This is a genomic window from Streptomyces sp. 1114.5 (assembly GCF_003635085.1).
Classification (GTDB): Bacteria; Actinomycetota; Actinomycetes; order Streptomycetales; family Streptomycetaceae; genus Kitasatospora.
Map to the genome: position 1 here is coordinate 1,144,360 of NZ_RBXE01000002.1, position 115,343 is coordinate 1,259,702.

Genomic DNA, 115,343 nt, shown 5'->3' on the forward strand with positions numbered 1-115,343 from the left:
ACCGGTACGACGCCCTCGCGGTGCACGGTGCCCTCGATCAGGCCGTACATGCGGTCCGCGGCGTAGTAGACCTCGTTGTCGTTCTTGAGACCGAAGGGCTCCAGGTCGACCAGGAAGTGGTGCTTGTTGGGCAGTTCGAGGCGGACCTCGTCCACCTCGGCGCGGTTGTTGAGGACCCGGGTGCCCATCGCGTGCAGGGTCTGCTGCAGCGAGTAGGAGTAGGTCTCGGCGAAGGCCTCCAGCAGGTGGCGCTTGACGTGGGCGTAGGAGCGGTTCCAGTTGGGCTGGGCCTCGCCGTCCCGGCCGCTGTAGCCGTACTTCCACCGGGCGGTCACCTGGGTGGCGAGGATGCGGTCGTACGCCTCCTGCAGGGTGGTGTACTTGTCCTTGATGTAGCCCCAGAACTCCGAGTTGGTGGAGTTCATCACGATGAGGTCCTTCAGGCCGGAGATGACCTGGACGGTCTCACCGTCGTAGACGACCTCGGTGGTGCGGGTCTCCTGGCCGTTGCGGACGAAGGAGTGGCCGACCTCCTCCGAGCCGATGAAGCGGGCCGAGTTGTCCGGCGTCTTGATCCGGTCCCAGGCGTACTCCTCGATCCGGATCCGGGCGCTGTGCACGACGCCGCGCTCGGTGTCGTCGACGAAGTGGCGGGCCAGGACGATGCCGAAGGCCTCGGCCGACTCGATGCCGTACTCCTTGGCGAAGGCGTAGACGGTGTTCTTGGTGGTGTCGGTGGGGAGGCAGTTGGCGTTGGACCCGGTGAGGTGGACGTCCTCGAACTCACCCTGGAGGGAGACCGAGACGTTCAGGTCCTTGATCTCGTGCCGGGTGGAGTCGCGGTAGATCCGGACGATGCGGTTCTCCGCCTTGCCGTACTGGTTCTGACCGAGCACGTGGGCCATGACGTGGCTCCTAGAGCTTCCAGGTCGGTCTACTAGCTTCCGCGGTAGACCGAGTATCCGAACGGGTTGAGCAGCAACGGCACGTGGTAGTGGTGCTGTTCGGGCGCGACCGTGAAGACGATCGAGACCTCGGGGAAGAACGGCGGCTCGGAGGACTTGAGCGCGTAGTACGCGCCGGTGTCGAAGAGCAGCCGGACGACCGAGCCCGCCTCCACGGCCGGCAGGTCCTTGACCCGGCCGTCGGAGTCCGTGGCGGAGGTGCCGAGCACCTGCCAGCCACCCTCGGTGTGCAGTGCGAGCTCGACGGGGACGCCTTCGGCCGGCCGGCCGAGGCTGGTGTCGAGCACGTGGGTGGAGATGCCAGTCATGGGCGAGGTGACCTTACTGATGGCAGAGTTGATGGTGCGTCAGATGCGTGCGCCGGATGCGTGCGTCAGATGCACCGGAACGGTGCACCCGCCGAACACCCCTGACTGTACGTCAGGAGCCGCCGATCAGACGGTCGAGGCGGATGTCGTTGATCTTGCGCAGCTCCTCGCGGACGATCTCCGCCTCGGTGGCGGCGTCGTTGGGGTGGCGCTCGCGCAGGGCGGTGAGCATGCCGACGGCGGTGCGGCCGGTGGCGCAGATCAGGAACACGTGGCCGAACTTCGCTTCGTAGGCGGCGTTGGCCTGGTGCAGTTCGTCGAGGACCGCTTGGTCCACGCCCTGGATCCCGGCCTGCTCGCGCTCGGAGGTGGCGTCGCCCGCCTTGGGCTTGCCGATCCGGGCGTGGCCGGCCATCGCGTCGCGCAGGTCGTCGGCCGTGAGCGAGGCCATGGCCGCCGCGTTGGCGGCGAGCAGGCTCTCGCGGTCGGACCAGGGCCGGGCCTTCGCGACGACGGCGGCCCAGCGGGGGCTGGAGCATACCTCCAGCAGGATCTCCTGCAGCTCCGCGGCGTCGGCCGCGGCCAGGGCGTCAAGGGTGTGGGGGTGGTTGGTCACGAGTGGACCTCCTGAAGAGTGGTGCCACCCGGAAAAGCTAGATCGACCCCACCCGGCCGTCAACACTTTGTTGAACGGTTGGTGGTTACGTTTTGAACCGGCCCGCGATGCCGGGGCCTTTCGTGTGCGATTCGCCAAGTGTGCCCCGCCGCGGGCCGATCCAGACTGGCCGTACCGACGGGGTCGCCCGTCCGGAAGCTCCCGGTCGGGGCTCCCGCCTGCGGGAACGGTGCCGCCCGGGACGGTTCTCAGGAGGACTTCGAGCCGTCCTGGCGGTTCAGGTAGTTGTACACCGTGAACCGGCTGACGCCCAGGGCCGAGGCGACCGTCTCGACGCCGTGGCGGACGGTGAAGGCGCCGCGCTCCTCCAGGAGGGCGACGACCCGCTGCTTCTCCAGCCGGTCGAGCTCGGCCAGCGGGCGGCCGTCGAACTGGCGGGCCATCTCGGCCAGCAGCCGGTCCAGCGCACTGTTCAGGTGCGGCAGTCGGACGGCCAGGGCCGGGGTGCCCTCCCACTCCAGGACGACGTCCTCGGCCTTCGCCTCGTCCAGCGGGACGGGCGTCGCGCCGACCGCGTCCAGCAGCGGCTTCATCGCCGCGGCGAGCGGGTGCTCCACGTGCTCGGTCACGGCGTACCGACCTCCTCGTCCAGGACGCTGACCTGGACCGAGATCCGGGTCGCGCCGGCGTCCAGGGTCTCCCGGAGCAGTCTGGTCACCGCGGCGAGGACCTGGTCGGCCTCGCCCTCGGCGCCGGTCCCGAAGGGGCCGACCGACACGGCCAGGCCGGCCTCGTCGACGGCCTTGCGGGCCGCCGCGGCGTGCTCCGGGAACGTGTCCAGTTCGAACGGTTCTGTCGTGAACTCCACCATCAATCGCACGAGCTCACTGTAGCGAGCGGGGGTGCGGGCAGGCAGGGGCTGGGTGATCGAACAGCCGGAACGGGGGAGGTGGCGGCCCGCCGAGATGTCTTCAACAAAATGTTGCGACTCCCTTGACACTCGCTTCGCCGTCCGGAGATGCTTCCACCACACAGAATCCCTCTTCCGGATCGTGGAAGTTGCGGATGACGGAAGAGAGATGAGAGGTGATTGACGTGACGGCCGCTGCCAAGCACCACTTCACGGTCAACCTGTCGATCCTGTTCGGCGAGCTGCCCCTGCTGGAGCGCCCTGCCGCGGCCGCCGCGGCCGGCTTCACCGCAGCCGAGCTGTGGTGGCCCTTCGGCGAGGAGCACGCCCCCTCGCAGGCCGACCAGGACGCGCTCCGCAAGGCGTTCACCGACGCCGGAGTGCGGCTCACCGGTCTCAACTACCTGGACGACCTGAGCAAGGGCGCCCGCGGCACCGTCTCGGTGCCGTCCGAGCGGGAGCGCTTCCGGGCCAACGTCCCGGTCGCCGCGCAGCTCGCCGGCTCGCTCGGCGCCAAGGCGCTCAATGCGCTGTACGGCAACCGGGTCGAGGGCGTCGAGGCGGCCGAGCAGGACGCGCTCGCGCTGGAGAACCTCGTGCTCGCCGCGAAGGCCGCGCACGAGATCGGCGCGATCCTGCTGATCGAGGCCCTGAACGGGGCGGAGTCCCCGGACTACCCGCTGGTCACGGCCGCTGCTGCGGTCGAGGTGGTCGACAAGGTCAACGCCGCCACCGGGCTGGGCAACGCCCGGTTCCTGTGCGACCTGTACCACCTGGCCAAGAACGGCGAGGACCTGGCCCAGGTCATCGACACCTACGCCGACCGCATCGGCCACGTGCAGATCGCCGACAACCCGGGCCGCAACGAGCCCGGCACCGGCGGCCTCGACTTCGAGGACCTGTTCGCCCGGCTCACCGCCGCCGGCTACACCGGCCCGATCGGCCTGGAGTACCGCCCCTCCACCGGCGTCAGCGCCGACAGCTTCGGGTGGCTGCCGCGCGAGCTGCGCGCCGCCGAGTAGTCGACCGAGCGCCCCGAGCGCCCCGAGTACCCGGAGCGCCCGGAGCGCCCGGAGCCTCCCCACCCCACGAACCACGTAAGGAACGACGCGATGAGCCGCAAGATCGCCTTCATCGGCCTCGGCATCATGGGCAGCCCGATGGCCGCCAACCTGGTCAAGGCCGGCCACCACGTCACCGGCTTCAACCTCACCCAGCCGCAGATCGACGCCCTGGTCGCGGCCGGCGGCCACGGTGCCACCAGCATCGCGGACGCGGTGAAGGACGCCGAGGTCGTCATCACCATGGTCCCGGCCGACCCGCACGTCGAGCAGGTCATCCTGGGCGAGGGCGGCGTGCTGGAGAACGTCCGGCCCGGCACCCTGGTGATCGACATGTCCTCGATCACCCCGCAGACCTCGATCAAGGTCGAGGCGGCCGCCAAGGAGAAGGGCGTCCGCACCCTGGACGCCCCGGTGTCCGGCGGCGAGGCCGGCGCCATCGAGGCCGTCCTGTCGATCATGGTCGGCGGCGCCGCCGAGGACTTCGCCGAGGCCAAGCCGCTGTTCGACGTGCTGGGCACCACGGTCGTCCACGTCGGCCCGTCCGGCGCCGGCCAGACCGTCAAGGCCGCCAACCAGCTGATCGTCGCCGTCAACATCCAGGTGCTCGCCGAGGCCGTGGTGTTCCTGGAGAACGCGGGCGTCGACCTGCAGGCCGCGCTGGACGTGCTCGGCGGCGGCCTGGCCGGCTCGACCGTGCTCAACCGCAAGAAGGCGAACATGCTCGACCGCGAGTTCGCCCCGGGCTTCCGGATCGACCTGCACCACAAGGACATGGGCATCGTCACCGACGCCGCCCGCGCCGTGGGCGCCGCGCTGCCGGTCGGCGCCGTGGTGGCCCAGCTGGTCGCCTCCGCCCGCGCCAACGGCGACGGCTCGCTCGACCACTCGGCGCTGCTGCGCGGCGTCGAGCGGCTCTCCGGCCGCGAGGTCAAGTAACACCCGGCAACACCCGCGGGGGCTCCGCACCGGAGCCCCCGCCCCCAAGCTCCCCTGGCGGCGTGTACCCATCCGGTCGTGCCCGCGCCGCCAGGGGGTCGTACCCGACCGGCGCGCGGGCCGGGGCTCATCCGCCCGCCCGCCGGTCGATCCAGCAGGTGATGCGTACACCCTCCCTGGGGGCACTTCGGTCGTGCCTGACGCGTCGCCAGGCCCCCTCCCCGCCGAGGGGAGCCCCTCGTACGTCGGAAGCGGGACGAGGGGAACGGCGGGGAGGGGGCGCACCCCCGAATCCCCGGGGCCGAGCGGGTCGCACCGCCGGACCCCCTGGGCCCATGCTGGACGCACGTCGCAGTACCACCGCCAGACCCGTACGGAAGCGAGGACGCACCATGCCCCCCATCCCCCACCAGGGCCATGTGGTCGTCGCCCCCGACAAGTTCAAGGGCACCCTGGAAGGTGCCGAGGTGGCAGCCCGGATCGCCGCCGGCATCCGGCGCGCGGCCCCCGGCACCGAGGTGCGCGAACTGCCCGTCGCCGACGGCGGCGAGGGCACCCTGGCCGCCGCGCTCGCGGCCGGCTTCGACCGGGTCGCGGCCAAGGTGGCCGGTCCCACCGGTCTGCCGGTGGCCGCGGCGCTCGCCGTGCGGGGCGACACCGCCGTGGTCGAGCTGGCGCAGGCCTCCGGGTTGGCCCGGCTGCCCGGCGGCCGGACCGCCCCGCTCGCGGCCGGGTCCTACGGGGTCGGCCAGCTGATCGCCCGGGCAGTCGCGCTCGGCGCCAAGCGGATCGTGCTCGGCCTCGGCGGCAGCGCCTGTACGGACGGCGGCGCGGGCATGGTGCAGGCGCTCGGAGTGCGCCTGCGCGACGCCGACGGCGCCGACCTCCCGCCCGGCGGGGCCGCGTTGCGCCGGCTCGCGGAGATCGACCCGGGCCCGCTGGCCGACGCGCTGGGCGGGGTGGAGATCGTGGTCGCCTGCGACGTGGACAACCCGCTGCTCGGGCCGCGCGGCGCCACCGCCGTGTACGGCCCGCAGAAGGGCGCCGACGGCGACGACCTGGTGGTCCTGGAGGAAGGGCTGACCCGCTTCGCCGACCTGGTCGCCGAGGCCACCGGGCGGGACGTGCGGGAGGCCCCCGGCGCCGGGGCCGCGGGCGGGGTGGGCTTCGCCGCCCTCGCCCTGCTCGGCGCCACCATGCGACCCGGCATCGAGCTGCTGCTCGATCTGCTGGGCTTCGACGGGGCCGTGCGTGGGGCACGCCTCGTCGTGACCGGCGAGGGCTGCCTGGACGCACAGACGCTCCACGGCAAGGCCCCGGCCGGAGTTGCCGCGGCGGCCGCCCGGGCGGGGGTTCGGGTGGCCGCCGTGGCAGGCCGGTTGGAGCTCTCCGAGCCCGAGTGGCGGGCCGCCGGCTTCGCCGCGGCGGTCGCGCTGACCGACCTGGCCGAGCAGCCGGGGGACAGCATGACCCGGGCCGCCGAGCTGGCCGAGCTCGCGGGGGAGAAGCTGGCCGGCGAGCTGCTGGCGCGTTGAACCGGGCTGTCCTCGCGCCGAACCGACTCGCCGGCGCGACGAACCCTCGTACGTTCCTCCATTGACGTTTTGTTGAAGGCGGGCCTAGGCTCCCCGCAATCCCCCGCCTCCGCCTGTCCGGCACCACCCCTCGGCACCATCCCCGGTGCACACCCGAACCGCCCTCGATCCACTCTCGAAGCACCCTCGAACCAGCCCCGACTCCCAGGTTCCGGAGGTCCCCCATGCCTTTCAGCCAGCCGACGGTGATCCGCTCCCGGCGGGTGGTCCTGTCCGACGGCGAGCGCCCCGCGGACGTGCTGATCCGGGACGGGAAGATCGTGCAGGTCGTCGCGCACGGCTCGCTCACGGTCGGCGACCGCGAACTCGCCGACCTCGGCGACACCGCGCTGCTGCCCGGCCTGGTCGACACCCACGTGCACGTCAACGAGCCCGGCCGCACCGAGTGGGAGGGCTTCGCCACCGCCACCCGGGCCGCCGCGGCCGGCGGCGTCACCACCGTCATCGACATGCCGCTCAACTCGATCCCGCCCACCACCACGGTGGAGGGACTGCTGGCCAAGCGGAAGACCGCCGAAGGTCAGGCCTGGGTCGACCTCGGCTTCTGGGGCGGCGCCGTCCCCGGCAACGTTGCGGACCTCGAACCGCTGCACCGCGAGGGCGTGTTCGGCTTCAAGAGCTTCCTCGCCCCCTCCGGTGTCGACGAGTTCCCGCACGTCGAGGCCGCCGACCTGGAGGCCGCACTGGCCGAACAGGCCCGGCTCGGAGCACTGGCGATCATCCACGCCGAGGACCCGGCCGTCCTCGCCGCCGCCCCGCAGCAACCAGGCGTCCACTACCGGGACTTCCTGGCCTCCCGGCCCGCCGACGCGGAGACCGCGGCCGTCGCCCACCTGCTGGACACGGCCCGGCGCACCGGCGCCCGGGTCCACATCCTGCACGTCTCCTCCGCCGCCGTCCTGCCGCTGCTGCGCCAGGCCCGCGCGGACGGCGTCCGGGTCACGGCCGAGACCTGCCCGCACTACCTGACCATCGCGGCCGAACAGGTGCCCGACGGCGACACCGCCTTCAAGTGCTGCCCGCCGATCCGCGACGAGTCCAACCGGGACGCGCTCTGGGAGGCCCTGGCGAACGGCGAGTTCATCGCCGTCGTCTCCGACCACTCGCCGTCCACCCCCGACCTCAAGCTGCTGCCCGAGTACGGCGGCAACGGCGACTTCGCGGCCGCCTGGGGCGGCATCGCCTCACTGCAGCTCGGCCTGCCGGCGGTCTGGACCGAGGCCCGCCGCCGCGGCCACACCCTGGCCGACCTGGTGCGCTGGATGTCCTCCGGCCCGGCCGAACTGGCCGGCCTCACCGGCCTCAAGGGCGCCATCGCCCCGGGCCACGACGCCGACCTGGTCGCCTTCGATCCCGACGGCGAATTCTCCGTCCACGCGGGGGAGTTGCACCACCGCAACCCGGTGACCCCGTACGCGGGACGGAGGTTGACCGGCACCGTGCGCACCACCTGGCTGCGCGGCCGCGCGGTGGACACCGACGCCGAGCCCTTCGGCCGCCAGCTCACCCGGCCGGCCGACTCGCCTTCCGGCTCCGCTTCCTGAGCCGGTTCCGCTTCCTGAGCCGACACGACTGACCGAGCCGACACGACTGACCGAGCCGACGCGGCTTTCCGAGCCGTCACCGCGTCCCGAGTCGACACCGCTTCCCGAACCGCCACCGTCTTCCGAGGAGAGTCAGTGACCACTGCCGACACCCCGAGCGCTCCCTTCACCGAGCTGGTCAACCTGGCCTCCCGACCGCTCGGCGCGGGCGTCGTCGCGACCAACGAGGACACCTTCGCGGACGCCGAGAACCTGCTGGTCGCCAAGCCGGCCGAGTTCCGCCCGCACACCTTCGGCCACAAGGGCCAGATCATGGACGGCTGGGAGTCCAAGCGCCGCCGCGGCGTCTCCGCCGAGCAGCCGCACCCCACCGACCAGGACCACGACTGGGCGATCGTCCGGCTCGGCGCCGCCGGCCTGATCCGCGGCGTGATCGTGGACACCGCCCACTTCACCGGGAACTACCCGGAGTCCGCCTCCGTCGAGGCCGCGTCCGTACCCGGCCACCCCTCGCCCGAGGAACTGCAGGCCGCCGAGTGGACCACGATCGTGCCGCGCACCCCGCTGCGGGGCGACACCGCCCACGAGTTCGCCGTCGAGGACACCACCCGCTACACCCACGTCCGGCTGAACATCTTCCCGGACGGCGGCGTCGCCCGGCTGCGTGTGCACGGCGAGGTGCTGCCCGACCCGCGCGAACTGGACGGCCTCACCTTCGACCTGGCCGCCCAGGAGTACGGCGGTGTGGCCGAGGCGGCGTCCGACCGCTACTTCTCCTCCCCGCACAACCTGAACGCTCCCGGTCGCGCCTCCGTCATGGGCGAGGGCTGGGAGACCCGGCGTCGGCGCGACAAGGCCAACGACTGGGTGCAGATCGCCCTGGCCGGGGGCGGTGAGGCCCTGGCCGTCGAGGTGGACACCACCCACTTCGTCGCCAATGCCCCCGGCTGGGCCGACCTGATCGGCTTCGACGCCTCGACCGGGGCCGACCCGGCCGACGGCGAGTGGTTCGAGATCCTGCCCCGCACCCGCCTGCAGCCCGACACCCGGCACCGCTTCCGGCTCGCTGCCGGCCGCCCGGTGACCCACGTACGGATCAACGTCTACCCGGACGGCGGGCTCGCCCGCCTCCGGATCACCGGCCGCCTCACCGAGGCCGGCCGGGCGGCCCTCGCGCTGCGCTGGTTCAACGCCGTCCCGGCCGCCGAGGCCGCCGCGGCCCTCACCGGGGCCGGGCTGACCGCCGACGAGGCCGCAGGGCTGACCGCCGCCCGCCCGCTCGCCGACCCGGTCGCGGCCGCCGCCGCCGTCGCGGAGCTCCGGCCGGCCGACGGCCCCGACGGCGAGCACTCCTCCCGCCGCCGCTCGGCGGTCTGGCGCCTGCTCGGCGTCTGACCCGTCCTGCCCCGGTGGCCGCCCGCCCCGGTGGCCGCCCGCCCCGGCAGCCGGGTCCGTGCGGGCGGCCGGGCCCGCCCGCCCGACCCCACCGGGCCCCGCCCACCGCACCCTCCACGCACCGCCCTTATCGACACCTGAAGGACCCTCCATGTCCAAGATCCTGACCACGGAGTCCGGCGCCCCGATCGCCGACAACCAGAACTCGGCCTCGGCCGGCGAGTACGGCCCGCTGCTGATCCAGGACCAGCAGCTGCTGGAGAAGCTGGCCCGGTTCAACCGCGAGCGCATCCCGGAGCGCGTCGTGCACGCCCGCGGCTCCGGCGCGTACGGCTACTTCGAGGTCACCGACGAGGTGTCGCAGTACACCCGGGCGGCCTTCCTGTCCGAGGTCGGCAAGCGCACCGAGGTCTTCCTGCGCTTCTCCACCGTGGCCGGCAACCTGGGCTCCAACGACGCGGTGCGCGACCCGCGCGGCTTCGCGCTGAAGTTCTACACCGAAGAGGGCAACTACGACCTCGTCGGCAACAACACCCCGGTGTTCTTCATCAAGGACCCGATCAAGTTCCCCGACTTCATCCACTCGCAGAAGCGCGACCCGTACACCGGCGTGCAGGAGGCGGACAACGTCTGGGACTTCTGGGCCCACTCGCCCGCCTCCACCCACCAGATCACCTGGCTGTTCGGCGACCGCGGCATCCCCGCCTCGTACCGCCACATGAACGGCTACGGCTCGCACACCTACCAGTGGGTCAGCGCCAACGGCGACGCCTACTGGGTGAAGTACCACTTCAAGACCAACCAGGGCATCCGCAGCCTGGACGGCGACCAGGCCGCCGAGGTGGTCGGCGCCGACGCCGACTCGCACCAGCGCGACCTCCACCAGGCCATCGAGCGCGGGGTGTTCCCCTCCTGGACCCTCTACGTCCAGCTGATGCCGGTCGCCGAGGCCGCGGACTACCGCTTCAACCCCTTCGACCTCACCAAGGTGTGGCCGCACGCCGACTACCCGCTGGTCAAGGTCGGCCGCCTGGTGCTCAACCGGAACCCGGAGAACGTCTCCGCCGAGGTCGAGCAGTCCGCGTTCTCGCCGAACAACTTCGTGCCCGGCATCGGCCCCTCCCCGGACAAGATGCTCCAGGGCCGGCTCTTCGCCTACGCGGACGCCCAGCGCTACCGCCTCGGCGTCAACCACACCCAGCTGCCGGTGAACGCCCCGCGCGCCACCGAGGCCGCCAACTACGGCCGGGACGGCCTGATGGCCGCCAACGCCGCCGGCCGCGCCAAGAACTACGAGCCCAACTCGTACGACGGCCCGGCCCAGACCGACAACGCCCTCGCCGCGCCCGTCAAGGTGCAGGGCCACACCGGCACCTACACCACGCCGGCCCACACCAAGGACGACGACTTCTTCCAGGCCGGCGAGCTCTACCGGCTGATGTCGGCCGGGGAGAAGACCCGCCTGATCGACAACATCGCGGGCTTCCTGGCCCAGGTGACGCGCGACGACATCGTGGAGAAGAACCTCGCCCACTTCCACGCTGCGGACGAGGAGTACGGCGCCCGTCTGGCGGCGGCCGTCGCCAAGCTGCGCGCGGTCGACGAGGGCTGACCGGGCGTCACCGGATCCGACCCTCCATCGGTACCACCACCCACCACGGCCGCCGGGCCCGCACCCGGTGACCGTACGGCCGGCCTCTCCCCCCAGGGCAGTGGGGGAGGGGCCGGTCGTTCTTCTCCCGCCGTGATTTCCTGCCGTGATTTCCTGCCGGGTCCTCCCGCCGGGTCATCCCGCCGTTCCTCCGCAGGTCGACCGGAGGTTGCTCCACGGAATGTTCACGGATATGTACGGACAGCAGTCACCGTCGCCGCCGGGTCGATAGGCTGGTCCGTGCCCGCGGTCGCTCCGTGGGGGGACATCGGAAGGGGACGACATGTCGACACCAGCCCCGGGTCGTCACGCCGCGCTTGACCAGGGCCAGACCGGCCCGATCACCTCCCTGCAGCACGCCCTCAGACTGCTGGAGGCGGTCGACCGCCACCCCGACGGCGCCACCCTGGTGGGCCTCGCGCGGGAGACCTCCCTCGGGCTGCCGACCGTGCGGCGGCTCGCGGAGGTCCTGGAGATCGAAGGCTACCTCCAGTGCCAGGACGGCGGTTGGGTCCTCGGCGGCACCTTCGCTCTGCTCGGCCAGCACAACCGGGAGCTGCTGGTGAAGGCCCGGCTCGACCGCAAACTCGCCGAACTCCGGGACGAGTTGGGCGCCGCGGTCTACTTCACCCGGTACCACGACGGCGAGTTGTCGGTGGAGGCCGTCTCGGCGGCCGACTACGCGCCGGCTGTCCAGGAGTGGGTCGACTTCCGGGCCACCGCGCACGCCAGCGCGATCGGCAAGTGCCTGCTCGGCCAGCTGGACGCGGACGCCCGGCGTGACCACCTCTCCCGGCACCCGGTCGCCCGGCTCACCTCCCGCACCGTCACCGACGCCGACCAGCTGATGCACCGGTTGGAGCGGCAGCCGGCCACGGTGCCGGTGCTGGACATCCAGGAGTACGCGCTGGGCACGGTGTGTGCGGCGGTGCCGATCACGGCGGGCAGCACGGTGGGCTGCCTGGCGACCTCGATGCCGGTGGGCAACATCCACAAGCTGAAGGCCGCGGCCGAGCTGCTGGCGGCCCGGGCGGCGCCGCTGATGCTGGCGATGGCGGTCTGAGCCGTCCGCCCGAGGGGCCCCGCCGGACGTGAGGCGTCCGGCGGGGCCCGCGTGTTTCCGCGGTCCTCTCCCGGTGCGTCTCCCGGCGGGCGTCACTTATTAGACTCGATGTCGATAAGAGTCGCCGAAACCCTTGTCCCCGCCGCTACCCGCGAGTACGTTTCCCTGAGCCGAGCCGCCGCCCCCAGGTCAGGAGGCCTGCCATGCCCCGCCCCACCCCCGTCCCCGCGCTCGCCGCCCCCGCCGCGCGCGTGCACGACAGCCTCGTCCTGGAGCCCCGGGACGTCCGCTTCGACTGGGCCCAGCTGCCGCTGCACTGGGTGCCGGACGAGCCGATGGCCACCCACATCCTCAACGTGCTGCACCTCCTCCTCCCCGAGGGCGAGCGCTGGTTCGTCAAGGTTTTCAAGGAGGCCGTGCCGCTCATCCGGGACGAGCAACTGCGCGAGGAGGTCCTCGGGTTCATCGGCCAGGAGGCCATCCACGCCGAGGCGCACCAGGAGGTCCTGGACCACCTGCTCGGCCAGGGGCTCGACCCGCGGCCGTACGTGCGCCAGGTCGCCTGGGTCTTCCAGCGGGTGCTCGGGGACCGGCCCGGGCTGACCCCCGCGAAGCGGCGCGAGGCCCTGATCGAGCGGGTCGCGGCCATCGCGGCGATCGAGCACTTCACCGCCTTCCTCGGCAACTGGGCCCTCAACTCCCCGGGGCTGGACCGCGCCCAGGCCGACCCGACGATGCTCGACCTGCTGCGCTGGCACGGCGCCGAAGAAGTCGAGCACCGCAGCGTCGCCTTCGACCTGCTGGTCCACCTCGACCCGGGGTACGCCCGCCGGGTGCGCACCATGGCCATGGCCGGCCCGTTGCTGGTCCACCTCTGGGTGCGCGGCGTGCGCTTCCTGCTGGCCGCCGACCCGACCCTCCGCGGGCGGCTGCGCCCGAGCTGGCGCGAGGCGTACCGGATCACCCGGCGCGGTCTGCTGCCCTCCCCGGTCAAGTCGCTCCGCTCCGGCCTGCGCTACCTGCGCCCCGGCTACCACCCCACCCAGGAGGGCTCCTCCAGCCAGGCGCTCGGCTACCTCGCCTCCTCGCCCGCCGCTCGTGCGGCCGCCGGGCGCTGACAGGTTTCAGCCGACAGCTTTCAGCGAACAGCTTTCAGCCGACAGCTTTCAGATGACAGCTTTCAGCGAACAGATGACGTCATCTGTCATCTGTTACTCGTCGTCTGTTCGCCCGCCCCCTCCCACCCAAGGACCCCGCCCGGATGGACCTGCTCACCCCGCCCCCCGACCTCTACGGCCGCCCGCGCGCGGACCGCTTCCTGCGCCGCCTCACCGCGATGCAGGACCGCTACGTCCAGGCCCTCGGCGGCCCGCTGCTGCGCCGCAACCCCCGCCGCCCGCTCAGCCGCCCCCTCCCGCCGCTGCAGCTGGTCGTCACCGCGCGCCGCGAACTCGCCGCCGACGTCGTCGAGTTGCAACTCGCCGACCCGTCCGGCGGCCCGCTGCCGGCCTGGCAGCCCGGCGCCCACCTGCGCCTCGCCCTGCCCTCCGGCCGGGAACGCCACTACTCCCTCACCGGCGACCCGGCCGACCGCGCCGGCTACCGCATCGCCGTCCGGCGGCTGCCCGAGGGCGGCGGCGGGTCCGTCGAGATCCACGACACCCTGCACCCCGGCGTCCGCCTCACCGCCCGCCGCCCGCGCAACGGCTTCGCCTTCTGCGCCGAGCCCGCCGTCCTGCTGCTGGCCGGCGGCATCGGCATCACTCCGCTGCTCCCGATGGCCCGCGAGGCACAACGGCACGGCCTGGACTGGCGCCTGGTGCACGTCGGCCGCAGCGCCGACACCCTCCCGTACGCGGACGAGCTGCGCGCGCTTGACCCGCACCGCGTGGTGCTGCGCACCGACGACGAGCACGGCGGCGTCCCCGCCGGCGCCGAACTGCTCGCCCACGCCCCGCGCGGCGCCGCCGTCTACTGCTGCGGCCCCGCCCCCATGCTCGCCGCCGTGCAGCGGGCCCTGGACGGATCCCCGGCCGCCGCCCTGCACTTCGAGCGCTTCGGCGCCGCCCCGATCACCGACGGCGAGCCCTTCACCGTCCGCCTCGGCACCGACGGCCCCACCCTGGACGTGCCCGCCGACCGCTCCGCCCTGGACGTGCTGCGCGAGGCGCGCCCCGATCTCCCGTACTCCTGCCACCAGGGCTTCTGCGGCACCTGCGAGGTCCGTGTGCTGGCCGGCTCGCCCGACCACCGGGACCGCCGGCTCACCTCCGAGCAGCGCGCCGCCGGCTCCCTGCTGCCCTGTGTCTCCCGTGCCGCCGAGGGCGAGACCCTCGTACTCGACCTCTAGACCCCGACGTCTGGACCCGACGTCTGGACCTCGATCTCTGGAAGGAGCCCTCCATGCCCCGGACGGCGACAGCGACCCCCGCCTTCCGCTACACCGAGCGCGACCTCGTCCGCTTCCGCGAGACCCAGCAACTCGCGTACCACTGCGCCGAACAGGTCGCCGCCTGGATCGAGCCCGGCGTCACCGAGCGGCAGACCACCGCCGAGCTGCGCCGCCGCCTGGTCGCCGCCGGGGTGCAGGACTTCTTCCACGTCCCCTTCGCCTGGTTCGGCGACCGGACGGCCTTCCGGCACTTCCACACCCCGCTGCAGTTCTTCGCCGGCAACCGCCGCCTGGAGGAGGGCATGCCGTACGTGCTGGACTGCGCGCCCGTCGTGGACGGCTACACCGCCGACATCGGCTACGGCGGCAAGGTCGGCGAGAACCGGGTCTGGGACCGCCTCGCCGCCGACCTCCGGGTCTACCGCGAGCTGATCCTCGCCGAGGTGCGCGCCCGCAAGCCGCTGAACGAGGTGTACGCGGCCGTGGATGCGCAGCTCGCCGCGCACGGCTACGACAATCGCCACCAGGTCTACCCGGGCCGGGTGATCGGCCACCAGGTCACCCGCACCGTCACCCGCGGACCGGCCGGGGTCAACGTCTTCGGCTTCGGCGTGCGCACCCTGCAGACCCTCGGCCGCGAGCTCGTCTCCGAGCGCCTGCACGGCCGTTCACCGCTCTGGGCGGACGGCCGGTCGTCCCGTCACGCGCCCACCCCGGGCCTGTGGGCGGTCGAGCCGCACATCGGCTTCCGGGGGGTGGGCATCAAGTTCGAGGAACTGCTGGTGGTGACCGAGGACGACGCCTACTGGCTCGACGACGACCTACCGCACGTCCGCCGCTGGACCGCGACCGCGACCACCGAGCAGGCAACCACCCCGCCCACCGCCGAACCCGCCGCCGAACCCGCCGCCGAGCCCGCCGCCGAGCCGACCGCCCAGGAGGCCACCCGATGACGACCCCGCCCCGCCGCCGGACCGTCCACTCCGGCGGCCTGCCGCTCGCCGTCTTCGAGCAGGGCGACCCGGCCGCCCCCACCGTCCTGCTCGTCCACGGCTACCCCGACACCCACGCCGTCTGGGACGACATCGCCGCCGACCTCGCCCGCGACCACCACGTGGTCCGCTACGACGTGCGCGGCGCCGGCGAGTCCGGCGTCCCCGCCGACCGCGACGGCTACCGGCTGGAGCGGTTGGCCGAGGACCTGCTGGCCGTCGCCGACGCGGTCAGCCCGGACCGCCCGGTCCACCTGGTCGCTCACGACTGGGGCTCGATCCAGTCCTGGGAGGCCGTCACCACCCCCGGCGCCGAGCAGCGGATCGCCTCGTACACCACGATGTCCGGTCCCAGCCTGGACCACATGGGGTTCTGGCTGCGTCACCGGCTGCGCCGCCCCACCCCGCGCCACCTCGGGCAGCTGCTCCACCAGGGCCTGCACTCCTGGTACATCACCGCCTTCCACCTGCCCTACCTCGCCCCCGGCGTCTGGCGCCTGGGCCTCGCCCGGGCCTGGCCGCGGGTGCTGCGCGACCTGGAGCACGTCACCCCGCGCGCCGACCACCCGCAGCGCAGCCTGCGCCGCGACGCGGTCCGCGGCATCGAGCTGTACCGGGCCAACTTCCGCCCCATCATGGGCAGTCCGCGAGCGCGGACGACGCAGGTGCCGGTCCAGCTGATCACCCTCACCCGGGACCGCTACGTCGGCAGCTACCTCTCCGATGGCCTGGAGCGCTGGGTGCCCGAGCTGACCCGCAGGACGCTGCACGCCGGCCACTGGTCGGCACTGCTGGAGAAGGGGGCCACCGTGGCCCGCATGGTCCGCGAGTTCACCGCCCGCAACGAACCCGCCCGCAACGAACCCGGGCGCGCGGGCGCCACCGAAGGCGCAGCCGACGCCGTCCGCCCCGCCCTGGACGACGGCCGACTGGTGGTCGTCACCGGCGGCGGCAGCGGCATCGGCCGGGCCACCGCGCTCGCCTTCGCCGAGGAGGGCGCCCGGGTGGTGGTCTGCGACCTCGACCTCGCGGCCGCCGAGCGCACCGCCGAACTCGCCACGCTGATCGGCCCGCAGGCGCACGCCTACCGGGTGGACGTATCCGACGGCGCCGCGATGGACGCGTTCGCGCAGACCGTCGCCGCCGAGCGCGGGGTGCCCGACGTGCTGGTCAACAACGCGGGCATCGGCCACTCCGGGACGTTCCTGCAGACCACCGAGAAGGAGTGGCAGCGCGTCCTGGACGTCAACCTCTGGGGCGTGATCCACGGTTGCCGCGCCTTCGGCGCGCTGATGGCCGACCGCGGTGAGGGCGGCCACATCGTCAACGTCTCCTCCGCCGCCGCCTACCTGCCCTCCAAGGCGCTCACCGCCTATGCCACCAGCAAGGCGGCGGTGTTCATGCTCTCCGACTGCCTGCGCGCCGAGTTCGTCGGCCATGGCATCGGCGTCTCCACCATCTGCCCCGGCATCGTCAACACCAACATCACCCGCACCTCGACCTTCTCCGCCACCACCGCCGACGAGCAGGCCGCCAAGCAGGCCCGCGCCGCCAAGCTCTACGCCCGCCGCGGCTTCCCCCCGGAGAAGGTCGCCACCGCGATCGTCTCCGCCGTCCGCACCGGCAAGCCCGTCGTCCCGGTCACTCCCGAGGCCAAGGCCGCCCGCTTCCTCTCCCGCCTCAGCCCCGCCCTGTTGCGCCTCGCCGCCCGCCTCAACGTCACCTGACCCGGCGCGGCAACCCGACGCGGAAAGCCGACGCGGAAAGCCGGTGCGGCTGTCGGCGGGCAGCAGGAAGCCCCGGGCGGCCCGTGCAGGCCGCCCGGGGCCACCGAAGCCGGCGCCGAGCGATCAGCTCGCGTGAACGTGAACCGTCGCTACCGGCTGAGCCGGGACAGCCCTTCGCGCAGGTCGTCGGCGTTCATGCAGATGTGAAGCTGGACATCGGCGTCGAGCTGGAGCCAGAACGGCTCGCAGGTGGCCACCACCGCGGCCTCGTCCGGGACGTCGACGACGAAGAGCATGGCCCGGCGGCCGTCGCGGGCGAAGAAGTACGCCGCCTCCGGCTTGAGCCGGCCCATGATCTGCTCGACGACCGGGCCGACCGAGCCGTCGGCGATGAGCTTGTTGGAGGCTTCGGTGCCGAGGGTGACTTCCAGCAGGGCGCGCATGGTCCCCGCTCCTTTCCCGGGCTCGGGGCGAGTCCGCAATTCCAGCGTCCCGCCGCCCCGGTGGCCACGCAACGTCACCCGATGGCGACCCTGTGGTCACGCAGCGTGCGGTGAACGGCGTGCGGCGGGCTCCTCCGAAACGGCGGCCACGTCGGAAGCGGAGACGTCGGCGGCGGAGAGGTCGGCGCCGGAGACCTCGGCCACCGTCCCGTCGTGGTGGATCGGCCCGTCCCCGGCGCTCAGCGGCAGGCAGCTGCCGCCGCGCCGGTGGGCGATGATCTCGGCGGCGACCGAGACGGCCGTCTCCTCGGGGGTGCGGGAGCCCAGGTCGAGACCGATGGGGGAGCGCAGCCGGGCCAGTTCGGTCTCGGTGAGTCCGGCCTCGCGCAGCTTGGTGTGGCGGTCCCGGTGGGTGCGGCGCGAGCCCATGGCGCCGACGTAGCCGACCGGCAGCCGCAGGGCGCGTTCCAGCAGCGGGATGTCGAACTTGGCGTCGTGGGTGAGCACGCAGAGCACGGTGCGTCCGTCGATCCGGTCGAGCTGGGAGTCCAGGTAGCGGTGCGGCCAGTCGACCACGACCTCGTCGGCTTCGGGGAAGCGGCGGGTGGTGGCGAAGACGGGCCGGGCGTCGCAGACGGTCACGTGGTAGCCGAGGAACTTGCCGATCCGCACCACCGCGGCGGCGAAGTCGATCGCCCCGAAGACGAGCATCCGCGGCGCGGGCACATAGGACTCGACGAAGCAGGTGACGGTGCCCCGCTCGTGTTCGTCGCACGGGCGTCCGTCCAGCCCGAGGACGATCCGGCCGGTGCGCCCGGTCTCCAGCATCGCCCGGGCCTGGGCGACGACGGCCCGCTCCAGGCCGCCGACCACGGACGGGCTGGGCGAGAGCGCCCCGGTGTGTCCGTCGGCGGTGACGGACAGGGTGGCCCCGAGCAGTCCGGCGGGCCCGGCGATCACCCGCGCGAGTGCGACCGGTGTGCCGGCGGCGATGTGGGCGATCCCGGCGTCCAGCCCGGTGTCGGCCCCGGGCACGACCGGCTGGACGAAGACGTCCAGGATCCCGCCGCAGGTCAGCCCGACCGCGAAGGCGTCCTCGTCGCTGAACCCGAAGCGTTCCAGCACCGGCTCGCCGCTCTCGATGGCGGCCTGGCACAGCTCGTACACCGCGCCCTCGACGCACCCGCCGGAGACGCTGCCGACGGCCTCCCCGTCCGTGTCCACGGCCAGGGCCGCCCCGGGGTCGCGCGGAGCGCTGCCGGAGACGCCGACCACGGTGGCCACGGCGAAGGAACGCCCGGCCGCGTGCCAGGCCTGCAGCTGCTCGGCGATGTCCTGCATGGCGGTGGCTCCTTACACGGTTCGACAGTAGCGGGGACGCCGCCGTACGGGAAACGGTCCCGTACGGCGGCGGTGGTGCTGGGCGGTGCCGGGTGGTGCTCGGGCGGTGCCGGGTGGTTCTCAGGTGGTGCTCAGCCGGTACCCGGCCCGGTCGGTGCCCGAAGGGCGGGGCCCGGAGGGACGCTCAGTGCACGCCGAGCCAGGACTTGATCGGCGTGAGCGCGAAGTACAGCACGAACACCCCGGTGAGGATCCACATCAGGACCCCGGGCTCGCGCCAGCGCCCGACGCCGGCCTTGATGACCGTGTACGAGATGACGCCGGCCGCGACGCCCGCCGTGATGCTGTAGGTGAACGGCATCAGGGCGCAGGTGAGGAAGGCCGGGATGGCCACCTCGCGGTCGGACCAGTCGATGTGCCGGGCCTGGCTCATCATCATCGAGCCGATGACGACCAGGGCGGCGGAGGCCACCTCGACCGGGACGATGCCGGCGATCGGCGAGAAGAACAGCATCAGGGCGAAGAGTCCGCCGGTGACGGTGGAGGCGAGGCCGGTGCGGGCGCCGTCGCCGACGCCGGTCGCGGACTCGACGAAGACGGTCTGCCCGGAGGCGCCGGCCAGGCCGCCGATCGCGCCGCCGGCGCCGTCGATGAACAGCGCCTTGGACAGTCCGGGCATCCGGCCCTGCTTGTCGGCCAGTCCGGCCTCGGTGCCGACGCCGATGATGGTGGCCATCGCGTCGAAGAAGCCGGCCAGGACGAGGGTGAACACCGCGACCGAGGCGCTGATGGCGCCCATGCCCCGGCCGCCGAAGGCGCCGAACAGGTCGACGTGACCGAACAGGCTGAAGTCGGGTGCGGAGACCGGGCTGCCGGGCCACACCGGGATGGAGTTCTTCCAGGCTGCGGCGGGTACGTGGGCCACCTGGTTGACGATCACCGCGAGCACGGTGCCGCCGGCGATGCCGATCAGGATGGCGCCGCGGACGCCGCGGGCCATCAGCACGAAGATCGCCGGCAGGGTGACGCAGAAGATCAGGACCGGCCAGCCGGCCAGGGCGCCGGAGGGGCCGAGCGACAGCGGGGTGGGGCCGCCGGTGTGCATGAAGCCGGCCTTGTAGAGGCCGATCACGGTGACGAACAGGCCGATGCCGATGGTGATGGCGTGCTTGAGCGGCAGCGGGATGCCGTTCATGATCTTCTCGCGCAGTCCGGAGACGACCAGCAGCACGATCAGCAGGCCGTAGATCACGCACAGGCCCATCGCCTGGGCCCAGGTGGTGTGCGGGACGACGAGCGCGGAGACGGCGCCGGAGACCGAGAGGCCGGCGGCGAGGGCGAGCGGCACGTTGCCGACCACGCCCATCAGGATGGTGGTGACGGCCGCCGCCAGCGCGGTGGCGGTGGTCAGTGCGGCGTGGTCCAGCTTGACGCCGGTGACGTCCGCGCCGCTCAGGATGAGCGGGTTGAGCAGGATGATGTACGCCATCGCCATGAACGTGGTGAGTCCACCGCGCAGTTCGTTGGCGAGCGTCGATCCCCGGGCCGAGATCTTGAAGTAGGCGTCCAGCGCGCTCTTCGGGTGGGGGTCCGTGGACGTCGGGTGGGGGACGTCCGCGGCGGGTCTGTCTTCGGTGGTGCCGGGCTCCGTGGGGATCCTGGGCATGTCCACTCCCAAGTGTCAAAGGGGGTTGGGGTGGGCGAGCCGACCTGACTACCGGCGCATGAGCGGCATAGGGGGACGTATCGACTCACTGTGGGGGCACTCGAACAAGGGCAGTGCCGGCGGTGCTCTGAGGGTGGTGCGCACCGCTGCTGACCCCGGCGTGGGCAGGGCAGCGGACGTGTGGGGGTGCGGGGGAGCGCCCCCGGGGCGGCGGGGAAGACGGTCACCGCCCCGGGGAAGCCTGAACTGCCGGGCTCAGCCGGGCTGTTCGGTGGTCAGGTGCTCCGGCCGGACGGGGATCCGGTTGAGCGCGAGACCGGTGGCGTTGCGGATGGCGGCCACGATGGACGGCGTCGCCGAGACGGTCGGCGCCTCGCCGACCCCGCGCAGCCCGTACGGCGCGTGGGGGTCGGGCAGTTCGAGGACCTCCACCGGGATCGGCGGGGTGTCCAGGATGGTGGGGATCAGGTAGTCGGTGAAGGAGGCGTTGCGGACCTTGCCGTCCCGCACGATGATCTCCTCCATCACCGCGAGGCCGAGCGCCTGGGTGCAGCCGCCCTGGATCTGGCCGACCACGGAGAGCGGGTTGAGCGCCTTGCCGACGTCCTGGACGGCGGTGAGCTCGACCACCTTGACCAGGCCCAGCTCCACGTCCACGTCCACCACGGCGCGGTTGGCGCAGAAGGTGTACTGGACGTGGCCGAAGCCCTGGCCGGTCTCCTTGTCGAAGGCCTGGGTGGGCCGGTGGTGGTGCTCGCGGGTGAGGTCGATGGCCTCGTCGCCGAGCAGGTCCACCATGGGGACGAGCACGCCGGCGCTCTCCGAGACGACCTTGCCGCCGGCCAGCGTGATGTCCTTGTGGGTCCAGCCGTAGCGCCGGCGACCCTTCTCGATCAGCTCCCGCTTGACGGCCTCGGCAGCCAGCTTCACCGCGCCGCCGGTCATGTACGTCTGGCGCGAGGCCGAGGTCGAACCGGCCGATCCCACCTCGGTGTTGGCCGGGTGGATGGTGACCTGTTCGACGCCCAGCTCGGTGCGGGCGATCTGGGCGTGCACGGTGACGCCGCCCTGGCCGACCTCGGCCATCGCGGTGTGCACCATGGCGACCGGCTCGCCGCCGATCACCTCCAGCCGCACCCGTGCGGTGGAGTAGTCGTCGAAGCCCTCGGAGAAGCCGACGTTCTTGATGCCGACCGAGTAGCCGACGCCGCGTACGATCCCCTCGCCGTGCGAGGTGTTGGACAGCGCGCCGGGCAGCTGGCGCACGTCCAGGTGCTCGGTGTCCAGCGGCGGCGGCAGCGGCATGTCCTTGGCTCGCTGCAGCAGTTCGGCCACCGGCGCGGGCGAGTCGATCTGCTGGCCGGTGGGCATGAAGTCGCCCTCGGACATCGCGTTGAGCTGCCGCAACTCGACCGGGTCCATGCCGAGTTCGGCGGCCAGCTTGTCCATCTGCGACTCGTAGCCGAACGCGGCCTGCACCGCGCCGAAGCCGCGCATCGCCCCGCAGGACGGGTTGTTGCTGTACAGCGCGATGGCGTGCATCTTCACGTTCGGGATCACGTACGGGCCGTGCCCGAGCGAGGCCGCGTTGCCGACCACGGCCGGCGAGGCGGAGGCGTAGGCGCCGCCGTCCAGCACGATCCGGCAGTCGGCGAAGACCAGCTTGCCGTCGCGGGTGGCGCCGTGCTCGTAGTGCATCCGCGCCGGGTGGCGGTGCACGTGGCCGTAGAAGGACTCGTCCCGGGAGTAGACGATCTTGACCGGCTTGCCGGTGTGCTGGGCCAGCAGGCAGGCGTGGATCTGCATGGAGATGTCCTCGCGGCCGCCGAAGGCGCCGCCGACGCCGGCCAGGGTGAGCCGGACCTTCTCCTCCGGCAGGTCGAGCACCGGGGCCATCTGCTCGCGGTCCACGTGCAGCCACTGGGTGGCGATGTAGAGGTCGATGCCGCCGTCCTCGGCGGGCACGGCCAGGCCGGACTCGGGGCCGAGGAAGGCCTGGTCCTGCATGCCGACCTCGTAGTCGCCGCTGACGATGACGTCCGCCAGCGCCCGCACCTCGTCGGTCACGCCGAGGCCGGAGACCAGCTTCTGCTCGTGGCAGATGTTCCCGTACGCGTGCGACTTGTACTCGTGCGGCTCGTGGACGTAGCCGTGGGTCTCCGGGTCGAGGCACTGCTCCTCGGTGACGATCGGGGTGAGCACCTCGTACTCGACCTTGATCTTCTTCACCGCACGGCGGGCCGTCTCGGGGTGGTCGGCGGCGACCAGCGCGATCGCCTCGCCGTGGTACCGGATCTTGTCGATGGCCAGGGCCGGCTGGTCCTGGATCTCCAGGCCGTAGTACTTCGAGCCGGGGATGTCCTCGTGGGTCAGCACCGCGTAGACGCCGGGCACCTTGAGCGCCTCGGAGATGTCCACCGAGAGGATGTTCGCCCGGGGGTGCGGCGAGCGCAGCGCCATACCCCACAGCATGTCCTCGTGCCACAGGTCCGAGGAGTACGCGAACTCACCCTTGACCTTCAGGTTGCCGTCCGGGCGCAGCGGCGAGCCGCCGATGCCGTCCTTGGACGCCTGGTTGATGTTCTGCAGGTTCTTCTGGCCCTGGATCGTGCGGGTGCTCATGCCGAACCCTTTCCGGCGCACTTGCGGGCCGAGGCGAGCCGCACCGCGTCCATGATCTTCTCGTAACCGGTGCAGCGGCACAGGTTGCCGGACAGCGCCTCGCGGATGTCGTTGTCGCTGGGCTGGGCGTCCTGCTCCAGCAGGGCGTCGGTCTGCACCAGCAGGCCGGGGGTGCAGAAGCCGCACTGCACGGCGCCGGCGTCGACGAACGCCTGCTGGACCAGGCCCAGCTCGCCGTCCTCCCCGGCCAGGCCCTCGACCGTACGGACCTCGCGGTCCTGCACCTGGCCGGCCGCGACCAGGCAGGAGCACACCGGGACGCCGTCCAGGTAGACCGTGCAGGAACCGCATTCGCCCTGCTCACAGGCGTTCTTCGAACCCGGCAGGCCGACCCGCTCGCGCAGCACGTAGAGCAGGCTCTCGCCCTCCCACACGTCGTCGGCCTCGACCGGCTTGCCGTTGGCGGTGAAAGTGACCCTCATGCCGCGCTCCTGATCTGCTTGCTGTAGTCGTTCCAACACCAGGTGAGGGTGCGGCGGGCCATCACGGCCAGGGAGTGGCGGCGGTAGTCCGCCGTGCCCCGGACGTCGTCGATCGGCGAGGCCGCGGCCTTCACCAGCTCGCCGAAGCGCTGGACCACCTCGGCGCCCAGCAGCTCGCCGGACTCCCAGAGCCCGCGCTCGGCGAGCACGCCCTGCAGGTACTCCTCGGCCTCGACGGCGCGGCGCGGCGTGGGGGCAGCCGAACCGATCCCGGTGCCGACGGTTCCGTTCTTCGGGTGGAGGGCGAAGCCGAACGCGCAGACCGCGATCACCATCGCGTTGCGGGTGCCGATCTTCGAGAACTGCTGAGGGCCGTCCGCCACCGGGATGTGCACCGCCCGGATCAGCTCGTCGGCCTCCAGGCTGTTGCGCTTCACCCCGACGTAGAACTCGTCGATCGGGATCATCCGGGTGCCGCGCACCGAAGCCGCCTCCACGAACACGTCCCGCCCGGCCGCCAGCAGCGCGGGGTGCGCGTCACCGGCCGGGGAGGCCCCGCCGAGGTTGCCGCCGACGCCGCCGCGGTTGCGGATCTGCGGCGAGCCGACGGTGTGCGCCGCCAGGGCGAGGCCGGGCAGCGGCCCGGACAGCTCGTCGATGATCCGGCTGTACGGGACCGAGGCGCCGAGCTTGACGACGCTGCCGTCGTTGGACCATTCGGTGAGCTCGGTGATGCGGTTCAGGTCGAGAATCGCGGATGGCCGGTGCACGTCGAAGTTCATCTCGACCATGACGTCCGTACCGCCAGAGATGGGCAGCGCGGTCGGGTACTCAGCCTTCGCCGCGAGTGCCTCGTCCCACGTGGCGGGCCGAAGGAACTCCATGCGGGTGTCTCCTCAAGTCGTCGCCCGCCGGGTGTCCGGCGGCGTGTCGCCCAGTGAACTCCTGTGACGCGGCCCACTGGCAGTCACCGATGGCATGAAGCCCCGGCTGTGGTCCCGCCCGGCATCCTGTACGTTCCTCTAAGGAACAGAATGTCGCAGTCCAGTCGTTCGCAGGGCGCCACCTACGACCGTAATCCGGCCGTGACGGACGGGCTACGGGCCCGTGATCCGGCCGCCCGCTGGTACGTAACGCCGAGCACTGATGTTCGGGCACACTGTGTCCCCCGGACCGAAGGCCCGGACCCCCGTTCCCCCCTCCTCTTTCCCCGATCCAGCCCCCCGTAAGGAGTCTGCGGATGCGCGTCCGTGACCTGCTCGCCCCCGGCGCCCCGCGACTGCGCCTGCTCGCGGCCGAGGAAGAGCTGGACCGGCAGGTCAGCGGCGTGATGACCACGGACCTGCAGGACCCCGGCCGGTACCTGCACGGCGGCGAGCTGGTGCTCACCGGCATGCTGTGGCGCACCGTCCCGGCCGACTCCGAACGCTTCGTGCGGACCCTCGCGGCCGGCGGCGCCGTCGCCCTGGCAGCCGGCGAGGCCGAGGTCGGCCCGGTGCCCGAGGACCTGGTCGAGGCCTGTCGCCGGCACCGGATGCCGCTGCTGGCCGTGCCCGACGACATCGCCTTCGGCACCGTCACCGAGTTCATCGGCCGCCAGGTCTCCGCCGACCGCGCCGCCGACCTCGCCGCCCTGGTCGACCGGCACCGCCTGCTGGTCTCCGCCGCCGGCGGCGGCGGGCTGGACGCGGTGCTGGACCTGCTCGGCGGCGACCTCGACCTGGACTGCTGGGTGCTCGCCCCCACCGGCACGGTGATCGCCGGCCCCGCCGACCGGCTCTCCGCCGCCGACCGCGACCAGCTGGTCCGCGCCCACCTCGCCGCCCAGCGCCAGCGCCGCCGCCCCCCGCACCGGGCCCGCCTGGCGGCCGGCTCCTACTCGCTGCTGCCCGCGGCCGCCTCCGCCGAGCACGAGATGCCGCTGGCCGACTGGATGCTCGCGATCGCCGGCGACATCACCGAGTGGACCACCAAGCGCCAGCAGCTCGCCGAGAACCTGGCCCGCCTGGTCGCCGCCGAGCGCCACCGCCGCGACGAGGGCCGCCGGCTGCGCCGCCGCCTCGCCGACGAGGTGCTCGCCCTGCTGCGCCGCGACGCCGACCCGGCCGAGATCAGCCGCACCCTGTACGCCTCCTCGGCGATGGCCGCCCGCTACGAGAACGCCGAGGCCAAGTCCCAGGCGGAGGAGGGGTCCTGGCTGGTGCTCAGCGCCGAGGGCACCGGTCTGCCGGAGGGCACCGTCCGGGCCGTCCTGGAGGAGGCGCTCGGCGTCGGCACCGACCGGGCCCTGGTCGCCGGGACGGGCACCGGCGCCGTCGTGGTGCTGCCCGCCCCGGACAACCCGGTGCCCGCCGACGCCCTGCGCGACCTGCTCGCCCCGCTGGAGGCCGGGCTCGGCTCCGAGGGCCGGATCACCCTCGGCGTCTCCGCCCCCGCCTCCGAGGCGGGCGGCCTGCGCGGCGCCCTGGAGGAGGCCCGGCACGCCCGCCGGATCGCCGGCTCCCGGGTCGGCCGGGTCTGCGTCGCCGGCCCCGAGGAGCTCGCCTCGCACGTGCTGCTGCTGGCCGCCGTCCCGGACGAGGTCCGCCGGGCCTTCCGCAGCCGGCTGCTGGACAAGGTGATCGCGTACGACATCGAGCACCAGGCGGACCTGGTCCGCACCCTGGAGGCCTTCCTGCGCTCGGACGGCTCCTGGACCCGCTGCGCCGCGCAGCTGCACGTCCACGTCAACACCCTGCGGTACCGGATCGGCCGGATCGAGGAGCTGACCGGGCGGGACCTGTCCCGGCTGGAGGACCGGGTGGACTTCTACCTGGCGCTGGAACTGGCCTGACGAGCGGTACGACGGACGGCTGGGACGGTCGGTCACGACGGCCGGTCACGACGGCCGGTCGGTCACGAGGGTCGGCCGGTCATGACGGTCGGTCACGAGGGGCGGTACGACGACGGGGGCCCGCCGCGATGGTGTTCGCGGCGGGCCCCCGTCGTGCTGCGGCGGTGCGCTACTGCGCTACTGCGCTACTGCGCGGGGATGGTCGTCACTGCGCAGGGATGATCGAGGTCAGCCAGGTGAAGGCACCCGGCACCATCTTCTTCCACATCTCGGTGGTGTGCGGGCCGGTGCCCTCCTCCACCTGGACGGTGGTCGGGGCCTTGGCCGCGGTGCGGATCGCCTCGCCGTCCTCCAAGCCGTCGCCCTTGGCGCCGCTGATGAGCAGGGCGACCTTCGGCGGCTGCTGGGCGGCCTTGAGGATGTTGACGGGGTTGTTGGCCTCGCGCAGCTTCGGGTCCTTGCCGACCAGCGAGTCCTTCTCGGTCGCCGGGTCGTTGTAGCCGGACATCGCGATGGCGGCCCGGTAGCGGTTCGGGTGGGCCAGCGACAGCTTGGCCGCGCAGTGCGCACCGGCCGAGTAGCCGGCGATCGCCCAGCGGTCCGAGGACGGGTCGGCGCGGAAGTTGTCCAGCACCATCTGCGGGACGTCCCGGGTGATCCAGGCGTCGGCGTTGATCTTGCCGGGGACGTCGGTGCAGCCCGCGTCCTGGCTGCTGCCCAGCAGCAGGGTGCGCGGCGAGACCAGGATGAACGGGGCGACCTTGCCCTGCTGCATCAGCGGCTTGAGCTGCTCGGAGACCTTGAGCGTGCCGTACCAGGTGGAGGAGGAGCCCGGGAAGCCCGGGATCAGCTCGACCACGGGGAACTTCTTGTCCTTGTACGCCGGGTCGTTGTACTGCGGCGGCAGCCAGACCAGCACCTCGCCGTCGACGCCGGACACCTGGCCCTTGAGCTCGGTCTTCTGCACGTCGTTGGGGACCGCCGGGTCGTTCACGCCGCCGAAGCTCTGCTTGACCTTCGGGAGCTCCTTGGCCGCCTCGCCGCCCGCTCCCGCCCCGCCGGGCGCGTCCGCCGGCGGCACCGGCGGCACCGCGCGGACGTGGTTGCCGGTGCCGAGCAGGTCGTCCCAGTTGCCGTAGATCAGGTTGGCGTTGTTGACCATCACGAAGACCATCAGGACGGCCGTGACCTGGCAGAACATGATCATGACGATCCGGGTGAGGGTCTTCACCGGCTGCGGGCCGCCGACCTTCCCCCAGAACAGCAACGCCACTGTGATGGACACCGGCACAAGGATGACGGTGAGGAGGAAGAATGGCGTACCTGTCAGTTCCATCGAGTTCTTCTCGTATCCGGGTCGCTGGCCGCCCGGGCCCCAGTCGCCCGAACGCACGTCAATGGCATCAGACGGCCGGTGACGGATGATCGGTTGCCGTCCGATTCTGAGCGGAACCTGAGAGGAACATCACGTCTCCGTGATGAACCCCTTTCGGATCGGCGCCTAGTCTGTCACCCGGACGGAGGTCGTCCGGACCAGATGTTCAGCGAACTTCCAGGAAAGGTCCCCCGCGGCACCTTACCTCCCGCGCCGTTCGCACCGCTGGGCGAGGCGGTGCGAGCCCGCGCGACCGGGCCAGGGAGACTATGGGGATGAGCATCACCCGCTTTCGCCCGTCCCGCCGCTTCTGGCCCGTGTGCGCCGTCCTGGCACTCGCGGTCACCGCGGCCGGTTGCAGCAGTACCGGAGGCAGACGCGCCGAGGAGGCCCGCGCCAAGGCCGCGGCCGCCGGCGGCAGCGCCGTCACCACCCCGCGTTGGAAGGTCGCCATGGTGACCCACGCCGGAGCCGGCGACGCCTTCTGGGACACTGTGCGCAAGGGCGCCGAGCAGGCCGCCGCCAAGGACAACATCACCTTCCTGTACTCCAACGACGCGCAGACCCAGAACCAGGTCCAGCTCGTCCAGGCCGCCATCGACCAGAAGGTCGACGGCCTGCTGGTCACCCTCGCCAAGGGCGACGCGATGGCCGACGTCCTCGCCAAGGCCAAGGCCGCCGGCATCCCCGTGATCACCATCAACTCCGGCCAGGAGTACTCGCAGAAGTTCGGCGCGCTCACCCACATCGGCCAGGACGAGTCCACCGCCGGCCAGGCCGCCGGCACCGAACTCTCCTCCCGCGGGCGCAAGAACGTGCTCTGCGTCATCCACGAGCAGGGCAACGTCGGCCAGGAACAGCGCTGCTCCGGCGCCCAGGCCAAGGCCGGCGGGGCCTTCCAGGTGCTCTACGTCAACGGCGTCGACATGCCCGACGCCCGCGCCGCGATCTCCGCCAAGCTCCAGGCCGACCCGGCCATCGACACCGTGCTCACCCTCTCCGGCCCGATGGCCGCCACCGGACTCCAGGCGATCCAGGACGCCCACCGCACCGTCGAACTGGACACCTTCGACCTGGGCCGGCAGGTGGTGTCCGGGCTCAAGTCCGGCAGCGTCGGCTTCGCCGTCGACCAGCAGCCCTACCTCCAGGGCTACGAGGGCGTCGACCTGCTCTGGCTCTACCGGTCCAACCTGGACATGCTCGGCGGCGGCAAGCCCGTCGAGACCGGCCCGCAGATCCTGACCAAGGACAACGCCGACGCGCTCGCCGAGTACGTCGCGAGGGGGACCAGGTGAGCACCACCGACCTCCTCACCCAGGACGGTCTCGGCCAGGACCGCCCGGCGGCCGTGCGGCGGCTCCTCGCCCGCCCCGAACTGGGCTCGTTGATCGCCGCCGTCGCGGTGTTCGCGGTCTTCGCCGTCGCCGCCGAGCCCTTCCTGCGGCCCTCCTCGCTGGGCACCGTGCTCTACGCGGCGTCCACCATCGGGATCATGGCGGTGCCGGTGGCGCTGCTGATGATCGGCGGCGAGTTCGACCTCTCGGCCGGCGTGCTGGTCACCACCGCCGCGCTGACCTCCTCGATGGTCTCGTACCAGTTCACCGCGGTGACCTGGGTCGGCGTGCTGGTCTCGCTCGCGACCACGCTGGCGATCGGCTGGTTCAACGGCTTCATGCTCGGCCGCACCAAGCTGCCCAGCTTCATCGTCACGCTCGGCACCTTCCTGATGCTGACCGGCGCCAACCTGGGCGTCACCAAGGCGATCTCCGGGACGGTCTCCACCAAGTCGATCTCCGACATGGAGGGCTTCGCCGCCTGCCGCTGGCTGTTCGCCTCCGAGGTCTCCGTCGGCGGACTGACCATCAAGGCCACCGTCTGGTGGTGGCTCGGCCTGCTGGCGGTCGGCAGCTGGGTGCTGCTGCGCACGACCTTCGGCAACTGGGTCTTCGCCGTCGGCGGCGACGCGGACGCGGCCCGCGCGGTCGGCGTGCCGGTCGCCCGGACGAAGACCCTGCTCTACCTGGGCGTCGGCTTCGGTGCCTGGGTGCTCGGCCAGCACCTGCTGTTCTCCTTCGACACCGTGCAGTCCGGCGAGGGCGTCGGCAACGAGCTGATCTACATCGTCGCGGCCGTCATCGGCGGCTGCCTGATCACCGGCGGCTACGGCTCGGTGGTCGGCTCCGCGCTCGGCGCGCTGATCTTCGGCATGGCCAGCAAGGGGATCATCTACGCCCAGTGGAACCCGGACTGGTTCAAGTTCTTCCTCGGCGCGATGCTGCTGCTGGCCGCGCTGCTGAACGCCTACGTCAAGCGCCGGGCCGAGCGGGGGCCGCGATGAGTGAGGCCATGGGTACCGAGCCGATGGGCACCGAGCCGATGGGTACCGAGCCGATGGGTACCGAACTGCTGTCCCTCGACGGTGTCGGCAAGAGCTACGGCACCGTCCGGGCTCTCCAGGACGTCTCGCTGACCCTGCGGGCCGGCGAGATCAGCTGCGTGCTCGGCGACAACGGGGCCGGCAAGTCCACCCTGATCAAGATCATCGCGGGGCTGCACCGGCACGACGAGGGCCGCTTCACCGTCGGCGGCGAGGAGGTCCGCTTCGACTCTCCGCGCCAGGCCCTGGACCGCGGCATCGCCACCGTCTACCAGGACCTCGCCGTCGTCCCGCTGATGCCGGTCTGGCGCAACTTCTTCCTCGGCTCCGAGCAGGGCAGGCGCCGCTGGGGCGGACTGCGCCTGGACGCCGACGGCATGCGCGCCACCACCCGCGACGCACTCGCGAGGATGGGCATCGACCTGCACGACGTCGACCGCCCGATCGGCACCCTCTCCGGCGGCCAGCGCCAGTGCGTGGCGATCGCCCGCGCGGTGCACTTCGGCGCCAAGGCGCTGATCCTGGACGAGCCCACCGCCGCGCTCGGCGTCAAGCAGTCCGGGGTGGTGCTCAAGTACGTCACCGCCGCCCGCGACGCCGGGCTCGGCGTGGTGCTGATCACCCACAACCCGCACCACGCGTACCTCGTCGGCGACCACTTCACCCTGCTCAAGCGGGGGCGGATGGCGGGCAGCCACCCGCGCGCCGAGATCGGTCTGGAACAGCTCACCACCGAGATGGCCGGCGGCTCCGACCTCGCCGAGCTCTCCCACGAGCTGGCCCGACCCTCCGTTCCCGACTCCGTCACCGACTCCGATCCCGACTCCCGTGAGGAGCGTCCGCAGCCGTGACCAGCCCTCAAGGCAGCACCCGGCCGCCCGTCCTGCCCACCCTGCTCGGCCTCGGCCCGCGCGCCGAGCGCCGCCGCCGCGCCCTGCCCGCGGGGATACTGCGGCTGCCCACCATCGGCGTCGACATCGGCGGGACCAAGGTCGTCGCCGGCGTGGTGGACGGCGAGGGCAAGGTGCTGGAGAAGCTGCGCACCGACACCCCGGACAAGAGCAAGAGCCCCAAGGTGGTCGAGGACGTCATCGTCGAGCTGGTGCTGCAGCTCGCCGACCGGCACGACGTCCACGCCGTCGGCATCGGCGCGGCGGGCTGGGTCGACGCCGAGCGCTCCCGGGTGCTCTTCGCCCCGCACCTCAACTGGCGCAACGAGCCGCTCCAGCAGGCGCTCAGCGAGCGGCTGAGGTTCCCGGTGATCGTGGAGAACGACGCCAACGCGGCCGCCTGGGCCGAGTGGCGCTTCGGCGCCGGGCGCGGCGAGGACCACATGGTGATGCTCACCCTGGGCACCGGCATCGGCGGCGCGGTGGTCCGCGACGGGTACGTCGACCGCGGCAAGTACGGCCTGGCGGGCGAGTTCGGGCACATGCAGGTGCTGCCCGGCGGCCACCGCTGCCCGTGCGGCAACCGTGGCTGCTGGGAGCAGTACTCCTCGGGCAACGCGCTGGTGCGCGACGCCCGTGAGCTGGTCGCCGAGGAGTCCCCGGTGGTGCAGCCGCTGCTCGCCCGGGCGGGCGGCACGGTCGAGGGCATCACCGGCCCGCTGGTCACCGAGGCCGCGCGGGAGGGCGACCCGGTCGCCGTCGAGCTGCTCTACGAGGTCGGCACCTGGCTCGGTGTGGGCATCGCCAACCTGGCCGCCGGGCTCGATCCGGGCCGCTTCGTCATCGGGGGCGGCGTCTCCGAGGCCGGCGACCTGCTGCTCGGCCCGGCCCGGGACACCTTCCGCCGCACCCTCACCGGCCGCGGCTTCCGCCCCGAGGCCGCCATCGTGCACGCTGCCCTCGGCAACGAGGCCGGCCTGGTCGGCGCCGCCGACCTCGCCCGCCAGGTGGCCCGGCGCTTCCGCACCATCAAGCGGCGGCGGGTGGAGCGCAGCGCGCTGTAGGGGCGGCGTGCCGTTCGGGGGCGCGGCGGACGGCTGGCAGCTGACAACTTTCAGCGAACAGATTTCAGCCGACAGCTTTCAGCGAACAGATTTCGTTTTCTGTTCGTTGAAAGCTGTCGGCTGTCCGCTCCTCCCGCCCTGCTCGCCTTCGCCCCGTCAACTACCCGTTGGTAGCCGTGTGGAGTGGTTGTCGGATCATCACTCCTGTGGAACAACTGAGTTGACGTCGACTCAGGAGGAACGGATGAGGGCGCTGACCCGCCTGGCACCACCACTGCTGCTCACCACCGCGCTGGTCTGGTCCACCGCGCTGCCCGCCGGGGCCGCGGCCCCGCCGCCCAAGGTGCCCGAGGCGGTGGGCTGGGGCGGCGCGGTGGCCACCGTCGACGCCGACGCCACCGCCGCCGGGATCGAGGTCCTGCGCAAGGGCGGCAACGCGGTGGACGCGGCGGTCGCCGCCGCGGCGGCCCTCGGGGTCACCGAGCCCTACTCCTCCGGCATCGGCGGCGGCGGGTACTTCGTCTACTACGACCACGCCACCGGCCGGGTGCACACCATCGACGGCCGCGAGACGGCCGGCCGCAGCGCCGACAGCGGCCTGTTCCTGGAGGACGGCAAGCCACTGGCCTTCGCCGACGCCGTCACCAGCGGCCTGTCCGTCGGCGTCCCCGGCACCCCGGCCACCTGGGACGCCGCGCTGCGCCAGTGGGGCACCCGCTCGCTCGCCCAGACCCTCGAACCCGCCGAGCGGATCGCCGACCACGGCTTCGTCGTGGACGCGACCTTCCGCGGCCAGACCGCCGACAACCAGGCCAGGTTCAAGGACTTCCCGGCCACCGCCGAGCTCTACCTGCCCGATGGCAAGCCCCCCGAGGTCGGCACCGTCCTGCGCAACCCCGACCTCGCCGCCACCTACCGGCTGCTCGCCAAGGACGGCGTCAAGGCCTTCTACCAGGGGCAGTTGGCCCAGGACCTGGTCAACACCGTGCAGCACCCGCCGGTCGACCCGGCCTCCGGCCGCAACGCCCGCCCCGGCCGGATCGACACCGCCGACCTCGCCGCCTACCGGGTCCGCGACCAGGCGCCCACCCACGTCTCCCACGGCGCCTACGACGTCTACTCGATGGCCCCCTCCAGCTCCGGCGGCACCACCGTCGGCGAGGCGCTCAACATCCTGGAGGACGGCGGCGACGTCTCGACGTACAGCGGCACGCAGTACTACCACCACTTCCTGGAGGCCTCCCGGATCGCCTTCGCCGACCGCAACCGCTGGGTCGGCGACCCGGCGGCCGTCGACGTGCCCACCCGGCAGCTGCTCTCCGAGCGCTACGCCGCCTCCCGGGCCTGCCTGATCAGCCCCGACCACGCCCTCACCAGCCCGCTCGCCCCCGGCGACCCGCACCACCCGGCCGACTGCGCCGACACCGGCCAGGCCGTCGCCGAGCCCTACGAGGGCCCCAACACCACCCACCTGACGGTCGCCGACCGCTGGGGCAACATCGTCTCGTACACGCTCACCATCGAGCAGACCGGCGGCAGCGGCATCACCGTCCCCGGCCGCGGCTTCCTGCTCAACAACGAGCTGACCGACTTCGACTTCACCCGGCTCGCCCCCGGCGTCCCCGACCCCAACCTGCCCGGCCCGGGCAAGCGGCCGCGCTCCTCGATGTCCCCGACCGTGGTGCTGCGCGACGGCGAGCCGTTCCTGGCCACCGGCAGCCCGGGCGGCGCGACCATCATCACCACCACCCTGCAGGTGCTGCTGGGGCGGCTCGACCGCGGTCTGAGCCTGGAGCAGGCGATCGCGGCGCCGCGCGCCAGCCAGCGCAACACCGCCGCGACCCAGGCCGAGCCCGCGTTCCTGGCCCTGCCCGAGCGGGCCGGGCTGGAGGCGCTCGGGCACGCGTTCGGCCCGGTGGCCGAGATCGGTGCCGCCACGGGCGTCGAGCGGCTGCCGGACGGGCGCTGGGTGGCCGCCGCCGAACCGGTGCGGCGCGGCGGCGGCGCGGCCGCGGTGGTCCGGCCCGCGCGCTGACCCCTGGCGGTCGGCGGTCGGCGGTCGGGGCCGTCCGGACTGTCAGTGCCGGGCGGTATGTTCGGGGTGGGCCTTCTCCGCGAGGGGCGGCCCACCCCGTCCGTACCGAACCACCGGGAAGGCCGCCCGCCGTGACCGTCCGCATCGCCACCTGGAACATCAACTCCGTCACCGCGCGGCTGCCCAAGCTCCTGGAGTGGCTGGAGAGCGCCAAGCCCGACGTGCTCTGCCTCCAGGAGCTCAAGTGCGCGGCCGACGCATTCCCGTACGACGAGGTCCGCGAGCTCGGCTACGAGACGGCCGCGCACGGCACCGGCCGCTGGAACGGCGTCGCCATCGTCTCCCGGCTCGGCCTGGAGGACGTCGTGCGCGGTCTGCCCGACCAGCCCGGCTACCTCGCCGACGGCGCCCTGCTGCCCGACGTCGAGCCGCGGGCCATCGCCGCCACCTGCGGCCCGGTCCGGGTCTGGTCGGTCTACGTGCCCAACGGGCGCGAGGTCGGCCACGCGCACTACCAGTACAAGCTGGAGTGGCTGGAGGCGCTGCGCAAGGCCTCCGTCGAGGACGCGGCCGGCCCCCGCCCGTTCGCCGTCCTCGGGGACTTCAACATCGCCCCGGCCGACGAGGACGTCTTCGACGTCGCCGCCTTCGAGGGCCTGACGCACGTCACCCCGGTCGAGCGCGCGGCGCTGGAGGCCCTGGGCGGGATCGGCCTGCACGACGTGATGCCGCGTCCGCTCAAGTACGACCGCCCCTACACCTACTGGGACTACCGCCAGCTGGCCTTCCCCAAGAACCGGGGCATGCGGATCGACCTCACCTTCGGAAACAAGGCCTTCGCCGATGCCGTCACGGACAGTTACGTCGACCGCGAGGCCCGCAAGGGCAAGGGCACCTCGGACCACGCGCCGGTCGTGGTGGACCTCGACCTCTGAGGTCTGTGAGGCCAGTGAGGCCAGTGAGGTCGTGGGGCTCGTCAGGACGAGCGCCGCACGTCACGCCGGGTAGCGGGCCGTAACTCGAACGGTCCTGAGCGCTGGCTGAGCACGGGGCGCGTACCTACCGTCGGTGAGTGACCGGGTGCAGTTGATCGACCACGTGGACACGGACGTCCCCGGCTGCGCCCGAGAATTCCGGAGGTTCCGGCATGCGCCCCATGCGTACGGCCGCCGCCGCCCTGATCGGCGCGACGGCGCTGACCGGTCTGACGGCCCCCCTCGCGTCCGCCAGGGACGGTTCGGCCTCGGTCAGCCCGTCCCAGGCCGCACCGGGCCAGACCGTGACGGTCACGGTCTCCTGCGAGAAGTCCGACAAGCCCGAGGCGAAGACCATCACCGCCCACTCCGCCGCCTTCGAGGGCGGCCCGGCGACCCTCACCCTGGGCTCCGACGGCAAGCACACCGGGTCCGCCCGGCTGGCCTCCCAGCACAGCGGGGACAGCAAGGTCGACGGCACCTGCCCCGACGGCGGCGCCTTCTCCACCAGCGTGACGGTCACCACCATCACGGCCACCACCCCGGACAAGGGCCCCGACAAGGGCCTCGACAAGGGCCTCGGGGACTGGGGCCAGGCGGCGGGGGAGTGGGCCGGTTCGCTCGGGCAGTCCGGTGCCGGCAGCCAGCAGGTCGCCCCGCACGGCGCGGTGAAGACGGGCCTCGGCGGCTCGGTCGCGGCGGACCCGGCGGAGCTGGCCGGCGGCCTCGCGCTGGTCGCCGGCGGTGTCGGCGGCTTCTGGCTGCTGCGGAGGCGTGGTGCCTGACGGCCCTCGCCCCTGCCCCAGCCCTGTGCCGCGCCACCACCCCTGACGGGACCGGTGGCGCGGCGGCATGTCAGAGCGTCCGGGGTTCCAGGCGGCCCTGCGGGCGCTCGTTCCGCGTGAACTCGTCCCGCGAGAGCCGGTCCGCCTGCGGAAGCTCGTCCCGCGAGAGCTCGTTCTCGTGCGCGAGGATGCCGCTGGTCAACAGGTACTGGGCCAGCACGTAGGTCGCCATGATCCAGAACTGATGACCCGGCAGTTCCCGCCACTTCGCCAGCTTGGTGGCGATCAGCGTGTCGGAGAGCAGGAACAGTGCCCCGCCCAGCCCGGTCCGCCAGCCCAGCCCGGCCGAGGTGACGGCCGTCGAGGTGAGCAGCAGGCTGTAGCCGGCCACCGGGACCTGCAGGTCCCCGAGGTCCGGCCAGAGCCGGCCGGCCAGGCCCACCCAGGCCGTCGCGTACGCGGCCGCGACCACCAGGGCCCGGCGGCGGTCGGTGAGCGCGCCGCGCTGGACGAACATCGTCACGTAGCAGACGTGCGCCGCCGCGAAGGAGCCCATGCCCGCGAGGAACGCGGGGTCGTTCTTCAGCTGGAGCAGTACGTCCCCGCCCGCGCTCAGCAGCAGCGCCGGCGCCAGCAGCTTCGGTGCCTCCCGCTCGGCGGTCCTGGCCGCCGCCACGCTGTGCGCGGCCAGCAGCGGCATCAGGGCCGGCTTGGTGGCGTTCTGCAGCACCGACGCGCCGGACAGGATCGAACCCAGGTGGGCCGCCGAGGTGGCCGCGAAGCCGCCCAGCAGGCCGGTGGCCGAACGCAGGCGCGCGCCGAGGACGGCGCGGGTGGTCGTACGGATGCTCATGCTGGCGCGTTCCTCCGACGGTCGGGCGGTAGGGGGATCCGCACCGACCTTAAGGGAGGCGGCCGCGCGGCGGAAGGACAGGTTACCGGTGCGTAACCCCGGTGGCGTCCGGCGGATGACGCGGCGGTGGGCGTACGGCCTGCAGCGGGCGGTCGAGGGCGGGAGGTCGGCGGAGCTGGTGCGGAGCGGAGGGCGATCGGCCGGTTCGAGGGCTCTTGCGGAGACTTTCCCGGGACCCCGGTTGCTGCCACCGGGTGACCCGGGCACCGTCTAGTCTGGACCCCGACATGGATCAGCAGGACTACGCGGTCGGCGCCACCCGGGTGGCCGTCGGCAGGCTGGACGGACGCGCAGGCGGGGCAGGGCGGGGAGCCGCCCACCCCTTCCTTGCCGTACGCGAAGCCGTGGGCGCAGCCGCTGCTGACGACCCGCAGGCCGCCGCCCCCGGCGGCGTCCCCGGCGCTGCCGCTGCCCTGTCTCCCGACCCTGGACTGCTGCGGCTGGCCCAGTGGTTCGCCGCCGCCACCCCCGGCACCGCCCACGACCTCTGCGCCGCCTCCTTCGGCCTCTACCCCGCCCGCCACTTCGGCGCCCCCGCCGTGCCCGCCGACCCCGACGTCAGCTGGTGGCACGGCCCCACCGCCCACGCGGCCGCCTCCCCGCGCTCCCTCGCGGCCCGCACCGAGGGCGGCCTGCGCCGGGCCCGCCGTGACGCCGCCGCACTGCCCGTCGTCCGGTCAGGGGCCAAGCCCGGCAGGCCCGGTCGGCACCGCAAGCCCGAGATCAGCGGCATGCTGCCGGAGACCATGGGGGGACCGGAGGCGCCGGAGACGCCGGCAGCCCCGAGGGTCGCCAGCCCGTCGGCGGCCCCGGTCGCGCAGGATCGTTCCGGCGAAGAACTCCCCGCCGCCGAACGCCGGATCGCCGCCCGGCTGCTGCTCGCCCACCCGCTGGTCACCGCCTCCGGCCCGCACGCCGACGGCTTCCCGCTGATCCGCCGTCACCGCGACTGGCTCGCCGAACGCTTCGACACCCTGCTCGGCTACCGCCTCGACGTGGGGCCCTGGCACGCCCGGCTCTGCAAGGCCGGCCTCGGCCCCGGCGCCGCCCGCCGGCTCGAACACCCCGCCACCGGAGCCCCCTTCACCCCCGGCGGCTACGCCCGACTCGCCCTCGCCCTGGCGTTCCTGGTCGACGCCCCGGAGCAACTCGGCTACCGGCAGCTGCTCGACGCGATGCGCGCCGCCGCCCCCGAGCCGGCTGCTTCCGTCGATCCTGCCGATTCCGCCGATTCCGCCGATCTCGACATGGCGCTCGCCGCGCTGGCCGGGTGGCAGGTACTCGGTGATCTGCCGTCCGACGCCGACGACGACACCTTCGTCCTGACCGTGGACCGCGAACTCGCCCGTGCCGTGCCGGTCGGCCCGCCCGCCCTCGCTGCCGACGCCGCCGACCTCATCCGCCTCGCCGCCGAGGCCGAGCCCGCCACCGCCGTACGCCGCCTGCTCGCCGAGACGCCCGCCGTCCTCGCCGCCGACCTCCCCGAGGAGCGCCGCGCCTGGCTGTACGAGCACCGGCTCAGCGGCCCGGCCGCGCTCGCCGAATTCCTCGGCCTGGAGGCCGAGCTGCGGGCGGAGGGCGTCGCCCTGCTCGACCCCGCCGCCGAACTCACCGACCTCGCCCTCCCCGGCGTCGGCACCCTCGCCCAGGCCGGCCTGCTGCTGGTCGAGCGCCTGGTCGAGGAGGTCCGCCCGCTGCCCGGGGAGATCAGCGAGGGCGACGTCCCGATCCCGGACGCGCTGATAGACGGCGTCCTCGGCGACATCGCCGACGAGTACGGCCTCCCGGCCCGCTACCTCTCCGACCGCACCGCCCTGCGCCGTGACGCCCTGGACTTCCTCCTCCGCCTCGGGCTGATCACCCCCACCCCCCAGCCCAAGCGCCCGCCGACCTGGCACCTCCGCCCCCACGCCGCCCGCTTCGCCCCGACCCCGGACCTTCAACCCGTCCCCGGCACCGGCCGTCACTCCCGCCGCGAGCCCCTGCTCCCGCCCCCGCCCTCCCCGCGCACCGAACTGCGGGCGTAGCGGGGCACCCGCCGAAGCAGACGCAGACGCAGAAGCAAAAGCAGAAGCACCGCTCCCCTCGGGTGGGGTGGCGGTGCCGGGACGGCGGGGTGTGCGGTTACTTGCTGGCGGTGGTGCTGGCGTGGGGGCCGTGTCGGACGGTTTCCACGGTGGCGCCGACGCCCAGGGTGCCGAGGGCGATGGAGGCGAGGACTGCGGTGCAGGCGAGCAGGCGGCGGTGCCGCTGGGGGAGCGGGAAGCGCGGTTCCTGGTAGGGCGCCTGAGGGCTGGCGTTCATGCCAGGGAGGTTTCCAGGGCGGCGTGAACGGTCGGTACGCGCGGGTGAAGTCCGGACGGGGGTTGGGCGTCGGTTGGGCCGCGTACGCCCCACCCGTGGTGAGCGGGGCGTATGTGCTGGTCGGCGTCGACCGTCCGGATCGCCGACGGCGACCCGGATTGCGTCCCGCAGGCCGTGCTGCGGGTGGAACCTGGAGGGGCCGGCGGCCGGATCCGTCCCGTCAGGCCGCCTGCTCCACTGCCGCTGCCGCGGCTGCTGTCACCGCCGGGGTGCGTGCGGTGGAGAGGTAGCGGGAGAGCGCCTGGCGGCTGCGGGTGAGGTCGTCGATCCGGGCGTCCAGGTCGGCGAGTTCGCCGCGCAGGGTGGCGAGCAGGTTCGGGCAGGCCTCCAGGACCGGGACGGGGCCGGTGGCGCAGGGCAGCAGTTCGGCGATCACCCGGGTGGTCAGGCCGGCCGCGAGCAGACTGCGGATCTGCCACACCCGTACGGTGTCCTGCTCGCCGTACTCGCGGTAGCCGGCCGTCGTCCGGGCGGGCCGGAGCAGTCCCTGCTCCTCGTAGTAGCGGAGCAGGCGGGTGGACACCCCGGTCACGCGGGCGAGTTCTCCGATGCGCATGATCGGGCGAACGTCCCTGCGGGCCGGGGTGTTCCCGTACAGGTCAGCCCCGGTCGGAGCCGTTGACGAACTCCAGGACCACGTCGCGCAGTTGGGGCAGCACCTCGACCATCGGCAGGTGCCCGCTGGGGAGTTCGACGAGGCGAGCGCCGGGGATGCCCTCGGCCAGCAGGCGGTGCTGGGACGGCGGGACGAGCATGTCCTCGGTCGTGCTGACGACCAGGGTCGGTACGGCTATCGCGGCCAGCTCCGCGCGCACGTCGACCGTGCCGGCGAGCCGGAACTGCTGCGGGAAGCCGGACGGCAGCGGGGACGTGAGCGCCTCCCGCAGCCCCGCGAGCTGGTCGGCGGGCAGGGCGTCCACCCACGTCCCGCCGAACACGACGGTGAGCATCAGTCGGACGAGGTCGTCGGGCCGCTCCTCCAGGTCGACGATCAGGTCGGAGAGCATCCGTGTCCGCGCCGAGCCGCCGGCCACGCCCGCGAGCAGCAGCAGCGAGCGGACCCGCCCGGGGTGGCGGGTGGCGATCCGGACGGCGACGGCGGCGCCGAGCGAGTAGCCGGCCAGGTCGAAGGTCTCCAGGCCCTCCTCGTCGGCGGTGGCGACGAGCCGGTCGGCGAGCTCGTCCAGGGTGCGCTCGCCGGGCTCGTACGGGCTGTTGCCGGAGCCGGGGTAGTCGGGGGCGACGACGGTGCGGTGGGCGGCGAGCTCGGGCAGCAGCGGGCCCCAGTTGTCCCGGGCGCTGCCGCCGGCGCCGTGCGCGAGCAGCAGGCCGGGGCCGGAGCCCTGCACGATCCGGGCGAGCGGCGCGGGCTGGGCGAGCGGCGCGGGCCGGGCCGATGTGGCGGACCGGGCGAGGGGCGTCGAGGTGGACGGCATGGTGGTGCTCCTTCGTGGGCGTTCGTGGGCGGTGGTTCCTCCGACAGCGAGGACGGTAGGTGCTCACACCGGTGAGAAGGTCAAGAGAGAGGTTCGGTACGGAACGGCCGAAACGATTCGGCGATGGGCCCGGAGGCGGGCCTGCGGCCCGAGGCCGTGGTCACGCAGCGCGTCGGAGCGCCTACGCTGGGACGACGGAGGGGCGTTCGGACAGCGGACGGACGCCCTTCGCCGCCGGGGCGCTCACCGTGCCCGCGTCGGCCGCGCCGGTGTCGCCCCGGGCCGGCGGCCGTCGAGGAGGTGCCAAGGCCCATGTCCGGAAGGCTTCCGTCTGCCGACGTCCCGTGCGGGATCGTCAAACCCCTGCCCGCCGAGTGGTTCGTCCCGCACGGCACCAATGCCGAGATGCGCTGGGAGGCCCTGCGCGACGCCGACGGTTCGGCGGCCGTCGGCCGGCACGTTCCGGTGGAACGGTTCTTCGTGCGCAACCACACCGGCACCCCGCTGATCGACCCGGACACCTGGCGGCTGAGGCTGTTCGGCAGCGGCCTGCGCGACGCGCCGACGGCCGAGCGGCCGGTGGAGTTCGATCTGGCCGGCCTCCGGGCGCTGCCCGCGACCCGGATCAGCGCCGTGATCGAGTGCGCGGGCAACGGCCGCGACTACTTCCGCCGTCAGCAGGGCCAGTGCGTCCCGGGCACGCCGTGGACGCTCGGCGCGATCGGCTCGGCGCTCTGGCGGGGCGTCCGGCTCGCCGAGGTGCTGCGGGCGGCCGGGCTGACCGGCGACGCGGTCGACGTGCTGCCGGTCGGCCTGGACGCGGACTACGTGCTGGACGGCGTCAACCACGGCCCGGTGCGCCGACCGCTGCCGCTCGCCAAGGCACTGGACGACGCGCTGCTCGCGTACGAGATGAACGAGGAGCCGCTGACCCCCGACCACGGCGCGCCGCTGCGGCTGGTGGTGCCCGGCTGGGTGGGCATCGCCTCGATCAAGTGGGTCGGTGCCATCGAGGTGGCCGACCACCCGCTCCACTCGCCCTGGAACACCGACTTCTACCGGATGTTCGGCCCGGACCACCCGCCCGGCGGCGGCGCTCCGCTCACCACCCAGGTGGTCCGCAGCGCCTTCGAACTGGCGCCGGGCGCGGTGCTGGCGGCCGGGCGCGCCCACCGGTTGTACGGACGCTCGTGGTCCGGCACGGCGGCGGTGCGCCGGGTCGAGGTGAGCACCGACGGCGGCCGGACCTGGCGGCGCGCCGCGCTGCAGGGCGGGGCGCAGGCCGACGACTGGGCGTGTTGGAGCGTCGACTGGCGCCCCGAGCGGCCCGGCCGGTACGAGCTGCGCGCCCGGGCGACCGACCGCCGGGGCAACACCCAGCCCGAGCGGGAGCCGTTCAACCGGGAGGGCTACCTGTTCGGCGCGGTGGTGGCCCACCCGGTGACGGTGGTCTGAGACCGCCCGGCGGCGGTGGTCCGATCCGACTCGGGTGACGGGTGGTCCGAGCCGGGTCGGTGACGCCGGTTTCGAGCCTGCCCGGGGTCAGCCGGTGGACTGGACCTCGTACGGGGCGGGGTACCGCGTCTCGTACGGGGTCAGCACCAGCCGCACCACGTCCTCCAGGCGCCGCCGGGCGTCTCCGAGCGTGGTGCGGCCGGTCACCCAGGCGGTCAGCTCGCCCTGCCAGGCGTGGGCGACGATGTGCCGCACCAGGTCGCTCGCGGCGGCCGGCACCTCGGCCGTCACCGCCTGCAGGGCGGTACTGTCGGCCCGGGCCATGCCCTGTAGCGCCTCGCTGGCGAAGGGGTCGGTGGAGGCGGCCACGGCCACCCGCAGCCGGGCGAGTTCGGGCTGCCGTTGGTAGGCCCGCATCCCGCCCCGGACGAACCGGACCGCCCGGTCGGTGGCCCCCGCACCTCCCCTGGGCCCGCGCAGCTCGGCCACCAGGTCGGCCAGCAGCAGGCGGTGCCACTCGGCGATCGCCGCCGCCAGGAGGTGGTCCTTGGAGGAGAAGTAGCGGTACGCCGTCCCCAGGGCGACTCCGGACCGCTCGCAAACCTGCTTCATCTGCAGCCGCTCGACGCCGATCTCGTTCACCAGGGCGAGCGCGGCCGCGATCAGGGATTCGCGGCGTTCGAGCTGACGCGGAGACATCGCCTCCACCGGCCGTGGTGACAGGTCAACCTTGGTCACCCGCACCATGATACGGGGCGGGGCCGCTCAGGAGTATGACGCCGACCGGCCCCCTTCCGTTCGCCGGGAGGTCACCGGTCCTCCCGGCGGGGTGCCGGGGCGGGCCGGGCGGCGGTCGGATACCGGTCGGGTGCCGGTCGGGCGTCGGGTCGGGTGCTACGGCTGGCGGCGGATCAGGGCCTCCTGGACGGCGGAGGCGACCAGGAGGCCGTCCCGGTCGTAGAACTCGCCGAGCGCCAGGCCCCGGCCGTCCGAGGCGGACGGGCTGCGCTGGGCGAACAGCAGCCACTCGTCGGCCCGGAACGGGCGGTGGAACCACATCGCGTGGTCCAGCGAGGCCATCAGCAGGGTGGGTGGCTCGGTGCGCTGAAAGAAGTTCTGCTGCTCGTCCAGCCCGGCGGTGGCGGCCAGGGTGAGGTCGGAGAGGTAGGCGAGCGCGCCGGCGTGCAGCAGCGGGTCGCCGTCCGGCAGCCGGGAGGCGGTGCGCATCCAGACGAACTGCTGGAGCAGCCCGGGCGCGGCCGGCGGCACGCCCGGGGCACCCGGAGGGACGAAGCGGACGTCGAGGTCCTGGAAGCCGCCGGTCGCCGCGACCATCCTGCGGACCTCGGCGGGCGCGTGGGCGACGGCGTCCGGCAGGGACTCCGGGTCGGGCAGCGGCGGCATCCCGCGGCGGCGGTCGGCGGCCGGCTCGGGGTGCTTGAAGGAGGCGGTGAGCGAGAAGATCTCGTTCCGATCCTGGACGGCCGTCACCCGGCGGGTGGTGTAGGAGACGCCCTCGCGCACCCGCTCGACCAGGTAGTCGATCGGCCGGGTCGGGGTGCCCGGGAGCAGAAAGTAGCCGTGCATCGAGTGCACCGGGCGCCGGTCCTCGACGGTGCGCCCGGCGGCGACGAGGGCCTGCGCGGCGACGTGGCCGCCGAAGGTGCGCATCGGGGCGCCGGCGTGGCAGAGGCCCCGGAACGTGTTCTCGTCCAGCTGCTCCAGCGCCAGCAGATCGGCGAACGGGGCGGTCGGCCGGGCGGTCGGCTGGGCGGCCCGGACGTGCGGTTCGGTCAGGTCGGTCACGGGGCAATAGTGGCAGAAGCCAACCGTGTCGTGGTGTGACGTGGGTAACGCCCAGGGGGCGGGGTGGGCTGTGTGCGGCCCCTGGTCGCTCTGTCGGCGATCTGTAGAACACGTTTCAGTCCAGTAGTGGCCCGATGGACTGTCAGACCCCTCACCTAGCGTGCTCGGCATGACGCAATCCGCACACGCGTACGCCTATCTGCGCCCGTCGGCCGTCCTGGACGGCGCCGACGGCCGGCGCCTCGACCTGGCCACCTCCGGGGGCGCCACCCCGCTCGGCGCCGTCGCCAACCCGCGCTTCTTCGCGGGCTTCCTGGCCGATCCGGCGCCGGCCGCCGCCGCGCTGCTGGCCGTCGCGGACGTCGCCGCCGCGCGCTACTTCCAGCCGAGGCTGCGCGCCTCGCTCGACCCGGTGGTCACCGCGAACGGGGACCGGCTGCGCTTCGAGTCCTTCTCCGGCTGCTGCGGCGTCTACGCCCGGCTGGACGTGCTGGGCGCCGGGCTCGACGGCGACGAGATCGGCCACGGCACCACCAACGTGGACGTCAACAACCCCCTGCGCGAGGCGCTGACCAGGATCGGCCCGACCGACCCGCTGCACCTCGCGGTCGGGCCGGACGCGCTGGAGGTCACCACCTTCGACGGCCCGCTGGTGGAGAAGAAGGTCCCGCTGCCGGAGCGCTGGCTGCGCGGCTTCGCCGAGACCCAGGTCGTGGCGGCCGGCTTCGAGCTGCGCGCCGAGCTGCCCGCCGCCGAGGCGGTCCGCTTCCTGCGGTCGCTGCCGCGCGGCGGGCGCGGCAGCGCCGGCTGGGTCGTTCCGGCCGGGCGGACGCTGCGGCCGACCACCCGTCCGGTGCCCGGCGCGGTCTGCCTGCCCGGGCCGGAGCGGCTGGCCGCCCTGCAGCGGGTGCTGCGGCACGCGCTCGCCCTGCGGGTGTACGGGCCGCTGTCCGCCGGGGAGCCGACCGCCTCCGCCTGGGAGGCGGTGCTGCCGGGGATGCGACTCACCCTCACCCTGTCGCCCGACGCCTCCCGGGGCTTCTCCGGCGAGGGCGGGGTGCTCGACGCGCTCGCCACCGGCACGGCCGAGCAGGACGCCGAGCTGGTGTCGGTGCTGCTCGCCTGGGAGCCGAGGATCGAGGTCGGGGACCTCGCCGAGCAGTCCGGCCTGAGCCCCGAGCGGGTCCGCGCCGCGCTGACCCGGCTCGGCACCGCCGGGCAGATCGGCTACGACACCGCCGAGGCCGCGTACTTCCACCGTCAGCTGCCGTACGACGCCGGGCGGGCCGAGGCGGCCAACCCGCGGCTGCGGGCGGCCCGGACGCTGGTCGAGGCGGGCGCGGTGCGGCTGGAGGAGGGCGGTGCGACGGCCGTCGTCACGGTGGACGACCACATCCAGCGGGTGCGCACGGACGCCGCGGGGCGGATGAGCTGCACCTGCCTGTGGTGGGCCAAGTACCGCGGCGGGCGCGGGCCGTGCAAGCACGCGCTGGCGGTCGGGATGGTGCGGGAGTCGGGGCGGGGCGGGGCGAAGGCGGTTCGGGGATGAGCGGGGGCGTGGTGGACACGGCGGCGACGGAGGCGGCGGAGGCGGTGGCGGGGGTGGTCGCGGCGGGGGCGCGGGAGGCCGCAGGGGTCGAGGCGCTGCTGGCGGCCGTCCGGGAGGGCCGGGTGCCGCAGATACCGGCGCTGGTGGCCGACTTGGACCACGGGCAGCGGCGGGCCTGCCTGCCCGCGCTCAAGGCGCTGCGCAAGGAGCTGCGCGAGGACTGGTCGAAGGAGGGCATCGCGGCCCGGGGTGCGCTGCTGCTCGCGGGGGCCGGCTGTCACGCGGGCCCGGCCGGCGCCGCCACCTGGCTCGGTGGCCGGGACTTCGCCGTCCGCGACTGGGCGCAGCACCCCGCGCTGGCCCGGCTCGTCGAGGCGCAGCCGGTGGAGTGGCAGGTCGAGGTGGCCACCCGGCTCGCCGCCCGGCCCGCACCGCGCTGGGGGTGGTCGTACTACCCGATGATCGAGGCCGTGGTGCGGCGAACCGGCTGCGAGGTGCCGCAGACCGAGGCCTTCGTCCGCGGGTGGATGGACCGGCTGCGCAGCGGCGGAGGCCCGCAGCCGACCCTCCTGGACCAGCTGCGGGCCGACTCGTTCACCCCGGTGCTGCTGCCCCGGGTGTTCGAACTCGCGGACATCGGTGGGCTGTTGACCTGGCGGTTCAGCCCACGCCCCGGGGACGCCTGGCCGGAGGCCGTCGCCGGGCTGGCCGCGGCCGGGGTGGTGGACCGGGCCACGGTGACCGACTGCTGCCTGGCCCGGCTGCTGCGCGGCGGCAAGCCCGCCGACCAGCGGGCCTTCCTGGAGGTGCTGCGGGCGCTCGCCCCGACGCCCGAGGAGTACGCGTCCCGCGCGCGGGACGTGGTGGCGCTGCTGGACGGCCTGTCGGTGATCGCCGGGCACGCCCAGGGGGTGCTCACGGAGCTGGACGAGGCCGGGCTGGTCGAACCCGAGCTGCTGGCCGAGGCCTCGGCGGTGGTGCTGTTCCGCGCCGAGAAGAAGCTGGTGCGCGCCCAACTGGGCTGGCTGGAGCGGGCCGCCCGGCGCGCGCCCGAGCGCTCCGGGCCGGTGGTGCTCGCGGCGGCCCAGGCCTTCGGGTCCGCGGACCCGGGCGTCCAGGAGCGGGCGCTCAACGTGGTGGCCCGTCACCTGAAGGCGGCGGGGGAGGCGGTGCTGCCCGGGCTGCGGTTGGCGGCCGAGGCGCTGAACCCGGTTCACCACCGCCGGGCCGGGGAGCTGTTCGGCGCGCCGGTCGGTGGTGGGGACGACGACGGTCCGGACACCGGGTGGGACGACACCCTGCCGCCCGCCCCCGCGCCGCGCCCGCTGGGTGCCCCGATCGCCTCGGCGGCCGAACTGGCGGAGGAGCTGTCCGCCCTGCTCGCCGTCGAGGAGCCGGAGGTCGCCGTCTTCGAACGGGTGCTGGACGGCCTGGTCCGGCAGGCCCACCTGGACCGCGCGGCGCTGGTCGAGGCGCTGCAGCCGGTCCGCCGGGTGCACCCGTGGAACGGCGTCGGCCGCTGGCACGACTGCGAGCCCCGGGACATCCTCTACGTCGTCGCGGCTGTGGCGGGCGAGACTCCGCCGCAGCAGTTCTGGGGCTCCCTCGGGAACAAGGGCCACTCCCGGCTGCGCGGCGGCGACAACACCGTCCACGGCACCGTCCTCGCCGCCCGGATGGAGGAGGCCGCCTGGCAAGTGACCGCCGACCGGCCGCCCTACCTGCTGGCCACGCCGACCGACAGCAGCGGCGCGCTGGACGCGGGTGTGCTGGTCGAACGCCTCGCCGGGTACGAGAAGGCGGGTGTGACGCCGGGCAGGGCCGACCTCTGCGCGGCCCTGCTGCGGGTCGGCCCGGGTGCGGGTGCGGGTGCGGGTGCGGGTGCGAGGGCGGGCGCGAGTGCCGGGACCTTGCGGGACAGCGAGACGTTGCGGGCCGCCGAGGCGCTGGGATCGCCGGCCGGGCGGTGGGTCGCGCACTGGCTGCGCACCGGAGGCCTGTCCGGCCAGCCGTCCGAGCGGGTGCTGTTCGCGCCCGGCCGGGGCTCGCGGCACGGTCACCACTACGGGAAGCGGTGGTGGGAGGACGTCCGGCGGGTCGCCGTCGCCCAGCCGGGCATCGGCGCAGGGCCCGAGGGCCCGGACGGCGAACGGCTCGGGCCCGAGTTCCGGGCGCTACTGGAGGGCACCGAGCCGAGCATGGCCCGGGTCCGGAAGGTGGGCGCCTGGCCGTGGTGGCCCTCCGTGCACTGGGCCGCGATGCTGCCCTGGCACCGGGAGGAGCTGGCCGCCCGCTGGCTCGACCACGTCGCGGCCGGCGCCGACCGGGACGAGCGCGGCGTCGGGCGGATGCTGCCCGTGCTCGCCGAGGCCGGCGGCCCGGCCGGGCTCGCGGTGCACCTGGTGGTGGCGTACGGCCTCGGCGCCCGGCACGCCGAGGACCGTACGGCGGCCGTGGACGCCCTGCTGGTGCTCGCCGCGCGCGGCGACCTGGACGGCGGACTGCTCGGCCGCGAGCTGGGCGAGCTGGCGGCCTGCGGCACGGTCAAGCCCACCCGGCTGGCGTCGGCGCTCACGCCGGCGGCGGGGACGGGTGCATACGCCACGGTGTGGTCGGTGCTCGGGGCGGCGCTGCCCGGCCTGCTGGGCGCGTCCGAGCAGCCCGTACGAGGGCTCGGTGACCTGCTCGCTCTCGCCGCCGACTGCGCCCGGCGCAGTGGCGCCCGCGGCCCGGTGGCCGAGGTGACGGCGACGGCGGCGAGGGGCGGGTCGAGCCGGGTGGTCAAGGAGGCCCGGGCGCTGCGGGACGTCCTCGCGGGCTGAGCGGCGCGGCGGGGGGTCGGCGCCTTCGCCGGCGCTGCCGGTCGGGTGAACGGAGTTCAGCGAACAACTTTCAGCGAACAGATTTTGAAATCTGTTCGTTGAACTCTGTCATCTGTTCGCGCACCTCGGCCTCCGAAGCCCCCGCCTCGGCCGCCGTTTCCGCCGCCCGCTCGTCGGCGGGCGGCTCGATGCCGTGCGGATTGCCGGCGACGGCACGCCACCAGAGGCGGAGGGCGGGCGGGTCGGCGGGCTCGAAGGGCTTGCCGGGGCGCGGGACCGCGAGGCGGGCGCCGAGCGCGTGGGCGGCGGCGACCACCCGCTCGGCGGGCTCCTCCCAGGGGTGCAGTGCGAGGTTGAAGGTGCACCAGTGGATCGGCAGCAGCAGCTCCCCGCCCAGGTCCAGGTGTGCCCGGACCCCCTCCTCGGGCGTCATGTGCACCTCGGGCCAGAAGTCGCTGTACGCGCCGACCTGCACCATCGTCGCGTCGAACGGGCCCAGCCGGCGGCCGATCTCGGCGAAGCCGGGGAAGTAGCCGGTGTCCCCGCTGTGGAAGATCCGGTGCCCGCCGCCGGCGACCACCCAGGACGCCCACAGGAACAGCGTGCTGGTGCGCGGGCCGCGGCTGCAGTAGTGGCGGGCCGGGGTGGCGGTCAGGGTCAGCCCGGCGACCTCGGCCGACTCCCACCAGTCCAGCTCGACGATCTGCTCGGCCGGTGCGCCCCAGTGCTCCAGGTGCGCCCCGACCCCGAGCGGGACGGCGAACACCGCGCCCGTCCCGATCAGCGCCCGGACGGTGTCCATGTCGAGGTGGTCGTAGTGGTCGTGGGAGATCACCACGACGTCCACCGGCCCGAGTTCGGACAGCGGCAGCGGCACCGGGTGCAGCCGCTTGGGCCCGGTCCAGCCGAACGGGGAGCAGCGGTCGCCCCAGACCGGGTCGAGCAGGACGCGCCGTCCGCCGATCTCGGCGAGCACGGTGGCGTGGCCCAGCCAGGTCAGCCGCAGCCCGGAGTCCGGCGGAGTGGCCAGGTCGACCGGGAGCAGCCGGTGCACCGGTACGGCGGCGGCCGGGACCCGTCGGGTCTTGTCGCCGGTCAGCTGGGCGCGGGTGATCTCCAGCGGGCTGCGCTCGTACACCAGGCGGCGGGTCGGGACCGGGTTGCGGAAGGCGCCGTCGACGAAGTGCGGGGAGCGGCGGATCCGGGCCAGCCGCTCGCCCCGGGGCTCGGCGCCGAAGGCATCGGTCCGGACCCGGTGCCAGGCGGCCCGGGACAGCCCGGCCAGCCCGGGGACGGCGCGGTCGGCGGCGAGGCCGGCGGACGGCGGGGCGAACTGCGAGGACAGACCGGCGAGGCGGGAGAACCACGGGACGGGGCGGGGCACGGCTCCTCCAAGGACGGTCACGGCTACCGGGCGTGCCGGGGCGCGTACCGCAGTGGCGGTTGGGGCCGTTGCGATACGACAACCATCTCGTCGGAGGTTACTCGCCGTGGGCCGTCCGGACCTGGTGGAGGGCCCGCTGCGGTCCAATCGGCGTACCCGACCGAACCGCAGCGGCCGGACCCCGTCAGGCGTAGAAGCGGGTGATCGTCTCCGCGACGCAGTGCGGTTTGGCGCTCTGCTCGCTCGTGATGGTGAACCGCACCACGGCCTGGACGCCACCCGGCACCTCGGTGGCCGAGACCAGCTCGGCGGTGGCCCGGATCGCCGTGCCCACCGGCACCGGGGCCGGGAAGCGCACCTTCTCGGAGCCGTAGTTCAGCGCCATCCGCACGCCCTCGACGGCGTAGCACTCCTTCGCCAGCACCGGGATCATCGACTGGGTCAGGTAGCCGTGCGCGATGGTCGAGCCGAACTGGCTCTCCTTCGCCCGCTCCGGGTCCACGTGGATCCACTGGTGGTCGCCGGTCGCCTCGGCGAACAGGTCGATCTGCCGCTGCTCGATGGTGTGCCACTCGCTGGTGCCCAGCTCGGTGCCGACGGCGGAGGTCAGTTCGGCGAGGGAGGCGAAGGTCGTCACGGTGCGCTCCTGGAGGGGGGACGGGCCCGGGGAGGGGCCAGGACGCCGGAAGCGTATGCCTACCCGCCGGTATCTGTCAGGAGCCCGAATCCGTCCTGAGCTCGAATCCGTCCGGGGCCCGAATCCCGTCCGGGGCCCGAATCCCTCAGGAGCCCGAGGACCGTCGGCCGTACGGCCGCCGTGCCCGAGGTCCGGACCTCAGGGCCGCAGCGCGGCGCGGCCCGGGGAGCCGTGCCCGGTCGGGAAGAGCCGACGCCCGCTCACCAGCTCCGGCACCAGCGCCACGAACAGCGGCTCCGGGTCGCCCACCCACGGCCGCAGGCCGGAGCGCAGCACCCGCCGTACCTGTTCGGGGTCGCGCACCAGGTCGGCCCGTCCGTGCACCAGCACGCTCCAGCCGGTGCGGGTGACCGGGTCCAGCAGGTCGGCCTGGAAGGCGACCACCGTGCCGTCAAGCCCGCGCGCGGTGGCACTTCCCCGGCGCACGGCGAGCACCAACCGCCCGTCCAGGACCTCGAAGGAGACCGGCAGGACGGCCGGCAGTGCGTGCTCGGTGTACACGACGCGCCCGACGGGCACGGTGCTGAGCAGCCGTAGGCATTCGGCTTCGCTCAGGGTCTCCACACGGTCCTCAGGCTCCATGCGTCCGATCGTCCTCCGGTCGGCGCTCGCGTCGATAGGGCCCATGGTCCCTGAGCGGGCGGGTCGGGAGCCCCGTCGGCGGCCGTCCGGGGCGGTAGCCTGCCCGGCGGCGGACGGTGACGCGAACGGCGGCCCGCCCGTGCGCCGCGCGGCGGGCGACCACAGCGGAGGCGGCGGCCCCGGGTGCCGGGGCCGGCCGGGAGGGGGGACGGATGGCGGGCGGGGTCGATCTGGTGGTGATCGGGGCGGACGGCGGGCCGGACCGGGCCTTCGGCGGGTCGGCGCTTGCGCCGGACGGCGCCCGGCTGCTCGCCGAGGTGTTGCCCGGGATGTGCTTCGACACCGGCGCGGCCGGCTGCCGGGTCACCACGGCGGCGCCGGACGCGGACGCCAACGTGCTGCTCACCGCCGTCCGGGACGCGGCCCAGCACCCGGGCCGCTGGCTGGTGGTGTGCCTGGTCGGCCAGTTGGTGGCCGATCCGCGCGGGCGCCGGCTCGCCCTGGTCACCGGCGGCAGCACCGCCGACAACGCCTACCGCCGGGGTCTGGCCTGGGACTGGGTGGTCAGCGCGATGGTGCACGGGGACCAGGAGGAGGCGCTGCTGCTGGTCGACGCGGTGGCCGACCGGGACACCTGGGCCGCCCTGGAGCGCGGCGGTGGCGAGGACGGCGCGGGCGAGCTGCTGAGCTACTCGCGCGTCCCGCTGTGGGGCCGGATCGGCCGCTACGCCCCGGGTAGACGCGGCCGGGACGCCGTACTGCCGGGCGGCGAGGGCTCGTTCAGCCGGGCTCTGACCACCGTCCTGCGCCAGGGCGTCCCGGGTGCCCCCGCGGCCGTCGCCCCGCTGGACCTCCAGCCCGCCGTGGCGGCGCTGACGGACGGTGGTGAGCCGGCCGGTAGTTCGGGTGCGCCGGGCGCGCGCCTGCTCGTTCCGCCGCACGGCGGGCGCCTGTTGATGCGCAATCGGGCCGCGGTTCGGGGCGCATTGGCCGGATTGTCGCTTTCCGAAGAACTGTTGGCCGTTCTGTGGCGGGAAAGTGCCCCGACGGAACCGCCTTCCGCGTAAGGTCAGGGGGCCTGAGGTGTTGCCGTGATGGGGTGGGTTGGCGAAGAATCGATCCCCAGCGGAAACACCGGCGGGACAGCGGAATTCTTCTGGCGGCCGTGGATCACTGATCTGGTCGGTCGCGACGAGGTGGGGCGATGCGGCAGCGCGGAAATGTGTTGCGCCCTGGGGCGGTCGGGGTCGGTGGGGCGGTTCTGGTGTTGCTGCTCGGCGCTTGTGCGAGCAGTGGTGCCGGCGGTTCCGTCGATCACCTCGGGATGACTGCGCCCCCTGTTGCGGGAGTGAACCCGCTAACTCCTTCGAGTGGTTCGGTAAACGCCACGATCGCGCCGACCGACGGTCCCGAAGGGGCCCTGGGGCGGGTCGCGTTGAAGGCGTATCAGGACTGGTGGCAGATCCAGGCCGAGGTTTTCGGGCGACCGGATTCGGACGGCTACACACTGGAGCAGTACTCCTCCGGGCGGGCCCTGTCCGACACCCTCGTCGGCCTCCGCCAACTACGCGACGCCAAAGTGGTGATGACCGGGACGCCGCGCAATTCACCGGTGGTCAAGGCCATCGACCTGAAAGCCGATCCGCAAACCGCGGTGATCGAGGACTGCGTCGACCTGACCGACTGGCATCGCGTCGATGCCGTCACCGGGGCTGCGAAGGATCCGGTCCAACGCCTGAACCGGTACGTCGCGACCGCGTCCCTGCGCATGTTCCAAGAACATTGGCTGATCTACGAGTTCACACGGGAGGTGGACCGGACATGCTGAACGCGCGGAAACCGGCCCGGCGATTCGCGGCCGTGGCGTCGATGTCGGCGGGGCTGCTGCTGTCCTCGGCCGTGACTGCGACGGCGGACGAACCGCCGAACGGCGGGGCCGAGCAGTGTTTCCCGAACGTGATCTGTGCGGGCGCCAATTCCGGCGGAAAGACCCCCGCGCCCGGATCCACGAAGCCGGGCACCGGCGGTGGCGGCAGTACGGACAACGGCCCGCAGCTGTGCAGCTACCACGACGTCCCCTGGGCCTGCCACGACCCGCAGTTGGGCTGGTTCAACAGCGACCAGGGCTGCTACTTCCGCGGGCTGGACAACCCGCCGGCGGCGGGCGACCCGTCCTGGGGCGGGCACGATCCGAAGGACGGCTCGCTCTACTCGAAGGTCTGCCCGCAGACCGGCGGCGGCCAGGACGGCGCCGAGGTCGTCTTCGTGCCCAACTCCCAGGCCGGGCCGAAGCCGGACGCCGAGGCCATGGCCATCGAGTCCGCCCGGGAGAGGGTCGTCTTCGGCAAGCCGGTGGGCAAGGTCGCGCCCGGCGGCACGGCGGTGGTCAACTCGCCGGTCTGGCTCTGGGCCGAGAACGCCGCGACGCCCGCGCCGGGGACGGCGGCGGTGCAGGGCGTCTCGGTCACCGTCACCCCCAGGCTGGTGCGGGCGGACTGGAGCTTCGGTGACGGGGTGTCGACCACGTGCGCGACGGCCGGGACGCCGTACGACCCCAAGTACGAGGGCGCCGAATCCCCGGACTGCGGCTACCTGTTCAAGGCCAGCTCCGGCAAGCAGAAGGACGGCGTCTTCGCCGCGACGGTGACGATGAACTGGGAGGCCACCGTCGTCGTCACCGGAGGGTCCAACCCGCGGACCTTCAAGATCCAGGGCATCAAGCAGACCAGCCCGGTCTTCCGGCTCAAGGTCGCCGAGATGCAGGTGCTCAACTGACGTGCCGCTGCCGGTCGCTGACGGCCGCTGCCGGTCGTTGACGAGGACCGGTGAGCGGCATGAACGACTGACGAGCGACCGACGAGCGCCCGACGAGCGATCGACGAGTGACCGACGAGCCAGAGACGAACGAGGGAAGGGCGGAACCCGGTGGAGAACCGTACATTCGCGACGCCGGGATCCGGCACACCCGCGGGCGCCGGGGCGTCCGTGGCGCTCCCGGAGCAGCCGGAGCAGGGCGGCGGCCCGGGCAAGGGCCGGGGGCGGGCCGCGCCGCACGCCCCCGGGCGGGCCATGCGAGCGCGGCGGCGCCGCCCGGCCGTGCTGGCGATGGCGGTCGCGCTGATCGCGGCCGGCGGGCTGGGCGGGGCCGTCCTCTACAACAGCACCGGCCAGCGGGTCGCGGTGCTGGCGCTCGCCCGGGACGTGCCGTGGGGGCAGGTGATCACCGAGGACGACCTGGTGGTGGCCCGGATCGCGAGCGACCCGGCGCTGCACCCGCTGTCCGCTGACGAACGGGGGAAGGCGGTCGGCCTGCGCGCCGCCACCGACCTCAAGCGCGGCGCGCTGCTCACCGGCGCCGACCTGGCCCAGGGCCTCACCGCGCAGCCCGGGCAGATCGTGGTCGGCGTGTCCGCCAAGCGCAGCCAGCTGCCCGCCAGCCGGCTGCAGCCCGGGGTGCAGCTGGTCGTGGTCTACACGCCCGACAACGGCCGGGCCGACTCGCTGCCCGCGACGGTCATCACCGTCGGCCGGGTGGACACCGACGGCAGCCAGGTGATCGACGTCGCGGTCGGCACCGCGGACGGTCCCCGGCTGGCGCAGTGGGTGGCGAGCGGGCGGATCCAGGTACTGCTGGCGCCGCGCGGCACCTCGGCCGGCGCAGCCGGGGGCGGCGCCGCGCCGAACCCCGCGCCGAGCGGCACGCCCGCCGCGGGGGCGCCTTCCGCGGGCACCCCCGCCGGAGGCGCCGGGACACCCGGGACGCCGGGAGCCCCGGCCGCGACGGGGGGCGCCTGATGGCGGTGATCGCGGTGGTCGGCGGTCCGGGCGCGCCCGGCGCGACCACGACCGCGCTGGCGCTGCTGCTGGCCTGGCCGCTCCAGCCCGGCCGGCGGATCCTGCTGGTCGAGGCCGACCCGGACGGCGGCGCGGTGCTCGCGGGCGCCCTGGAGGGCCGGGTCGAGGCGGTGTACGGGCTGCGCAACCTGGCCGTCGCGGACCGCCGGGGGCTGCTCGCCCAGACCATCTGGGAGCAGCTGATCGACCTCTCACCCGACGGCGAGGCCGAACGCCTGCTGCTGCCCGGGCTGACCGACCCCACCCAGGCCCCCGGCCTCGCCTACACCTGGGAACCGCTCGCCGAACTGCTGCACGGCATCGAACAGCAGGGCTACGACGTCATCGTGGACCTCGGCCGCTCCGGCGCCACCGGCGCCAGCGCGGTGCTGGCCCGCCGGGCGGACGTGGTGGTGGCCACCGTCCGCACGACGCTGCGCGGGCTGAGCGCGATCCGGCCCCGGCTCTCCGCCCTCGCCGAGGACCTGGCCTCCGGCGGCACCGGCGCGGACGCGCTCGGGCTGCTGCTGGTCGCCGAAGGGCCGTACCCGCGGGCGGAGGTGGCTCGCGAGCTCGGGTTGCCGGTGCTCGGGGTGCTGCCGTACGCCGTCCGGACGGCGAAGGTGCTCTCCGACGGCGGGGACACCACCGACCGGCGGTTCATCCGCTCCGAGCTGATGCGCACGGCGCGGTCCGCGGCGGACGAGGTGCAGCTGCTGGTCCGCCGCCGGCGGCAGCGGCTCGCGCCGAACGCCGAACCGGCCGCCACCCCGGCCCAGTTGGCGGCGCCCGCCCCGGTTGCGGCCCCGGGTCCGGTGCCGATGCCGGTGCAGCCGACACCGATGTCCGCGCCGGCCGCGTACGGCCAGCCGTCGTACGCCCAGCCGTCGTACGCCCAGCCGTCGTACGCCCAGACCTCGTACACCCAGGCTCCCCAGGACCAGGCCGCCCAGGTGCAGCCCCCGTACGGCCAAGCTCCGTACGGGAAGGGTGGGTACGCGCAGGCGCCGTACGGCCCGGTGGACGCCGAACCGCCGTCGTACACCCCGCCGCAGCCGGTCCCGCCGGTGATCGTCACCGGCCCGGTGGCGCCGCTGGCCGGGCTGGCGCCGCAGCCGGCCGCGCCGGCGCCCTTCCCGGCGCACGTGCAGTCGCCGCAGCAGGCCCACCGAGGCGACCAGGGGGACCGGGAGGACCGGGTCGACCCGGATGACCAGTACCCGCTCCAACAACCGACGGTGACGGACGGTCAGGTGCAGCTGAACGGGCAGTACCCGCACAACCCCGGGGAGGTGCTCCGTGCGCGGTAGCCCCCTGCACCAGCGCCCGGCGGCCGACCCGGCCGCCCTGCCCTGGGTCACACCCACGACCGGGCCGGTCCCGCCGACCGGGCCGGTGCCGATCCCCGCCACCGGCCCGGTCGCGCCGCAGCCCGCCCCGGCCGCCGCCGCAGGCCCGGCGACGCCCACCGCCGTACCCTCCCAGCTGCCCTCGCTGGACGTGCGCGGTGCCGCCACCCGGCCGGCCGTCGACCCTCAGGTCGCCCGCGAGCTCAAGCGCCAGGTCGCGGCCGAACTGCACCAGCAGATCACCCGGTTGACGACCGCCTCCGGCTCCGAGCCGGACCGCGCCACCCGCCGCCAGCGCGGCCGGGCGCTGATCGAGGAGGCCGTCGCCCGCTGGTCCGACGCCTACGCGCAGACCCACGGCATTCCGCCCACCCGGGAGCAGGACCGCGCCCTCGCCGAGGCCGTCTTCGACCTGCTGTTCCGGGCCGGCCGGCTCCAGCCCTACCTGGACGACCCGGAGATCGAGAACATCTTGATCAACGGTTGCGACGACGTCTGGGTCTCCAAGGTGCACCAACCGCTGCGCCAGGTACCGCCGGTGGCCGACAGTGACGCCGAACTGGTCGAGCTGCTACAGGACTTGGCTCGCCAGCACGGTGGCGGCGAGCGCAGCCTGTCCACCGCCAGCCCGACGCTCGCGCTGCGGCTGGAGGGCGGCATGCGCCTGCAGGCGCTCACCGAGGTCACACCCCGCCCGTACGTGGCGATCCGCCGCCACCGGGTGGCCTCCGCGACGCTGCCCGAGATGGTCGAACTCGGCACCCTGGACGGCACCTTGGCCGCCTTCCTGGCCGCCGCGATCCGGGCCAGGAAGAACGTGATGATCACCGGCACCCAGGGCGTCGGCAAGACCAGCCTGCTGCGCGCGATGGCCGCCGAGATCCCGCCGGACGAGCGGATCGGCACCCTGGAGTCCGAGTTCGAGCTCTGGCTGCACACCCTCGGCCACCTGCGCCAGGTCGTCCCGATGGAGGCCCGCGAGGGCAACGGCGAGCGCGTCGAGGGCCGCCTGGCAGGGGAGTTGACGATCGGCGACCTCATCCCGGCCGCGCTGCGGATGACGCTGTCACGGATCATCGTCGGGGAGGTCCGCTCCGGCGAGGTTGTCCCGATGCTGCGGGTGATGACCAACGGCGAGGGCGGCTCGATGTGCACCCTGCACGCCCGCGGCCCGCACATGGTGGTCGACCGCATCGCCGAACTCTGCCTGGAGTACGGCTCGCACATGACCGACTCGCTCGCCTACCGGCTCACCGCCAACGCCCTGGACCTCATCGTGCACGTCACCATGGTCGACGAGACCGCCGTCGGCGGCCGCCGGCACCGCTTCGTCTCCCACGTCCTGGAGGTCACCGGCCTCGGCGAGAGCGGCCGGCCCGCCCTGAACACCGTCTTCGGCCCCCGGCCGGACCTCGGCGAGCCGCGGGCCGTCCCGCACACCCCGCCGCAGTGCCTGGACGACCTGCGCCGGGCCGGCTTCGACGCCGGCCTGCTGGACTCCCGGTACGGGAGTTGGGCCACCCCGCTGCAGCTGCGGATCGGCGGTGGCGCGCGGTGATGCTGCTGTTCGCCCTGTGCGGGCTGGCGGTCGCGGGCGGCCTGGTCGCCCTGGCGGCCTGGTTCCGCGGCAGCGACCCCGCCGACGAGGACGCCCAGGCGCGGCCCAACCCGCTGGCCGGGCGCGCCCACGTGTTCTGGTACGGCGCCCCCGGTTCGGCCGCGCCGCGGATGGTGCGGCTGCGCCGCGTCCAGCTGCCGCTCGCGCTCGCCGGCGCGCCGCTGGCCTGGCTGTTCACCGGCATCCCGCTGACGGCGCTGCTGGTCCCGCTGGCCGTCTTCGGCCTGCCCTGGCTCTTCGACACCACCCGCCCGGACACCCACCGGATCGAGCGCCTCGAAGCGCTGTCCGAATGGACCCAGCGCATCGCCGACGTGCTGCTGCTCGGCGTCGGCCTCAACCAGGCCATCGTCACCAGCCGCCGCACCGCGCCCGCCGCCCTGGAGGAGGAGATCGGCGAACTGGCCGCCCGGCTGCAGGCCCGCTGGCGGCCCGAGGAGGCCCTGCACGCCTTCGCCGACAGCCTCGCCGACGCCACCGCCGACAAGGTGCTCGCCGCGCTCGTGCTGCGGTCCGGGGACAGTGGCCCCGGCCTGGCCCGCACGCTCTCCGACATGGCCGAGTCGGTGCGCGAGGAGGTCCGCCAGCGCCGCGCCATCGAGGCCGACCGGGCCAAGCACCGGACCACCATCCGCTGGCTGGTCGGCATCATCGTGCTGGTCGTCACCGTCGGCTCCTTCAACACCGAGTACACCCGCCCGTACGGGACCTTCCTCGGCCAGCTGGTCCTCGCCGTGGTCGCCGCCCTGTTCGTGGCGATCATCGCCTGGATGCGGGCGCTGGCCTCCCATCCGCCGGTGCCGCGGCTGCTGACGCCGGACCGGCGCAGCCGGCGCGGCCGACGGGCGGGCGCCCGGGCGCCTCAGCCGGAGCGGGCCGAGCAGCTCGGGGAGGTCCGGTGATCTCGCCCTGGTCCGTGCTGGCCGGCGCCGCCGCGGCCGGCGGCATCGCCCTGCTGATCGCCGAACTGCGGCCCGCGCCGCCCGACCTGCGCCAGGCGCTGGACCGGCTGCACGCCGTCCCCGCCGACCGCGAGCAGGACCCGGACGAGCGGCCGCGCTGGTACGACCGGGTCGGCGAGCGCTCGGTCCACCTGCGCGGGGTCTCCGTCCCGCGCCGCGAACTCGCCCTGATCGGTCGCACCCCGGCCCGGTTCATGGTGCACAAGCTGCTGTTCGCCGCGCTCGGCCTGGTGCTGCCCGCCTACCTGGGCGCGATGGCCGTGCTGATGGACACCGGCCTGCCCTTCGCCCTGCCGCTGGTCGCCGGGCCGCTGCTGGCCGGACTGCTCTGGTTCGTCCCGGACGCCATCGTGCGCGGCGAGGCCAAGGAGGCGCGCACCGAGTACCTGCACGGCATCGCCGCCTACCTGGAACTCGTCGCGCTGGAGCGGGCCGCCGACTGCGGTCCCGCCGAGGCGCTGCGCCGGGCCGCCTCGGTCGGCCGGGGCACGGTCTTCCGGCGGATCCGCGACGCACTGGAGCGCGCGGCCACCGACCGGCTCCCCCCGTGGGCCGGACTCGACTCGCTGGCCGAGGAGTTGGGCCTCAGTCCGCTGCAGGACGTGGCGGACATCATGCGGCTGTCCGGCACCGACGGCGCCGCCGTGTACGACACCCTGCGGGCCCGCGCCAAGGGTCTGCGCGGCGAACTGCTCGCCGAGGACCTGGCCCGCGCCAACGCCGACAGCGAGCGGATGGTCGCGCCGGGGGCCGCCCTGACCCTGCTGATGACCGTCCTGATCGTCTTCCCCGCGCTCCACCAGATGCTCAACTGACCGACGTGCCGGAGCAGCTGACACCGACACCACCCGGTGGCACCGACACCACGCGGCTGACACCACACCACACCGCCACACCCCGGGAGACCCCGATGACCGTACGACTCGCCCACCTGGCCGGACGGGTGCTGCGACCCGTCCTGCTGCCGGTGCAGTTCGCGCTGCTGCTGTTCACGCTGCGGCTCGGCCGGCTCCGAGCCGCCCGCGCGCGCGGCGACCGCGGCGCGATCAGCATCGAACTCGCCCTCGCCATCATCGCGTTGGTCTTCGTCGCGGGCGCCGTCGCGACCGCGCTGTACCTGCTCAAGGACAAGGTCGTCCAGAAGGTGGAGCAGGACCCGAACATGCCCGGTGGCGCGGGCGGCGCGGGCGGCGCCACCAAGTGATGCGCCCGCCTCTCCGCCGCGGGGGCGACCGGGGGTCGATGAGCGTCAGCCTCGCCATCGTCTTCCCGGTCGTCCTGCTGCTCCTGCTGCTCGTCGTCCAGGCCGCGCTGTGGTGGTACGACCGGCAGGTCGCGCTCACCGCCGCCCGCGAGGGCGTGGACGCCGGGCGGGTGCAGGGCAACGCGACGGACGAGGGGAAGAACGCGGCGGCCGAGCGGCAGGCCCGGGACTTCCTCGACCGGCAGGGCGTGCGCTCGTACGAGGTGCGGACGTCCGGCAGCACGGCCGACACCATCCGGGTCACCGTGCAGCTGACGCCACCGATGCTGATACCCGGGCTGTCGGCGCCCGCCATCACCCAGTTCGCGGAGGCGCCGCGCGAGCGTTTCGTCCCGCCGGCGGTGAAGCCGTGAGGCGGGGAACGCCCGGGGCCGGGCCGCGGTGGTGGCGCCCGCGCAGACGGGACCGCGGCGGGATCGCGATCGAGGCGGCGATCGTCGTGCCGGGCGTGGTCGGCCTGGTGCTGCTGGCCGTCGCCGCCGGACGGGTGCAGACCACGGCCGGCACCGTCGAGGCCGCCGCCCGCGCCGGGGCCCGTACGGCCACGCTGCAGCGCGACCCGGAGGCGATGGCGAAGCCGGCCAGGGACTCCGCCCTGGAGACGCTGCGCCAGCAGGGCGTCTCCTGCCGCGACGGGGACGTCCGGGTCGAGAAGGGGAAGCTCGACCTGCCGGGCGGGCCGGTCACGACCGTCACGGTCACCGTGGTCTGCGACGTCGAACTGTCCGACCTGCTCGGCGGGCCGTCCGGGGTGCCCGTGACGAAGCACCTCGTCGGCGAGTTCCGCTCGGTGGTGGACCGTTACCGGGGCACCTGAGGGCGCGTGCCTCCGCCGCCGGGAAGCCGGGGGATTGGAGGCGGCCCGCGCGGGGGAGACGCAAGCGGAGAGCGCCCGGGGGATGACACAGCGGTATCGAGCGGCGCCCGGTGGGGGCCGGTGGGGAGGACGGCGTGCGGATCGGGGGGAGAGGATGCGGGTGCTGAGCCGGCTGCGGCGACGGACGGCGGGTCGGCCCGACCGGGGCGCGGTCGCCCTCTTCGTGGCGATCTGCGCAGCCTACGTCGTGCTCGTCATCGCCCTGGTGGTCGACGCGGGCGGCCGACTGCGGGTCGCCGAGCGCACCGACGCCTACGCCCTGGAGGCCGCGCGGGTCGGCGGGCAACAGCTCGACCAGGCCGAGCTGTTGAAGGGCAAGGGGTTCAAGGCCCAGCAGAAGTACGCCCAGGACGCCGCCGACGCCTACCTCGGCCTATACGGCCTGAAATCCGAGCACGTCGATTTCTCCGAGGACGGCAAGGTCGTCATCGTCACCGTGCAGGCCGACTACCGGCCGGTCCTGCTGGGCGCCCTCGGGGAACGGAAGGTAACGGGCAAGGGCAGTGCGACCCTCGTCCACGGAGTCGAGAAAGCGGAGACCGACTGATGGCCGCGCCACGTGCCAAGGACCAGGCCCGAACCGCCCAGGCCCGCACGGGCCGGGCCGGAGCCGCGCATCGGGGCGGCGCCGCGCGCCGCCCCGCCGCCCCGGCGCCCCGACCGCCGCGCGGACGCGGCCGCGGCGGCGCCCTGATCACCGCGCTCGGCGCGCTGGTCACCCTGCTCGTGCTGCTGCTCGGCGTCCCCGCGCTGCTGCTCTACGGCACCCAGGCGGTCGCCGGCATGGGCGACGTGGCGCCGGGCGGCATCGGGGAGGCGCTCACCAGCCCGGACGACGGGCGGCTGTTCCTGTGGGCGCTGGTGGTGGTGGGCTGGCTCGCCTGGGCCTGCTTCGCGCTCTCCGTCCTGCTGGAGATCCCCGCCCAGCTGCGCGGCCGGGTCGCCCGCCGGATCCCGGCCTTCGGCTGGAGCCAGCGGCTCGCGGCCGGACTGGTCGGCTCGGTGCTCGCGCTGCTGCCGGTCGCGGGATCGGCCTTCGCGGCCGTCCCTGAACTCGCCCACACCCCGGCCGCACAGGCGCAGTTGACCCCGGGCGTGCAGCGCGCCGCCCTGCCCGCCGCGCAGTCCGCGCCCGCCCTGACCCCGGCCGCCGAGCAGCAGCCGACGTACACGGTGCGGGACAGCCGGCCCGCCGACAGCCTGTGGTCCATCGCCGAGCGCCAACTGGGCTCGGGCGAACGGTGGATGGAGATCGCCAGGCTCAACGACGGGCGGGTGATGGACGATTCGGGCATCCGCTTCGACGCCGAGCGGCCGATCCAGCCCGGGTGGGAGCTGCTGATGCCGGCGGACGCCAAGCCGGACGAGGCGAAGGGCTCGCCGGCAGCTCCGGCTCCGGCTCCGGTGCCCTCGGGCGATGCGGCCCAGGGCACTGCGCAGGGCGCACCACAGCAGGGCGCACCACAGCAGGGCACTGCGGCGCAGGGGAACCCCCCGCAGGGGACGTCACCGCAGGCCGGGACCGAGCCGGGCGGTACGGGCGGGCAGCGGACCGTCACCGTACGGGCCGGGGACAGCCTTTCGGGCATCGCCCAGCGGGAGTTGGGGGACGGCGAGGAGTGGCCGAAGCTGTTCGACGCCAACAAGGGGGTGCAGGCACCGGACGGCGAGCGGCTGACCGACCCGGACGTGGTGGTGCCGGGGATGGTGCTCACGGTGCCGGGGGCGGCTGCCGCTCCTGCGCCCGCACCCGCTCCCGAGCCCGCGCCCGCTCCCGAGCCCGCGCCTGCTCCCGAGCCCGCGCCGGCTCCGGCTCCGGCTCCGGCTCCCGAGCCTGCCCCGGCCACCCAGGCGCCGACGCACGCGCCGACGCAGGCGCCCGCCCCCGCCGCGCATGCCGACCCGGCCCCCAGCGACGACTACACCGTCGCCCTCGCGGCCTCCACCGTCGGCGTCCTGCTCGCCGCCATCATGGTCGGCACCGTCGCCCACAAGCGCGGCACCCAGCAGCGCGCCCGCCGCCCCCGGCACCGCATCGCGATGCCCACCGCCGAGGCCGCCGCCTTCGAGAACGAGCTGCTGGCCCGGCAGGACCAGGCCGGGCTGGAGCTGCTGGACCGCGCCCTGCGCACCCTGGCCCGCAACACCGTGCGCGGCAGCAAGCGCCTGCCCGCCATCGTCGCCGCCCGGATCACCCCCGGCCACACCGTCGAGCTGCACCTGTCCGGCCCGGCCACCCCGATCGCGCCGTTCCGCGCAGCGCACGCCGCCAACGTCTGGTGGTGCAGCGCCGACTCCGGCGACCTGCTCAGCGCCGCCCAGGCCCGCAAGACCGCCGCGCCGTACCCCGCGCTGGTCACCCTCGGCACCTCGCCCGACGGCTCGGTGGTCCTCGCCGACCTGGAGGCCGTCCGGCTGCTCCACCTCTCCGGCCACCCCGACGACGCCCGGGACGTGCTGCGCACCCTCGCCGTCGAGCTCGCCCACAGCCCGCTCGCCGACCGGCTCCACCTGCACCTGGTCGACCTCGCCGAGGAGGTGCCGATCAGCGGCCCGGCCGCCGAACGCGTCCACCGGCACGCCACCCTGGAGGCCGCACTCGCCGCCCTGGGCCCGCGCACGGCCAAGGCCCGCGCCACCCTGGTCGCCGCCGAGGCCAGCAGCCCGCGCGACGCCCGCAGCCGGGGCCAGGCCGACGAGTCGTGGATCCCGGAGATCGTGCTCTGCGCCCAGCAGCCCGGCGGCGACGTCCCTGCCGAACTCGGCCGGCTGCTCGACGCCCGCCCGCGCACCTGCGTCGCCGTCATCACCCGCGCCCCCGAGCGCGGCACCGGCCCGGTCGCCCGCTGGACCCTGCCGACCAGCGGCCAGGCCGCCATCCCGGGCCTGCACCTCACCGTCGAGCTGCAGCGCCTCAGCGGGCCGCAGTACGACCAGGTCGCCGAACTGCTCCGAGCCGCCGACGACACCACCCAGCACCCGGCTCCGGCCTGGACCCTGGACGGGCCGGAGGACAGCGACACCACCGAACTCCCGCTCGCCGTACCGGTGCTGGCCGGTGTCGGTGCCGCGGGCGGTGCGGGTCCCGCTGGTGGTGCGGGTGGTTCGGGCGGTTCGGGAGAGGCGGGGGCGGACACCGCCGCCGGTCCCCGGCTGCTGGCCCGGGTCATCGGCACCGGCGCCAGCCCGTTCGCCGGCACCGACCCGGTGACGCCCGCCCCGGCTCCGGTGCCGGTGCCGGCTCCGGCCCCCGTCCCTGCCGGTCCGGCACGGTTCGCCGTCAACGGGCAGGGGCGGCAGGCCACCGGCGACGAGACCACCCGGGACCTGCGTCGGCCTGGCGGGCCGGAGGAGACCGGTGAGGGTACGGGCGGTGCCGCGGCCGACGCCGCTGCCGAGGCCGGGACGGTGGACGCCCCGGCGGAGGCCACGGCGACCGTCGTCCTCGCCGTTCAGCCGGTGGTACCGCGGCCGGCGGCGCCGGGGCCGGCCGAGGAGCCGGCTCCGACGGGCGCCTCCGCTCCCGAGAGCGGCGCCGACGCCGCCGCCGGAGCTGCCGAAGCCGAGGCCGCGGAGACCGCGGAGACCGCGGAGACCGCGGAGACCGCGGAGACCGGGGAAGCCGGGGAAGCCGAAGCGGCCGTCACCCCGGAGCCCGTCGTGACGGCGGGCCCCGCGGCCCTGGAACCCGGTCCCGCCGCGGTGGCCCCGGTCGCCCGGACGGCCCGGACCGCAACCGGTCGCAGCGACAGCGACGACCTGCTCGCCATCCTCCGGTCCCCGGAGGCGCACGCCCCGCGCAACGCACCCCGGATCCGGCTGCTCGGCCCAGTGGACGTCGCCGGCGTCCTCGGCACCGCCGAATCCGGCGCGCTGCCCCGGCTCACCGAACTCGCCGTCTACCTCGCGCTGCGCCCCGGCGCCGACCACCGCGCCCTCGACCAGGACCTGCACCCGGGCGCCGCGCACCTCGACCCGCACCCCACCACGGCCGACGCCAAGAGCCCGCTGCCGGCCAAACTCGCCGACCTGGCCGCCTGGTTCGGCACCTCGCCCGAGGGCCACGTCTTCCTGCCCACCGAGGGCACCGACGGCTACTCCTTCGCCCCGGCGGTGACCTGCGACTGGGACGAGTTCCGCAGCCTCTACCGGCGCGGCATGCGCAGCACCAGTGCCACCGCGGACGCCGCCCTCGCCCACGCCCTGGCCCTGGTCCGCGGCGCCCCGTTCGCCGAGGCCCCGCCCGCCTCCTACGGCTGGGCGGAGGCCGAACGTCAGGACATGATCGCGGCGATCGTCGACACCGCGCACGAACTGGCCGCCCGCCGCCTGCAGTACGGCGACCACCGCAGCGCCGAGGCCGCCGTCTTCCGCGGCCTCGCCGTCGCCCCGGACGTCGAACTCCTGCACCGGGACCTGTTCTACGCCTACGCCTCGGCCGGCGCCCGGGACCAGCTCCTGCGCGCCGTCAACCGCCTGGACGCGCTCAGCCGCCGTACGGGACGCGACCTCGACTCCGACACGGTCGCCCTGCTCAGGGACCTGCTCGCCGGTTCCTGAGGACGCCGCCGCACAGGGCGGGACCAGCCTCGGCCGGGTGGCACCGTCGGATGCCACCCGGCCGAGGCGCAGCGCCGTACGGATTCCGGAGGGTGAGGAGCACCGTGCTCGCGAGTCTGATCGCCGTCCTCGGCACGCTGTTGGGGTCTCTCAGCACCCACCTGTTCCAGCAGCGGGCCGCTGCGCGCGGCGAGGCGAGGGCGCGCGAGGAACTGCTGCGACAGGAACTCCTGGCCGCGTACGGCGGGTTCGCCGCGGCGGTGACCGAGCTCAAGCGAGCGCTGGTCACCGTGTGGCTGCGTCGGTCGGACCCGGTCGCACTCGGTCCGGCGCTCGCCGAGGCCGACCGGTTGGGCGCCGTCGCCGAGACGGCGCGCTTCCGGCTGCGGTTGGTGTCCGGCCGGCCCGAGCCGCTGGCGGACGCCGCGTTCGCCCGGGCCGGGGCCGTGCGCGGCGCGGCCGACGAGGACGAACTCGCGGCAAGGGAAACGGAGTTCGAGGCGGCCGTAGGTGCATTCATCACGGCTGCCGCCGAACACCTCGCCGCCGTACCGGAGTCGGCGCCGCGGCCGGTCGTGCGGTTCAGGCTCGGACGGCGCGCAGCCAGGCCTCCAGGGCGGTGAAGTCCGCCTCGGTGAAGCCGCGTTGCGGGTCGACCCGGTGGAGGAGGGCGGGGGCGGGGGAGTGGGCTGCGACCCATCGGCGATCCGCCTCGGTGATCTCGTCGTCCACCCAGGCGAACGGCCGCCCGGCGGCCCGGGCGACCAGTGTGCGGGTCTTCCAGTGCAGGCCGTGCAGGCCGTGCGGTCCGGCGTCCTCGTCGCCCGTCTCGTCACCCGTCTCCTCCACCGGCCAGGCCACGACCGGAAGTTGCGGCAGCCCGAGCCACGGCGCGAGGCAGGCGTTGGCGTCCTCCAGCCAGGTGGTGGCCCAGACGAGTTCACAGGGCAGGCGCAGCAGTCGCGGTCCGAAGGCCGGGTCGGCGCGGCTGACCAGCGGGTTGCCACCGGTTCCGGTGTCGGCGAACGGGCTGCGGAAGGTGGGATAGCCGCCGGGGGGAGGGCCGCCGAAGGGGATCAGCGGGCCGTCCACGTCGAGGAACAGCAACGGGCGGCCGGGAGCGGTCATGACCGCACGATAGCGGGCACCGCGGGCGGTGTGGTGCGTCGATCGGAGACCCGGCCTGGATAGGGTGCGCCGGGATCTCGTAGGGTGGCCGCGCACGGAGTGTGGTGGCAGGTGCCACACGGGCAAGGGCATCAGACGCCGCGGGAGCGGCGGGGCGGGGCGGTGACCAGGAGATGGCGGAGACGACAGCGGTTTCCGGAGGTCCCGACCCGACAGCGGACTCGGGCCCCTGGGACGCCGTACCGCCGGCCCCGCGCCACCCTTCCGAGGAGCACCCGCCCGGGCCCGCCGCGCTCTACGAGCCGCCTCCGGTACCCGCGGCGCCCCCGGCCGCGCCGCAGTCCGCGCCGCAGCCCGTCCAGGCGCCCACGCCGCCGCCCGCACCCCCGGCCGCGCCGCCCGTCCCGCCCACCGGATGGACCCTCACCGGCCTGCCCGCCGTCGGTGCGGCGACTCCGCCGCCGTTCCCGGCCGTGAGCGGGACGGCGGGTGGCATGCCGGGAGGTGCGCCGGGCGCGACCGCCGCCGGTCCCGGCGGGCTCGGCACCGCGCCGCGCGGACGGATCCTGGTGATCGAGGGCGGGTACGGCAACTCCGGCCGCCGCACCTGGGGCCGGGGCGGCCCGACCCAGGCGCCGGTGCTCTCGGCGATGCTCGCCGCCGTCTCGCCGCAGGTGCTGCTCGCCGCCGACGCGGTGGACGCCGTGCACCTCCCCGGCGCCGGCGACCCGCACACCGTCCTCGCCCACCTGCGGGCCGCCTCCCGCCACCCCGGGCCGCTGCTGGTGCACGTCGGCGGCCACGTGGTCGCCGACAAGCGCGGCGGACAGCTCCAGCTGACCCTGCGCGACGCCAAGCAGGACGGACTGCCCTGGCAGGCCATCGCCGCCGAACTGAGCCACCGGCCGGCCGAGTGGCAGACCCTCGTCATCGCCGACCTGAGCGCCGACCAGAACGCCTGGCCGTACCTCCAGGGAACCGTTTCGCCGCTCAGCGAGGGCATCCCGCTGTGGGCGGTCGTCAGCCCGGACCCGGAGCAGATCGGCACCTTCACCCGGGCCCTGATCGAGGCGCTGCACGGCGGCCGCCCCGGCGCGGGCGAGGTGCTCGCGCCCGAGCACCTGCGGCAGCAGGTGTACTCGGTGCTGCGCCCGGACGTGGTCATCCTGGCCACGCACGCCCCGGACCGCCCGTTCTTCCGCAACACCGCGCGACGCGGCGACGCCCTGGCGGTCGAGCTGCCGCCGGTGGCCGACGCCGTGCCGGTGACGGACCCGGCGCCGACGGAGCTGCCGCCGCCTCCGGCCGCCCTCCTGCCGCGCCCGACGGAGCCGCAGGACGACCTTGCCGCGCCACCGGTGACGGCCTCTCCCGCCCCGGCCGCCCCGGCCGCCCCGACGGCCGTCGGCGGTCAGGTGAGCCTGGTCAAGCCGGGCGTGCCGCCCACCCCGCCCCGTCCGGGCCGCCCGGTCAGCCTGCTGAAGGCGGGCGAGCCCGTCCCGGCACCGGGCGTGACCCTGCACAAGGCCGCCCCGGCCGACGCCACCCCCGAGGACGCCACCCCCGAGGACGCCGTACGCGAGGACGCAGGATCCCCGGTGGGTGTCACGCTCCGCAAGCCCGCCCGTACGGCGGCCCCGGACGTCGTCGCCGAGGCCGAACTCCCCCAGGTGGAGGAGGCGGTGACGGAGCCCGTCGCGGACGCCGCGGCCGAGGAGGGGGTGACCGAGGTCGAAGCGGTGGCGGAGGCCGCCGAGGAGCCCCGGGACGCCGTCCCGGCCGAGGTCGCACCGGCGGAGGCGGCCCCCGCCGAGAGCGCGCCGCAGGACGAGGTGCCCTCCGACGCGGCCCCCGTCGATCCGGTCCCCGCCGTTGTGCCTGCCGAAGCCCCGGTGGCCGGCCCGCCCCGCGCGGACTACCGCGAGGTCATCGGACGGATCGTCCGCAGCGCCGACGCCGGTGAGCACGCCGCCGCCACCGACCTGGCGTTCGCCCTCGAACTGGAGGCGATCGCCGAACACGGCGCCGTCTCCGAACCGGTCCTCCAGGTACGGCAGGTCCGCGCGCACGTGTGCCGACTCGCAGGTCGGGCGGCCGAGGCCGCGGACATCTACCGCGAGGTGGCCCTGTCGCTGCTCCGCTCGCAGGGCCCGGAGCACCCGGAGACGCAGCAGGCGGCCACCAATGCCGAGGCCTGCTGGCGTTCGATCACCGACCGCGCGGAGGCGATCCGGATCGCTCCGGAGATCATCGAGCTGCGCGCCTACCTCCCGGGCCCCGAGGGCCGCAAGCTCCGCGCCGCCGAGCGCTACCTCGCCCAGCTGGCCGCCGCCGAATGACGGCGGGGCAGGCGGCCGCGGACAGGGTGACGGCTGACGGCTGACGGATCACGAGTGACAAGTAACAGGTAACAGAAAACAGCGGACAGATAACAGATTTCGAAATCTGTTATCTGTCCGCTGTCATTTGTCAGCCGTCCGCCGTCGGCTGTCCAGCCGTCAGTCGATCAGTGACCGACGATCACCGACCGGCGATCGCGTGCACGAACTTGGCCGCGTCGATGGTGCCCAGGCCGCTGGCCAGGTCGTAGCCCTCGGTGGCGTTGTAGCCGGTGACGCCGTTCCAGCCGTTGTCACCCTCCTTGACGTCCACGATGCCGCTCCACTGGCTCGGGAGCAGGTTGAGGCCGTACAGGCGCCAGTTGAGCTGGCCGAGGCGGTAGCCGGCGAGCTGGTCGGCGAGGGCGACGACACCCGAGAAGATCGGGGTGGCCTCGCTGGTGCCGCCGGTGAGGTGCCAGCCGACCGCGGTCGGGTCGTAGGACTCGTAGGTCCAGGCGGCGCCGTCCACGGCCGCGCTCATGCTGATGTCCGGCGTGCCGCGGTGGTTGCCGGTGACGTTGGCGACGCCGGCCTGGTACCACGGGCGCTCGAAGACGCCGGAGACGCCACCGCCGCCGGCGCCGGACTTGTCGTGCCACACCTTGTCGGCCGCGGTGCGGTTGCCGTTGTCGTCCAGGGTGAGCTGGGTGCCGCCGATGGAGGTGACCAGCGGGTCCGAGGACGGCCAGGAGTTGACCTTGTACGGGTACAGGTCGGAGCCGTTGGCCTGCGCGTCGGTGGCACCGTTGTCGCCGGAGGCGCCGAGCACGGTCACGTTGTGGTCGGCGGCGGCCTTGAAGGCGTAGCGCAGGTCGGTCAGCGACTTGAAGTCGCCCTTGTCGTAACCCGGGAAGGTGTTCTCGGTGGCGCCGAAGCTCTGCGAGATGACGTCGCCGCGGCCCTTCTTGATGAGGTCCTTCTCGGCGTCCATCATCTCGGGCAGGCCGGTGGTGCCCTCGGTCTCGGCGACGCCGGTCTCGACCAGGATGATGTGCGCGTCGGGGGCGACCGCGTGGGCGTACTCGACGTCCAGGGTGGTCTCGCCGGCCCAGCCGGTGTGGTCGGGGTTCTTCGGGTCGAAGACGGGGACGTTGCCCCACTTGACCACCTCGACGTTGGTGTCGGGGATGCCCCACTGCTTGTCGAAGACCTCCAGGTCGTGCTGGATGGTCGGCGAGCCGAAGGAGTCGACGATGACGATCGTGCGGCCCTTGCCGGTGACGCCCTCCTGGTACAGCGGGTTCAGGTTGTAGGCGGCGCGGTACTGCAGCGGCGAGTAGCAGTGGATGCCGATCTGGCTGACGCACTGGGTGGTGCTCAGCGGGGCGACGCGCGCCTGGGCGTTGTGGTGCCCGAAGGAGGCGGGGCGGACGTGGACGCCCGCGAGGTCGTGCGAGGGGGCGGCGGTCGCGGTGCCGACGGCCGGAACGGCGACGGTGCCGGCCGTGAGGGCGGTGGCCCCGACGGCGAGCAGTGCCAGGGCGCGACGGAGGGAAGCGGGGCTGCCCATGGGACTCCTTGAGGGGGACGCAGGGCCCGACCTTGGTCAGGTCGGGTCGGTCCGGCCATCCCATCGACTGCAACATGATCATGCCATAGTCATTTGGTGGGGTAGTCCGATCGGCGCCATGGTCATGATCGGCCACGCGAAAAGGTAAAGGCCGTCCCAGGGGAAGGTAACCCCGCATCTGGGACGGCCCACTGACTGGGCGTCAGAAGTGGCCTGTAGCGTTCACAGTTTTCACCGTGTTGGCCAACTTTACCAAGTTCACCGGCTTCGGGTAAGCCGTCGTCAGGCACCGATCACCGGGCGCCGCCGTTGACGTACAGCGTCTGCCCGCTGACGTACGAGGCGTCCTCGCTCGCCAGGAAGGCGACCACCGACGCGACCTCCTCCGGCTGCCCGACCCGGCGCAGCGGCGTCCGGGCGGAGACCTCGGCCTGGTGGTCCTCCGCCGTGCTGCCGACCCGCTCGGCCGTGGCGGCGGTCATCGCGGTGGCGATGTACCCGGGCGCGACGGCGTTGACGTTGATGTTGAACGGCCCGAGCTCGATCGCCAGGGTGGCGGTGAGGCCCTGGATGCCGGCCTTGGCGGCCGCGTAGTTGGCCTGGCCCCGGTTGCCGAGGGCCGAGCGCGAGCTGAGCGAGACGATCTTCCCGAACTTCTGCGCCACCATGTACTTCTGCGCGACGTGGCTGCAGTTGTACGCGCTGGTCAGGTTGACCGTCAGCACCGCGTCCCAGTCGGACTTGGGCATCTTGAAGAACAGGTTGTCCCGGGTGATCCCGGCGTTGTTCACCAGGATGTGCACCCCTCCGAGGTCGGCGGCGATCTGCGCGAACACCGCCTCGACGGCGTCGTAGTCGGCCACGTCGCAGCCGTACGCCCGGGCGGTGCCGCCCTTGGCGGTGATCTCGGCGACCGTGCCGGCCGCCCGCTCGGCGCTGAGGTCGACCACGGCGACCGCCGCGCCCTCCTCGGCCAGCCGGCGGGCGGTGGCCGCCCCGATGCCCTGCGCCGCGCCGGTCACCACGGCGACCTTCCCGGTGAAACGGGCCATCTCTTCTCCTCCGGTCACTTCTGTTCCTGGAATCCTGGAAACACTTGCTCAGACGTTCTCGACCAGCACCGCCGTACCCTGCCCCACGCCCACGCACATGGTGGCCAGGCCGCGCCGGGCGCCGGTGCGGCGCATCCGGTGCAGCAGGGTGGTGAGGATGCGGGCGCCGGAGCCGCCCAGCGGGTGGCCGAGGGCGATCGCCCCGCCGCTGGGGTTGACCAGTTCATCGGCCTGCTCCGGGTCGAACCCGATGCCGGCGGCGGAGGCCAGCGCCTGGGCGGCGAAGGCCTCGTTCAGCTCGGCGGTGTCCAGGTCGGCGAGCGACCAGCCGGCCCGTCCGAGCACCTTCGCCGTCGCCGGTACCGGACCGATCCCCATGACGTCCGGGTGCACCCCGGCCGAGGCGCCGGCCACGTAGCGGCCGAGCGGCTGGAGCCCGAGGTCGCGCAGCGCCTCCTCGCTGACCAGGACCAGCCCGGCCGCGCCGTCGTTCATCGGCGAGGCGTTCCCGGCGGTGACGGTGCCCCCGGCGCGGAAGACCGGCTTGAGCCCGGAGAGCTTGGCCAGGCTGGTGTCCTCGCGGATGCCCTCGTCCTGGCCGACCGTCACCCCGTCGGGCCGCTCGACCGGGATCAGCTCGGCGTCGAAGTGCCCGTCCTTGCGGGCGGCCGCGGCCCGCTGGTGGCTGCGCAGCGCGAAGGCGTCCTGGCGCTCCCGGCCGATGCCGTACCGGGTGGCCACCTCCTCGGCGGTCTCGCCCATGCTGAGCACGCCGTGCAGTTCGGCCATCCGCGGGTTGGTGAGTCGCCAGCCGAGCCGGGTGTCGTAGGTCTCCATCCGGTGCGGCAACGCCTCGTCGGGGCGGGGCAGGACGAAGGGGGCGCGGGTCATCGACTCGCAGCCGCCGGCCAGCACCACGTCGGCCTCGCCGGAGCCGATGGCCCGGGCGGCGAGGGTGACGGCCTCCAGGCCGGAGGCGCAGAGCCGGTTGACGGTGGCTCCGGGGACGGTCTCCGGCAGGCCGGCCAGCAGGACGGCCATCCGGGCGGCGTTGCGGTTGTCCTCGCCGGCCTGGTTGGCGGCGCCCCAGTAGACGTCGTCGATCCGGGCCGGGTCGAGGGCGGGCAGATCGGCGAGCAGGGCGCGCAGCACGGTGGCCGAGAGGTCGTCCGGGCGGACCGTGGCGAGCGCTCCGCGCAGTCGGCCGATGGGTGTGCGGCGGGCTGCGGCGAAGTAGACGGGACGCACGTCGTCGGGCTCCTTGTCAGGTGGGGCGGAGGCGGATCAGAAGGCGTTGACGCCGGTGAGGGCGCGTCCGATGAGCAGTTCGTGGATCTGGCTGGTGCCCTCGTAGAGGGTCATCACGCGGGCGTCGCGCAGGTACTTGCCGACGGGGTACTCGTCGATGAACCCGTACCCGCCGAACACCTGCAGCGCGTTGTTGGCAGCCCGGACGGCGGCCTCGCTCGCGTGGAGCTTGGCGACGGAGGACTCGGTGGCGAACGGCAGGCCGCGTTCGATGTGGTCGGCGACCTTCCAGGTGAGCAGCCGGGCCGCCTCGACGTCCACGGCGATGCCGGCCAGCAGCTGCTGGACGAGCTGGTGGGAGGCGATCGGCCGGCCGAACTGCTCGCGTTCGCCCGCGTAGCGGACCGCGGCCTCCAGGCAGGCGCGGGCGATGCCGACGCAGCCGGCCGCGACCGACATCCGGCCCTTGGCCAGCGCGGCCATCGCCACCGTGAACCCCTTGCCGACCGCGCCGAGCCGGGCGCTGTCCGGCACCCGGACGCCGTCGAAGGAGAGTTCGGCGGTGGCCTGGCCGCGCAGGCCGAGCTTGCCGTGGATCTCGGTGCGGGTGAAGCCGGGCAGGTCGGTGGGGACCAGGAAGGCGGTGATGCCCCGGTGGCCCTGCTGGTCGGGCTCGCTGCCGCCGGTGCGGGCGAAGACCAGCGCGACGTCGGCCCAGGTGCCGTTGGTGATGAACATCTTGGCGCCGCTGATCAGCCAGTCCTCGCCGTCGCGCACCGCGCGGGTGGTGAGGTTGGCCGCGTCCGAGCCGGTGCCGGGCTCGGTGAGGGCGAAGCAGCCGAGCGCCTGGCCCGAGGTGAGCCGGGGCAGCCAGTGCTGCTTCTGCTCCTCGGTGCCGAAGCTGTTGATCGACTTGCCGACCAGGCCGAGCGAGACCGAGACGATCCCGCGCACCGCCGAGTCGCCGCGCCCCAGCTCCTCCAGCACCAGGCAGTAGGCGAGGTGGTCGCCGCCGCTGCCGCCGTACTCCTCGGGGATGGTCAGGCCGAGGAAGCCGACCTCCGCCAGCTTGCCGATGATCGCGCGGTCGACGGACTCGACGCGGTCCCACTCGGCGGCGTACGGCACGATCTCGCGGTCGGTGAAGGAGGCGGCGAGGTCCCGGACGGCGCTCTGCTCCTCGGACAGCTCCAGATTCACGGCTACTCCACACCAATAAACTAGCGCTGCAAGTTTTATGGTGGGACTGTAGCCCCGACCGGCCCGGGCTGGGAAGAGGCGCCTGACAGAATCGGTCCTCCGTCACCCGACCGGAACCCGCGGGGTCGGAACCCACCCGACCGGAACCCACCCGACCGGAACCCACCCGACCGGAACCCACCCGACCGGAGGAAAACGCTGCGATGGCCCGTCCACGCACCCCGCTGCTCAGCCGCGAGCGCATCGTCGCCGCCGCGCTGCGGCTGATCGACGACGAGGGGCTGGACGCCCTCTCCACCCGCCGCCTCGCCGGCGAGCTGTCGGTCAGCGGGCCCTCGCTCTACAACCACTTCGCAACGAAGGACGAACTGCTGGACGCGGTGGTGGACAGCGTCATCGGCGAAGTCGACTTGTCGATGTTCGGCGCTCCGGCGGGCGGGACGGTCCCCTGGCCGCAGGCGCTGCGGGACTGGGCCCGCTCCTACCGCGCCGCGCTGGCCGCCCACCCCAACATCGTCCCGGTGCTCGCCCAGGGCCCGGGGCGGCGGCCGAACGCGCTGCGCCTGGCCGACGCGGTCTTCGGGCACCTGGTCGAGGCCGGGTGGCCGCGCGGGCAGGCGACCCGGATCGGCGCGCTGATGCGCTACTTCGTCACCGGCTCCGCGCTGGCCTCCTTCGCGGCCGGCTTCCCGGCGGACGCCGAGGTCTACGACGCGGCCGACTACCCGCACCTCGGCGAGGCGCACCGGCTGGCCGGGCACCGCGGGGCGGTCGACGAGGGCGCCTTCGAGACCGGCCTGGAGGCGCTGCTCGACGGACTCGTCCTGCGCTTCGAGCGGCTCGCCCCGCGTCCGTAGCCGTAGCCGTGACCCCGGCCCTCGGGCGGGCTACCAGGGCTCGCGCGGGACGAAGGCCGGCCGCAGCGCCGGGTCCACCGGGTCGTAGTACCGGTGGTAGACCGGCGTCAGCCCGCCCGAGACCGGGGGCACGATCCAGCTCCAGTCCGCCGGGGTCGGCCGGCCGAGCCGCCGCTCCTGGGCGACGTGCTTGAGGAAGCGTTCCGACTCGGTGTGGTGGTCGGCGATCGTCACCCCGGCTTCCTGGTAGGAGTGCAGCACCGCGATGTTGAGCTCGATCAGCGCGCGGTCGCGCCAGAGCGTGCGGTCGCTGGAGGTGTCCAGGCCCAGCCGTTCGGCGACGGCGCCGATCATGTCGTACCGGTCGGCGTCGGCAAGGTTGCGGGCGCCGATCTCGGTGCCCATGTACCAGCCGTTGAACGGCGCGGTCGGGTAGCGGACGCCGCCGATCTCCAGCGTCATGTCGCTGATCGCGGGCACCGCGTACCAGCGCAGGCCGAGCTCGGCGAACCAGCCGTGCTCGGGGTGGCTCAGCGGCACCTCCAGCGTGGTGTCGTCCGGCAGCTCGTACCAGGACGGGCGCTCGCCCGGGCGCTCCTGGACGAGCAGCGGCAGCACCTCGAAGCGGTCCTCGGCGCACTTCCATCCGAGGTCGCGGGCCCGGGCGGCGAGCGTGGCGCCGGCCGGGTCGCCGACGGTGCGGCCCTCGGTGCCGTCCTCGGTGCGGTCCTCCGTGCGGTGTCCGGCGTAGCGGACCAGCTGCTGGTTGAGGATGCGTGCGGCCGGGCGGCCCGGACGGTCGGGGGCGAACACCGAGACCACCGGGCGGATCCGTCCGCCGTTGCCCGCCAGCCGCAGGTGCTCGAAGCACTCGGCGGCGATGTCGTCGGCGGAGGAGAGGTGGCGTAGGTCGCGGACCACGAGGCTGCGCCAGTACAGCCGGCCGATGCAGCGGGCGGCGTTGCGCCAGGCGAGTTTGGCGCCGTAGGCGAGTTCGGCGGGGGTGTGCCGGTAGCTGCCGGTGCGGTGGATCTCGTCGAGGACGGCGCGCAGTCGCGCCTGCGGGTCCCCGGCGGCGGGCTGCTCGTGGTGGAACTGCCGGATGAAGTCGGCGGCCTGCTCCGGGTCGGTGAACGGCGGCGGTCCGGCCGCCGGCTCGGACGTCGGTACGGCCGCCGGCTCGGGCTCCCGCTCAGGCGTCGTCGGTTCGGCCGTCGCCGTCGGGTGCGGGTGCGTCGCCGGGGCGTGCGCGTGGGCGTACGGGCAGCCGCCGGTCGGGGCGGCGGCCGCGGTTCTGCCGGTACGGGTACGGGTGCGGGTGCGAAGCCGGTCGAAGATCAAGGACACATCCCTCCTGTCGCACAGGAGTACCGGAGGTGCGCGGTCCACCGCAGGGAGTGAACGATTCGGCCCCCGCACCCGCGCCGATGGCGCTAGGGTGCGGGGGCCGAAGGTCGGACCGTCAGAGGATCAGGGCGTCAGACCGTCAGACCGTCTGACTGTCCGATCAACCGACGATGGGTGGCTGTCAGCCCATGTCCTCCAGGCGGATGCCCTTGGTCTCCTTCAGGTACTTGGCCACGAAGAGGGCCGACAGCGCCGCGAAGGCGGCGTAGATCAGGTAGGTCGCCGACAGGTTCCACCGGGACATGGACGGGAACGAGACGGTGATCACCCAGTTGGCGATCCACTGGGCGGAGGCGGCGACGGAGAGCGCGGCGGCGCGGATCCGGTTCGGGAACATCTCGCCGAGCATCACCCAGACGACCACGCCCCAGGACATCGCGAAGAACAGCACGAAGGCGTTGGCGGCGATCAGGGCGACGGTGCCCTGCAGGTCGGGCAGGGTGAGGTTGTCGCCGCTGCCGGTGGCCGAGGAGAACGCCCAGCCGGCCGCGCCGAGGGCGACCGCCATGCCGACCGAGCCGATCAGGGCGAGCGGCTTGCGGCCGATCCGGTCGACCAGCACGATCGCCACCACGGTGCCGAGGATGTTGATGACCGAGCCGATGAAGCTGATCAGCAGCGAGTTGCTCTGGTCGATGCCGACCGACTGCCACAGGATCGACGAGTAGTAGAAGATCACGTTGATGCCGACCAGCTGCTGGAAGACCGACAGGCCGATGCCGACCCAGACGATCGGCAGCAGGCCGAAGCGGCCGCCGAGCAGGTCGCGGAAGCGCGGGCGGTGGTCGGAGGCGATCAGCGTCTGGACCTCGGCGATCCGGGCGTCGGTGTCCACGCCCTCGCCCTCGACCTCGGTGAGCACCTTGCGGGCGTCGTCCAGGCGGCCGGCCTGGATCAGGTAGCGCGGGGACTCGGGGATGACCGAGGAGAGCACGAAGTAGACCGCGGCCGGCACGACGCAGATGCCGAGCATCCACTGCCAGGCCTCCAGGCCGAGCAGGTGGCCGCGGGTGTCGTCACCGGCGGCCTGCGCCAGCAGCCAGTTGATCAGCTGGGATATCGCGATGCCGAGCACGATCGCGGCCTGCTGGAAGGAGGCCAGCCGGCCCCGGTACTTGGTCGGCGCGACCTCGGCGATGTAGGTCGGGGCGATCACCGAGGCGATGCCGATGGCCGCGCCGCCGAGGACGCGCCACAGGGCGAGGTCCCAGGCGGAGAAGGGCAGCATCGAGCCGACGGCGCTGACCGCGAACAGCAGTGCGCCCGCCTTCATGACCTTGATGCGGCCGTAGCGGTCGGCGAACCGGCCGGCCAGCGCCGCGCCGATCGCCGAGCCCAGCAGGGCCGAGGAGACGATCAGGCCGGTCACGCCGTCGCCGACGCCGAACTTCTCCTGGATGCCTGAGACGGCTCCGTTGATCACGGAGCTGTCGTAGCCGAACAGGAACCCGCCGAGGGCCGCTGCGGCGGTGATGAAGACGACGAAGCCGAGGCGGCCGGGCGCGGGGGCCTCGACCGCCCCGGAGGGCTTCTGGGTGACGCTCACGATCTGACTCCTGGTACTCAACGCTGAGCTCGGTAGCCGAGATCGTAACCCCTATTCGTTTAACTCTTGTACACCAGGTGGCTCAATCTTCGCCCCGAGAATTCGTAAGGTGAACAAGCAAATTGGGCTCGGTCCGGGCTTGCGCAGCCCGGGCCGAGCTCGGACGGGGCGCCCCTCGGACGGGGTTCCCTCGCGCGGGGTGCCGCTCAGGCGGGGTCCCGCTCAGGCCGGGGTGGAGAGCGAGAGCCCGAAGCGGCCCTCGGGGTCCGTCCACCAGTGGTCCAGCCGCAGACCGGCCGCCGACAGCTCCCCGGCCACCCGCTCGCGGCGGAACTTGGCCGAAACCTCGGTGCGCAGCTCCTCGCCCCGGGCGAAGTGCACCGGCAGGTCCAGGGCCGGGATCTTCACGGTCTGCGAGCGCAGCGAGCGCAGCCGCATCTCGATCCACTCCTGCTCGGCGTCCCAGAGCGCGACGTGCTCGAAGGCCTCCGGGTCGAAGTCGGCGCCCAGTTCCCGGTTGAGCACGTTGAGCACGTTCCGGTTGAACTCGGCGGTCACCCCGGCGCTGTCGTCGTAGGCGGCGACCAGTACCGCCGGGTCCTTGACCAGGTCGGTGCCGAGCAGCAGGAAGTCGCCCGGGTCCAGGGCGTCGCGCAGGCCGCGCAGGAAGGCCGCACGCTCCGCGGGCAGCAGGTTGCCGAGGGTGCCGCCGAGGAAGGCGACCAGCCGCGGGCCGCCCTCCGGGGGCAGGCCGAGCCCGGCGGTGAAGTCGGCCAGCACGCCGTGCACGGCCAGTCCGGGGTACTCGGCGGCGAGCGCGGTGCCGGCCGCGGTCAGCGCGCTCTCGCTGACGTCCACCGGGACGTACGTCTCCAGGGTGCCGAGCCCGCGCAGGGCGTCCAGCAGCAGCCGGGTCTTCTCGGAGGAGCCGGAGCCCAGCTCGACCAGGGTGTGGGCCCCGGTGGCGGCGGCGATCTCGCCGGCCCGGGCGGCCAGGATGGCCCGCTCGGCGCGGGTCGGGTAGTACTCGGGCAGCCGGGTGATCTCCTCGAACAGCTCGCTGCCCCGCGCGTCGTAGAACCACTTCGGCGGCAGCCACTTGGGCTCGGAGGTCAGTCCGTGCCGTACGTCGTGGTGCAGTGCGGTGCTGAAGTGGTCGGCGGGCAGCAGTCGGGCGAGATCGAAGGTGTCCATGACAGGGTGGTTCCTCTGTTCAGAAGATGAAGGGAGAGTGGAGGGTCAGCCGTGGCTCGGCAGCTGCCGGACGGTGACGCCGTCGCCGTCGACCAGCAGCAGCGAGCCGTCCGGGACGGGTGTCCAGCCCGGCTCCTCGTCGTACGGCTCGGAGGCCACCACCGTGCCGAGACCCGGCAGGGTGCGGTGGTGCAGGGTGTCGCCCCAGGTGGTCGCGGCGATCGCGGTGCCGTCGGTGAGCAGCAGGTTCATCCGTGCGGTGGTGTGCGCGGCGACGTCCGCGACGGTGTCCGCCAGGGCCTCGCCGAGCCCGGCTCCGGCCCGCAGCCGGTGCAGCGTGAGCGCCCACAGCAGGGCCGAGTCGGTGCGCGCCTCCAGCTCCAGCAGCTCCGCCGGGGGAAGGAGGGCGGCCAGCGCGTCCAGCTTGCCCGGCCAGCCGGCCACCGCGCCGTTGTGGCTGAACAGCCAGCGCTCGGCGGTGAACGGCGAGGCCGCGTGCTCGCCCGCCGCGCAGCCCTCGGTGGCGGAGCGGACGGCGGCCACCAGCGCCCGGGTGCGGACCACGCGGGCGAGGTCGGCGAAGGTGCCGTCCGCCCAGATCGGCCCGGTGCGGCGGTAGCGGGCGGGCACCTCGTCGCCGTCCGCGTACCAGCCGAGGCCGAAGCCGTCCACGTTGACCGTGCCGTACCGTTGCGTCCGGGGCGCCCAGGACTGCCGGTACAGCGCGTACGGCGGGTGCACCAGCAGCTCCTGCGGCACCACCGGCTCGCCCAAGTAGGCGATGTGACGGCACATCAGTCACGCTCCAGGTCGCGGGCGGTACGGAAGCCGGCGAAGATCTGCCGCCGGATCGGGTAGTCCCAGTTGCGGAAGGTGCCCCGGCAGGCGACCGGTGCCACCGCGAAGCAGCCGCCGCGCAGCACCTTGTACTCGGGGCCGAAGAAGACCTCCGAGTACTCCTGGTACGGCCACGCCCGGAAGCCCGGGTAGGAGCGGAAGTCGCTCGCCGTCCACTCCCACACGTCGCCGATCAACTGCCGTACGCCGTAAGGGGACTGGCCCTGCGGGTAGCTGCCCGCCGCGGCCGGGCGCAGATGGCGCTGGCCGAGGTTGGCGTGCTCGGGACCGGGAGCGCCGTCGCCCCAGGGGTAGCGGCGGGAGCGGCCGGTGGCCGGGTCGTGCCGGGCCGCCTTCTCCCACTCCGCCTCGGTCGGCAGCCGGCGCCCGGCCCACCGGGCGTACGCGTCCGCCTCGTACCAACTGACGTGCAGGACCGGCTCGTTCGGCGGGACCGGCTCGACCGTGCCGAAGCGCCGGCGCAGCCACTGGCCGTCCTCGAACCGCCAGAACAGCGGGGCGGTCAGGTCGGCGCGCCGCCGGTGCTCCCAGCCCTGCGGGGTCCACCAGCGCGGGTCGTCGTAGCCGCCGTCCGCGATGAAGCGCTGGTAGGCGGCGTTGGTGACGGGCGTGGTGTCCAGTAGGAAGGCCGGCAGGTCGACGACGTGGGCCGGGCGCTCGTTGTCCAGCGCCCACGGCTCGGTGTCCGTGCCCATGGTGAACGGCCCGGCCGGGACGAGGACTTCGGCGGGCAGGGCGGCCGCGTCGGCGGGCGCGGGCGGCGGTGGGGGAGCGGCCAGGGCCGGCTCGCCCTTGCGGAGCTGATGAGTGATCAGCATCGTCTCGTCGTGCTGCTGTTCGTGCTGGGCGATCATCCCGAACGCGAACCCGGCCTCCAGCAGCGGCGCCCCCTCCAGCGGGCTGGCGGCGAGCAGGTCCAGCACCCGGCCGCGCACGTCGTGGGCGTAGGCGCGGGCCTCGGCGGGCGGCAGCAGCGGCAGGCTGGGGCGCTCGGCCCGGGGATGCTGGAAGGCGTCGTACAGCGGGTCGATCTCCGGGTGCATCGGGTCGCGGCCGCCGACGTTGCGCAGCAGCCAGAGCTCCTCCTGGTTGCCGATGTGCGCGAGGTCCCAGACCAGCGGGGACATCAGCGGGGAATGCTGGGCGGTGAGGTCGCCGTCCCCGACGCAGTCGGTCAGCGCCGCGGTCCGGGCCCGGGCGGCCAGCAGCTCGGCGGCGATGGTCTCGCGCAGGTCCTCGATGCCGCGTGCTGCCTCGATGCCGCGCGGGGTTCGGGTGCGGTGCGCCGCCCCGGCGCCGTGCGGGGCCTCGGCCGCGGCGGCGGGGGCTGCGGTCGGGCCGTTCGGTCGGACGTCGGTCATGGTGCGGCCTCCTCCGGGGGAGTGCGTCGGGTGCCGGCGCGCAGGGCGTCCAGCTGGTCGTCGGCCGGGCAGCGGCCGCGCGCGGGGTAGCGCTCGGCGAACTCGGCGACGGCGGTGCGCAGCCGCCCGGCACCGGGCAGGCGGCCCAGCGCGGCGTCGGCGGCGGCGAAGCATCTCAGGGCGGCGCGGCGCAGCTCGGGGTCGCCGACGGCCAGGGTGGCGGCGCGGCGCCAGGCCTCGCTGCGCGGTGCCCGCGGGCCGTCCCGCCCCGCCGACCGGTCCAGGGCGTCCAGCGGCTCCAGCGCGGCCAGTGCGGCGTCGGCGGCCACCGGGTCGTCCAGCAGCGCGGTGACGAGCGCGGCGACCACCATCCAGCCGTCCCCCGGCTGGGCGTCGATCATCCGCAGCTCCAGGTGGCCGCGCGGGCGCACCGGGGGGAAGAGCGTGGTGCGGTGGTAGTCCAAGTCGTCCAGCGTGGGCGGGCGTTCGCCCGCGCCGCGGATCCACTGGCGGAAGGTCAGCCCGGGCGGGGCCGTCCACGGCAGCCCGTCCGGCCTGCGTACGCACAGGACTTCGGCGTCCAGCACGTACTGTGCCCAGGCCTCGCGCGGGTCTCCGTGGTCCGGCTCGGGGGCCAGCGTGCGGGTCGGGTCCATCCGGGACCAGACGGTCTGCCGGGTCGACCGGTGGCCGGTCGGTCTGCCGTCCAGGAGCGGGGAGTTGGCGAAGGCGGCGACCAGCACCGGGCCCAGCCGGTGGACCAGTTGCCAGCGGCGCTCGACCGCGTGCGGGCCGTTCGCGTCGCCGGCGTCCAGGCACACCTGCACCGACGCGGTACCGGTCATCATGATCCGGCCCCAGGGCCCCGCGGAGTCGAAGAAGCGCTCCATCGCGAGGTAGCGGGGGTGGTCCAGCACCATCCGTCGGGGGCGGGCCAGCGGGTCCGTCCCGGTGCCGGTGAGTCGCAGGCCCTGCGCCGCGAAGGCGGCCCGAAGGGCGGTCAGATCGCGTCGGGTGTCGTCGACGCAGGCCAGGAGGCCGGAGGCGGGCGGGGAGCTGAGCTCGACCTGTCCGCCGGGTTCGAGCGTGAGCCGCGAACCGGAGGGGAGGGAGTCGCCGTCGGCGCCGCCGAGGGGCAGCGACTCCAGTGCGGCGTGGATCAGTTCCGGCCGTACGGGCCGGGTGGGACATCGATCGTCGTGGACGAACCACTCGACCTCGACTCCCACCAGTCGAGGCGGTCCGATCTTGAAGCAGACGCCCGACACGTGGCTGCGCGCCCCCGATTCGGTCAACGGGGTCACCCCCGACGGGGGTGGTGGCGTGCTCTGACGGTCGGGCGGAGTGGTGCTGGATGTCGGTATCACCGGACTCACCATCCTCGGGATCACGATTGCGGCCCGGTCTACTTTGCCCAGTCTGCTACGGAGCATGCGGGGGCGCTCCGCAAAAATCGTGTGAACGTTCGTTTCTGCAGGTCAGGGGCATGACGAACGGGTGAATTCGAGGATCTGCGACGGCTCGTGCGCGGGCGCACACGCAGCGTGCCGGGCATGTGCCAGGCAGGTGCCGGGCCTGGCAGATGCCCGCGTCACGGGAGGTCGGGCCGTCCCGGCCGGTCCGGTCGTTCCAGCCGCCCCGGCTGCTCCCGTCGCTCCAGCCGCTCCAGGACGGTGGCCAGCACCGAGCCCGGCAGCGCGTAGTTCAATCGCAGCGAACCGCGGCCGCCGGGGCCGAACTCGGTGCCGTCGGAGGCCTCCAGGCCGCAGCGCTCCAGCAGCGCCCGCCGGGCGTCCTGCGGCGGCAGGCCGAGGGCGGCGGCGTCCAGCCAGAGCAGGTAGGAGGCCTGCGGGGCGGACCGGACGGCGGGGCCGAGCCGGTCGGCGAGCCGGGTACGGGCGGCGGCGAGGTGCGCGAGCAGCGCGTCCAGCCACGGGCCGCCTTCGCGCAGCGCCGCCTGCTGCACGGTCTGCTCCAGCAGGCCGCCCTCCCAGAGGCCGTAGCCGGCCAGGGCGTCGGTGAACCGGGCGCGCAGGGCGGGATCGGGGACGAGGGCGAAACTGCTGGGGATCCCGGAGCAGTTGAAGGTCTTGCCGACGGAGTTGAGGGTGACCACGAGGTGGCGTAGCGCCGGACCGACGGTGGTCACGGCGACGGGGTGCAGGTGGCCGGGGTGGGTGAGGTCGCCGTGCACCTCGTCCGAGACCAGCAGTGCGCCGGCCTCCGCCGCCCGCTCGGCCAGGGCGCGCAGCCCGTCGGCGGGCCAGACCCGGGCGGAGGGGTTGTGCGGGCTGCTGAGCAGCACGGCGGAGGTGGGGCCGGGCAGCGGGCCGACCGGGAGCCGGTAGCCGTCCGGGCCGACGGGCAGCGGCAGTTCGCGGTACTCCAGGCGGGCGGCGCGACAGAGCTGGGCGAAGCCGCCCCACTCGGGGGTCGGGAACAGGACGGGCGCGGGTGATCGGGCGGCTCCCGGGCGGGTGGAATCCGGGTGGGCGGCTCGTTCGCGGACGGTCTCCAGCAGGATGCGCAGGGCGGTGCGCGGGCCGCAGGGCAGCAGCAGGACCCAGTCCGGATCCACTTCGACGCCGTGCCGGGCGCGGTACCAGTCGGCCACCAGTGAGCGGCCGGCCGGGTCGCACACCGTGTAGCCGTACGCGCGGTGGTCGGCGCGTTGCCGCAGGGCGCGGGCGATGGCGGGCGGACCGGGGAGGTCCATGTCGGCGAGGCCCATCGGGATCACTCCGGGGGCGTCCGCGCGGGCCCACTTGCTGCTGCCGGTGCCGGCGCGGTCGAAGGGGGACTCGAAGTCGGGAGCGGGGCCCGGGTCTGGGTTCAGGCTCGGGCGAACAGATGACAGATTTCGAAATCTGTCATCTGTTCGCTGAAAGTTGTCATCTGTCATCTGTCACCTCCGCTGGCTCCGGTCACTCCGGCCGCCAGGTAGGCGGCCAGCCCGCGCCGCCCCCGGAGCATCATCACCGCATGGTTGGCCCGGAACACCGGGTGCAGCGGTAGCGCGAGCCGGCGCAGCAGCGGTTTGCCGGGCCGGGTGTCCTCCTCGAACAGCACCCGGCAGCCCACGCCACCTGCGCCGCCCGCGCCGCTCGCACGGCCCGTACCGCCCGTACCGCCCGTACCGCCCTCACCGTCCGGACCGCCCTGCCCGTTCGGCGTCACCGTGAACCGCGACCACCCGTTGAGGTCGCCCCGCATGGCCGCCTCCAGCACCCCGGCCGCCGGGTCGCGCCGGCGCACCTCCAGGCTGATCACCAGCCGGTACGGCAGCAGTGCGCGCACGACCACGTCCCCGGTCTCCTCGCCGGTCGGCCGGACCTCGCTGATCTCCGGCCACCACAGCGGATAGCTCCGCACGTCCTCCAGTGCCGCGTACACGGCGGAGGTCGGTGCCGCGAGCCGCCACGAGCCCCGGAAGCGGTAGTGGTTGGGGTCCACGGGCCCACCCTAGCCGGGCCGGGGCGGCGGTAGGGCCGAACGTCGTTGGGCCGTTGCGGAGTTGGTGAGGAACGGCCACCGGGCGTGGAGGTGAACGTTCCGGAAACCGCCGCCCGGCGGAAACGGGGCACTCCGCTTGCAGCCGTTCGGGGTGCGGAGGAGGATCTTCCGTGCTTGTAGTCTCATCTGTCACGGCAGCATCCCCAGGGTGCAGCGCCCCCGGAACCGGAGTGAAGGAGTCACAGGCATGCGGCGACCGAGCTGGGTACCGGAGGGAACGGACCTGGACAAACCGAACGCCGCGCGGGTCTACGACTACTACCTCGGGGGATCGCACAACTTCGAGGTCGACCGGGAGATGGCGCGCAAGGCGATCGGACTGTGGCCGGAGCTTCCGCAGATCATGCGCTCCAACCGCGCCTTCCTGCGCCGCGCCGTGACGTACCTCGCCGAGCGGGGCGTGACCCGCTTCCTGGACATCGGCTCCGGCATCCCGACCTTCGGCGCCGTGCACGAGATCGCCCGGACGATCCGCCCCGAGTCGAAGGTCGTCTACGTGGACCGCGACCCGGTCGCCGTCGCGCACAGCCGCCTGCTACTGGAGGGCGACCCGGCCAGCGCCGTCGTCCAGGCCGACCTGCGCGACCTCGACGACCTGCTGGCCCACCCCGAGGTCGTCGAACTGGTCGCGGCGGGCGAGCCGGTGGCCGTGCTGCTGGTGGCCGTCGCCCACTTCGTCAGCGACGACGAGGACCCGTGGAAGCTGATCGGCGTGCTCCGCGACGCGCTCCCGCCCGGCAGCGCGCTGGTGCTCTCGCACGCCTCGCTGGAAGGCCGCCCGGACCAGGCGGAGGACCACCAGAAGCTCTACCGGATGACACCGACCCCGCTGACCATGCGCACCCACGAGCAGATCACCGCGATGTTCGCCGGCTTCGAGCTGGTCGAGCCCGGCGTGGTCTACCTCCCGCAGTGGCGCCCGGACCAGCCCCACACGGTAGGTGAGCACCCCGAGCGGATGGCAGGGGTAGCGGGCGTCGGGATCCGCTCTTGAGCGGTTGCCACGGACGAGGCACCGACGGCCGCCCGCCCCGGGCGGCGGCCGCCGGAGGCACGGCGCTGGGCACCGTCGCAGGCGCGGCGAGCGCCGGCCCCGCCGTGGACGGCAGAGCGCACGGCAGCGCAATCGGCAGCGCGGACGGCAGCGCGGACGGCAGACCCGGGACAGGCCGATGAGCACCACCCCCGAGCGCGGCACCACTCCCGAGGGCAGCGGCGCCGAGCGGTTCCACGAGGACTGGGCCCGGCTGCTCTCGACCGACCACGGCATCGCCGTCCACCCCGACCTGCTGAACCGGCTGGTCGCGCGCACCGCCGCCCTGCTGCGTCGCGCCCAGGAGGAGCACCCGTTCGTGCCGCGCCTGGCCACGCAGGCCGGCGCCGAACTGGTCGACGCGCACTTCACCGACCCGGTGCTGCTGGCCCGGGCCGTCGAACTGCTCCAGGCGCAGCCCCTCGCCGACGACCGGGGCCCCGCCCTGACCGGTGCCTTCGCGGCCGGCTGGGCCGCCGCCCTGCGCGAGCGCACGCTGCGCGAACAGGAGGCGATCCGCACCGCCGCCGACGCCGCCCGCAAGGAGGCCGAACGGGCGCTGCGCGCCTCCGAGGCCCGGTTCCGCGCACTGTTCGAGAGCGCCGCGATCGGCATCGGCATCGGTGACACCGACGGCAACATCATGGCCGTCAACAAGGCCCTGCAGGAGCTGTTCGGCGCGGGCCCGGCGGACATGATCGGCCGCCGGGTCGGCGACCTCGTGCACCCCGAGGACGCCCCGGGCGTGTGGGAGGCGTACGAGGAGCTGATCAGCGGAAAGCGCGAGTACTTCCAGCTCGACAAGCCGTACTACCGCCAGGACGGCGAGGTGATCTGGACCCACCTGACCGTCTCGCTGATCCGTGACGACGACGGCTCCCCGCAGTACCAGGTCGCGATGCTGGAGGACGTCACCGACCGCTACCGGCTCCAGGAGCGGCTGCGCCACCAGGCCACCCACGACCCGCTGACCGGCCTGCCCAACCGCGCGGCCTTCTTCGAACGGCTGGAGAAGCTGTTCGAGGAACCGGAGCCGGGCGACCGCTTCGGCCTCTGCTACGTCGACCTCGACGGCTTCAAGGTGGTCAACGACAGCCTCGGCCACGACATGGGCGACCAGCTGCTGGCCGCCGTCGCCGCCCGGCTCAAGGCCGCCCTCACCCCGCTCGGCCACCTGGTGGCCCGGCTCGGCGGCGACGAGTTCGTCGTCCTGCTGGAGAGGTGCCGCGGCGAGCAGGAGGCGGTGGCCGCCGCCAAGACGGTGCTCAAGGCGCTCGCCGGGCCGGTGCTGATCGGCGACCACAAGCTCGCCGTCGGTGCCAGCGTCGGCGTGCTGGAGCGGAGGGTGTCCACCACCACCCCGGGCGCCGCCGTCCGGGCCGCCGACCTCACGCTGTACCGCGCCAAGGAGGCCGGCCGCGGCCGCTGGACGCTGTTCGACCCCAAGGAGAACGCCCGAGCGGTCAGCCGCTACGCGGTGTCGGTGCGGATGCCCGCCGCCCTCGACCGCGGCGAGTTCTTCATCGACTACCAGCCGCTCTACCGCCTCGCGGACGGCCGGCTGGCCGCCGTGGAGGCGCTGGTGCGCTGGCGCCACCCGCAGCTCGGCGTGCTCGGCCCCGACGAGTTCGTCACCACCGCCGAGGAGACCGGCCTGATCATGCCGCTCGGCCGCTGGGTGCTGGAGCAGGCCTGCGGCCAGGCCGCCGACTGGATCAAACGGTTCGGCGACGCCGCGCCGCAGCTCAACGTCAACCTCGCGGTCCGCCAGGCCCGCAGCGCCGCGCTCGTCACCGACCTCGGCCGGATCCTGGACGGCACCGGCCTGGACCCGGCCCGGCTGCAACTGGAGATCACCGAGTCGACCGTGGTCGGGCCCGAGGACGAGGCGCTGCGCACCCTGCACGGACTGGTCGACCTCGGGGTGTCGCTGGCCGTGGACGACTTCGGCACCGGCTGGTCCAACCTCGCCTACCTGCGCGACCTGCCCGTCTCCGGGCTGAAGATCGCCGGGTCCTTCGTCGGCGACCTGCACGAACCGGGCAAGGACGAGTCCACCGGGTGGCGGATCGTCAGCGGCCTGGTGTCGATGGCGCACACGCTCGGACTGACCGTCACCGCCGAGGGCGTGGAGACGCTCCGGGACGCCGAGCGGCTGCGGACCATGGGCTGCGACTGGGCGCAGGGCTGGCACTTCGGCCGCCCGGTGCGGCCGGCCGAGATCGCCCGGCGGATCGTGGAGGAGCCGAAGGGGCGGCCGGTCCGGGAGGGCTGAGGGCCGGCTGCGCCGACGGCGTTCGGCTGTAGTCCGGCTCCGGCTTCGGCTCCGGCTCCGGATCGGGGTCCGGCTCCGGGTCCGGTCGCGCTCGCGTACCGGTCCTGCGGCAGGTCGGTCCTGATCCGGAAAAGCGCCCGACGCCCGGGCCCGGCATGCGGGATGATGGCGCGTCAAAATCACCACCCGGCACCGGCGCGCCCATGGTCACGGCCCCGCGCCGGTCCGGGCTGCGGGGGAGGGGAGCGCCGCATGGGCACGACGGAGGACGCGGACCCGGCCGACGGCGATCGGTACGGGCCGAGGCCCCGGTCGGGCGCCGGCGGCGGCCCGGGGGCGTACGGGGAGTCCGAGGAGCAGCCGCGGAGCAGGGTGGAGCGATGGTCGCGGGGGCGGTGGCGCGATTCCGAGGGTGCACCGGGCCGCCCGTCCAGGCTCGGTTCCGTCCCGCCGACCCGGGTGGACCCGGAGGCCGCGACGCGCCGGGTGCCGGCGGCTGCACCCCGCTTCGACCCGGAGGCCGCGACCCGGCGGGTCACCGGAGGCGAGCCGCGCTTCGACCCGCAGGCACCGACCAAGGTGCGCGAGGGCGGCCGGGGGCGCTTCGACCCGGACGCGGTGACCGAGGTCGTACGGCCCCGGCCCGGCACCGGGCCGACCCCGTCCTGGCAGGACGGCATCGGGCCGGGGCCGGCCTCCGGCGGCGGGCCCGGCCCGTACGGAGGGTCCGACCCCGGCCTCGGTGTCAGCACCGGCTTCGGGTTCGGTTCTGCTACCGGTCCCACGACCGGCTCCGCTAGCGGCCCCACGACCGGCTCCGCTACCGGTCCCACGACCGGCCCCACGACCGGTTCCGCTGGCGGTTCCGGTTCAGGCGAGGCCTCGGAGGCCTTCCCGAGCGCCCTGCGGGACCGTTTCGTTCCGCTGGGCAGGGCCGGCGCGGGCTCGGAGGGCACCGTCTGGTACGTCCGGCGCACCGACGGCGGCGGCGACGCGGCCGTCAAGGTCGCCGCCAGCGGTCAGCCGATGGACCACGAGCTGCTCGCCCACCTGCGCAACGACGGCTTCCGGCGGCACGTCCCGCACCTGATCGACTTCGGGCGGGTCCGCCACCACGGCGCGCTGGTCGACTGGGTGGCCATGGAGTACCTGCCGGTCACCCTCGCCGCGCACGTCGCCGAGCTGTGGCGCGAGGGCGGGCACACCGACCGGCGGGCCACCGAGCAGATCGTCTACGAGCTGGTCGCCCTGCTCGACTTCTGGCAGCAGCGGATCAAGCGCAACCCGCTGGACTTCAAGCCCGCCAACATCCTGGTGCGCCCCGGCGCGCGCTCCGGCCGAGGGTCCGGGGGGTTCGTGATCGCCGACTTCGGCGGGGTCGACCGGCTCACCGACAGCCGCCGGTTCACCTCCGCGATGATGGTGACCGTTGCCTACATGGCCCCCGAGCAGCTGGCCGGCAAGAACCACCAGGCCGGGCCCTGGTGGGGCCTCGGCAACGTGCTCTACGAACTCTTCGTCGGCCGTCCGCGGTTCGTCGGCGCGGACGGTGAGCGCGCCGCCGACCAGGAGCTGGAACTGGAACTGGTGATGGGCGAGGAGGTGGACCTCGCCGCCGTCCGCGACCCGCGCCAACTGCTGCTCCTCCAGGGACTGTTCACCAAGAAGCCGGAGGACCGCTGGACCGCCCCGCAGGTCCGCAGCTGGCTGGCCGGCGGTACCCCCGAGGTGATCCGCCGCCGGCCCCAGGCGCAGGCCCGGGCCCACCGGCCGGTCACCTTCCTCGGCAACCCCTTCACCGATCCGGTGCGGCTCGCCGAGGCGCTGCTCAGGAACTCCGGCGCGGCCGCGCGGTGGCTCTCCACCGGGGGTGCGGAGCGGCTGCGGGACTGGCTGCGCGACGAGGTCGAGGACACCGTCTTCGACCTGCACCACCTCACCGACGTCGCCCGGGCGCCCGGCTCCCGGCGCGAGTCCGTGGCGGCCGTCGCCGTGCTCGCCCTCGGCGCGGCCTTCGCGCCGTCCGCCACCCCGCACTACCGCGACCGCCCGATCGACACCGCAGGACTGGAACGCGTCGTCACCGAGCCGGACGGCGCCGAGCTCATCGACGAACTGGTCCGGTACGGCGCGCCGGTCGTCGCCGCGCGCTACGACTGCTTCCACCCCGAGTGTGCCGGCGAGCACTGCTCCCGGCTGCTCGCGCTGGCCGAACTGCCGCAGGTGCTGGCCGAGGTGAACCGCCTGGCCCGCACCGTCGGCGGCGGACGGCGCGGCGGCGACGGGCTCAGCCCGCAGGAGCGGGAGGAGGCGCACCGGCAGGCGGTCTGGCTGAGTGTCCGCCCCGAGGAGCGCGAACGGCTGCTGGGCCGGCTCTCGCCGCTGCCCGTCGCACTGCACCGACTGCCGCTGCCCGGACGGGTGTCGGAGCTGGCGGCCCTCGTCGCGGCAGTGCTGGTGGACGGTGCGCTGACGGTGACTGCCGGCGTCCGTACGGCCGTTCGCGAGCTGGCCCGGAAGCCGGCGCCCGACCCGGCGGCGGCCACTCCCCGGGAGGTGGTTCGGCGCCGTTGGTCGGCGCTGCGGCGCCAGGCGGTGGGGGCCGACCCGGCGCAGCCGGGCGGGCGGGCGGCGCTGGTCGCGGTCGAAGTGCTGCGGCGACGCGGCCGGGGGCGCCCCGAGCGGCCCGAAGCGGAGCCCGGGGTGCGGCGGGAGGGGCCGTTGACCAGGCTGTGGCGCAACCGGCGCCGGCGGCCGCCGGTGGACTGGCGGGCCCGGCTGCAGGCCTGGTGGCCGCAGGCCCGGGCCGGGCTGCCGCGCCGGGCCGGGGCCGTCCTGCTGCTGCTCCTCGGCTTCGGACTGCTGCTCTGGGCGGGGGCGGTGCTCCGCTACCCGGTCGAGGCGGGCGAGAAGCTGGACATCGCGCCCGGCGGCGCCTTCGGCGGGCCGCTGCGGACGGCCGGGGACCAGGCGGCGCGAGAGGCGGTCGGCCGGCTCGGCGCGGCCTTCGTCGCGGCCGCTGTGCTCGCCTTCTTCCCCGCCCGGGTCGGCGTCGGCACGGCGCTGCTGACCGGCGCCGGGGCGTTCGCGATCGGCTTCCTGCGGCTCGGGCCACCGATGACGGCGGTGGAGGCGCCGCAGCCGGTGGCCGACCGGGTGGTCATGTTCGAGGGCGGGATGGGGAGTTGGGCCGGGATCGCGGCGGTGGTGGCGATCGTGGTGTCGCTCTGGCTGATCGAACGGGCGTCCAACCGGCTGCTGAAGCCCGCCCAGGACGCCCGACGGCGGGCCCGGGAGGCCTCCCGTGCGGGGGCCGCTCGTGCGGGTTCGACCCGTACGGGTGTGGGCGGCGCGCGGACGGGTGCCGCGGCCGGTCAGTGGCGGGGCGGTAACCCGGGTGTGCGCGAGCGGCTGTGGTTCGCGCTCGGCACCACGGCGGTGCTGGTCCTGCTGTTGTGGGCGGCGGTCGAGGTACGGCTCGCCGTCACCGGGGTGCATCCGACGCCGGCCTCGTGGGGGACCGGCCAGGCGGGTGCGGCCTACCAGGCCGGGTTCGTCGTCCTGCTGGCGGTGGTGTCATTGGTGAGCACCCTCGGGACCCGGCTCACTGCCCGGGCCCTGTTCGCGGTGTGGATCCCGGCCACCGTGTTCCTGGGCGCCTGGCCCGGACCGCTGGGCCCGGTCGAGGCGCTGCGGATCCCGGTGTTCGAGGGGCTGTTCGGCGCCCTCGCGGGGCTGTGGGGACACGGCGCCTTCTGGGCCGCGCTGTTGGTGGCGCTGCCGCTGGCGGCGTACGGGGTGCTGCGGACGGTCCGGGGGCGGCCGGGGGAGAGGTGACGTTCGGGGGCTGACGGGTAACAGATGACAACTGACAGCTGACAGATTTCGAAATCTGTCAGCTGTCATCTGTTGGTTGTCATCTGTCAGCCGTCAGCCGTCAGCTGTCACCGGCCGCCCGCGGCCCACCACCTGCCGCCCGCTCAGCCGACCAGTCGGGACAGCTCGATCGAGTGCCCCGTCCGCTCCACCTTCGCCCGCAGGTACCGGACGTTGCTCGCCGACAGGTGCACGCCCGTCGGCACCCGGTGACGCACGGTGATCCCGAGGTCGGCCAGCTGCATCGCCTTGTCCGGGTTGTTGCTCAGCAGGTCGATGTCCGTGGCGCCGAGTGCGGTGAGCATCTGGGCGGCGGCCGTGTAGTCCCGGCCGTCCTCGGGCAGGCCGAGCGCGGTGTTGGCGTCGTACGTGTCCAATCCGGAATCCTGCAGGGCGTACGCATCGAGCTTGTTGTACAGCCCGATGCCCCGGCCTTCCTGGCGCAGGTAGAGCAGGTATCCGCCGGCCTCGCCGATCCGTTCGACCGACTCGCGCAGCTGGGGCCCGCAGTCGCAGCGGTCCGAGCCGAAGACGTCCCCGGTCAGGCACTCGGAGTGCAGCCGCACCAGCGGGGTCCCGCCCTCCGGGACCGTGCCGAGGGCGAGCGCCAGGTGCTCGGCGCCGTCGGTGAGGTCGTGGAAGGTGAAGACCTCCGCCTCGACTCGGAAGCCGTCGGGGAAGGTCAGCGGGATGCGCACGTGCGAGCGCACCGTGGCGGAGCCGGGCAGCGGCATGGAACGGGCCTCCGTCGATCAGGGGTGGACCGGGCTGGATCGGATGTCGACCGTACTCGGTAGTTCCAATTTGAACAACTGGTTACCGACGGTGTCGCGCCCGATCACGGACCGCAGAACACCCCTCCCGCCTCGTCTGTTCCCGTCCGGCTCCCAGCATGTGGAACGGTCCGGGGTGGCGCTGTGGACACTGCGAGACTTCACCCGTTTCCTGGGCACGGGAACACCCGAGCATGACCACCGACGACCATGGAAGGGTCCTGATCAGATGCCCATGAGCCGCGAAACGTCCACGCCCGCCACCCGCGTCACGCCCGCCACCACCGACGCCGAGCCCGCCGCCGACCGCGCCTGCTCCTTCGACGCCGAGCAGCGCGTGATCGAGTCGCTGTACGCGGACGTGGTCCGACGCAACCGGGGCGAAGCGGAGTTCCACCAGGCGGTCCACGAGGTGCTGGAGACGCTGGCCCCGGTGCTCGCCCGCCGCCCCGAGTTCGTCGACGCCCGGATCATCGAGCGGATCTGCGAGCCGGAGCGGCAGTTGATGTTCCGGGTGCCGTGGACGGACGACTCCGGCGCCATCCACGTCAACCGCGGCTTCCGGGTGGAGTTCAGCAGCGCACTCGGCCCGTACAAGGGCGGCCTGCGCTTCCACCCCTCGGTGAACCTCGGCATCGTCAAGTTCCTCGGCTTCGAACAGATCTTCAAGAACGCGCTCACCGGCCTGGCGATCGGCGGCGGCAAGGGCGGCTCCGACTTCGACCCCAAGGGCCGTTCGGACGCCGAGATCATGCGGTTCTGCCAGTCCTTCATGACCGAGCTCTACCGCCACCTCGGCGAACACACCGACGTGCCGGCCGGGGACATCGGCGTCGGCGGCCGGGAGATCGGCTACCTCTTCGGCCAGTACAAGCGGATCACCAACCGCTACGAGTCCGGTGTGCTCACCGGCAAGGGCCTCGGCTGGGGCGGCGCGCAGGCCAGGACCGAGGCCACCGGCTACGGCTGCGTGCTGTTCACCGCCGAGATGCTGCACAGCCGCGGCGAGAGCCTGGACGGGCGCCGGGTGGTCGTCTCCGGCTCCGGCAACGTCGCCCTCTACGCGATCGAGAAGGCGCAGCAGCTCGGCGCCACGGTGCTGACCTGCTCCGACTCCTCCGGCTACGTGGTGGACGAGAAGGGCATCGACCTCGACCTGCTCAAGGAGGTCAAGGAGGTCCGGCGCGGCCGGGTCGCCGACTACGCCGAACTGCGCGGCAGCCACGTCCGCTTCGTCGAGGGTCCGGGCGTGTGGAGCGTGCCCTGCGAGGTCGCGCTGCCGTGTGCCACCCAGAACGAGCTCACCGAGGCCGACGCGCTCGCCCTGGTGCGGGGCGGCGTGCTCGCGGTCGCCGAGGGCGCCAACATGCCCACGACCCCGGAGGCGGTGCGGGTGTTCCAGGAGGCCGGAGTGGCCTTCGGGCCGGGCAAGGCGGCGAATGCGGGCGGCGTCGCGACCAGCGCGCTGGAGATGCAGCAGAACGCCTCGCGCGACTCCTGGACCTTCGAGCGCACCGAGGAGCGGCTGGCCGGGATCATGAAGCACATCCACGACTCCTGCTTCACCACCGCCGAGCGCTACGGCCACCCCGGCGACTACGTGGTGGGCGCCAACATCGCGGGCTTCGAGCTGGTCGCGGACGCGATGCTGGCCCAGGGCCTGGTCTGATCCGACCGGCGGCCCGCCGGCTGCCCGCTGACCGGCCGCCTCGTCGGTGCCCACTCCGATCGCCACCCGACCGGAGTGGGCACCGATTGTCGGGTGCGGCAGGGTGGGTCCTTCCTACAGTGATGATCAGCAAGGGAAGGACGGGGGCGGAGTGCTGGAGCACCTGAACCGGGCGATGGAGCGCATCGAACGGGACCTGGACGGCGAGGTCGACGTGAGCGAGCTGGCGCGGATCGCGATGACGTCCGAGTACCACTTCCGGCGGTTGTTCTCGCTGCTCGCCGGGATGCCGTTCTCGGAGTACGTCCGGCGCCGGCGACTGACCGTCGCCGGGGCCGAAGTCCTGGACGGCGAGCGGACGTTGCTCGACATCGCGGTCCGGTACGGGTACACGTCGGGGGAGGCGTTCGCCCGGGCGTTCCGGGCGATGCACGGGGTCGGGCCGGGAGAGGCCCGGCGTGACGGTGCGGTGCTCACCTCCCAGCCCCGGATGTCCTTCCGACTCGTCGTGGAAGGAAGCAGCAGCATGGAATACCGAATCATCGAGAAGCCGGAGTTCCGGATCGTCGGCAGGAAGGCCCGGGTGCCGCTGGTCTACCTGGGGATCAACCCGCACATCGCCGAGTTCATCAGGGGGCTCGGCAAGGACACCGTCGAGCGGATCACGGCCCTCACCGGACCGGACCCGGTCGGCATCGTGTCGGTGACCGACGACTTCTCGCCCAACCGGGAGGAGGGGTCCGAACTCGACTACTGGCACGCGGTGGTGGCGCGCGCGGACGCCGTCGTCCCGGAGGACCTGGATGTCCTCGACGTCCCGGCCGGCACTTGGGCGGTGTTCACCAACACCGGACCGTTCCCGCAGGCGCTGCAGGAGATGTGGGGGGACGTGGCCGCGCAGTGGTTCCCGTCCAACCCGTACGAGGCCCGGCCGGGCCCGGAGATCCTGAAGACCCGCTTCGTTCCGGGGGCGGCCGACGCCGAGGCGGAACTCTGGATCCCGGTGGCCCGGGCCCTGCGGAGCTGACGCGTGGCGACGAACAACTGACGGCCGACAGATTTCAGCCGACAGATAACAGATTTCAACATCTGTCATCTGTCGGCTGTCATCTGTCGGCCGTCGTTCGTTCCCTCACGTTCCCGCCCGTTCCCGCCCGTTCGGCCCACCAGCGCCCGCCCCCTCGCCGCTTCGCCCCGCATGCTGGGGCGGGGGAGTGGGCGGGGGCCGCAGACCGCTACCCGAGGAGTGGGATCACCGATGGTCAAGGCGTTCGGCTTCACCGACTACGGCGGGCCGGAGACTCAGGAGTTCCTGGACCGCCCGCCGCAGGACCCCGGCCCCGGCCGGTTGGCGATCGCGGTGCGGGCAGCCGGAGTGAATCCGGCGGACTGGAAGATCCGCCAGGGCTATCTCGGCCGCGAGCAACAACTGCCCGCCGTACTCGGCCTGGAGGCCTCGGGCGTGGTGCTGAGGGTCGGCCCCGAGGTCACCGGGTTCGCCCCGGGAGACGAGGTGTTCGGCAGCACCGACGGTGGAGGATTCGCCGAACAGGCACTGCTGCGTGCCGAGTTGAGCGCCATCAAGCCCGGCGCGGTCGGCTTCGACCAGGCTGCCACGCTGCCCGTTTCGGCCGCCACCGCCGACGACGCCGTACGCGGACTCGGTCTCGGCGTCGGCCGGACGCTGCTGATCCTCGGCGTCTCCGGCGGCGTCGGCACCATCGCCGCCCAACTCGCCCGCGCCAGGGGCCTGGTCGTGATCGGCACCGCCGGCGACGCCAACCGCGCGTACGTGGAGTCCCTGGGCGCGGTGCACGTGCGCTACGGCGAGGGCGTCGCCGAGCGGATCGCGGCGGCCGCACCCGACGGCGTCGACGGCGTCCTCGACCTGGTCGGCGGCGACGCCCTGCGGGCCGTGGCCGGAGTGATCACCGACCGTACCGTGCTGGTCAGCACCGTGGACCCGGTCACCGTCGCCGAGCTCGGCGGCAGCTTCCTCACGCGCTCGACTACCTCCGGGACGCTCGCCGCCCTGGCCGCGATGGTCGACTCCGGCGAGTTGGACCCGCACGTCACCCACCGCTTTCCGCTCACCGCCGCCGCCGAGGCGCTGGCGCTGGTCGAATCCGGGCACGCCCGCGGAAAGGTCATCATCGAAGCCGGGGAGCAGAAACCGTGAAGCAGACCTCCGTGACCACCGACGCCCCCTGCTGGGTGGAGCTGGGCACCGACGACCCGCCCGCCGCCAGGGCCTTCTACGGCGAGCTGTTCGGCTGGCGCGAGGACGACGGCGCACGCCCCGCGGACGGCGGCTACACCCAGATGCTGGTCGGCGACGCCCCGGCCGCCGCGATCACCCCGCGCTACGCGCCGCAGCAGCCGACGGCCTGGACGATCTGCTTCGCGGTCGCCGACGCCGAGGCCACCGCGGCGAGGATCAAGGAAGCCGGCGGCACGCTCATCAAGGAGCCCACCGACGTGCTCGACCACGGCCGCTTCGCGGTGGCCGCCGACCGCTCCCGCGCGGTCTTCATCCTCTGGCAGGCCGGTGCCTTTCAGGGCGCCGGGGTGTTCAACGAGCCCGGCTCGCTCGGCTGGGTGGAACTGCTCACCCGCGACCCGGCCGGTGCGACCGCCTTCTACCCGGCGGTCTTCGGCTGGTCCGTCGCGCCGTCCGAGCACTACACCCAGTGGGGCCTGGCCGGCCGGGACTTCGGCGGGATGCTGGTGATGGGCGAGAACTTCCCGCCCGAGGTGCCGCCGCACTGGCTGCCGTACTTCGCGGTCGCCGACGCGGACAACACCGTCAACAGGGCGGTCGCCCTCGGCGCGGACGTGCTGATGCCTCCGTACTCCATGCAGGGCGGCCGGCGGATCGCCGTCCTGCGCGACCCCCAGGGCGCCGCGTTCGGAATCTACAGCTCCGGCGCGGACGTCTCAGCCGACATCTGAGCCGACGCCCGACCCGAGGCCTGGGCCGAGGCCTGACCCGCCGCCCGACCCGCCGCCCGACCCGAGCGCCGTCGCGACACCCCCGCCGCCACCGCCGCCCCCGCCGTGACCAGCAGCGCCCCGACCGGCACCACGTCGCCGATCCGGTCGTACCAGGTCAGCGTCCCGGGGGCGGTGAGCGGCAGGCGGACGGTCAGAGCGCCGGTGCGGTCGGTGCCCAGCCGGCCGAGTTCCCGGCCCTGGGCGTCGAAGGCCGCGGAGACCCCGGTCAGCGAGGCCTGCACGGCCGGCCGCCCGGTCTCGGCGGCCCGGATCGCCGCCAGCGAGACGTGCTGCTCGGGCGCCCAGGTGTGCTGGAAGGTCGAGGTCGAGGACTGGTAGACCAGCACCCGGGCGCCGTCCCGGGCGGCGGTGCGGGCCATGTCGGGAAAGGCCGACTCGAAGCAGATCAGCGCCCCGACGGGCAGCGGCGCACCCGTCCGGTCGGTGGCCGGGAGCAGGTGGAACCCGGTGCCGGGGGCCCGGTTCTCGCCCGCCGCCCGGCTGACCCCGGCGATCCAGCCGAGCACCGGCCGCAGCGGGATGTACTCGCCGAACGGCACCAGCCGGATCTTGCGGTAGCGGTCCACCACGCCCGCCGGGGAGACCAGCACCGCGTCCTTGGAGATCCGCCCGTCCGCCTTGCGCGCGTCCTCCCCGGCGACGACCTGGGCGCCGGTGGTCGCGGCGAGGCCGCGCAGGACGTCCAGTGCGGCCGGATCGTGGTCCAGGTCGGCGGTGGTGCTGCTCTCGCCCCACACGACCAGGTCCACCGGCTGCCCGGCCAGTCCGGCGGTGGCCCGCGCACTCGCCTCGAACCTGGCCTGCGGGTCCGCCACGATGCCGGGCTGGACCAGCGCCACCGTCACCGCCCCGGCTCCGGCCGGCGCCTCGCGCAGCGAGAACAGCAGCGGACCGGAGGCCAGCACCAGCACCGCCACCGCCGCGGCGACGGCCCGCGGTCGCCGGTGCGCCGCGGTCAGTGCGATCAGCACCCCGGTGTTCACCGCCGCCACCGCCGCGCTGACCAGCCAGATCCCGCCCGCCGCGGCCAGCCCGAGGATCGCCGGGTGCTGCCACTGGGTGGCCCCGAGCAGTGCCCACGGCCCGCCGAGCGCGTGCCAGGAGCGCGCGTACTCGGCGCAGACCCAGACCGCCGGGACGACCAGCAGTGCGAGCAGGGCCCGACGGGTGGTCAGCGGCGGGTGCAGCAGCCGGTGCACGGTGTATCCGACGGCGCCCTGCAGCGCCCCGAACAGCACCGCGATGACCGGCAGCCCCGGTCCGACGGACGGGACCAGCCAGTACATCGCGGTCAGGATGAACCCCGCCCCGAACCACCACCCGCGCACCGCCGCCTCCCGCCCCGACGGCGCCCGCTGCATCAGCAGCAGTCCGGGGACGAGCGCGATCCACGCCAGCCAGGCCTGCCCGGGCGCGGGGAACGCGAGCACCGGCACCGCCCCGGCCGCCAGCGCGGCGAACCGGGCGCGGTACCGGTGGGGCGCTGGTTGGGGATCCGGCTGGAGCTCTGGCTGGCGATCCGGCTGGGGATCCGGCTGGCGATCCGGCTGGGGTGCTGGCTCTCCGACCTCCTCGGCGGGCTCGGTGGCGGGAGTGCTCAGGACGGGGCCGGTGGGAACGGAGCGACGCGGCATGCCCCGTATTGTCCGCTTGGACGGCGTACGCCACCAGTGTTCCTGTCACCCGAATGGACGACAGGAACACCGGCATCCCCCTTCACGTCAAGCGGGGGAAGCCTCCCTCAGCCCTCCCCGCCCTCCAGGTCCCCCTCCGTCTCCAGGAACGCGGCCTGCAGCTGCGCGATCAGCTCCGGGTCCGGCTGCTCCCACAGCCCGCGGCTCGCCGCCTCCAGCAGACGCTCGCTGATCCCGTGCAGCGCCCACGGGTTGGCGCCGGCGAGGAACTCCCGGTTGACCGGGTCGAGCACGTACTCCTGGGTCAGCTTCTCGTACATCCAGTCCGCGACCACGCCGGTCGTGGCGTCGTAGCCGAACAGGTAGTCGACCGTCGCGGCCATCTCGAAGGCGCCCTTGTAGCCGTGCCGGCGCATCGCCTCGATCCACCGCGGGTTGACCACGCGGGCGCGGAAGACGCGGGCGGCCTCCTCGGTCAGCGTGCGGGTGCGGACCGTCTCGGGGCGGGTCGAGTCGCCGATGTAGGCGGTCGGCGCCTTGCCGGTGAGGGCGCGGACGGTGGCCACCATGCCGCCGTGGTACTGGAAGTAGTCGTCCGAGTCGGCGATGTCGTGCTCGCGGGTGTCGGTGTTCTTCGCGGCGACGGTGATCCGCTTGTACGCGGTCTCCATCTCCTCGCGGGCCGGCCGCCCGTCCAGCCCGCGGCCGTACGCGTAGCCGCCCCAGACCGTGTACACCTCGGCCAGGTCGGCGTCGGTGCGCCAGTCCCGGCTGTCGATCAGCTGGAGCAGGCCCGCTCCGTACGTGCCCGGGCGAGAGCCGAAGACGCGGACGGTGGCCTTGCGCTCGTCTCCGTGCACGGCGAGGTCGGCCTGGACGTGGGCCCGCACGAAGTTGTCCGCGTCGGCCTCCTCCTGCGCGGCGGCCAGGCGCACCGCGTCGTCCAGCAGGGCGACGACGTGCGGGAAGGCGTCCCGGAAGAAGCCGGAGATGCGCAGTGTGACGTCGATGCGCGGGCGGCCCAGCTCGGCCGGCGGGATCGGCTCCAGGCCGGTGACCCGGCGGGAGGCGTCGTCCCAGACCGGGCGGACGCCGAGCAGGGCGAAGGCCTCGGCGATGTCGTCGCCGGCGGTGCGCATCGCGCTGGTGCCCCAGAGCGAGAGCCCGACCGAGGGCGGGTAGGCGCCGTCGTTGTCGGCGGTGTAGCGCTCGATCAGCGAGGCGGCGAGCGCCTGGCCGGTCTCCCAGGCGAGCTTGCTGGGGACGGCCTTCGGGTCGACGGAGTAGAAGTTGCGGCCGGTCGGCAGCACGTTGACCAGCCCGCGCAGCGGCGAGCCGGAGGGGCCGGCCGGGACGAAACCGCCCTGCAGCGCGTGCAGCACGGCGTCCAGCTCGTCGGTGGTGGCGGCCAGGCGCGGCACCACCTGGGTGGCGGCGAAGACCAGTACCTCGCGGACGGCCTGCTGGACGCTCTCCGGCAGCTCGGCGGTGACCTTCTCGACCGCCTCGGGCGCCCAGTCCTCCGCCTCCATGGCCTCGACCAGGGCGCGGGCCTTGGCCTCGGCGGCGTCGGTGGCGCCGAGGGTCAGTGCCGCCTCGTCCAGGCCGAGCGCCTCGCGAAGGCCGGGCAGCGCGCTGACGCCGCCCCAGATCTGCCGGGCGCGCAGGATGGCGAGCACGATGTTGACCCGGTCGGTGCCGGCCGGAGCCTGGCCCAGGACGTGCAGGCCGTCGCGGATCTGGGCGTCCTTGACCTCGCAGAGCCAGCCGTCGACGTGCAGCAGGAAGTCGTCGAAGCCGTCGTCCTCGGGGCGCTCGTCCAGACCGAGGTCGTGGTCGAGCTTGGCGGCCTGGATCAGCGTCCAGATCTGGGCGCGGATGGCGGGCAGCTTGGCCGGGTCCATCGCGGCGATGTTGGAGTGCTCGTCCAGCAGCTGCTCCAGGCGGGCGATGTCGCCGTAGGAGTCGGCGCGGGCCATCGGCGGGACGAGGTGGTCGACCAGGGTGGCGTGGGCGCGGCGCTTGGCCTGGGTGCCCTCGCCCGGGTCGTTGACCAGGAAGGGGTAGACGAGCGGGAGGTTGCCGAGGACGGCGTCCGGGCCGCACTCGGCGGACAGTGCGGCGGTCTTGCCGGGCAGCCACTCCAGGTTGCCGTGCTTGCCGAGGTGGATGACGGCGTGGGCGCCGAAGCCGCCGTCCTCCTGCGCGGCCTCGATCCAGCGGTAGGCGGCCAGGTAGTGGTGGCTCGGCGGCAGGTCCGGGTCGTGGTAGATGGCGACCGGGTTCTCGCCGAAGCCGCGCGGCGGCTGGATCAGGACGAGCAGGTTCCCGGAGCGGATCGCGGCCAGCACGATGTCGCCGTCCGGGTTCTGCGAGCGGTCGACGTACAGCTCGCCGGGGGCCGGGCCCCAGTGCTCCTCGACCTGCTCGCGCAGGGCCTGCGGGAGGGTGGCGTACCAGCGGCGGTAGTCGGCCGCGGGGATGCGCACCGGGTTGCGGGCCAGCTGGTCCTCGGTGAGCCAGTCCTGGTCGTAGCCGCCGGCGGCGATCAGGGCGTGGATGATCGCATCGCCCTCGTGGCCTTCGTGGCCCTCGTCCTCGGCGCCGTCGAAGCCGGGCAGGTTGTCGCCCAGGTCCATGCCCTCCGCGCGCAGCCGCTCCAGCAGCCGCACCGCGCTGGCCGGAGTGTCCAGGCCGACGGCGTTGCCGACCCGGGCGTGCTTCGTCGGGTAGGCGGACAGCACCAGCGCGAGACGGCGCTCGGCGGCCGGGACGTACCGCAGCCGGGCGTGGCTGACGGCGGTGCCGGCCACGCGGGCGGCGCGCTCCGGGTCGGCGGCGTAGACGGTGAGGCCGTCCTCGTCCAGCTCCTTGAAGGAGAACGGGACGGTGATCAGCCGGCCGTCGAACTCCGGCACGGCGACCTGGGTGGCGGTGTCCAGCGGGGACAGGCCGTCGTCGCTGCTCTCCCACTGGGCGCGCGACCAGGTCAGGCAGAGCGCCTGCAGGATCGGGCGGTCCAGCGCGGCGAGCGCTCCCGCGTCCCAGGCCTCCTCGTCGCCGCCGGCCTGGGCGTCGGCCGGGCGGGTGCCGCCGGCGGCGAGCACCGTGGTGACGATCGCGTCGGCCTCGCCGAGTGCGGCCAGCAGCTCGGGCTCGGCGCCGCGCAGCGAGGCGCAGTAGTAGGCCCTGGCCCGGGCGCCCTGGTCCTCGATGGCCCGGCAGAGCGTCTCGACGAAGGCGGTGTTGCCGCTCATGTGGTGGGCGCGGTAATAGAGCACCGCGACCGTCGGGCCGTCGGACGTACGGGCCTCGCGCTCCAGCGGGCCCCAGGCCGGGGCGGAGGCGGGCGGGGCGAAGCCGTGGCCGGTGAGCAGCACGGTGTCGGAGAGGAAGGCGCCGAGCTCGGCCAGGTTGGCGGCACCGCCGTGGGCGAGGTAGGCGTGCGCCTCGGCGGCGATGCCGGCCGGGACGGTGGACAGCTCCATCAGCTGGGCGTCGGGGGCCTGTTCACCGGTCAGCACCACCACCGGGCGGGGGCCGGCCAGCAGCGCGTCCAGGCCCTCCTGCCAGGCGCGGCGGCCGCCGAGCAGGCGGACCACGACGAGCTCGGTGCCCTCCAGCAGTGCGGGCAGGTCCTCGGGGGTGAGCCGGGCCGGGTTGCCGAGCCGGTAGCGCACGGGGCCCTCGGAGGCGCGGGCGCTCAGCAGGTCGGTGTCGGACGTCGACAGCAGCAGGATCATGCGAAGGCCCTCCCGGCCTCGTGGGTGGCCAGGATGGCCGCAGTGATGGCCGTGGACGCGTTCGCGGGCATGCGACAGCGCTGGTGCATTTCTGCCTTCCTCGGGGTCCGCGCCCCGGGCCGGTGGAGGACGGCAGGAGTTCCTGGCTCCCGCGGCCGACCGGCTTCCCGGTGAACCGCGGTCACAGTGGCGGGACCGCACCGGGCTTGCACCGGTTTCCTCCCCTGCGCCGTCGCTGGCGTGCGGGCGGTCCGCGGACCGCCCGCCCTGCATCGTACGGGGTACGGCTGACCTGGGGGAGAGTGAGCTTTCGGCCGCGGGCCCCGGCGGGCTCCGGTGAGCCCTGGCGGCTGCGGCTTGTGCGTCGGCGTGCACGCCGGCTTGTGCGTCGGCGTGCGCCTCGGTGCTCGCGTCGGTGCTTGCTCCGGTTTGCGCGTCAGTGCGCGTCGGTGCGTGTCCGGGTGCGCCGGAGTGTGATGCAGCGGACGGAGGCAACCGATCGGATCATCTGTATGCTCGCCGCCATGCCACCGACACCCGACGCCACCGCGCCGGGCGCCGTCGTGCCCGACCGGGAGGTGCCCGACCGGGGGCGCGCGGACGCCTGCCCCGGCGCGCTGCGTCTGCACCCGGCCGACGACGGCGCCCTGGCCCGGATCCGCCTGCCCGGCGGCCTGCTGACGAACCGTCAGGCGCTCGCGCTGGCCGAGGCCGCCGAAGCCCTCGGGGACGGCCGGTTGGAGACCACCTCGCGCGGCAACGTCCAACTGCGGGGCCTGGACTCGCAGTGCGCGGCGGACCTCGCCGAGCGGCTGCGCGGCGTCGGACTGCTGCCCTCGGACACCCACGAGCGGGTCCGCAACATCGTCGCCTCGCCACTGGCGGGGCTGGACGCCGCCCCCGCCTCCTCTTCCGCCGATGTCCAGGCCTGGGTGCGGGACCTGGACGCGCGGCTGTGCGCGAGCGACTGGGCGCCCGGACTCTCCGGCAAGTTCCTGTTCGCGCTGGACGACGGACGCGGCGACGTCGCCGCGCTCGACGCCGATGTGACATTGATCGCAGGTTCGGACGGGCCCGCCCTGCTGCGCCTCGGGCGCTCCACCCACGGGCACCCCGTCGAGGCCGGACAGGAGGTGACGGCCGTACTGGACGCGGCCCGTCGCTTCCTGGCGGCGCTGCGGACCACCGGCCGCCAGGCCTGGCACCTGCGCGAGGTCCCCGACCTGCTGCCGGCCGGCCCGGTGCCGCTGCCCGCCCCCGCCGGTACGGCGCCGGAAGTGGGGGCGCTGCCCGGCGGGCTCTCGGTGGGCCTGCGCTTCGGGCGGGCGAGCGCCGCGCAGTGGCGGGCGCTGATCGCCGCCTCCGCCGGGGAGCTGCGGCTGACGCCCTGGCGCGGCGCGGTCCTGCCCGGGGCGCCGGCCGACCGGCTTCCCGCGCTCGCCGAGGCCGGGTTCCGCACCGAGCCGGGCACGCCCTGGGAGCGGGCCACCGCCTGCACCGGGCTGCCGGGCTGCGCCAAGTCGCCGGCCGACGTCCGCTCGGACGCGGCCCGGGCGTTGGACGCCGGCCACGGGTCCGTCGGCGGCGGGCTTCCCGCCATGCTGCCCGTCCACTGGTCGGGCTGTGAACGGCGCTGCGGCCACCCGGCCGGGCGGTGGGTGGACGTGCTCGCCACGGGGCACGGCTACCGGGTGACGGTGAACGGACCGGCACCTGTCCCTTCCGTGGACGTGACGAACGAGGAGATGGCCCAGGCGGTCGCCGAGGCCAGGAGGACGACGAAGTGATCGAGTACGAGAAGGACGGCGCGTCCATCTACCGCCAGTCCTTTGCCACCATCCGTGCGGAGGCCGATCTGGCCGCCCTCCCGGCGGACGTCTCCCAGGTCGCGGTGCGGATGATCCACGCCTGCGGGATGGTCGACCTGGTCGAGGACCTGGTGTACTCGCCCGGCGTGGTCGCCTCCGCACGCGCGGCGCTGCGCGCCGGTGCGCCGATCCTCTGTGACGTCAACATGGTCGCGAGCGGGGTGACCCGCAAGCGGCTGCCCGCCGACAACGAGGTGGTCTGCACCCTCACCGACCCGTCGGTGCCCGAACTCGCCCGCGCGATGGGCAACACCCGCAGTGCCGCGGCCATGGAGCTGTGGCTGCCCAAGCTGGAGGGCGCGGTGGTCGCCGTCGGCAACGCGCCGACCTCGCTGTTCCGGCTGCTGGAAATGATCGAGGCGGGCGCGCCGCGCCCGGCCGCGGTGATCGGCGTCCCGGTCGGCTTCATCGGCGCCGCCGAGTCCAAGCAGGCCCTGGCCGAGCACCCGTCCGGCCTGGAGCACCTGGTGGTGCGCGGTCGGCGTGGCGGCAGCGCGATCGCCGCCGCCGCCATCAATGCGATTGCGAGCGAAGAAGAGTGACGGAACGTCAGAACCCCTCGACCTCGACCTCGACCTCGACCTCGGCCGGACGGCTGTACGGCGTCGGGCTCGGCCCGGGGGACCCGTCGCTGGTGACCGTCCGCGCCGCCGAACTCATCGGCAAGGCCGACGTGGTGGCGTACCACAGCGCTCGGCACGGCCGGTCCATCGCACGCTCGATCGCCGAGCGGTACCTGACGGGTGGTCAGATCGAGGAGAAGCTGGTCTACCCGCTCACCGTCGAGACCACCGACCACCCGGGCGGGTACCGGGGCGCGTTGGACGAGTTCTACGAGGAGGCCGCCGCCCGGCTGGCCGCCCACCTGGACGCCGGCCGCGACGTCGTGGTCCTCGCCGAGGGGGATCCGCTCTTCTACGGCTCGTACCAGCACATGCACAAGCGGCTCGCGCACCGCTACCCGACCGAGGTGGTGCCCGGCGTGACCTCGGTCAGCGCGGCGGCGGCCCGCCTCGGACAGCCGCTGACCGAGGCGGAGGAGACACTCACCGTCATCCCGGGCACCCTGCCCGAGGAGGAGCTGACGGCGCGGATCGCGGCCGCCGACTCCGCGGTGATCATGAAGCTCGGGCGCACCTTCCCGGTCGTCCGCCGGGCCCTGGAGCGGGCCGGGCGGCTGGACGACGCCCAGTACGTGGAGCGGGCCTTCATGGCGGGCGAGCGCATCGCGCCACTCGCGGAGGTCGACGGCGAGACGGTGCCGTACTTCTCGGTCGCGGTGCTGCCGAGCAAGGTCGCGCCGCTGGAGCCCGAGGTCCGGCTGTCGGAGGGCACCGGCAGCGTGACCGTGGTCGGCACCGGGCCGGCCGGGCCGCTCTGGCTCACCCCCGAGGCGCGCGGCGCGCTGGCCGAGGCCACCGACCTGGTCGGCTACACCACCTACCTGGCCCGGGTGCCCGAGCGCCCGGGGCAGCAGCGGCACGGCTCGGACAACAAGGTGGAGTCGGAGCGCGCCGAGTACGCGCTGGACCTCGCGCGGCGCGGGCACCGGGTCGCGGTGGTCTCCTCCGGCGACCCGGGCGTGTTCGCGATGGCCACCGCCGTGCTGGAGGTCGCCTGCGAGGAGGCCTACCGGGATGTCCCGGTGCGGGTCCTCCCGGGGATGACCGCCGCCCACGCGGCTGCCTCCCGGGCCGGCGCCCCGCTCGGGCACGACTATGCGACCGTGTCGCTCTCGGACCGGCTCAAGCCCTGGGACGTGGTGGCCAAGAGGCTGCGCGCCGCCGCCGAGGCGGACCTGGTGCTCGCGCTGTACAACCCGGGCTCACAGTCCCGGACCACCCAGGTCGGCCTCGCCCGGGACCTGCTGCTGGAGTACCGGGCGCCGGAGACCCCGGTGGTGATGGCGCGGGACGTCGGCGGGCCGACCGAGCGGATCCGGATCGTCAGGCTCGGCGAACTGGACCCGGCGCTGGTCGACATGCGGACGATCCTGCTGATCGGCTCCTCGCAGACCCAGGCGGTCGAGCGGGGCGGCGGCGTGGAGGTCGTCTGGACGCCCCGGCGGTACCCGGAGGCGTGACGGCGGACGGCTGACGTCGGACGGATAACAGATGACAGCTGACAGATAACGAAATCTGTCAGCTGTCATCTGTCTTTTGTCATCTGTTCGCCGTCAGCCGTCAGCCGTCAGCCGTCAGCCGTCAGCCGTCAGCCGTCAGTCCTCAGCCCGTCACCGGGTCGGCTTGGCGATGACCAGCTCCGTGTTGTGGTCCTCGCCCGCGCCGAGCAGCGCCGTGACCCGCCCGTTCGGGTCGTTGTACGACAGCTCGCGGTAGAGCGCCGCGAGGTTGGCGTCCGAGGTGCCGCCGAAGTCCGTCTCGTACGGCGCGGAGGACTCGATCAGCGTGGTGAACAGCGAGAGCGTGCCGTCCCCGTTGTCCACGACCTCGATGATCCGGCCGTGCTGCGGGTAGTCGATGTGCGAGGCGGTGTTGATCTCCCAGAACGCTCGCTCCGGCGCCGCGTGGCCGTGCGGCGTGATCTTGTTCATGTGGGTGTGCCCGTTCACCCAGGCGACCACGTTCGGGTAGCGCTGCAGCAGCGCCACCAGCTCGTTGCCGTCGTGCCGCCGCTCGAAGATGTTGCGCGGGTCCGGCAGCAGGTTGCCCATGGAGCTGCTGGTGTGGTGGCTGAAGAGCAGGATCACGTCGTCCGTGCTCCCGCCCGTGACCTTGCGCCCGTCGGCGTCGTACCAGTGGCCGCTGTGCCCCTGCAACTGCTTCTCCAGCCAGCGCAGTTGGGCGGTGCCCAGCGAACCGTCCGCGAACCCGGCCTGGTTGGTGGTGTCCAGGCTGATGCCGACCACCTTCTCCGAGATGCGGAAGGTGTAGTAGAGCTTGCCGCTGCTCGCCATGTCCGAGGTGAAGCCGTGCCCGTACGGGCCCGCGCCGGTGACCGCCGGGTCCAGGTGGGCCTTGGCGAACTCCTTGAGCGTGAACGGCTTGCGGCGCTCGTCCGGGGTGATCCGGCGCACCGCCTCGCCGTCGGCGAGCAGCTTCGCGAGCAGCAGCACGGCGCCCGCCGGGTCGCGGCGCAGCGAGTCCATCAGCTGGGCGGCCGTGGCGTCGTCGCAGCCCTCCAGCTTGTACTGGCCGGTGTAGAGGTCGTTGAGCAGCCCGAGGTCGGGCAGCGAGCCCTCGATGCTGTCGTCGTGGTTGCCGACCGTCGTGTACCACGGCGTGCGCAGGCCCGGCGCGTCGAAGGGGCGGCCCGAGGCGGACAGGAAGCCGGATATCTGCGGGAATCCCTTGGTCTTGTAGCCGTCGCCGTAGGCGAGCTCGGGGTTCCAGTAGGCCGAGTTGCCGGAGTTCTGCACGCCTTCGTAGCGGTTCGGGTCGCCGGTGTTCTGGGCGAGCCGGCCACCGCCCATGACCTTGAGGTACCAGTCGAGTTCGGCGAGCTCGTGGTTGTCGGTGTTGTCACCGGTGGCCATCACCATGCTGAACGGCATTCCGGTGTAGGGGCCGCCGGCGAGCGAGTTGACCCGCTCGACGAGCGCCGACACACCGCGGGCGTTCAGGGACTCCTGCGGCCGGTAGGCGCTGCCGTTGAACCGGGCCAGGTACTCGAAGCGCACCGGGGACTCGGTGTCCACCAGGTGCAGGTCGCTGAACTGGACGAAGCTGGCCAGCCCGGTGCGGCGGTCGTCTCTGCCGGTGCCCGGCGCGGCCAGGTCGCCGCGCACCACCAGCGGCCAGCCCGGGCCGGCCGTCAGCCGCTTGTAGGTGCCGGCGCCGACCGGCGTGGCCACCTGCTCCAGCGTGGTGCCGGCGACCGTGACGGCCCGCGCGGCCGTGGCCGCCAGCGCCTGGTCACGCGTCGCGGCCGAGGCGAACGACGCGCCGCCCAGCGACAAGGCCGACCATGCGGCGGCCACCGACGTACCCGTGAGGAACGTGCGCCGACTCATCCCTGCCACAAAAACCCCCACATACTGATGGCCCGGCCGGAGGACCCGGTTGCCGGACCATGCGTCACGAACCCGTTAAGTAACGGAGCGACAGATTACTCGTTGGTAGCCCGAGCGGGCGAGGCCCGTGCGAAGAACAGTTCGAGAACGCCGGGCGGCTCCCGGCACCACCGTGCTGTCCTGCGGGGCCCGGTCGCGGGGTGCCGGGGCGGATGGGGGAGAATCGGCAGGCCCGGCCGAGGCGGCCGGGACGAATGTGGACGGACGTGGTCGGGAGCGAGGCGCAGATGGCCGCAGCGGCAGCCGGGGCGGGAGGCCGGGCCGGTCAGCTGAAGAGCAGCGGCCTGCGGCACGGTTGGACGACGGGCGCCTGCGCCACCGCCGCCACCAAGGCCGCGTACACCGCGCTGCTCACCGGCGAGTTCCCCGACCCCGTGGTGATCACCCTGCCCAAGGGCCAGCAGCCCGCCTTCGCCCTCGCGGCGGAGGAGCTCGACGCGGGCGTGCGCGCCATGGCCGCAGTCGTCAAGGACGCCGGTGACGACCCCGACGTCACCCACGGTGCGCTGATCCGCTCGACGGTGCGGGCCGGTGAGCCCGGCGCCGGGGTGGTGTTCCGGGCCGGCCCCGGCGTGGGGACGGTCACCAAGGCGGGCCTGCCGCTGCCTGTCGGCGAGCCCGCGATCAACCCGGTGCCCCGGCAGATGATCCGGGACGCGGTCGCCGAGGTGGCCGACGAGCACGGCGGCAGCGCGGACGTGGTGGTCGAGATCTCCGTCGACCACGGCGAGGAGATCGCCCGCTCGACGTGGAACCCGCGGCTCGGCATCCTCGGCGGCCTCTCCATCCTCGGAACCACCGGGATCGTCGTCCCCTACTCCTGCTCGGCCTGGATCGACTCGATCCGCCGCGGCGTGGACGTGGCCCGGGCGGCGGGGCGTACGCACGTGGCCGGCTGTACCGGTTCCACCTCGGAGAAGGTTGCGGTCGCGGTGCACGGGCTGCCCGAGGATGCGCTGCTCGACATGGGCGACTTCGCCGGCGCCGTGCTCAAGTACCTCAAGCGCCATCCGGTGCCCCGGCTGACCATCGCGGGCGGCTTCGCCAAGCTGTCCAAGCTCGCCGCCGGCCACCTCGACCTGCACTCGGCGCGCTCCCAGGTGGACAAGGGCTACCTGGCCGGGCTGGCCCGGCAGGGCGGGGCGGACGAGCCGCTGGTCGCGGCGGTGGCGGCGGCCAACACCGGGCTGGAGGCGGTGCAGTTGTGCCGTGCGGCCGGGGTGCCGCTCGGGGACCTGGTCGCCCAGGCGGCCCGGGCGACGGCGCTGGGGGTGCTGCTGGGCTCGCCGGTGGCCGTGGACGTCATCTGCATCGACCGTGCGGGCACCATCGTCGGTCGCGCGGAGCCGCTGGGGCCATGACAGCATCACCCCGTGATGTGAAGATCTGACGTCCATACGGGGTGAGAAACGGACAAAAGGCACGCCGTACTGTCCCTTGATTCTGTCGCCATCTCAACCATGAGATATGGTCTGGCGGGTGACAGGCGACTACCTCACCCGTATCGGCACCCTCATCCGTACCGCGCGCCAGCACCGCGGCTGGTCCCAGGCGCAGCTCGGAGAGGCCCTCGGCACCAGCCAGAGCGCGGTCAACCGCATCGAACAGGGCAAGCAGAACGTCAGCCTTGAGATGATCGCCCGCATCGGCGAAGCCCTCGACAGCGAGATCGTCTCCCTCGGCTACTCCGGCCCGATGCACCTGCGGGTCGCCGGCGGCACCCGCCTCTCCGGTGCCATCGACGTCCGCAGCAGCAAGAACGCCTGCGTGGCCATCCTCTGCGCCTCGCTGCTGACCACCGGTCGGACCACGATCCGCAGCGTCGCGCGGATCGAGGAGGTCTACCGCATCCTCGAAGTGCTGACCAGCATCGGCGTCAAGAGCCGCTGGATCAACGAGGGCCGCGACCTCGAACTCACCCCGCCCGCCGAGCTGGACCTCGCGGCGATGGACGTCGAGGCGGCCCGCCGCACCCGCAGCGTGCTGATGTTCCTCGGCCCGCTGATGCACCGCGCCCAGCAGTTCGCCATCCCCTACGCGGGCGGCTGCGACCTCGGCACCCGCACCGTCCAGCCGCACCTCACGGCCCTGCGCCGGTTCGGCCTGGAGGTCGCCACCACCGGCGGTGCCTACCACGCCTCGGTCGAGCCGGGCACCCCCCTGGACCGCCCGATCGTGCTGACCGAGCGCGGGGACACCGTCACCGAGAACGCCCTGCTGGCCGCCGCGCGGCACGACGGCGTGAGCGTCATCCGCAACGCCTCGCCCAACTACATGGTCCAGGACCTCTGCTTCTTCCTGGAGAAGCTGGGCGTCCGGATCGAGGGCATCGGCACCACCACCCTCACCGTGCACGGCGTCCCGGAGATCACCTGCGACGTCGACTACACCCCGGCCGAGGACCCGGTGGAGGCCATGAGCCTGCTCGCCGCCGCTGTCGTCACCTCCTCCGAGCTGACCATCCGCCGGGTGCCGATCGAGTTCCTGGAGATCGAGCTCGCGGTGCTGGAGGGCATGGGCCTCGACTACGACCGCACCCCGGAGTACCCGGCCCACAACGGCCACACGCGCCTGGTCGACCTCACCGTGCGCCCCTCCAAGCTGACCGCGCCGATCGACACCATCCACCCGATGCCGTTCCCCGGCATCAACATCGACAACGTGCCGTTCTTCGCCGCCATCGCCGCGGCCGCCCACGGCACCACGATGATCCACGACTGGGTGTACGACAACCGCGCGATCTACCTCACCGAGCTGACCCGCCTCGGCGCCGACGTCAAGCTCCTCGACCCGCACCGCGTCCTGGTCCAGGGCCCCACCCGCTGGCGCGCCGCCGAGATGATGTGCCCGCCGGCCCTGCGCCCCGCCGTGGTCATCCTCCTCGCCATGCTCGCCGCCCAGGGCACCTCTGTCCTGCGCAATGTCTACGTCATCAACCGCGGCTACGAGGACCTCGCCGAGCGCCTCAACTCCATCGGCGCCCGGATCGAGACCTTCCGCGACATCTGACGGATCGTCACTCCACTGACCGGGCTCACCCGTTGAGCCCGGTCAGCAGGATCGCCACGTCCAACCCGGTGTTCACGTAATCCGCGAACACCGGGTTGTTCCGTGCGGTGCTCCCGCTCGGTCGACTCGGCCGGCGCTACTCGCCGGTGGGCGCACTCGGCCCGGGCTCAGCCCAGCTGTTCCAGCCAGTGCACCGCGCCCGCCACGTCCGGTACGACCGGCAGGCCGTCCGGCACCGGGGGGCGCTCCACGATGACCACGGGCAGCTGCAGCCCGCGGGCGGCGGCGAGTTTGGGTGCCGTCGCGGCGCCGCCGCTGTCCTTGGTGACCAGGATGTCGATGTCGTGCGCGCGCAGCAGAGCCTCCTCGCCGTGGATCGTGAACGGGCCGCGGTCCAGCAGGAGTTCGAAGGAGGGCGGCAGCGGCGGCTCGGGCGGGTCGACCGAGCGGGCGAGGAAGTGGGCCCCGACGACGTGGGCGAAGGAGGCGATGCCCTGTCGTCCGATGGTGAGGAACACCCGCTCACCGCGGCACGGCAGCAGGTCGGCCGCTGCGGCGAGCGAGGGGACGGGGAGCCAGCGGTCCCCGTCGACGGGTGTGAAGCCGGGGCGGCGCAGCGCCAGCAGCGGGACGCCGGTGGCGGCGGCCGCGAGTGCGGCGTTCTGCGAGATGCCGGCGGCGAACGGGTGGGTGGCATCGATGACGGCGTCCACCCGTTGCTCGCGCAGCCAGTGCGCCAGCCCGTCCGGGCCGCCGAAGCCGCCGATCCTCACCTCCCCGGCGGGCAGCCGGGGTTGGGCGGTGCGGCCGGCCAGCGAGCTGGTGACCCGCAGGGACGGGCGGCCGTCGACGGCGGCGGCCAGGGCCCGTCCCTCCGTCGTACCGCCGAGGATGAGCAGGTGCCGCATCACGCCCCGCAGGGCTCGTGCGGGCGCTCGCGGTCCGCCGAGTAGAGGTGGCTGTCGCGGAACTGTTCGGCGGCCAGGGTGCGGCCGACGATGATGACGGCGGTGCGGACCACGCCTGCCGCCTTGACCTGCTCGGCGATGTCGCCGACGGTGCCGCGCAGGACCAGTTCGTCGGGCCGGCTGGCCATCGCGACGACGGCGGCAGGGCAGTCGGCGCCGTAGTGGGGGACGAGCTGCTCGACCACGTCGTCCACGTACCCGGCGGCCAGGTGCAGCACGAGGAGGGCGCCGCTGCGGCCGAGGGTGGCGAGGTCCTCGCCCTCGGGCATGGGGGTGGCGCGCTTGGCGATCCGGGTGAGGATGACGGTCTGGCCGACGGTCGGCACGGTCAACTCCCGCTTCAGCGCGGCCGCGGCGGCGGCGAAGGCGGGCACGCCGGGGACCACCTCGTACGGGATGCCGGCCGCGTCCAGGCGCCGCATCTGCTCGGCGACGGCGGAGAAGACGGACGGGTCGCCGGAGTGCAGCCGGGCCACGTCCTGTCCGGCCTCGTGGGCGCGGACCAGCTCGGCGACGATCTGGTCCAGGTTGAGCTGCGCGGTGTCGACCAGCCGGGCGCCGGGCGGGCACTCGTCCAGCAGTTCGCGCGGGACGAGGCTGCCGGCGAAGAGGCAGACCTCGGCCCGGGCCAGAACGCGCTGGCCGCGCAGGGTGATCAGGTCGGCGGCGCCCGGGCCGGCGCCGATGAAGTAGACGGTCACGAGGCGTTCTCCTGGGGGGTTTCGGTCCCGCCGGTATCAGTCCTGGCGGTATCGGTCCTGCCGGTTTCGGGCTTGACGGCGGACCACTGGGTGACCGGCATGGCCTGGCGCCACCCGGTGAAGCCGCCCACCGGGACGGCGTGGGCGACCGCGAGCTTGACGAGTTCGCCGCCGTGGCGCCGGTACCACTCGGTGAGCAGCGCCTCGGACTCCAGGGTCACGGTGTTGGCGACGATCCGGCCGCCGGGGCGCAGCGCGGCCCAGCAACTGTCCAGCAGGCCGGGCGCGGTGAGGCCGCCGCCGATGAACACGGCGTCAGGGGCGGGGAGTTCGGCGAGCGCAGCCGGGGCCGGGCCGGTCACCACGCGCAGCCGGGGCACGCCGAGGGTGGCGGCGTTGCGGGCGATCCGCCCGGCCCGGACCGGGTCGCGCTCGACGGTGACGGCCTGGCAGTCGCGGTGGGCGCGCAGCCACTCGATGGCGATCGAGCCGGAGCCGCCGCCGATGTCCCAGAGCAGTTCGCCGGGGGAGGGGGCGAGGGCGGCGAGGGTGGCGGCGCGGACGTGGCGCTTGGTGAGCTGGCCGTCGCTCTCGTACGCGGCGTCGGGCAGGCCGGGGACGAGGGAGGTGCGGGGGCCGTCACCGAGGTCGACGGCGATGACGTTCAGCGGGTCGCCGGGCGGGTGCGGCCAGCCGTCGGCGGGGCCGTGCAGCTGCCGCTCGCTCTCGTGGCCGAGCTTTTCGAGCACGCGCAGCCGGGCGGTGCCGTAGCCGCGGGCGGTGAGCAGTGCGGCGACGGCGGCCGGGGTGGCGGCGTCGGCGCTGAGCACCAGCAGGCGGCGGCCGGGGTGGAGGGCGAGGGAGAGGGTGTCCAGCGGACGGCCGACCAGGCTGACCACCTCGGTCGCCTCCAGCGGCCAGCCGATCCGGGCGCAGGCGTAGGAGACGGCGGAGGGGTGCGGCAGGACGCGCAGCCGCTCGGCACCGACGGTCTCGGCGAGCGTGCGGCCGATGCCGTAGAACATCGGGTCGCCGCTGGCCAGGACGGCGACGCGGCGGTCGGCATGGGCGGCGAGCAGTCCGGGGACGGCCGGGCGCAGCGGGGAGGGCCAGGGCACGCGCCGGGCGGTGACCTCGTCCTGGGGGAGCAGGTCCAGTTGGCGGGGGCCGCCGACGACCACCTCGGCGTCCCGCAGGGCCGCTCGGGAGGTGGCGGCGAGGCCGGGCCAGCCGTCGGCCCCGATCCCGACGACGGCGATCGGGGATGGCAGCTCGGGCACCGGGTGGCTCCTCGTCGTTCGGCCGGCCAAGGGACGGAAAATCCCACTGGCCGGGCAGCCTACCTGGCGGTTTGGGGCGGCCCCGGGGGAGGTGACGGGTGAGGGCGTTCAGCTGACAGATTTCAGATTTTGAAAGTTGTCATCTGAAGGCTGTCATCTGAAATCTGTCGGCTGAAATCTGTCGGCTGAAAGTTGTCGGCTGAAAGTTGTCCGCTGAACTCCGAACGCCGTCACCGCTCCGCCCAGTCCCCCGACTCGATCAGCGCCGGCCGCTCGCGCAACCGGGCCGCGGCGGCCGGCCCGGCGAGGTAGACCCACGCGTCCCGCGCCTCGCCCGCCGCCGTCCGCACCGCCATCCGGCGCCGCACGTACATCCCGGTCCCGTCCGCCCGGCACTCCTCCAGCGCGTCCAGGGCCTCCAGCGCTCCGGCGTACGCGCCCGGGCGGACGGTGATCAGCTCACCCACGATCCGGCGCCCGGGCGCCGCGTCCGGCACGGCGTACGGGAAGCCGGGCCCCGCGTGCAGTGCGGCGCCGTCCAGTACCGCAGGCCGGATGTCGGCGCAGCGCCCGGCCAGGTGGGCGGCGTGGTTGCGGCCGCCACTGCGCAGGGTGCCGTAGACGAAGAACGGCAGGGCATCCTCGGGTGCGGACACGGGTTCGACCTCCTCGCTCGGGAGCGCCCACGGTACGT

The 115,343-nt window shown here is 73.9% G+C and carries 93 protein-coding genes and 1 riboswitch (1 of these 94 running past the window's edge); of the genes, 51 read left to right on the forward strand and 42 right to left on the reverse strand.

Features of this window, described 5'->3' with window-relative positions:
* The 5 genes from pucL to BX285_RS28325 form a co-directional block, all read right to left on the reverse strand.
* On the reverse strand, window positions 1–905 hold the 5' portion of the coding sequence (gene pucL / locus BX285_RS28305; protein ID WP_097235307.1) for a factor-independent urate hydroxylase. Its footprint begins 16 nt before the window's first position; only the first 905 of its 921 coding nucleotides appear in the window; it begins with the start codon at window positions 903–905; the stop codon falls past the left edge of the window.
* 32 nt (window positions 906–937) lie between these two features.
* Complete coding sequence (uraH, locus tag BX285_RS28310; RefSeq protein WP_097235306.1) at window positions 938–1,273, reverse strand: hydroxyisourate hydrolase; 336 nt, start codon at window positions 1,271–1,273, stop codon at window positions 938–940.
* Window positions 1,274–1,385: 112 nt separating this feature from the next.
* A complete protein-coding gene (uraD, locus tag BX285_RS28315) occupies window positions 1,386–1,889 on the reverse strand; it encodes a 2-oxo-4-hydroxy-4-carboxy-5-ureidoimidazoline decarboxylase (RefSeq protein ID WP_121178652.1) in 504 nt (167 codons plus the stop codon).
* A gap of 248 nt (window positions 1,890–2,137) precedes the next feature.
* Entirely contained in the window at window positions 2,138–2,518 is a 381-nt protein-coding gene (locus BX285_RS28320; protein WP_097235304.1) for a helix-turn-helix domain-containing protein, read from the reverse strand.
* Window positions 2,515–2,760 carry a thiamine-binding protein gene (locus BX285_RS28325; RefSeq protein WP_097235303.1) on the reverse strand — a complete coding sequence of 82 codons (246 nt, stop codon included), beginning with the start codon at window positions 2,758–2,760 and terminating at the stop codon, window positions 2,515–2,517. The genes BX285_RS28320 and BX285_RS28325 overlap by 4 nt, the downstream gene beginning before the upstream one ends.
* A gap of 215 nt (window positions 2,761–2,975) precedes the next feature.
* Between BX285_RS28325 and BX285_RS28330 the strand changes: the two genes are divergently transcribed.
* The 11 genes from BX285_RS28330 (at window position 2,976) to BX285_RS28380 (ending at window position 17,158) form a co-directional block, all read left to right on the forward strand.
* Window positions 2,976–3,821, forward strand: coding sequence for a TIM barrel protein (locus BX285_RS28330; RefSeq protein WP_097235302.1), 846 nt, complete (start codon window positions 2,976–2,978; stop codon window positions 3,819–3,821).
* A gap of 90 nt (window positions 3,822–3,911) precedes the next feature.
* Window positions 3,912–4,799 carry a 2-hydroxy-3-oxopropionate reductase gene (locus BX285_RS28335; protein ID WP_097235301.1) on the forward strand — a complete coding sequence of 296 codons (888 nt, stop codon included), beginning with the start codon at window positions 3,912–3,914 and terminating at the stop codon, window positions 4,797–4,799.
* A gap of 392 nt (window positions 4,800–5,191) precedes the next feature.
* Window positions 5,192–6,334 (forward strand): glycerate kinase, encoded by a 1,143-nt coding sequence (locus tag BX285_RS28340; RefSeq protein WP_257032297.1) that lies wholly within the window; start codon window positions 5,192–5,194, stop codon window positions 6,332–6,334.
* A gap of 224 nt (window positions 6,335–6,558) precedes the next feature.
* On the forward strand, window positions 6,559–7,938 hold the full coding sequence (gene allB / locus BX285_RS28345; protein WP_121178653.1) for an allantoinase AllB: 1,380 nt from the start codon (window positions 6,559–6,561) through the stop codon (window positions 7,936–7,938).
* 135 nt (window positions 7,939–8,073) lie between these two features.
* Entirely contained in the window at window positions 8,074–9,333 is a 1,260-nt protein-coding gene (gene alc, locus BX285_RS28350; protein ID WP_121178654.1) for an allantoicase, read from the forward strand.
* Window positions 9,334–9,484: 151 nt separating this feature from the next.
* The gene (locus tag BX285_RS28355; protein ID WP_121178655.1) at window positions 9,485–10,945 is read left to right on the forward strand and encodes a catalase; all 1,461 of its coding nucleotides are present in this window, start codon (window positions 9,485–9,487) and stop codon (window positions 10,943–10,945) included.
* 322 nt (window positions 10,946–11,267) lie between these two features.
* The gene (locus tag BX285_RS28360) at window positions 11,268–12,047 is read left to right on the forward strand and encodes an IclR family transcriptional regulator (RefSeq protein WP_097235296.1); all 780 of its coding nucleotides are present in this window, start codon (window positions 11,268–11,270) and stop codon (window positions 12,045–12,047) included.
* Window positions 12,048–12,250: 203 nt separating this feature from the next.
* Window positions 12,251–13,165 (forward strand): metal-dependent hydrolase, encoded by a 915-nt coding sequence (locus tag BX285_RS28365; protein WP_121178656.1) that lies wholly within the window; start codon window positions 12,251–12,253, stop codon window positions 13,163–13,165.
* A 143-nt stretch (window positions 13,166–13,308) separates the two neighbouring features.
* The gene (locus tag BX285_RS28370; RefSeq protein WP_121178657.1) at window positions 13,309–14,397 is read left to right on the forward strand and encodes a PDR/VanB family oxidoreductase; all 1,089 of its coding nucleotides are present in this window, start codon (window positions 13,309–13,311) and stop codon (window positions 14,395–14,397) included.
* 53 nt (window positions 14,398–14,450) lie between these two features.
* Window positions 14,451–15,392 (forward strand): M24 family metallopeptidase, encoded by a 942-nt coding sequence (locus tag BX285_RS28375; protein ID WP_259470821.1) that lies wholly within the window; start codon window positions 14,451–14,453, stop codon window positions 15,390–15,392.
* Window positions 15,389–17,158 (forward strand): SDR family oxidoreductase, encoded by a 1,770-nt coding sequence (locus BX285_RS28380; protein ID WP_121178658.1) that lies wholly within the window; start codon window positions 15,389–15,391, stop codon window positions 17,156–17,158. Before BX285_RS28375 ends, BX285_RS28380 begins: the two co-directional genes overlap by 4 nt.
* Before the next feature lie 149 nt (window positions 17,159–17,307).
* Here the strand turns inward: BX285_RS28380 and BX285_RS28385 are convergent, their stop codons facing one another.
* The 6 genes from BX285_RS28385 to BX285_RS28410 form a co-directional block, all read right to left on the reverse strand.
* Window positions 17,308–17,601 carry a hypothetical protein gene (locus tag BX285_RS28385; protein ID WP_097235292.1) on the reverse strand — a complete coding sequence of 98 codons (294 nt, stop codon included), beginning with the start codon at window positions 17,599–17,601 and terminating at the stop codon, window positions 17,308–17,310.
* Window positions 17,602–17,697: 96 nt separating this feature from the next.
* Entirely contained in the window at window positions 17,698–18,942 is a 1,245-nt protein-coding gene (locus tag BX285_RS28390; RefSeq protein WP_121178659.1) for an XdhC family protein, read from the reverse strand.
* Window positions 18,943–19,126: 184 nt separating this feature from the next.
* The gene (locus tag BX285_RS28395) at window positions 19,127–20,608 is read right to left on the reverse strand and encodes an NCS2 family permease (protein WP_121178660.1); all 1,482 of its coding nucleotides are present in this window, start codon (window positions 20,606–20,608) and stop codon (window positions 19,127–19,129) included.
* A 255-nt stretch (window positions 20,609–20,863) separates the two neighbouring features.
* Window positions 20,864–23,230 carry a xanthine dehydrogenase subunit D gene (pucD, locus tag BX285_RS28400; RefSeq protein ID WP_097235289.1) on the reverse strand — a complete coding sequence of 789 codons (2,367 nt, stop codon included), beginning with the start codon at window positions 23,228–23,230 and terminating at the stop codon, window positions 20,864–20,866.
* Window positions 23,227–23,712: a (2Fe-2S)-binding protein gene (locus BX285_RS28405; protein ID WP_097235288.1), complete on the reverse strand. Its 486-nt coding sequence runs from the start codon at window positions 23,710–23,712 to the stop codon at window positions 23,227–23,229. Before BX285_RS28405 ends, pucD begins: the two co-directional genes overlap by 4 nt.
* Entirely contained in the window at window positions 23,709–24,596 is an 888-nt protein-coding gene (locus BX285_RS28410; RefSeq protein ID WP_097235287.1) for a xanthine dehydrogenase family protein subunit M, read from the reverse strand. The genes BX285_RS28405 and BX285_RS28410 overlap by 4 nt, the downstream gene beginning before the upstream one ends.
* A 356-nt stretch (window positions 24,597–24,952) precedes the next feature.
* Here BX285_RS28410 and BX285_RS28415 point away from each other — a divergent pair, with 356 nt between their 5' ends.
* A complete protein-coding gene (locus BX285_RS28415; protein ID WP_097235286.1) occupies window positions 24,953–26,545 on the forward strand; it encodes a PucR family transcriptional regulator in 1,593 nt (530 codons plus the stop codon).
* Window positions 26,546–26,750: 205 nt separating this feature from the next.
* On the opposite strand, the gene BX285_RS28420 is transcribed toward BX285_RS28415, so the two are convergent.
* Window positions 26,751–27,830, reverse strand: coding sequence for an esterase family protein (locus BX285_RS28420; RefSeq protein ID WP_257032294.1), 1,080 nt, complete (start codon window positions 27,828–27,830; stop codon window positions 26,751–26,753).
* 371 nt (window positions 27,831–28,201) lie between these two features.
* Here BX285_RS28420 and BX285_RS28425 point away from each other — a divergent pair, with 371 nt between their 5' ends.
* The 7 genes from BX285_RS28425 to BX285_RS28455 all read left to right on the forward strand — a co-directional run bounded on the left by BX285_RS28425 (window position 28,202) and on the right by BX285_RS28455 (window position 36,045).
* Window positions 28,202–29,215, forward strand: coding sequence for a substrate-binding domain-containing protein (locus BX285_RS28425; protein WP_373560545.1), 1,014 nt, complete (start codon window positions 28,202–28,204; stop codon window positions 29,213–29,215).
* Entirely contained in the window at window positions 29,212–30,258 is a 1,047-nt protein-coding gene (locus BX285_RS28430; RefSeq protein WP_121178661.1) for an ABC transporter permease, read from the forward strand. The genes BX285_RS28425 and BX285_RS28430 overlap by 4 nt, the downstream gene beginning before the upstream one ends.
* An 8-nt stretch (window positions 30,259–30,266) precedes the next feature.
* On the forward strand, window positions 30,267–31,148 hold the full coding sequence (locus tag BX285_RS28435; RefSeq protein ID WP_259470823.1) for an ATP-binding cassette domain-containing protein: 882 nt from the start codon (window positions 30,267–30,269) through the stop codon (window positions 31,146–31,148).
* Complete coding sequence (locus tag BX285_RS28440) at window positions 31,145–32,251, forward strand: ROK family glucokinase (RefSeq protein ID WP_097235282.1); 1,107 nt, start codon at window positions 31,145–31,147, stop codon at window positions 32,249–32,251. Before BX285_RS28435 ends, BX285_RS28440 begins: the two co-directional genes overlap by 4 nt.
* Window positions 32,252–32,495: 244 nt before the next feature.
* Window positions 32,496–34,286, forward strand: a complete 1,791-nt coding sequence (gene ggt, locus BX285_RS28445; protein ID WP_121178662.1) for a gamma-glutamyltransferase — start codon at window positions 32,496–32,498, stop codon at window positions 34,284–34,286.
* Between the two features lie 131 nt (window positions 34,287–34,417).
* Window positions 34,418–35,221 (forward strand): exodeoxyribonuclease III, encoded by an 804-nt coding sequence (locus BX285_RS28450; protein ID WP_097235280.1) that lies wholly within the window; start codon window positions 34,418–34,420, stop codon window positions 35,219–35,221.
* 212 nt (window positions 35,222–35,433) lie between these two features.
* The gene (locus BX285_RS28455; RefSeq protein WP_121178663.1) at window positions 35,434–36,045 is read left to right on the forward strand and encodes a hypothetical protein; all 612 of its coding nucleotides are present in this window, start codon (window positions 35,434–35,436) and stop codon (window positions 36,043–36,045) included.
* Between the two features lie 70 nt (window positions 36,046–36,115).
* Here the strand turns inward: BX285_RS28455 and BX285_RS28460 are convergent, their stop codons facing one another.
* On the reverse strand, window positions 36,116–36,898 hold the full coding sequence (locus BX285_RS28460) for a lysoplasmalogenase (RefSeq protein WP_121178664.1): 783 nt from the start codon (window positions 36,896–36,898) through the stop codon (window positions 36,116–36,118).
* A gap of 287 nt (window positions 36,899–37,185) precedes the next feature.
* On the opposite strand from BX285_RS28460, the gene BX285_RS28465 reads away from it, so the two are divergent.
* Entirely contained in the window at window positions 37,186–38,985 is a 1,800-nt protein-coding gene (locus BX285_RS28465; protein WP_121178665.1) for a DUF2398 family protein, read from the forward strand.
* A 97-nt stretch (window positions 38,986–39,082) separates the two neighbouring features.
* On the opposite strand, the gene BX285_RS28470 is transcribed toward BX285_RS28465, so the two are convergent.
* From BX285_RS28470 to BX285_RS28480, 3 genes are all read right to left on the reverse strand, one after another.
* The gene (locus BX285_RS28470; protein WP_097235276.1) at window positions 39,083–39,262 is read right to left on the reverse strand and encodes a hypothetical protein; all 180 of its coding nucleotides are present in this window, start codon (window positions 39,260–39,262) and stop codon (window positions 39,083–39,085) included.
* A 220-nt stretch (window positions 39,263–39,482) separates the two neighbouring features.
* Window positions 39,483–39,878 carry a MerR family transcriptional regulator gene (locus BX285_RS28475; RefSeq protein ID WP_097235275.1) on the reverse strand — a complete coding sequence of 132 codons (396 nt, stop codon included), beginning with the start codon at window positions 39,876–39,878 and terminating at the stop codon, window positions 39,483–39,485.
* A 43-nt stretch (window positions 39,879–39,921) separates the two neighbouring features.
* Window positions 39,922–40,758, reverse strand: a complete 837-nt coding sequence (locus BX285_RS28480; RefSeq protein WP_121178666.1) for an alpha/beta fold hydrolase — start codon at window positions 40,756–40,758, stop codon at window positions 39,922–39,924.
* 312 nt (window positions 40,759–41,070) lie between these two features.
* Between BX285_RS28480 and BX285_RS28485 the strand changes: the two genes are divergently transcribed.
* On the forward strand, window positions 41,071–42,213 hold the full coding sequence (locus BX285_RS28485) for a sulfite oxidase (RefSeq protein WP_097235273.1): 1,143 nt from the start codon (window positions 41,071–41,073) through the stop codon (window positions 42,211–42,213).
* A gap of 87 nt (window positions 42,214–42,300) precedes the next feature.
* Here BX285_RS28485 and BX285_RS28490 read toward each other — a convergent pair whose 3' ends face one another.
* Together BX285_RS28490 and BX285_RS28495 are read right to left on the reverse strand one after the other, a co-directional pair.
* Window positions 42,301–42,951 carry a TetR/AcrR family transcriptional regulator gene (locus BX285_RS28490; protein ID WP_218893065.1) on the reverse strand — a complete coding sequence of 217 codons (651 nt, stop codon included), beginning with the start codon at window positions 42,949–42,951 and terminating at the stop codon, window positions 42,301–42,303.
* A gap of 156 nt (window positions 42,952–43,107) precedes the next feature.
* The gene (locus tag BX285_RS28495; RefSeq protein ID WP_310794247.1) at window positions 43,108–44,019 is read right to left on the reverse strand and encodes an acyl-CoA thioesterase II; all 912 of its coding nucleotides are present in this window, start codon (window positions 44,017–44,019) and stop codon (window positions 43,108–43,110) included.
* Between the two features lie 169 nt (window positions 44,020–44,188).
* On the opposite strand from BX285_RS28495, the gene BX285_RS28500 reads away from it, so the two are divergent.
* Both BX285_RS28500 and BX285_RS37550 read left to right on the forward strand, forming a co-directional pair.
* Complete coding sequence (locus BX285_RS28500; protein WP_121178667.1) at window positions 44,189–45,568, forward strand: SWIM zinc finger family protein; 1,380 nt, start codon at window positions 44,189–44,191, stop codon at window positions 45,566–45,568.
* A complete protein-coding gene (locus tag BX285_RS37550; protein WP_183107242.1) occupies window positions 45,565–48,390 on the forward strand; it encodes a DUF6493 family protein in 2,826 nt (941 codons plus the stop codon). Before BX285_RS28500 ends, BX285_RS37550 begins: the two co-directional genes overlap by 4 nt.
* A 70-nt stretch (window positions 48,391–48,460) precedes the next feature.
* On the opposite strand, the gene BX285_RS28510 is transcribed toward BX285_RS37550, so the two are convergent.
* The 3 genes from BX285_RS28510 to BX285_RS28520 form a co-directional block, all read right to left on the reverse strand.
* Complete coding sequence (locus tag BX285_RS28510; RefSeq protein WP_183107279.1) at window positions 48,461–49,675, reverse strand: MBL fold metallo-hydrolase; 1,215 nt, start codon at window positions 49,673–49,675, stop codon at window positions 48,461–48,463.
* Window positions 49,676–49,958: 283 nt separating this feature from the next.
* Window positions 49,959–50,411: a MaoC family dehydratase gene (locus tag BX285_RS28515; protein WP_097235269.1), complete on the reverse strand. Its 453-nt coding sequence runs from the start codon at window positions 50,409–50,411 to the stop codon at window positions 49,959–49,961.
* 198 nt (window positions 50,412–50,609) lie between these two features.
* The gene (locus BX285_RS28520) at window positions 50,610–51,053 is read right to left on the reverse strand and encodes a pyridoxamine 5'-phosphate oxidase family protein (RefSeq protein WP_097235268.1); all 444 of its coding nucleotides are present in this window, start codon (window positions 51,051–51,053) and stop codon (window positions 50,610–50,612) included.
* Between the two features lie 212 nt (window positions 51,054–51,265).
* On the opposite strand from BX285_RS28520, the gene BX285_RS28525 reads away from it, so the two are divergent.
* From BX285_RS28525 to BX285_RS28590, 14 genes are all read left to right on the forward strand, one after another.
* Entirely contained in the window at window positions 51,266–52,120 is an 855-nt protein-coding gene (locus BX285_RS28525; RefSeq protein WP_097235267.1) for a hypothetical protein, read from the forward strand.
* A 137-nt stretch (window positions 52,121–52,257) separates the two neighbouring features.
* Entirely contained in the window at window positions 52,258–52,881 is a 624-nt protein-coding gene (locus BX285_RS36925; protein WP_147465245.1) for a hypothetical protein, read from the forward strand.
* Entirely contained in the window at window positions 52,875–53,828 is a 954-nt protein-coding gene (locus tag BX285_RS28535) for a hypothetical protein (protein ID WP_097235265.1), read from the forward strand. The genes BX285_RS36925 and BX285_RS28535 overlap by 7 nt, the downstream gene beginning before the upstream one ends.
* A 150-nt stretch (window positions 53,829–53,978) precedes the next feature.
* A complete protein-coding gene (locus BX285_RS28540; RefSeq protein ID WP_259470824.1) occupies window positions 53,979–54,848 on the forward strand; it encodes an SAF domain-containing protein in 870 nt (289 codons plus the stop codon).
* Window positions 54,848–56,197: a hypothetical protein gene (locus BX285_RS39335; RefSeq protein WP_183107243.1), complete on the forward strand. Its 1,350-nt coding sequence runs from the start codon at window positions 54,848–54,850 to the stop codon at window positions 56,195–56,197. The genes BX285_RS28540 and BX285_RS39335 overlap by 1 nt, the downstream gene beginning before the upstream one ends.
* The gene (locus tag BX285_RS28550) at window positions 56,187–57,794 is read left to right on the forward strand and encodes a CpaF family protein (RefSeq protein WP_257032292.1); all 1,608 of its coding nucleotides are present in this window, start codon (window positions 56,187–56,189) and stop codon (window positions 57,792–57,794) included. Before BX285_RS39335 ends, BX285_RS28550 begins: the two co-directional genes overlap by 11 nt.
* A complete protein-coding gene (locus BX285_RS28555) occupies window positions 57,794–58,756 on the forward strand; it encodes a type II secretion system F family protein (protein ID WP_121178669.1) in 963 nt (320 codons plus the stop codon). Before BX285_RS28550 ends, BX285_RS28555 begins: the two co-directional genes overlap by 1 nt.
* A complete protein-coding gene (locus BX285_RS28560) occupies window positions 58,753–59,631 on the forward strand; it encodes a hypothetical protein (RefSeq protein WP_097235263.1) in 879 nt (292 codons plus the stop codon). Before BX285_RS28555 ends, BX285_RS28560 begins: the two co-directional genes overlap by 4 nt.
* 95 nt (window positions 59,632–59,726) lie before the next feature.
* Window positions 59,727–60,020, forward strand: a complete 294-nt coding sequence (locus BX285_RS28565; protein ID WP_097235262.1) for a hypothetical protein — start codon at window positions 59,727–59,729, stop codon at window positions 60,018–60,020.
* 38 nt (window positions 60,021–60,058) lie between these two features.
* Window positions 60,059–60,433 carry a TadE/TadG family type IV pilus assembly protein gene (locus BX285_RS28570; RefSeq protein WP_259470825.1) on the forward strand — a complete coding sequence of 125 codons (375 nt, stop codon included), beginning with the start codon at window positions 60,059–60,061 and terminating at the stop codon, window positions 60,431–60,433.
* Window positions 60,430–60,897 (forward strand): TadE/TadG family type IV pilus assembly protein, encoded by a 468-nt coding sequence (locus tag BX285_RS28575; protein ID WP_147465246.1) that lies wholly within the window; start codon window positions 60,430–60,432, stop codon window positions 60,895–60,897. The genes BX285_RS28570 and BX285_RS28575 overlap by 4 nt, the downstream gene beginning before the upstream one ends.
* 154 nt (window positions 60,898–61,051) lie before the next feature.
* Complete coding sequence (locus BX285_RS28580) at window positions 61,052–61,504, forward strand: hypothetical protein (RefSeq protein WP_097235259.1); 453 nt, start codon at window positions 61,052–61,054, stop codon at window positions 61,502–61,504.
* Complete coding sequence (locus BX285_RS28585) at window positions 61,504–65,517, forward strand: LysM peptidoglycan-binding domain-containing protein (protein WP_121178671.1); 4,014 nt, start codon at window positions 61,504–61,506, stop codon at window positions 65,515–65,517. Before BX285_RS28580 ends, BX285_RS28585 begins: the two co-directional genes overlap by 1 nt.
* 104 nt (window positions 65,518–65,621) lie before the next feature.
* Complete coding sequence (locus tag BX285_RS28590) at window positions 65,622–66,140, forward strand: hypothetical protein (RefSeq protein ID WP_121178672.1); 519 nt, start codon at window positions 65,622–65,624, stop codon at window positions 66,138–66,140.
* Here the strand turns inward: BX285_RS28590 and BX285_RS28595 are convergent.
* The gene (locus BX285_RS28595; RefSeq protein WP_121178673.1) at window positions 66,100–66,645 is read right to left on the reverse strand and encodes an HAD domain-containing protein; all 546 of its coding nucleotides are present in this window, start codon (window positions 66,643–66,645) and stop codon (window positions 66,100–66,102) included. The two genes, BX285_RS28590 and BX285_RS28595, sit on opposite strands and share 41 nt — an antisense overlap.
* 173 nt (window positions 66,646–66,818) lie before the next feature.
* Here BX285_RS28595 and BX285_RS28600 point away from each other — a divergent pair, with 173 nt between their 5' ends.
* Window positions 66,819–68,984: a hypothetical protein gene (locus tag BX285_RS28600; RefSeq protein WP_147465247.1), complete on the forward strand. Its 2,166-nt coding sequence runs from the start codon at window positions 66,819–66,821 to the stop codon at window positions 68,982–68,984.
* A gap of 181 nt (window positions 68,985–69,165) precedes the next feature.
* Here the strand turns inward: BX285_RS28600 and BX285_RS28605 are convergent, their stop codons facing one another.
* The 4 genes from BX285_RS28605 to BX285_RS28620 form a co-directional block, all read right to left on the reverse strand.
* Entirely contained in the window at window positions 69,166–70,536 is a 1,371-nt protein-coding gene (locus BX285_RS28605) for a S8 family serine peptidase (protein WP_097235254.1), read from the reverse strand.
* Window positions 70,537–70,829: 293 nt separating this feature from the next.
* Complete coding sequence (fabG, locus tag BX285_RS28610) at window positions 70,830–71,588, reverse strand: 3-oxoacyl-ACP reductase FabG (RefSeq protein WP_097235253.1); 759 nt, start codon at window positions 71,586–71,588, stop codon at window positions 70,830–70,832.
* Window positions 71,589–71,636: 48 nt separating this feature from the next.
* Window positions 71,637–72,836 (reverse strand): acetyl-CoA C-acyltransferase, encoded by a 1,200-nt coding sequence (locus BX285_RS28615; RefSeq protein ID WP_121178675.1) that lies wholly within the window; start codon window positions 72,834–72,836, stop codon window positions 71,637–71,639.
* A gap of 36 nt (window positions 72,837–72,872) precedes the next feature.
* Entirely contained in the window at window positions 72,873–74,036 is a 1,164-nt protein-coding gene (locus BX285_RS28620; protein WP_121178676.1) for an acyl-CoA dehydrogenase family protein, read from the reverse strand.
* Between the two features lie 203 nt (window positions 74,037–74,239).
* Here BX285_RS28620 and BX285_RS28625 point away from each other — a divergent pair, with 203 nt between their 5' ends.
* Window positions 74,240–74,893 (forward strand): TetR/AcrR family transcriptional regulator, encoded by a 654-nt coding sequence (locus BX285_RS28625; RefSeq protein WP_097235250.1) that lies wholly within the window; start codon window positions 74,240–74,242, stop codon window positions 74,891–74,893.
* Between the two features lie 30 nt (window positions 74,894–74,923).
* Here BX285_RS28625 and BX285_RS28630 read toward each other — a convergent pair whose 3' ends face one another.
* The 8 genes from BX285_RS28630 to BX285_RS28665 form a co-directional block, all read right to left on the reverse strand.
* The gene (locus BX285_RS28630) at window positions 74,924–76,240 is read right to left on the reverse strand and encodes a nitric oxide synthase oxygenase (RefSeq protein WP_259470826.1); all 1,317 of its coding nucleotides are present in this window, start codon (window positions 76,238–76,240) and stop codon (window positions 74,924–74,926) included.
* Window positions 76,241–76,421: 181 nt separating this feature from the next.
* Entirely contained in the window at window positions 76,422–77,849 is a 1,428-nt protein-coding gene (locus tag BX285_RS28635; protein WP_097239838.1) for a sugar porter family MFS transporter, read from the reverse strand.
* Window positions 77,850–78,068: 219 nt separating this feature from the next.
* Window positions 78,069–79,040 carry an L-histidine N(alpha)-methyltransferase gene (egtD, locus tag BX285_RS28640; protein ID WP_097235249.1) on the reverse strand — a complete coding sequence of 324 codons (972 nt, stop codon included), beginning with the start codon at window positions 79,038–79,040 and terminating at the stop codon, window positions 78,069–78,071.
* Window positions 79,041–79,085: 45 nt separating this feature from the next.
* Window positions 79,086–79,835, reverse strand: coding sequence for an ergothioneine biosynthesis protein EgtC (egtC, locus tag BX285_RS28645; RefSeq protein ID WP_097235248.1), 750 nt, complete (start codon window positions 79,833–79,835; stop codon window positions 79,086–79,088).
* Entirely contained in the window at window positions 79,835–81,259 is a 1,425-nt protein-coding gene (gene egtB / locus BX285_RS28650) for an ergothioneine biosynthesis protein EgtB (RefSeq protein WP_097235247.1), read from the reverse strand. Before egtB ends, egtC begins: the two co-directional genes overlap by 1 nt.
* Window positions 81,256–82,488, reverse strand: a complete 1,233-nt coding sequence (gene egtA, locus BX285_RS28655) for an ergothioneine biosynthesis glutamate--cysteine ligase EgtA (RefSeq protein ID WP_259470827.1) — start codon at window positions 82,486–82,488, stop codon at window positions 81,256–81,258. Before egtA ends, egtB begins: the two co-directional genes overlap by 4 nt.
* A gap of 362 nt (window positions 82,489–82,850) precedes the next feature.
* Window positions 82,851–83,990: an aminotransferase class I/II-fold pyridoxal phosphate-dependent enzyme gene (locus BX285_RS28660; protein ID WP_183107244.1), complete on the reverse strand. Its 1,140-nt coding sequence runs from the start codon at window positions 83,988–83,990 to the stop codon at window positions 82,851–82,853.
* 167 nt (window positions 83,991–84,157) lie between these two features.
* Window positions 84,158–84,712 (reverse strand): SRPBCC family protein, encoded by a 555-nt coding sequence (locus BX285_RS28665; protein WP_121178678.1) that lies wholly within the window; start codon window positions 84,710–84,712, stop codon window positions 84,158–84,160.
* A gap of 247 nt (window positions 84,713–84,959) precedes the next feature.
* On the opposite strand from BX285_RS28665, the gene BX285_RS28670 reads away from it, so the two are divergent.
* From BX285_RS28670 to BX285_RS28680, 3 genes are all read left to right on the forward strand, one after another.
* Window positions 84,960–85,766, forward strand: coding sequence for an SAM-dependent methyltransferase (locus BX285_RS28670; protein ID WP_121178679.1), 807 nt, complete (start codon window positions 84,960–84,962; stop codon window positions 85,764–85,766).
* A 178-nt stretch (window positions 85,767–85,944) separates the two neighbouring features.
* Entirely contained in the window at window positions 85,945–88,080 is a 2,136-nt protein-coding gene (locus BX285_RS28675; RefSeq protein WP_121178680.1) for a bifunctional diguanylate cyclase/phosphodiesterase, read from the forward strand.
* A gap of 252 nt (window positions 88,081–88,332) precedes the next feature.
* Window positions 88,333–91,917, forward strand: coding sequence for a protein kinase domain-containing protein (locus tag BX285_RS28680; RefSeq protein WP_121178681.1), 3,585 nt, complete (start codon window positions 88,333–88,335; stop codon window positions 91,915–91,917).
* A gap of 143 nt (window positions 91,918–92,060) precedes the next feature.
* On the opposite strand, the gene ribA is transcribed toward BX285_RS28680, so the two are convergent.
* Entirely contained in the window at window positions 92,061–92,690 is a 630-nt protein-coding gene (ribA, locus tag BX285_RS28685; RefSeq protein WP_121178682.1) for a GTP cyclohydrolase II, read from the reverse strand.
* 274 nt (window positions 92,691–92,964) lie between these two features.
* Here ribA and gdhA point away from each other — a divergent pair, with 274 nt between their 5' ends.
* The 4 genes from gdhA (at window position 92,965) to BX285_RS28705 (ending at window position 97,350) form a co-directional block, all read left to right on the forward strand.
* Entirely contained in the window at window positions 92,965–94,398 is a 1,434-nt protein-coding gene (gdhA, locus tag BX285_RS28690) for an NADP-specific glutamate dehydrogenase (RefSeq protein WP_121178683.1), read from the forward strand.
* Window positions 94,399–94,549: 151 nt separating this feature from the next.
* Window positions 94,550–95,425 carry an AraC family transcriptional regulator gene (locus BX285_RS28695; protein WP_121178684.1) on the forward strand — a complete coding sequence of 292 codons (876 nt, stop codon included), beginning with the start codon at window positions 94,550–94,552 and terminating at the stop codon, window positions 95,423–95,425.
* 231 nt (window positions 95,426–95,656) lie between these two features.
* Window positions 95,657–96,577, forward strand: a complete 921-nt coding sequence (locus BX285_RS28700; protein WP_121178685.1) for an NADP-dependent oxidoreductase — start codon at window positions 95,657–95,659, stop codon at window positions 96,575–96,577.
* Window positions 96,574–97,350: a VOC family protein gene (locus tag BX285_RS28705; RefSeq protein ID WP_121178686.1), complete on the forward strand. Its 777-nt coding sequence runs from the start codon at window positions 96,574–96,576 to the stop codon at window positions 97,348–97,350. The genes BX285_RS28700 and BX285_RS28705 overlap by 4 nt, the downstream gene beginning before the upstream one ends.
* On the opposite strand, the gene lnt is transcribed toward BX285_RS28705, so the two are convergent.
* Together lnt and cobN are read right to left on the reverse strand one after the other, a co-directional pair.
* Window positions 97,314–98,843 (reverse strand): apolipoprotein N-acyltransferase, encoded by a 1,530-nt coding sequence (lnt, locus tag BX285_RS28710; protein ID WP_259470828.1) that lies wholly within the window; start codon window positions 98,841–98,843, stop codon window positions 97,314–97,316. The two genes, BX285_RS28705 and lnt, sit on opposite strands and share 37 nt — an antisense overlap.
* 311 nt (window positions 98,844–99,154) lie before the next feature.
* Window positions 99,155–102,790: a cobaltochelatase subunit CobN gene (gene cobN / locus BX285_RS28715; protein WP_121178688.1), complete on the reverse strand. Its 3,636-nt coding sequence runs from the start codon at window positions 102,788–102,790 to the stop codon at window positions 99,155–99,157.
* Between the two features lie 136 nt (window positions 102,791–102,926).
* Window positions 102,927–103,012: riboswitch (cobalamin riboswitch) on the reverse strand.
* A gap of 302 nt (window positions 103,013–103,314) precedes the next feature.
* On the opposite strand from cobN, the gene BX285_RS28720 reads away from it, so the two are divergent.
* From BX285_RS28720 to BX285_RS28730, 3 genes are read left to right on the forward strand one after another with little or no spacing between them, the layout of a single operon-like run.
* The gene (locus tag BX285_RS28720) at window positions 103,315–104,577 is read left to right on the forward strand and encodes a hypothetical protein (protein ID WP_259470829.1); all 1,263 of its coding nucleotides are present in this window, start codon (window positions 103,315–103,317) and stop codon (window positions 104,575–104,577) included.
* On the forward strand, window positions 104,574–105,200 hold the full coding sequence (locus tag BX285_RS28725; RefSeq protein ID WP_097235233.1) for a precorrin-8X methylmutase: 627 nt from the start codon (window positions 104,574–104,576) through the stop codon (window positions 105,198–105,200). Before BX285_RS28720 ends, BX285_RS28725 begins: the two co-directional genes overlap by 4 nt.
* The gene (locus BX285_RS28730; protein WP_121178689.1) at window positions 105,197–106,741 is read left to right on the forward strand and encodes a precorrin-2 C(20)-methyltransferase; all 1,545 of its coding nucleotides are present in this window, start codon (window positions 105,197–105,199) and stop codon (window positions 106,739–106,741) included. Before BX285_RS28725 ends, BX285_RS28730 begins: the two co-directional genes overlap by 4 nt.
* A gap of 150 nt (window positions 106,742–106,891) precedes the next feature.
* Here the strand turns inward: BX285_RS28730 and BX285_RS28735 are convergent, their stop codons facing one another.
* Window positions 106,892–108,631, reverse strand: a complete 1,740-nt coding sequence (locus tag BX285_RS28735) for a TIGR03767 family metallophosphoesterase (RefSeq protein ID WP_121178690.1) — start codon at window positions 108,629–108,631, stop codon at window positions 106,892–106,894.
* A gap of 287 nt (window positions 108,632–108,918) precedes the next feature.
* Here BX285_RS28735 and BX285_RS28740 point away from each other — a divergent pair, with 287 nt between their 5' ends.
* Together BX285_RS28740 and BX285_RS28745 are read left to right on the forward strand one after the other, a co-directional pair.
* Entirely contained in the window at window positions 108,919–110,052 is a 1,134-nt protein-coding gene (locus tag BX285_RS28740) for a cobalt-precorrin-5B (C(1))-methyltransferase (RefSeq protein ID WP_121179064.1), read from the forward strand.
* A 118-nt stretch (window positions 110,053–110,170) separates the two neighbouring features.
* Window positions 110,171–111,700: a UDP-N-acetylglucosamine 1-carboxyvinyltransferase gene (locus BX285_RS28745; protein WP_121179065.1), complete on the forward strand. Its 1,530-nt coding sequence runs from the start codon at window positions 110,171–110,173 to the stop codon at window positions 111,698–111,700.
* Window positions 111,701–111,867: 167 nt separating this feature from the next.
* Here BX285_RS28745 and BX285_RS28750 read toward each other — a convergent pair whose 3' ends face one another.
* The 4 genes from BX285_RS28750 to BX285_RS28765 all read right to left on the reverse strand — a co-directional run bounded on the left by BX285_RS28750 (window position 111,868) and on the right by BX285_RS28765 (window position 115,305).
* A complete protein-coding gene (locus tag BX285_RS28750; protein ID WP_121178691.1) occupies window positions 111,868–112,608 on the reverse strand; it encodes a cobalt-precorrin-6A reductase in 741 nt (246 codons plus the stop codon).
* Window positions 112,608–113,369, reverse strand: coding sequence for a precorrin-4 C(11)-methyltransferase (gene cobM, locus BX285_RS28755; protein ID WP_121178692.1), 762 nt, complete (start codon window positions 113,367–113,369; stop codon window positions 112,608–112,610). Before cobM ends, BX285_RS28750 begins: the two co-directional genes overlap by 1 nt.
* Window positions 113,366–114,649 carry a precorrin-6y C5,15-methyltransferase (decarboxylating) subunit CbiE gene (cbiE, locus tag BX285_RS28760; protein WP_183107246.1) on the reverse strand — a complete coding sequence of 428 codons (1,284 nt, stop codon included), beginning with the start codon at window positions 114,647–114,649 and terminating at the stop codon, window positions 113,366–113,368. The genes cobM and cbiE overlap by 4 nt, the downstream gene beginning before the upstream one ends.
* 230 nt (window positions 114,650–114,879) lie before the next feature.
* Entirely contained in the window at window positions 114,880–115,305 is a 426-nt protein-coding gene (locus tag BX285_RS28765; RefSeq protein ID WP_121178694.1) for a gamma-glutamylcyclotransferase family protein, read from the reverse strand.
* Between the last annotated feature and the right edge of the window lie 38 nt (window positions 115,306–115,343).

What these genes read in the sequence shown, in the direction of transcription:
- BX285_RS28605 (WP_097235254.1), bottom strand. Translation starts at nt 70,536, where the DNA reads ATGGGCAGCCCCGCTTCCCTCCGTCGCGCCCTGGCACTGCTCGCCGTC.
- BX285_RS28340 (WP_257032297.1), top strand. Translation starts at nt 5,192, where the DNA reads ATGCCCCCCATCCCCCACCAGGGCCATGTGGTCGTCGCCCCCGACAAG.
- BX285_RS28740 (WP_121179064.1), top strand. Translation starts at nt 108,919, where the DNA reads ATGGCCGCAGCGGCAGCCGGGGCGGGAGGCCGGGCCGGTCAGCTGAAG.
- BX285_RS28625 (WP_097235250.1), top strand. Translation starts at nt 74,240, where the DNA reads ATGGCCCGTCCACGCACCCCGCTGCTCAGCCGCGAGCGCATCGTCGCC.
- BX285_RS28485 (WP_097235273.1), top strand. Translation starts at nt 41,071, where the DNA reads ATGTCCGGAAGGCTTCCGTCTGCCGACGTCCCGTGCGGGATCGTCAAA.
- BX285_RS28410 (WP_097235287.1), bottom strand. Translation starts at nt 24,596, where the DNA reads ATGGAGTTCCTTCGGCCCGCCACGTGGGACGAGGCACTCGCGGCGAAG.
- BX285_RS28365 (WP_121178656.1), top strand. Translation starts at nt 12,251, where the DNA reads ATGCCCCGCCCCACCCCCGTCCCCGCGCTCGCCGCCCCCGCCGCGCGC.
- egtD (WP_097235249.1), bottom strand. Translation starts at nt 79,040, where the DNA reads ATGGACACCTTCGATCTCGCCCGACTGCTGCCCGCCGACCACTTCAGC.
- BX285_RS28700 (WP_121178685.1), top strand. Translation starts at nt 95,657, where the DNA reads ATGGTCAAGGCGTTCGGCTTCACCGACTACGGCGGGCCGGAGACTCAG.
- BX285_RS28435 (WP_259470823.1), top strand. Translation starts at nt 30,267, where the DNA reads ATGGGTACCGAGCCGATGGGCACCGAGCCGATGGGTACCGAGCCGATG.
- BX285_RS28735 (WP_121178690.1), bottom strand. Translation starts at nt 108,631, where the DNA reads ATGAGTCGGCGCACGTTCCTCACGGGTACGTCGGTGGCCGCCGCATGG.
- egtC (WP_097235248.1), bottom strand. Translation starts at nt 79,835, where the DNA reads ATGTGCCGTCACATCGCCTACTTGGGCGAGCCGGTGGTGCCGCAGGAG.
- BX285_RS28375 (WP_259470821.1), top strand. Translation starts at nt 14,451, where the DNA reads ATGCCCCGGACGGCGACAGCGACCCCCGCCTTCCGCTACACCGAGCGC.
- uraH (WP_097235306.1), bottom strand. Translation starts at nt 1,273, where the DNA reads ATGACTGGCATCTCCACCCACGTGCTCGACACCAGCCTCGGCCGGCCG.
- BX285_RS28405 (WP_097235288.1), bottom strand. Translation starts at nt 23,712, where the DNA reads ATGAGGGTCACTTTCACCGCCAACGGCAAGCCGGTCGAGGCCGACGAC.
- pucD (WP_097235289.1), bottom strand. Translation starts at nt 23,230, where the DNA reads ATGAGCACCCGCACGATCCAGGGCCAGAAGAACCTGCAGAACATCAAC.
- BX285_RS28585 (WP_121178671.1), top strand. Translation starts at nt 61,504, where the DNA reads ATGGCCGCGCCACGTGCCAAGGACCAGGCCCGAACCGCCCAGGCCCGC.
- BX285_RS28670 (WP_121178679.1), top strand. Translation starts at nt 84,960, where the DNA reads ATGCGGCGACCGAGCTGGGTACCGGAGGGAACGGACCTGGACAAACCG.
- BX285_RS28385 (WP_097235292.1), bottom strand. Translation starts at nt 17,601, where the DNA reads ATGCGCGCCCTGCTGGAAGTCACCCTCGGCACCGAAGCCTCCAACAAG.
- BX285_RS28500 (WP_121178667.1), top strand. Translation starts at nt 44,189, where the DNA reads ATGACGCAATCCGCACACGCGTACGCCTATCTGCGCCCGTCGGCCGTC.
- BX285_RS28470 (WP_097235276.1), bottom strand. Translation starts at nt 39,262, where the DNA reads ATGAACGCCAGCCCTCAGGCGCCCTACCAGGAACCGCGCTTCCCGCTC.
- BX285_RS28675 (WP_121178680.1), top strand. Translation starts at nt 85,945, where the DNA reads ATGAGCACCACCCCCGAGCGCGGCACCACTCCCGAGGGCAGCGGCGCC.
- allB (WP_121178653.1), top strand. Translation starts at nt 6,559, where the DNA reads ATGCCTTTCAGCCAGCCGACGGTGATCCGCTCCCGGCGGGTGGTCCTG.
- BX285_RS28535 (WP_097235265.1), top strand. Translation starts at nt 52,875, where the DNA reads ATGCTGAACGCGCGGAAACCGGCCCGGCGATTCGCGGCCGTGGCGTCG.
- BX285_RS28380 (WP_121178658.1), top strand. Translation starts at nt 15,389, where the DNA reads ATGACGACCCCGCCCCGCCGCCGGACCGTCCACTCCGGCGGCCTGCCG.
- cobN (WP_121178688.1), bottom strand. Translation starts at nt 102,790, where the DNA reads ATGATCCTGCTGCTGTCGACGTCCGACACCGACCTGCTGAGCGCCCGC.
- BX285_RS28570 (WP_259470825.1), top strand. Translation starts at nt 60,059, where the DNA reads ATGAGCGTCAGCCTCGCCATCGTCTTCCCGGTCGTCCTGCTGCTCCTG.
- BX285_RS28580 (WP_097235259.1), top strand. Translation starts at nt 61,052, where the DNA reads ATGCGGGTGCTGAGCCGGCTGCGGCGACGGACGGCGGGTCGGCCCGAC.
- ggt (WP_121178662.1), top strand. Translation starts at nt 32,496, where the DNA reads ATGAGGGCGCTGACCCGCCTGGCACCACCACTGCTGCTCACCACCGCG.
- BX285_RS28520 (WP_097235268.1), bottom strand. Translation starts at nt 51,053, where the DNA reads ATGGAGCCTGAGGACCGTGTGGAGACCCTGAGCGAAGCCGAATGCCTA.
- BX285_RS28465 (WP_121178665.1), top strand. Translation starts at nt 37,186, where the DNA reads ATGGATCAGCAGGACTACGCGGTCGGCGCCACCCGGGTGGCCGTCGGC.
- BX285_RS28680 (WP_121178681.1), top strand. Translation starts at nt 88,333, where the DNA reads ATGGGCACGACGGAGGACGCGGACCCGGCCGACGGCGATCGGTACGGG.
- BX285_RS28595 (WP_121178673.1), bottom strand. Translation starts at nt 66,645, where the DNA reads ATGACCGCTCCCGGCCGCCCGTTGCTGTTCCTCGACGTGGACGGCCCG.
- BX285_RS28750 (WP_121178691.1), bottom strand. Translation starts at nt 112,608, where the DNA reads ATGCGGCACCTGCTCATCCTCGGCGGTACGACGGAGGGACGGGCCCTG.
- BX285_RS28325 (WP_097235303.1), bottom strand. Translation starts at nt 2,760, where the DNA reads ATGGTGGAGTTCACGACAGAACCGTTCGAACTGGACACGTTCCCGGAG.
- fabG (WP_097235253.1), bottom strand. Translation starts at nt 71,588, where the DNA reads ATGGCCCGTTTCACCGGGAAGGTCGCCGTGGTGACCGGCGCGGCGCAG.
- BX285_RS28565 (WP_097235262.1), top strand. Translation starts at nt 59,727, where the DNA reads ATGACCGTACGACTCGCCCACCTGGCCGGACGGGTGCTGCGACCCGTC.
- BX285_RS28525 (WP_097235267.1), top strand. Translation starts at nt 51,266, where the DNA reads ATGGCGGGCGGGGTCGATCTGGTGGTGATCGGGGCGGACGGCGGGCCG.
- BX285_RS37550 (WP_183107242.1), top strand. Translation starts at nt 45,565, where the DNA reads ATGAGCGGGGGCGTGGTGGACACGGCGGCGACGGAGGCGGCGGAGGCG.
- BX285_RS28395 (WP_121178660.1), bottom strand. Translation starts at nt 20,608, where the DNA reads ATGCCCAGGATCCCCACGGAGCCCGGCACCACCGAAGACAGACCCGCC.
- BX285_RS28455 (WP_121178663.1), top strand. Translation starts at nt 35,434, where the DNA reads ATGCGCCCCATGCGTACGGCCGCCGCCGCCCTGATCGGCGCGACGGCG.
- BX285_RS28480 (WP_121178666.1), bottom strand. Translation starts at nt 40,758, where the DNA reads ATGCCGTCCACCTCGACGCCCCTCGCCCGGTCCGCCACATCGGCCCGG.
- BX285_RS36925 (WP_147465245.1), top strand. Translation starts at nt 52,258, where the DNA reads ATGCGGCAGCGCGGAAATGTGTTGCGCCCTGGGGCGGTCGGGGTCGGT.
- BX285_RS28660 (WP_183107244.1), bottom strand. Translation starts at nt 83,990, where the DNA reads ATGGGCCTCGCCGACATGGACCTCCCCGGTCCGCCCGCCATCGCCCGC.
- BX285_RS28555 (WP_121178669.1), top strand. Translation starts at nt 57,794, where the DNA reads ATGCTGCTGTTCGCCCTGTGCGGGCTGGCGGTCGCGGGCGGCCTGGTC.
- BX285_RS28390 (WP_121178659.1), bottom strand. Translation starts at nt 18,942, where the DNA reads ATGCAGGACATCGCCGAGCAGCTGCAGGCCTGGCACGCGGCCGGGCGT.
- gdhA (WP_121178683.1), top strand. Translation starts at nt 92,965, where the DNA reads ATGAGCCGCGAAACGTCCACGCCCGCCACCCGCGTCACGCCCGCCACC.
- BX285_RS28335 (WP_097235301.1), top strand. Translation starts at nt 3,912, where the DNA reads ATGAGCCGCAAGATCGCCTTCATCGGCCTCGGCATCATGGGCAGCCCG.
- BX285_RS28360 (WP_097235296.1), top strand. Translation starts at nt 11,268, where the DNA reads ATGTCGACACCAGCCCCGGGTCGTCACGCCGCGCTTGACCAGGGCCAG.
- BX285_RS39335 (WP_183107243.1), top strand. Translation starts at nt 54,848, where the DNA reads ATGGCGGTGATCGCGGTGGTCGGCGGTCCGGGCGCGCCCGGCGCGACC.
- BX285_RS28475 (WP_097235275.1), bottom strand. Translation starts at nt 39,878, where the DNA reads ATGCGCATCGGAGAACTCGCCCGCGTGACCGGGGTGTCCACCCGCCTG.
- BX285_RS28355 (WP_121178655.1), top strand. Translation starts at nt 9,485, where the DNA reads ATGTCCAAGATCCTGACCACGGAGTCCGGCGCCCCGATCGCCGACAAC.
- BX285_RS28415 (WP_097235286.1), top strand. Translation starts at nt 24,953, where the DNA reads ATGCGCGTCCGTGACCTGCTCGCCCCCGGCGCCCCGCGACTGCGCCTG.
- BX285_RS28460 (WP_121178664.1), bottom strand. Translation starts at nt 36,898, where the DNA reads ATGAGCATCCGTACGACCACCCGCGCCGTCCTCGGCGCGCGCCTGCGT.
- BX285_RS28720 (WP_259470829.1), top strand. Translation starts at nt 103,315, where the DNA reads ATGCCACCGACACCCGACGCCACCGCGCCGGGCGCCGTCGTGCCCGAC.
- BX285_RS28600 (WP_147465247.1), top strand. Translation starts at nt 66,819, where the DNA reads ATGGCGGAGACGACAGCGGTTTCCGGAGGTCCCGACCCGACAGCGGAC.
- ribA (WP_121178682.1), bottom strand. Translation starts at nt 92,690, where the DNA reads ATGCCGCTGCCCGGCTCCGCCACGGTGCGCTCGCACGTGCGCATCCCG.
- BX285_RS28370 (WP_121178657.1), top strand. Translation starts at nt 13,309, where the DNA reads ATGGACCTGCTCACCCCGCCCCCCGACCTCTACGGCCGCCCGCGCGCG.
- egtB (WP_097235247.1), bottom strand. Translation starts at nt 81,259, where the DNA reads ATGACCGACGTCCGACCGAACGGCCCGACCGCAGCCCCCGCCGCCGCG.